The sequence below is a fragment of the Candidatus Kuenenia sp. genome (assembly GCF_039794105.1).
GTDB lineage: Bacteria > Planctomycetota > Brocadiia > Brocadiales > Brocadiaceae > Kuenenia.
Window position 1 is genome coordinate 1 of record NZ_JBDIWA010000001.1, and the last position, 115343, is coordinate 115343.

At 40.8% G+C, this 115343-nt stretch carries 81 protein-coding genes and 3 tRNA genes (1 of these 84 running past the window's edge); 50 read left to right on the top strand and 34 right to left on the bottom strand.

The genetic code is table 11. From position 1 onward, the window contains the following. Positions 1 to 159 precede the first annotated feature (159 nt). The 3 genes from ABJL82_RS00005 to ABJL82_RS00015 are packed head-to-tail and all read right to left on the bottom strand — an operon-like array spanning position 160 to position 3290. Complete coding sequence (locus ABJL82_RS00005; RefSeq protein WP_347272627.1) at positions 160 to 1374, bottom strand: efflux RND transporter periplasmic adaptor subunit; 1215 nt, start codon at positions 1372 to 1374, stop codon at positions 160 to 162. A gap of 30 nt (positions 1375 to 1404) precedes the next feature. Next, on the bottom strand, positions 1405 to 2136 hold the full coding sequence (locus tag ABJL82_RS00010) for a CBS domain-containing protein (RefSeq protein ID WP_347272628.1): 732 nt from the start codon (positions 2134 to 2136) through the stop codon (positions 1405 to 1407). Between the two features lie 35 nt (positions 2137 to 2171). Beyond that, on the bottom strand, positions 2172 to 3290 hold the full coding sequence (locus ABJL82_RS00015; protein WP_347272629.1) for an AI-2E family transporter: 1119 nt from the start codon (positions 3288 to 3290) through the stop codon (positions 2172 to 2174). A 420-nt stretch (positions 3291 to 3710) separates the two neighbouring features. Between ABJL82_RS00015 and ABJL82_RS00020 the strand changes: the two genes are divergently transcribed. Beyond that, on the top strand, positions 3711 to 5522 hold the full coding sequence (locus ABJL82_RS00020; protein WP_347272630.1) for an ATP-binding cassette domain-containing protein: 1812 nt from the start codon (positions 3711 to 3713) through the stop codon (positions 5520 to 5522). A 305-nt stretch (positions 5523 to 5827) separates the two neighbouring features. On the opposite strand, the gene ABJL82_RS00025 is transcribed toward ABJL82_RS00020, so the two are convergent. Together ABJL82_RS00025 and ABJL82_RS00030 are read right to left on the bottom strand one after the other, a co-directional pair. Then, positions 5828 to 6280, bottom strand: a complete 453-nt coding sequence (locus ABJL82_RS00025) for a response regulator (protein WP_347272631.1) — start codon at positions 6278 to 6280, stop codon at positions 5828 to 5830. 432 nt (positions 6281 to 6712) lie between these two features. Further along, complete coding sequence (locus ABJL82_RS00030; RefSeq protein WP_099324406.1) at positions 6713 to 6913, bottom strand: cold-shock protein; 201 nt, start codon at positions 6911 to 6913, stop codon at positions 6713 to 6715. Positions 6914 to 7361: 448 nt separating this feature from the next. Here ABJL82_RS00030 and ABJL82_RS00035 point away from each other — a divergent pair, with 448 nt between their 5' ends. Next, positions 7362 to 7598: a helix-turn-helix domain-containing protein gene (locus tag ABJL82_RS00035; RefSeq protein WP_347272632.1), complete on the top strand. Its 237-nt coding sequence runs from the start codon at positions 7362 to 7364 to the stop codon at positions 7596 to 7598. Between the two features lie 132 nt (positions 7599 to 7730). Here ABJL82_RS00035 and tsaE read toward each other — a convergent pair whose 3' ends face one another. Then, a complete protein-coding gene (gene tsaE, locus ABJL82_RS00040; RefSeq protein WP_347272633.1) occupies positions 7731 to 8270 on the bottom strand; it encodes a tRNA (adenosine(37)-N6)-threonylcarbamoyltransferase complex ATPase subunit type 1 TsaE in 540 nt (179 codons plus the stop codon). Between the two features lie 78 nt (positions 8271 to 8348). After that, positions 8349 to 9269 carry a thiamine-phosphate kinase gene (locus ABJL82_RS00045; protein ID WP_347272634.1) on the bottom strand — a complete coding sequence of 307 codons (921 nt, stop codon included), beginning with the start codon at positions 9267 to 9269 and terminating at the stop codon, positions 8349 to 8351. Positions 9270 to 10084: 815 nt separating this feature from the next. Between ABJL82_RS00045 and ABJL82_RS00050 the strand changes: the two genes are divergently transcribed. After that, complete coding sequence (locus ABJL82_RS00050; RefSeq protein ID WP_347272635.1) at positions 10085 to 10987, top strand: flagellin; 903 nt, start codon at positions 10085 to 10087, stop codon at positions 10985 to 10987. Between the two features lie 125 nt (positions 10988 to 11112). Here the strand turns inward: ABJL82_RS00050 and ABJL82_RS00055 are convergent, their stop codons facing one another. Both ABJL82_RS00055 and mfd read right to left on the bottom strand, forming a co-directional pair. After that, positions 11113 to 11295 (bottom strand): hypothetical protein, encoded by a 183-nt coding sequence (locus ABJL82_RS00055; protein WP_099326984.1) that lies wholly within the window; start codon positions 11293 to 11295, stop codon positions 11113 to 11115. 253 nt (positions 11296 to 11548) lie between these two features. Next, complete coding sequence (gene mfd / locus ABJL82_RS00060) at positions 11549 to 14827, bottom strand: transcription-repair coupling factor (RefSeq protein WP_347272636.1); 3279 nt, start codon at positions 14825 to 14827, stop codon at positions 11549 to 11551. Positions 14828 to 15154: 327 nt separating this feature from the next. Here mfd and ABJL82_RS00065 point away from each other — a divergent pair, with 327 nt between their 5' ends. Genes ABJL82_RS00065 through ABJL82_RS00075 form a run of 3 tightly spaced genes read left to right on the top strand, consistent with a single transcriptional unit; the run spans position 15155 to position 19221 of the window. Then, positions 15155 to 16573 (top strand): FAD binding domain-containing protein, encoded by a 1419-nt coding sequence (locus ABJL82_RS00065; protein ID WP_347272637.1) that lies wholly within the window; start codon positions 15155 to 15157, stop codon positions 16571 to 16573. Further along, positions 16560 to 18842 (top strand): molybdopterin cofactor-binding domain-containing protein, encoded by a 2283-nt coding sequence (locus tag ABJL82_RS00070; RefSeq protein ID WP_347272639.1) that lies wholly within the window; start codon positions 16560 to 16562, stop codon positions 18840 to 18842. The genes ABJL82_RS00065 and ABJL82_RS00070 overlap by 14 nt, the downstream gene beginning before the upstream one ends. Positions 18843 to 18897: 55 nt before the next feature. Further along, positions 18898 to 19221 (top strand): hypothetical protein, encoded by a 324-nt coding sequence (locus tag ABJL82_RS00075; protein ID WP_347272640.1) that lies wholly within the window; start codon positions 18898 to 18900, stop codon positions 19219 to 19221. A gap of 159 nt (positions 19222 to 19380) precedes the next feature. Here the strand turns inward: ABJL82_RS00075 and fetB are convergent, their stop codons facing one another. Genes fetB through ABJL82_RS00090 form a run of 3 tightly spaced genes read right to left on the bottom strand, consistent with a single transcriptional unit; the run spans position 19381 to position 23687 of the window. After that, a complete protein-coding gene (fetB, locus tag ABJL82_RS00080; RefSeq protein ID WP_347272642.1) occupies positions 19381 to 20187 on the bottom strand; it encodes an iron export ABC transporter permease subunit FetB in 807 nt (268 codons plus the stop codon). Further along, entirely contained in the window at positions 20184 to 20885 is a 702-nt protein-coding gene (locus ABJL82_RS00085) for an energy-coupling factor ABC transporter ATP-binding protein (protein ID WP_347272643.1), read from the bottom strand. Before ABJL82_RS00085 ends, fetB begins: the two co-directional genes overlap by 4 nt. A gap of 51 nt (positions 20886 to 20936) precedes the next feature. Next, a complete protein-coding gene (locus ABJL82_RS00090; RefSeq protein WP_347272645.1) occupies positions 20937 to 23687 on the bottom strand; it encodes a hypothetical protein in 2751 nt (916 codons plus the stop codon). A gap of 741 nt (positions 23688 to 24428) precedes the next feature. On the opposite strand from ABJL82_RS00090, the gene ABJL82_RS00095 reads away from it, so the two are divergent. From ABJL82_RS00095 to ABJL82_RS00150, 12 genes are all read left to right on the top strand, one after another. Further along, a complete protein-coding gene (locus ABJL82_RS00095; protein ID WP_347272647.1) occupies positions 24429 to 24584 on the top strand; it encodes a hypothetical protein in 156 nt (51 codons plus the stop codon). Positions 24585 to 25013: 429 nt separating this feature from the next. After that, positions 25014 to 25469, top strand: coding sequence for a CBS domain-containing protein (locus ABJL82_RS00100; RefSeq protein ID WP_347272648.1), 456 nt, complete (start codon positions 25014 to 25016; stop codon positions 25467 to 25469). Between the two features lie 244 nt (positions 25470 to 25713). Next, positions 25714 to 26976, top strand: coding sequence for an argininosuccinate synthase (locus ABJL82_RS00105; protein WP_347272650.1), 1263 nt, complete (start codon positions 25714 to 25716; stop codon positions 26974 to 26976). 192 nt (positions 26977 to 27168) lie between these two features. Beyond that, on the top strand, positions 27169 to 28926 hold the full coding sequence (locus tag ABJL82_RS00110) for a radical SAM protein (RefSeq protein ID WP_347272652.1): 1758 nt from the start codon (positions 27169 to 27171) through the stop codon (positions 28924 to 28926). A 181-nt stretch (positions 28927 to 29107) separates the two neighbouring features. Continuing rightward, positions 29108 to 29407: a DUF433 domain-containing protein gene (locus tag ABJL82_RS00115; RefSeq protein WP_347272653.1), complete on the top strand. Its 300-nt coding sequence runs from the start codon at positions 29108 to 29110 to the stop codon at positions 29405 to 29407. A 175-nt stretch (positions 29408 to 29582) separates the two neighbouring features. Then, the gene (locus ABJL82_RS00120; protein WP_347272654.1) at positions 29583 to 32639 is read left to right on the top strand and encodes a PAS domain S-box protein; all 3057 of its coding nucleotides are present in this window, start codon (positions 29583 to 29585) and stop codon (positions 32637 to 32639) included. A gap of 10 nt (positions 32640 to 32649) precedes the next feature. After that, complete coding sequence (locus ABJL82_RS00125) at positions 32650 to 34056, top strand: sigma-54 dependent transcriptional regulator (protein WP_347272655.1); 1407 nt, start codon at positions 32650 to 32652, stop codon at positions 34054 to 34056. A 544-nt stretch (positions 34057 to 34600) separates the two neighbouring features. Then, entirely contained in the window at positions 34601 to 35116 is a 516-nt protein-coding gene (locus ABJL82_RS00130) for an HPP family protein (protein WP_347272656.1), read from the top strand. An 83-nt stretch (positions 35117 to 35199) separates the two neighbouring features. Beyond that, the gene (locus tag ABJL82_RS00135; protein ID WP_347272657.1) at positions 35200 to 36246 is read left to right on the top strand and encodes a cache domain-containing protein; all 1047 of its coding nucleotides are present in this window, start codon (positions 35200 to 35202) and stop codon (positions 36244 to 36246) included. Continuing rightward, complete coding sequence (locus ABJL82_RS00140; protein WP_347272658.1) at positions 36243 to 36989, top strand: PAS domain-containing protein; 747 nt, start codon at positions 36243 to 36245, stop codon at positions 36987 to 36989. Before ABJL82_RS00135 ends, ABJL82_RS00140 begins: the two co-directional genes overlap by 4 nt. 50 nt (positions 36990 to 37039) lie before the next feature. Then, entirely contained in the window at positions 37040 to 37465 is a 426-nt protein-coding gene (locus ABJL82_RS00145) for a hypothetical protein (protein ID WP_347272659.1), read from the top strand. 353 nt (positions 37466 to 37818) lie between these two features. After that, positions 37819 to 38715 (top strand): formate/nitrite transporter family protein, encoded by an 897-nt coding sequence (locus ABJL82_RS00150; protein ID WP_347272660.1) that lies wholly within the window; start codon positions 37819 to 37821, stop codon positions 38713 to 38715. 788 nt (positions 38716 to 39503) lie between these two features. Here ABJL82_RS00150 and ABJL82_RS00155 read toward each other — a convergent pair. The 10 genes from ABJL82_RS00155 to ABJL82_RS00200 form a co-directional block, all read right to left on the bottom strand. Next, positions 39504 to 40697 (bottom strand): PQQ-binding-like beta-propeller repeat protein, encoded by a 1194-nt coding sequence (locus ABJL82_RS00155; protein WP_347272661.1) that lies wholly within the window; start codon positions 40695 to 40697, stop codon positions 39504 to 39506. Further along, complete coding sequence (gene hisB, locus ABJL82_RS00160; RefSeq protein WP_347272662.1) at positions 40697 to 41287, bottom strand: imidazoleglycerol-phosphate dehydratase HisB; 591 nt, start codon at positions 41285 to 41287, stop codon at positions 40697 to 40699. The genes ABJL82_RS00155 and hisB overlap by 1 nt, the downstream gene beginning before the upstream one ends. 70 nt (positions 41288 to 41357) lie before the next feature. Continuing rightward, the gene (otsB, locus tag ABJL82_RS00165; RefSeq protein ID WP_347272663.1) at positions 41358 to 42182 is read right to left on the bottom strand and encodes a trehalose-phosphatase; all 825 of its coding nucleotides are present in this window, start codon (positions 42180 to 42182) and stop codon (positions 41358 to 41360) included. 230 nt (positions 42183 to 42412) lie between these two features. Further along, entirely contained in the window at positions 42413 to 45409 is a 2997-nt protein-coding gene (gene treY, locus ABJL82_RS00170; protein WP_347272664.1) for a malto-oligosyltrehalose synthase, read from the bottom strand. A gap of 1 nt (position 45410) precedes the next feature. Next, on the bottom strand, positions 45411 to 46910 hold the full coding sequence (gene malQ / locus ABJL82_RS00175; protein ID WP_347272665.1) for a 4-alpha-glucanotransferase: 1500 nt from the start codon (positions 46908 to 46910) through the stop codon (positions 45411 to 45413). A 167-nt stretch (positions 46911 to 47077) separates the two neighbouring features. Further along, positions 47078 to 49507 carry a DUF3536 domain-containing protein gene (locus ABJL82_RS00180; protein WP_347272666.1) on the bottom strand — a complete coding sequence of 810 codons (2430 nt, stop codon included), beginning with the start codon at positions 49505 to 49507 and terminating at the stop codon, positions 47078 to 47080. 7 nt (positions 49508 to 49514) lie between these two features. Further along, positions 49515 to 51341, bottom strand: coding sequence for a malto-oligosyltrehalose trehalohydrolase (gene treZ, locus ABJL82_RS00185; protein WP_347272667.1), 1827 nt, complete (start codon positions 51339 to 51341; stop codon positions 49515 to 49517). Then, positions 51338 to 53284 (bottom strand): 1,4-alpha-glucan branching protein GlgB, encoded by a 1947-nt coding sequence (glgB, locus tag ABJL82_RS00190; protein ID WP_347272925.1) that lies wholly within the window; start codon positions 53282 to 53284, stop codon positions 51338 to 51340. Before glgB ends, treZ begins: the two co-directional genes overlap by 4 nt. Beyond that, positions 53284 to 56616 (bottom strand): maltose alpha-D-glucosyltransferase, encoded by a 3333-nt coding sequence (gene treS, locus ABJL82_RS00195; protein WP_347272668.1) that lies wholly within the window; start codon positions 56614 to 56616, stop codon positions 53284 to 53286. Before treS ends, glgB begins: the two co-directional genes overlap by 1 nt. Before the next feature lie 14 nt (positions 56617 to 56630). Beyond that, positions 56631 to 58616, bottom strand: a complete 1986-nt coding sequence (locus tag ABJL82_RS00200) for an alpha-1,4-glucan--maltose-1-phosphate maltosyltransferase (protein ID WP_347272669.1) — start codon at positions 58614 to 58616, stop codon at positions 56631 to 56633. A gap of 394 nt (positions 58617 to 59010) precedes the next feature. Here ABJL82_RS00200 and mutL point away from each other — a divergent pair, with 394 nt between their 5' ends. The 9 genes from mutL to surE all read left to right on the top strand — a co-directional run bounded on the left by mutL (position 59011) and on the right by surE (position 70347). Then, positions 59011 to 60792, top strand: a complete 1782-nt coding sequence (gene mutL, locus ABJL82_RS00205; protein ID WP_347272670.1) for a DNA mismatch repair endonuclease MutL — start codon at positions 59011 to 59013, stop codon at positions 60790 to 60792. Between the two features lie 222 nt (positions 60793 to 61014). Continuing rightward, on the top strand, positions 61015 to 61380 hold the full coding sequence (queD, locus tag ABJL82_RS00210) for a 6-carboxytetrahydropterin synthase QueD (protein ID WP_347272671.1): 366 nt from the start codon (positions 61015 to 61017) through the stop codon (positions 61378 to 61380). Positions 61381 to 61394: 14 nt separating this feature from the next. Then, complete coding sequence (gene hxlA / locus ABJL82_RS00215) at positions 61395 to 62693, top strand: 3-hexulose-6-phosphate synthase (RefSeq protein WP_347272672.1); 1299 nt, start codon at positions 61395 to 61397, stop codon at positions 62691 to 62693. A 39-nt stretch (positions 62694 to 62732) separates the two neighbouring features. Beyond that, positions 62733 to 63233, top strand: a complete 501-nt coding sequence (locus tag ABJL82_RS00220; RefSeq protein WP_347272673.1) for a UvrB/UvrC motif-containing protein — start codon at positions 62733 to 62735, stop codon at positions 63231 to 63233. After that, a complete protein-coding gene (locus ABJL82_RS00225; RefSeq protein ID WP_347272674.1) occupies positions 63220 to 64287 on the top strand; it encodes a protein arginine kinase in 1068 nt (355 codons plus the stop codon). The genes ABJL82_RS00220 and ABJL82_RS00225 overlap by 14 nt, the downstream gene beginning before the upstream one ends. A gap of 7 nt (positions 64288 to 64294) precedes the next feature. Beyond that, complete coding sequence (locus tag ABJL82_RS00230; RefSeq protein WP_347272675.1) at positions 64295 to 66775, top strand: ATP-dependent Clp protease ATP-binding subunit; 2481 nt, start codon at positions 64295 to 64297, stop codon at positions 66773 to 66775. A gap of 338 nt (positions 66776 to 67113) precedes the next feature. Next, entirely contained in the window at positions 67114 to 68475 is a 1362-nt protein-coding gene (radA, locus tag ABJL82_RS00235; RefSeq protein WP_347272676.1) for a DNA repair protein RadA, read from the top strand. Between the two features lie 5 nt (positions 68476 to 68480). Beyond that, the gene (locus ABJL82_RS00240) at positions 68481 to 69479 is read left to right on the top strand and encodes an SHOCT domain-containing protein (protein ID WP_347272677.1); all 999 of its coding nucleotides are present in this window, start codon (positions 68481 to 68483) and stop codon (positions 69477 to 69479) included. A 109-nt stretch (positions 69480 to 69588) separates the two neighbouring features. Continuing rightward, positions 69589 to 70347 carry a 5'/3'-nucleotidase SurE gene (gene surE, locus ABJL82_RS00245; RefSeq protein ID WP_347272678.1) on the top strand — a complete coding sequence of 253 codons (759 nt, stop codon included), beginning with the start codon at positions 69589 to 69591 and terminating at the stop codon, positions 70345 to 70347. 127 nt (positions 70348 to 70474) lie between these two features. On the opposite strand, the gene ABJL82_RS00250 is transcribed toward surE, so the two are convergent. Further along, positions 70475 to 71758, bottom strand: coding sequence for a S41 family peptidase (locus ABJL82_RS00250; protein WP_347272679.1), 1284 nt, complete (start codon positions 71756 to 71758; stop codon positions 70475 to 70477). A gap of 269 nt (positions 71759 to 72027) precedes the next feature. Further along, positions 72028 to 72103, bottom strand: a tRNA-Phe gene (locus tag ABJL82_RS00255). Between the two features lie 404 nt (positions 72104 to 72507). Between ABJL82_RS00255 and ftsH the strand changes: the two genes are divergently transcribed. Next, entirely contained in the window at positions 72508 to 74409 is a 1902-nt protein-coding gene (gene ftsH / locus ABJL82_RS00260) for an ATP-dependent zinc metalloprotease FtsH (protein WP_347272680.1), read from the top strand. Between the two features lie 197 nt (positions 74410 to 74606). Here the strand turns inward: ftsH and ABJL82_RS00265 are convergent, their stop codons facing one another. The 7 genes from ABJL82_RS00265 to nusA form a co-directional block, all read right to left on the bottom strand. Then, on the bottom strand, positions 74607 to 75356 hold the full coding sequence (locus ABJL82_RS00265; RefSeq protein ID WP_347272681.1) for a YebC/PmpR family DNA-binding transcriptional regulator: 750 nt from the start codon (positions 75354 to 75356) through the stop codon (positions 74607 to 74609). A 44-nt stretch (positions 75357 to 75400) separates the two neighbouring features. Then, positions 75401 to 76969 carry a tetratricopeptide repeat protein gene (locus tag ABJL82_RS00270; RefSeq protein WP_347272682.1) on the bottom strand — a complete coding sequence of 523 codons (1569 nt, stop codon included), beginning with the start codon at positions 76967 to 76969 and terminating at the stop codon, positions 75401 to 75403. A gap of 220 nt (positions 76970 to 77189) precedes the next feature. After that, positions 77190 to 78062 (bottom strand): ATP phosphoribosyltransferase, encoded by an 873-nt coding sequence (gene hisG / locus ABJL82_RS00275; RefSeq protein ID WP_347272683.1) that lies wholly within the window; start codon positions 78060 to 78062, stop codon positions 77190 to 77192. Beyond that, positions 78059 to 78436, bottom strand: coding sequence for a 30S ribosome-binding factor RbfA (gene rbfA, locus ABJL82_RS00280; RefSeq protein WP_347272684.1), 378 nt, complete (start codon positions 78434 to 78436; stop codon positions 78059 to 78061). Before rbfA ends, hisG begins: the two co-directional genes overlap by 4 nt. A 51-nt stretch (positions 78437 to 78487) precedes the next feature. Then, positions 78488 to 78811 carry a DUF503 domain-containing protein gene (locus ABJL82_RS00285; RefSeq protein WP_347272685.1) on the bottom strand — a complete coding sequence of 108 codons (324 nt, stop codon included), beginning with the start codon at positions 78809 to 78811 and terminating at the stop codon, positions 78488 to 78490. 291 nt (positions 78812 to 79102) lie between these two features. Next, positions 79103 to 81331, bottom strand: coding sequence for a translation initiation factor IF-2 (gene infB / locus ABJL82_RS00290; RefSeq protein ID WP_347272687.1), 2229 nt, complete (start codon positions 81329 to 81331; stop codon positions 79103 to 79105). Between the two features lie 46 nt (positions 81332 to 81377). Further along, positions 81378 to 82451: a transcription termination factor NusA gene (gene nusA / locus ABJL82_RS00295; protein ID WP_347272688.1), complete on the bottom strand. Its 1074-nt coding sequence runs from the start codon at positions 82449 to 82451 to the stop codon at positions 81378 to 81380. 545 nt (positions 82452 to 82996) lie between these two features. Here nusA and ABJL82_RS00300 point away from each other — a divergent pair. The 10 genes from ABJL82_RS00300 to ABJL82_RS00345 all read left to right on the top strand — a co-directional run bounded on the left by ABJL82_RS00300 (position 82997) and on the right by ABJL82_RS00345 (position 91674). After that, positions 82997 to 83560 (top strand): aminodeoxychorismate/anthranilate synthase component II, encoded by a 564-nt coding sequence (locus ABJL82_RS00300; RefSeq protein WP_347272689.1) that lies wholly within the window; start codon positions 82997 to 82999, stop codon positions 83558 to 83560. A 38-nt stretch (positions 83561 to 83598) separates the two neighbouring features. Further along, a complete protein-coding gene (gene pyrF, locus ABJL82_RS00305) occupies positions 83599 to 84567 on the top strand; it encodes an orotidine-5'-phosphate decarboxylase (RefSeq protein ID WP_347272690.1) in 969 nt (322 codons plus the stop codon). Between the two features lie 137 nt (positions 84568 to 84704). Next, a complete protein-coding gene (locus tag ABJL82_RS00310) occupies positions 84705 to 85265 on the top strand; it encodes a YceI family protein (protein ID WP_347272691.1) in 561 nt (186 codons plus the stop codon). Between the two features lie 254 nt (positions 85266 to 85519). Next, the gene (locus ABJL82_RS00315) at positions 85520 to 86008 is read left to right on the top strand and encodes a Rieske (2Fe-2S) protein (RefSeq protein WP_347272692.1); all 489 of its coding nucleotides are present in this window, start codon (positions 85520 to 85522) and stop codon (positions 86006 to 86008) included. A 28-nt stretch (positions 86009 to 86036) separates the two neighbouring features. Beyond that, the gene (locus ABJL82_RS00320; protein WP_347272693.1) at positions 86037 to 87929 is read left to right on the top strand and encodes a cytochrome b N-terminal domain-containing protein; all 1893 of its coding nucleotides are present in this window, start codon (positions 86037 to 86039) and stop codon (positions 87927 to 87929) included. Positions 87930 to 88162: 233 nt separating this feature from the next. After that, positions 88163 to 88235 (top strand) — tRNA-Cys (locus tag ABJL82_RS00325). A gap of 125 nt (positions 88236 to 88360) precedes the next feature. Beyond that, positions 88361 to 88445, top strand: a tRNA-Leu gene (locus ABJL82_RS00330). 305 nt (positions 88446 to 88750) lie between these two features. Further along, positions 88751 to 89839, top strand: a complete 1089-nt coding sequence (locus ABJL82_RS00335) for a peptidylprolyl isomerase (protein ID WP_347272694.1) — start codon at positions 88751 to 88753, stop codon at positions 89837 to 89839. Positions 89840 to 89843: 4 nt separating this feature from the next. Continuing rightward, on the top strand, positions 89844 to 90614 hold the full coding sequence (ccsA, locus tag ABJL82_RS00340) for a cytochrome c biogenesis protein CcsA (protein WP_347272695.1): 771 nt from the start codon (positions 89844 to 89846) through the stop codon (positions 90612 to 90614). A 184-nt stretch (positions 90615 to 90798) separates the two neighbouring features. Continuing rightward, positions 90799 to 91674, top strand: a complete 876-nt coding sequence (locus tag ABJL82_RS00345) for a hypothetical protein (protein ID WP_347272696.1) — start codon at positions 90799 to 90801, stop codon at positions 91672 to 91674. A gap of 60 nt (positions 91675 to 91734) precedes the next feature. Here ABJL82_RS00345 and ABJL82_RS00350 read toward each other — a convergent pair whose 3' ends face one another. The 3 genes from ABJL82_RS00350 to ABJL82_RS00360 all read right to left on the bottom strand — a co-directional run bounded on the left by ABJL82_RS00350 (position 91735) and on the right by ABJL82_RS00360 (position 95195). After that, the gene (locus tag ABJL82_RS00350) at positions 91735 to 93474 is read right to left on the bottom strand and encodes a tetratricopeptide repeat protein (RefSeq protein WP_347272697.1); all 1740 of its coding nucleotides are present in this window, start codon (positions 93472 to 93474) and stop codon (positions 91735 to 91737) included. After that, positions 93471 to 93662: a hypothetical protein gene (locus ABJL82_RS00355; protein WP_347272698.1), complete on the bottom strand. Its 192-nt coding sequence runs from the start codon at positions 93660 to 93662 to the stop codon at positions 93471 to 93473. Before ABJL82_RS00355 ends, ABJL82_RS00350 begins: the two co-directional genes overlap by 4 nt. 156 nt (positions 93663 to 93818) lie before the next feature. Further along, positions 93819 to 95195 carry a glycosyltransferase gene (locus ABJL82_RS00360; protein ID WP_347272699.1) on the bottom strand — a complete coding sequence of 459 codons (1377 nt, stop codon included), beginning with the start codon at positions 95193 to 95195 and terminating at the stop codon, positions 93819 to 93821. A gap of 1203 nt (positions 95196 to 96398) precedes the next feature. On the opposite strand from ABJL82_RS00360, the gene ABJL82_RS00365 reads away from it, so the two are divergent. The 12 genes from ABJL82_RS00365 to ABJL82_RS00420 all read left to right on the top strand — a co-directional run. Continuing rightward, a complete protein-coding gene (locus ABJL82_RS00365) occupies positions 96399 to 102416 on the top strand; it encodes a tetratricopeptide repeat protein (RefSeq protein WP_347272701.1) in 6018 nt (2005 codons plus the stop codon). A 438-nt stretch (positions 102417 to 102854) separates the two neighbouring features. After that, positions 102855 to 103868, top strand: coding sequence for a GNAT family N-acetyltransferase (locus ABJL82_RS00370; protein ID WP_347272702.1), 1014 nt, complete (start codon positions 102855 to 102857; stop codon positions 103866 to 103868). Then, a complete protein-coding gene (locus tag ABJL82_RS00375; RefSeq protein ID WP_347272703.1) occupies positions 103846 to 104706 on the top strand; it encodes a fumarate hydratase in 861 nt (286 codons plus the stop codon). The genes ABJL82_RS00370 and ABJL82_RS00375 overlap by 23 nt, the downstream gene beginning before the upstream one ends. A gap of 2 nt (positions 104707 to 104708) precedes the next feature. Next, positions 104709 to 105278: a Fe-S-containing hydro-lyase gene (locus ABJL82_RS00380; protein WP_347272704.1), complete on the top strand. Its 570-nt coding sequence runs from the start codon at positions 104709 to 104711 to the stop codon at positions 105276 to 105278. A 230-nt stretch (positions 105279 to 105508) separates the two neighbouring features. Then, positions 105509 to 106735, top strand: coding sequence for a 2,3-bisphosphoglycerate-independent phosphoglycerate mutase (locus tag ABJL82_RS00385; protein ID WP_347272705.1), 1227 nt, complete (start codon positions 105509 to 105511; stop codon positions 106733 to 106735). A gap of 175 nt (positions 106736 to 106910) precedes the next feature. Beyond that, positions 106911 to 108026: a hypothetical protein gene (locus ABJL82_RS00390; RefSeq protein WP_347272706.1), complete on the top strand. Its 1116-nt coding sequence runs from the start codon at positions 106911 to 106913 to the stop codon at positions 108024 to 108026. Beyond that, positions 108023 to 108595, top strand: coding sequence for a CvpA family protein (locus ABJL82_RS00395; protein ID WP_347272707.1), 573 nt, complete (start codon positions 108023 to 108025; stop codon positions 108593 to 108595). Before ABJL82_RS00390 ends, ABJL82_RS00395 begins: the two co-directional genes overlap by 4 nt. A gap of 330 nt (positions 108596 to 108925) precedes the next feature. Beyond that, on the top strand, positions 108926 to 109315 hold the full coding sequence (locus tag ABJL82_RS00400; RefSeq protein ID WP_347272708.1) for a hypothetical protein: 390 nt from the start codon (positions 108926 to 108928) through the stop codon (positions 109313 to 109315). Positions 109316 to 109340: 25 nt separating this feature from the next. After that, positions 109341 to 111260, top strand: coding sequence for an acyl-CoA dehydratase activase (locus ABJL82_RS00405; protein ID WP_347272709.1), 1920 nt, complete (start codon positions 109341 to 109343; stop codon positions 111258 to 111260). 22 nt (positions 111261 to 111282) lie between these two features. Beyond that, entirely contained in the window at positions 111283 to 112614 is a 1332-nt protein-coding gene (locus ABJL82_RS00410) for a 2-hydroxyacyl-CoA dehydratase family protein (RefSeq protein ID WP_347272710.1), read from the top strand. 314 nt (positions 112615 to 112928) lie between these two features. After that, a complete protein-coding gene (locus ABJL82_RS00415) occupies positions 112929 to 113573 on the top strand; it encodes a Plug domain-containing protein (RefSeq protein ID WP_347272711.1) in 645 nt (214 codons plus the stop codon). A 174-nt stretch (positions 113574 to 113747) separates the two neighbouring features. After that, positions 113748 to 115343, top strand: partial view of a diguanylate cyclase gene (locus tag ABJL82_RS00420; RefSeq protein WP_347272712.1) — the 5' portion only. 519 nt of this gene lie beyond the right edge of the window; only the first 1596 of its 2115 coding nucleotides appear in the window; its start codon is at positions 113748 to 113750; its stop codon lies off the right edge, out of view.

The following is a 115343-nucleotide window of genomic DNA, read 5'->3' on the forward strand; positions in this document are numbered from 1 at the left end:
GGTAAATTACGTTTAACTCGGCATTGATTATACCACCTAACTTATTGTTAATCAAGATGATATATCGTTTTTTTGCGATGCTTTTCTTAACTTAATGACATTGGGTTGCAAACCTGAACCCGCCGGGATTGATGCTTTTAGCTGTACATGGGCATATTTTTATTCTTCGGATATTTTTACCCTTCTGCCGTTTTTCATTTTCTTATTCCCGTCTGTTACTATTTTTTCTCCATCTTCTATCCCCGATACTATCTCTATCATAGCATCGTAACACCTTCCCGTGTTTACGACCTTTTCCACTAACCGGTTGTTTTCAACCGTATATACAACATTCTTTCCCATCATTGTCCTGACCGCCGTTACGGGAATTGCCTTTATTGGCCTTCTTTCATCATCCGTTGCGTGTCGTTTTAAAAACGCAACCTTTGCGCTCATCTCCGGCATAATGCGGGAATCTTTATCGGCAAATGCGACTTTTACCAGTATCGAGGCCTTTGTTCTGTCCGCAGTAGGCACAATCATATGCACTTCACCGCGAAATCTTTCTCCCGGAAAAGCGTCCAGTTGAATTTCACATGGATGCCCGGCGCTTATCTGTTCAATATTTGATTCAGATACATCAACCTCCACCATGAGTGAATCGAGGTCGGCAATAGTCACTACCGACGCCCTGGCATTTGCCGCTGCTCCCACAGGAGTGACGATATCGCCAATATCGGCATTTTTCGTTAATACCACCCCATCAAAAGGTGCGCGTAAAAAAGTATAATCAAGTTGCACCTTTGCCTCGCTCACTGCCGCCTTGCCCGAGCGTATTGCGGCCTTCCCTTCTTCAACCTTTGCAATCGCAAGTTTGTATTTTGCATCTGCCGTGTCATATTCAGACGGAGAAACGACTCCCATTTGCAAAAGATTCGTTGTTCTATTGTAAGCAAGCTTCGCCTCAGTAAGTTCTGCTTCTGCCTGCCTTAGCCTGTATCTGGCGGTATTCATATCCGCCTTTGCTCTTTTCAACGCCGCAATTGCGTCCTTGTTTTCCAGGCAGGCAATAACATCTCCTTTTTTTGCCCTGCTGCCTTCTTCTACCGACAAGGAAACAAGCGAGCTGGTGATCTTCGACGATATGGCGGATTTTCGCTGGGCGACAACATACCCACTCGCATTTAAAAGGGTAAACGTCTGAGAGGGGAAAATGGTAGAAATACCTGATACGCGCACACGAATAGCAGGTAGTAGAATGCCAGTTCCATACAGTATCCCCAGAACAATAATGATTCCGGCGGCGACAGAGAGATATATTTTCCCCTTTGTTTTGCCGCGCCGAACCAGAAATTTTGATTTATCGATGTGAAGCGTTGTCAGATCGTTACTCATGGTAGTATGCTATTTCACTGAAGTGGTACGCTAGATTAAAAGATCAATAGCTCCATTCGCGACAATTGTTCTCAGGACGTCGCTCCTGGTAATTATGCCTAAAAGACGATTGTTTTCGTCAACAATTGGCATTGACCCAATATGTTCTTCTATCAATATTTTTGCAATTTCTCTCAGCTCAGTGTCAGGCGTTGCTGTCAGAATTCTTGTTTTACAAATGTCCAGAACGGTTTTCTTTTTTGGAAATGTATAAATGTCATCCTGGTAAAATCCGGCATCCGTATAATGGGCATCTGCTTCATACCATTTTTGAGCAGGGGTATTGACCGGTTGTTTATTTCCCGATGCTTCGCTCTGCGCTGCCTCACGAAGCAAATCCCTGTCGGAAATAATGCCGGCAAGTTTTTTATCAGGTGTGAGAATGGGCAGGTGGCGGAACCTATGTTCCCTGATAATCTCCCATGCTTCATCGAGCCTGGTATCCGGCGGGATTGTAACTACAGGAGAAGACATGATCTGATTTGCATGTAATGAATTTCTCTGGTGTGGGTATTCGGTTTTTTGGTACATAAGCGTTGATGAACTACGGGGTTTTTGTTTTTCCTTTTCTCGTTGTTCCCGTTCCTGCAAATTGTCCTTGTTTTCCTCAATTCTTTTGTCCTTTGCGGTATGTTGCAGCCTTTCAACCCGGCGAGGCGGCGTTGTAAATATTCCTGCAGTAAGAGGGAATCTTGTTCCCTGGTCGATTATCTGAAATCCCATTTTGCATTTACTCCTTAAACAAAGACCTCATTCCCTTAACTACCCTTAAAGAAATTGGTATTTTTGTATCTCAAAAGCCCTTCATCAATAAGCACCTTCGCCACAGCCACAATGGGAACTGCAAGCAAAAGACCCAAAAATCCCAATATCTGGCTGCATATCAAAATGGACAGTATAATAGCTACAGGGTGCAGTCCGAGTTTTGTTCCAACAATTTTTGGCGTTATTATGGTGCTTTCAAAGAACTGTCCTACGCCAAATACCGCCACGACAAGGATCAAATGGGTGATATCCTGATATTGAATAAACGTGAGTATCAGTGCGGGAACAAGGCCAAGCATTATTCCGATGTAGGGAATAACGTTCCCAAATCCACCCATTATGGCTATGAGGTATGAAAGCGGTACGCCAATAACGGTCAACCCTATTCCATATATTATGGATAATATAATACAAACCGTAATCTGCCCCCTTAGAAATGCCTTCAGGTTTTCATTTATCTTCCCGAAAATTTCAGATATCTTTTCTTTTTTTGAAACCGGAAGCAGGTTCCTGCACTTTATTATAACGAAGTCAAAATCTTTCAGGAGATATATGGTCACTACGCCGAAAACGATGATGTTAATTATTATTCCCGCCAGACCGAAGGCTCCTTGAAAGATGTTTTTTATTGTTGCAAGGGCAAATTTCATAAGTCCCGTACGTTTCTCCTGCGTTTCTTTTTCACTGCCGTTCTGTATGCCTAATTGTGTTTTTAAAAATGTAGCAATCCCGGTATCCTTATAGGTTTCAATAAATAGTTCCACATTTTCCTGATACTTCGGATACTGTTTTTTTAATACCGCGCCAACTCGCTGGACGCCATGCAAGGTCTTTGGTATTGTATAGGCTGCCGCCCCGCCCGCCATAAACAACATGCCTGTTAAAAGTACCACTATTGCAAGACTGCGCGGCAACCCTTTTTTAAAAAATAAAAACCTTCGTTTTGCAATAATATCGAGTAATGGATCAACAATATAGGCCACCGTAAAAGCCAGAAAGAGTGATATTAAAATGCCTTTTAAATAATAGCACACCAGGAGAAACGCGGCAATTGCGCAAAGCCACAGCAGCGTTCTTATCCACATGTTTTCAAATATTTTTTGTTTTTCCATAAAAGTCTCCTTCCCTGCCGTCCTTCAGACAGGATTATACCAATAGGGCCAACCGGCGTAATGTTTTCAATCATGTTATACAGTTTATCTCCTAAGTAAAATGTTTTTCTTAGAATTTGGCAGTCTTTGACAGCAAATTTTGACTGCTTGTTTCCAAACCCTAAATTGGCATAGGCAGAACTAAACAAGCATAAAAACAGTCCTCAGTCCTCAATCCTCAATCCTCAATCCTCAATCCTCAATCTGCCGACTGCCGACTGTAGATTGTAGATTGTAGATTGAGGACTGCAAAAGGTACCAAGTCATGCCTGTTTCATTATTTGATTGCAGGCTGACGGCGCTGTGATAAAATCACATAACGGGTTGTTTGTTAATACTGTTAAGGTGCAATTTAAAGAAAATCATGTTTGGAGAATATCGATGGCGTTGATAAGTTTGCAGGATGTAACGATAGGTTTTGGTTGTCCTTTGCTGATTGAACACGCAAATTTGCAGTTAGAGCGGGGCGAAAAGGCATGTCTCCTTGGCCGCAACGGCGCCGGTAAATCTACCCTGCTAAAACTTATCAATGGCGATCTGACGCCTGATTCCGGAGAAATTGTGCGGCAGAAAGGATTGCGTACGGCATACCTTTCCCAGGAAGTTCCAAAAAAAATAAATGGTACGGTATCCGACATACTATCGAACGAGTTCGAAAATTTGCCTTCTTCTGAACGCAAAGGCCGTCATCAAATAAATAAGATAATTTCGCAGATGCAGTTAGATGCTCATGCTGAATTCAATACCCTTTCTTCAGGCCTTAAACGCAAGGTATTGCTTGCCAGGGAACTGGTGTGTGGTCCCGATATTCTGTTGCTTGATGAGCCAACCAATCATCTGGATATCGATGCAGTCTGCTGGCTGGAAGAATTTCTCCTGCGTTATGAAGGCACAATGCTTTTTGTTACCCACGACCGTTCGTTTCTCAAAAAACTCTCTACCCGTATTATTGAACTGGACAGGGGAAATCTTTCAAGCTGGTCGTGTAATTACGAAACTTTTTTGACGCGTAAACAGGCTGTCCTGGACGCAGAAGAGAAACAGCACGCACTTTTTGATAAAAAACTTGCACAGGAAGAAGTATGGGTAAGACAAGGAATTAAGGCCAGACGCACCCGTAATGAAGGGCGGAAAAGAGAGTTGGAGAAAATGCGCCAAGTTCGAAGCGAGCGCAGGCAAAGAACAGGCTCCGCACTTATACAGACGCAGGAATCAGACCGTTCCGGCGCGGTTGTTATAAAGGTGGAAGGCGCTACTTACGGATATGATAATCGTCTCATTGTGAATAACTTTTCCACAACGATCATGCGGGGAGATAAGGTGGGAATTATCGGACCCAACGGTTCCGGCAAGACGACTCTTTTACGTCTTTTATTAGGGCAATTGCCTCTACAAAAAGGCAATGTTTGCCATGGCACTCAACTGCAAATAGCCTATTTTGACCAACTGCGTGCGCAACTGGATGAAGATAAATCGGTGTTTGAAAACGTGGGGGAGGGAAACGATGTGATCACCTTCAATGGCAAACCACGGCATATCATCGGATATTTGCAAAACTTCCTGTTTTCTCCGGACAGGGCGCGGGTCTCCGTCAAAACACTTTCCGGAGGAGAGCGCAATCGTCTCCTTCTGGCGCGTTTGTTCACAAAACCGTCCAATGTCCTTGTAATGGACGAACCCACAAATGACCTTGATGTGGAAACCCTGGAACTTTTAGAGGAATTACTGATGGAGTATCAGGGAACACTTCTTCTCGTCAGTCATGATCGTACCTTTCTTAACAATATAGTAACCAGCACACTCGTTTTTGAAGGGGAAGGAATAATCAATGAATATGTGGGCGGGTATGATGACTGGTTAAGACAACGCACTGTACCTGCACAAAACGATTCCCCGGAAAAACAGCTTTCTTCAAAGCCGAAAGCGGAGAGTAAACAATCCAAACGAACACGTAAACTCAGTTATAATGAAAAACGCGAACTGGAATCCCTGCCTCATAGGATTGAATTGCTGGAAACAGAACAACAGCAGTTATCTCAGACAATGGGCAATCCCGTGTTTTATCAGAAAGGGAAAGAGGAAATAGAAAAGATTAAAGGGAGAGCGTCAGCCCTGGAATGCGAACTGGCTGAAGCCTTTCACCGATGGGAGGCATTGGAAAAATTACGCAGCGAACAGGAAGCGGTATCTTAGTATAGTCAAAAACATAGTAACATTTACAGTAACTATTCAGCGTGTAATACACACCCCGTCAGCTTACGCTGCCACCCCTCTTTTTAGAGGGGATTTACTTTACATAAGTTTTATAAAAATCAGTTAAACCACGGAATACACGGAAATTTAATTACTTTGTATAAGTTTTATAAAAACGTGTAAGTAGAGACAGGTTTTAAACCTGTCTCTACAAAATGGGGATTTAGGAATGTGTTATAAATTACGCTGAATAGTTACCATGGGGAACTATGCGTGTAACACTCAATAAAGGTAACTGTGCGTCTCTATGTGCACAATTTCTCAGTCTTTCTTTTCCTGTTAAGACGGATACTTTCGTGTCCGCTCAATTTTTCTCCAATCTTGAAATTGCATGCAGCCTCTTTGTTTTCGTTGAGCAGTGTTTTTATTTTCTCTTTCAGTTCAAAAAACCATGAAGGGCGGGAAGTAATTACATTCGCATGCCACGGGTGAAAATTCTTTCCGTAAAAGTTGTTATCCGTGCGCAGTATGATAGGGATGTTTTTATGCTGAATTAATATATTTCCTATAACATCAATGATATCTACATCACTTATATTAACATTCATTATGACAATATCCGGCCAGTAATCATTTACTTTTTTAATCGCTGTTTTGCCATCATTTGCCGTAATGACATTATAGCCTTCGTTTGATAATTTTTGTTTACAGAGAATACGCTGTTGTTCGTTATTTTCCAAAACCAGTATTGTTTCCATAGATTTGCTCCTTTTCATAATAAACCGGATGAATCCTTACATCTTCTCCGTAGTTAACGGATTCCCCCCCTAAGCAATCCTCAAAAACCGGGTATGCTGTCAAAGGGAAAAAGACAGACGCGTCTGCACAAAAAAAATTGATAAGAGAATATACAGTGTGCTTGTGTTTCATACAGAACAATGAGCCTTAAAAATTTGTTCCAGCCCATCCATTCTTTGTAATGGTTTTTGGCGTGGATATTGACAAACGCCGATATTTTGCAACGGTTTTTCCCTATTTTTTTTTGCAAAAAAAACCCCATTATCCTATTATGGATAATGGGGCTGTGTGTTGTAATTATAACAGTATTTATTGCGTCTACTCCATTTTTTATATATCAACTATCATACAATCGTTTATATTTAAAACATTAGAGTGGGCTTTTCACATATTTATACTTTTACAACATTTGTGGCCTTTTGGCCTTTTTGGTCTGAAATGACATCAAACTCAACCTTATCTCCTTCAGCAAGAGTCCTGAAACCCTCTGACTTGATGGACGTCTGATGAACAAATACATCAGTTCCGTTTTCCTGAGAAATAAAGCCGAAACCTTTCGAATCATTAAACCACTTTACTGTTCCGTTCGCCATAATAAATCACCCCCTTTCGTTTGGTAAAAAAATTTGGCTACTAATAAAAAAAGGCCACAAGGTTTTCATCCTTGCAGCCTTAACATTACAACGAAACACATCACAACTTTGTATAATATTACTGTTCAAGTCAACCGACTAAAGAAGTATATACGCAATTTTCCTTTATAACAAGAAAAATATAAAATATTTTGAAAATAAAATTCTTAAGCGCTGCCAACCGATCACTAACTGCATTATCCCATCAGCAAGCCATGCCATTCCTGAAGCCACGGAATTGTTACAAACGGCAAACAATTGATAAACGCCATGATATTACTAATCACAACTTTTTGGAGCAATCGTCTTCAAAAAAACGTTGACTGTTTATTTCAAAAAGATATAATGGTGAACATGCATTCACCTAGTAATATCTTTTTTATAATCATAAACGTAAGGAGGTTTCGCCATGTGGTATACCACTACACAAACAGCACAGAGAATAGGTATTGACAGAAAGACACTGATGCGTTATCTGAAGGAAGGGAGAATAAAAGGCTACCGGATCGGAGGGCGGACAAAGTTTATGGAAGGCGATATCCATGAATATCTCGAGGGAAACCGGATAAATAATGGATATCCCTCATGTAATAACAGGGAGAAAAGATCGGGTATTTCCACGAAACGTATCAGGCAGGCAGTATAAGGAAATTCGCTGATTATACCGCCTGTGCGGCAGGCATAGAACTTGGCAGGGTTAAAATATTTTACAGAAAAAGAGAAAAACACTCTCGCTTTGTTCCGCAATTGTGGTTACTTTGCATTACTACGAATCCGGTCAATCGCACCAATCGCGTAATAATTGTATTATTTGATCGTAACGTTTGCCGTAAGCGCATGCTTTTATGTTCCTTCGTTCTTCAGAAACATGTGTTAATGTTATTTTCAAATATTCTTCAGGAAGGCTGTCGGATACGTTGTCTGCCCATTCTATTATTGTCACTCCATTTCCAAAGATCATTTCATCACTGCCTATATCCAATAATTCCTGTGACCCTGAGAGTCTGTAGGCGTCTATATGATAAACAGGAATGCGGCCATTATATTTGTGCGCCAGAGAAAAGGTGGGACTTTTTACATTTCTGCTATCCTTGACGTCAAGCCCTGCAACTATCCCTTTTACCATAGTAGTTTTTCCCGCGCCCAGGTCGCCAATCAAGGCAACGACATGCCCATTTGTTAATAATGCGCCTAATGCTTCACCAAATTTTATTGTTTCCTCTGCATTTTTGCTGGTGAAAATTATTTCATGCTCTTTTATCGCCAATGTTCCTGCACCATCCATAATTCTTTTTAGTTTTTTGAAAATGCTCAGCAAAATGAAAGTTACTCTCTACAATCTACAATCTACAGTCAGCAGATTGCAGATTGAGGACTGTTTTTGCACTTCTGGCGTTTAACAATGTTTATAACCTTTAGGTCGTATCCGGCGCAATTTACCCTTCCTGTCCCTCAGCCAAAGTCCTCTATTTTCAACAATTTCTCCTATACAACTTATCTCCATGCCAGGAAATAAATCTGACGTCAATACCTTTTCCGCCTGTGTTTTTGACAATACCGCCAACAGTTCATAATCTTCTCCATCGGAGAAGGCGTGATGGATCGGGGTTTTCCCTGTTTTTTTTGACATTTTTAATGCGTCGTCAGACACGGGAATTTTATCTTCAAACAAAACAGCTCCCACCCCGCTTTCTTCCAATATATGATTCAAATCCGCAGTCAACCCGTCGCTAATATCTATCATGGCATGGACAGTAAAATTTTTGTTCAACGCAATGCCTTCATTTAAGCGTGGTTCAAAAAACATATGTTTGCCCAATAAAGAACCGCCAAGTTTACCCGTTACTAAAATTTTGTCTCCTGCTTTTGCGCCGGAACGATATATGGGCATTAATCCCTCATCCTTTCCCAGCATGGTAACATTAATACAAAAAAGGCCTTCTCCACTAATGATATCTCCTCCGACAATATCGATATCATATTTATCTGCTATTTCCCATATGCCGGCATATAACCTTTTTGCAAAACTGTTTTTTGTTCCGTGTGGAAAACAGAGAGAAATTACCGCAACGGATGGTTTGCAGCCCATAGACGCTATGTCGCTAATGCTGCAGGCAATTGCCTTCCTTCCTACTTCGTACGCATTATATTTCTTTAGGTCAAAATGTGTGCCTTCTACCAACATGTCCGTGGTTATGAGGCATAAGGTATTTTTGGCAGTATTAATGACCGCACAGTCATCTCCAATGCCGCATACAACGGCATTTGATCTTTTCTTCCTGTTTCTTATCCACTTGATTAAAGGAAATTCGTCCATTTGAAATAGTACAGATATTCTCTATAACACCATAAACTGGCATAGCCAGAACCAAACAAGCACGAAATAAAAAATACGAAATTCGAAGTACGAAATACGAAACAAATTCGAATAACAAATCATAAAATTCAAAACAAATCCAAAACATACAACAATATGAAGCACGAAATACGAGATACGAAAAGTGCACTTGTTTAGAATTTCAAATCATTTTGTCATTAGAATTTGTTTCGGATTTCGTACTTCGAATTTCGTGTTTCACAATTAAATATTTTGCCCAAAAATACAAAGAAATTACAGATAATGTACTAACCATTCTACGTCTACGGTGACGGGCTATTAGCGAAAGAATATCACACTTCGAAGGTAAGGCAAGAAATTTTTTTTGACATTTACGCTGCAAACCATTTTCAACTGTTAGCAAAAAGAATATTGCAGCTATTTAGTTACAGAGACACAGAAGTAATGCCTTGCAAAAAACTCAGCGGCTCTGTTGCTGAAATGAACAAAGCCGGTTTTATGGATAAATAACACGAGAAATACTTTCCCAATTGATCGGAAAAATTTTCAACAAATCTTTCGGTTGTTGAATAATTAAACCCATTAATAATCGCGCAAAAAATAATAAACAACTATCTTATGTTATTGCAAATACGGCAGATAAGTCTTGCTGTCTCGGTGTAAATATTCAGTGGCATACGTATTGCTATTCTTTGTTTACAAGATTTTTGCTATAGCAACAAAAATGAGTAACAGGTTTCGTTTTATTGTTAAAAAGGAATTAATTATATGTTTTTTTGGAAAGGAGTCCGGTTATGAGTAGGATAAACACAAATATTAATGCGTTGAATGCGTTGCGGTCGTTAAATGACATTAATTCGAAATTGTCGGTTTCGCAATTAAGGCTTGCGACGGGCAAAAGAATTAATAATGCCGCCGACGACGCTGCAGGTTTTACGATTGCCAAGAAATTCAATGCCCGTTCACAAGGGCTTGGCCAGGCCCTTGCAAACATAGGTTCTGCCAAGAATCTTATGGCGGTTGCGGAAGGCCATCTGAATAACATCCTTGATATTTTAACACAGATGAAGACAAAGGCAACGCAGGCGGCAGACGATTCGTTAGGGAGTGCAGAACGTAACGCTATTCAGTCGGAACTCAAAGCATTGGCAACGCAAATCGATCTTGAAGTTACCCAGGCCACATGGAATTCTCAGTCAATATTTGGTACAGGGAATTCTGCTACAGGTTCAGGAGCGGCAAGTAGCGTGCAGTTTAAATTCCAGATTGGCGCAGGGGCAAGCAGCACCAATGATGTGTTGAAGTTTGACTTGTTGGCGAAAGACAATGTAAGCTTTGATAGCAGCAATACAAACTATAAGGCTGATGGATTGCGGGTAAGTGTTGCGACGGCGGGGAGGGCGGTTACCTCTTCGGCGTCCGCGCAGGCATTGATGAGCAATATAGATACCGCCATTGCGGATGTATCAGAAGGGTTGAGTTATATTGGCGCCGTAGTGAACAGGCTGACCTATCAGGAAACCAGTTTAACGGTAGCGAGGACGAATACAGAGGCGGCTAGGAGCAGGATTGAAGATGCGGACATGGCATACGAACAGTTAGAGTCAACAAAGCTTCAGATATTACAACAAACTGCAAGCGCTATGCTGGCGCAGGCAAATGCAGGGCCTCAAAGCATAATGCAGTTATTTCAATAAGTAGCATTGATGCAGACAGAGAGCCAGATTAATCAAAAAGGGTTCACAGGAAATGACTCGCTTCCTGTGAACCCTTTTTTTTTGAACTATTTACTGCATGGGTCGTTTTTCTCCACCGTCCACCTTTACGTTGTTTGTTTCCGGTAAACGTTCATTCCGATCTTTTCTTCACGGTCGGGGATGGTAACATTTCCCTCCGTTGATGCAACAATAATGTTCTTTCCGGACGAAGAAAGTCCGAATTCTTTTGACAGGTCTATCTTTATTGTGAGTATGTTTCCTTCTACAGATAATTCCACGTTTTTCATTATAAAGCCTCTCTTTCTCTAAAAATTTATAAACGGTTTAAGGGATATTTGGTTGGAAAATGCCACCTATGCCTTTCTTGCCACAAACAAAATCGTTACATATCCTACACTTTCATTCCACTATGTCAAGTAGTATAACAGAATCCTGTGCCATGATAAGATTTTCCATACAAAGCGTTTCTTTCGTTTTCCAAAGAACGAATAACTACCTATGCATACAAATTATCAGAAATTGACTATACGTTGTGAAAAATCATGAATACTTGGCCGTATCGGTATCAGTCAAAGATTTTTTTAAATAATGCACCAAATCTTCGGGATGCATCCTATCTTTTAACAGCCTTAGATGCAATGTGTCATTATTAATTACCCGTATATTTTTATTCAACTTATATAGGCAAATTTCCGCCTTTTTTAAATCATTTACCTGGATGATGAGGGTGTTGTTTACCCGGACTATAGAACGGATTTTCGAATCCCTTGCAATGATTCTTAGCTCACTCTCGGAAAGCAGGTTTTTTACTGATTGGGGCGCATTCCCAAACCGGTCAATCATTTCTTTCCTGATATCGTCAATTTCTTTGAATGTATTGGAACGATTCAACCTTCGGTAAATATCCATTTTCAAACTATATTCAGGGATATATTCGTCAGGGATAAAGGATTCCAGATTTAATTTCAATGAGACATCGGGAGGCTCGCTGACGGGTTCATTCCGTGCCTTGCATACGGCTATCTCCAGCAAACGGCAATACATCTCATAACCTACTGCCGCTATGTGGCCGTGCTGTTCCACCCCCAGGATATTTCCTGCTCCCCTTATTTCGAGATCCCGCATAGCTATTTTAAATCCGGCGCCCAGTTCCGCAAATTCTTCAATCGCTTTTACCCTTTTTTCAGCTTCAGGGGTTACCGGACGATCAATGGGTAAAACAATATATGCATAGGCATGATGTTTGTATCTTCCTACTCTGCCCCGCAATTGATGCAAATCGGCAAGGCCAAAGGAGTCTGCGCAGTTAATAAATATGGTATTCACATTTGGTATATCCAGCCCGGACTCTATTATTGTGGTAGAAACAAGAATATCAGCCTTATGGTCGACAAAATCTTTCATTCTCTGTGCTAAAAGTTTTTCATCCATCATTTGTCCGTGAACGACTAAAATTCTCGCCTCCGGCACTATAGTGGATAGGGTGTGCGCAATGCGCTCGATATTATACACCCTGTTGTGGACGAAATATACCTGCCCGTTTCTGTTCATTTCGAGCAATATGGCTTGCCTGATGCGTTGAGGGTCAAATCGCATGATTTGTGTCCTAATGGACTGCCTTCCCAGCGGCGGGGTATTTAGCGAAGAAATGTCCTTAATTCCCATCAGAGACATATGAAGCGTTCTTGGTATGGGCGTGGCCGTCAGAGTCAGCATATCAACCACCTGCCGCATCTTCTTAAACCTTTCTTTGTGAGCAACGCCAAACCGCTGTTCTTCATCAATAATAACAAGCCCAAGGTCTTTAAAGACAACATCTTTTTGCAACAACCGGTGAGTGCCGATGAGGATATCAATCTTTCCTGCCAACGTTTTCTCCAAGATATCCTTTTGTTCCTTATGAGATTTCAACCGGCTCAAAACTTCAATTTCGACCGGATAATCTGCCATACGCTCAGAGAACGTAGTGTAATGCTGCTGCGCCAGAATTGTGGTGGGCACCAGAACCGCCGCCTGTTTGCCATACATTGCTGCTCTAAATGCTGCACGAATGGCAAGCTCTGTCTTTCCATAACCGACGTCTCCGCAAATAAGACGGTCCATCGGCCTCTTTGATTGCATGTCCGACTTTATTGCCTCCAAAACCTGTAACTGATCAGGCGTTTCTTCGTATATAAACGCCGATTCAAAGTCCCTTTGCCATTCCGTATCCGGAGGGTAGGCAATGCCCTCCTTCGCGTTTCTCGACGCCTGGATATGCAATAAATCGCTTGCAATGTCGGCAACGGCATGTTCTGCACGCTTTTTGCGCATCTCCCACGATTTAGAATGAATCTTATCCAATTTTGCCTTATGGCCGGAAGCGCCAATGTACTTTTGAACAAGTTCGATCTTTGTTGCAGGTACATATATTTTCGTTCCTTCATCGTATTCCAGAACAAGATATTCCCTTTTACAGCCGTCATCCTCAATAATCTCAATACCCAAAAAACGCCCTATGCCGTGGGTGACGTGTACTATATAGTCCCCTTTCTTCAGGTCAAGAAACGAGTCGATTGCCCGGGTTTGCACCGCCTTCTTAACCTCGTGGTGCTGTTTGTACCGGTGGAAGATTTCATGGTTTGCAAGGATGGCTATATTGATATCGGCAAATCGGAATCCCTGGCTTATATATCCGCGCCGAAGCTCAAACTGTTGCAAACCTTCGGGTAAGCCGCTTGTTATTTCCCGAAAACGTTGTTCTTCCGCGGGGTTTATGCAAAAAACAATTGTTTTATCATGCGCTTCGGTAATCTTTTTAAATTCCGCCACAATATCCTGTATCTGTCGGGGGAAATCATCTATCGCCTTAACCTGAAAAGCATATGCGTTGTTCTCCGTGGTAAACGGCAATCTTGACAAAGTAATTTTCGTAAAGGTATTTAATTGTTTAAAAATCTCTTCCTCCGTGAAGAGTGTTTCCTTGCAGCCGGTTATTTTCAGCATCTGTCTTAATTTACCTTCAATCCCTGTTGGTTCCTTCAGGATAATGGTAGTTTCTCTGCTAAGGTAATCAAGAAGCGATGTTTTTTGTATTTCCGCCTGCATGGGATGAAGGTCGTACATTTTATGAACGAATAATATCTGGCAACTGTTTATCTGTGCCACCGATTGCTGGGTTTCCACATTAAAACTACGAACAGATTCAATTTCATCACCAAAATATTCAATGCGGCAAGGTATTTCCGTTGCGAAGGGAAAAACATCAATAATCCCTCCACGAATTGCGTATTCACCCTGATTTTCCACCTGACTGGTCTCTTGATAGTGATGGGAATGCAGCAGGCCAATAAGGTTCTCCATCGGATATTCCTGGCCTTTTTGAAAAGAAACGATATTATCGCCTATGGTTTTTTTTGAAGGTACTGGCTGTATAAGCGCCTGAATCGAAGAAACTATTACATCCGTCTGGTGCGGGGCGTCTTTGTTTTTCCGGCATAATTGATTTAAAATGAACAGCCGCTGCGCCATGATATCTTCATACGCATCTGATTCATTATTAAAGATATCTTCAACCGCCGGAAACAGCGTCACGGGAAGATTTGAAAACGTCTTCAAATCCTCCCAATCTTCCAGTGCATCTTCAGCGTCTGGCACGACTAAAAGGATCTTTGGCGTCAACCCTTTTGTATAAAAATGTTCACTTGCAACCGCTGCGGCGAACAAATTCGCCGAAGATCCCCAGAGGCCGGTGACACAACAATCATTCCCGGAAGAAAGCTGACGAATAATTTCCTTGTATTGTTTATGCTTTCGCAGCAGTTGTATAGAGTCTTTCATGTGCAATATCCAATGGGTTTTCTACAAAAAGAGAAGAAACAGGGGACATGGCGTCTCAGTTTATCACATTGCAGCCGCATTTGTAAATACAACGTAGGGTGTGAATGTGTGATCAAGACAGAGAGTCGCCGCATAGCCACCACCAAAAAAAAGAAATTTTTACAGGGCAATAGTTTAATGCCTTTTTCCTTGTATATTAATGCCTTAATAGGGAAAATAAGTCTTGGGTGCGGCATTTTCTGAGAAAAGATTTTAAAGAGTATGCCGTAAAAAGTAATGATAATGGTAATATTCCGGGAAATATACAAATGAATTGGCAATTATACTATGACTCAGGAAATACGTTTTCTGCTTAATGAGAAAGAAATACATACCACCGAATCTTCAGGCACAGCGGTGCTTGATTACCTTCGCACAAATCAGCGGCTGACGGGCACAAAAGAAGGATGCCGCGAAGGTGATTGCGGGGCATGCACTGTGCTCGTCGGTGAATTAATAAATAACAGGGTTTTTTATAAGTCGGCAAATTCCTGTTTAATGCCGTTGGGAGAATTACACGGAAAACATCTGGTAACAATCGAAGGGTTAAACATGGAGAACCTTTCACCCATACAACAGGCGGTTGTGGATAAAGGGGCGACGCAATGCGGTTTTTGCACGCCGGGGATTGTTGTCTCTCTTACCGGATATGCTATGGAATGTACCAGTCATCTGACAAAAGAGGGGTTTAAGAAAATGCTTGGAGGCCACCTTTGCCGCTGCACTGGATACCGGTCTTTAAAGCAAGGTTTTGACATGATAAAAGAACACATAGATACCGCAACCGGTGTAAAAACACTAATTGAAAAGGGAATTATTCCTGAATATTTTAAGGATATTCCCGCACGATTAAACAACATTTCCGGGAAACAGTATAAGAAGGTTACCTCTGCCCCCGAATTTTTCATCTCCGGAGGCACTGATTTATATGTGCAAAAGGGCGACATTTTACCAGACTCATTGATTAGCCTGCTCAACGCACATTCGGAAATGAAGCATATCGTTTGCGAAAACGGACTCCTTCGCATAGGCGCTCTTACCACATTTGAAGCATTTTCGAATCACCCGGAAGTAATGAAGGCCATTCCCGGTATTCAGGAATATATCTCCCTTGTTGCTTCCATGCAAATCAGAAATAGGGCAACCGTGGGAGGGAATATTGTGAATGCTTCTCCAATTGCCGATGTAACGATACTATTGCTTGCAATGGAATCAACATTGATTCTTAAACAGGGTAGCGATACGCGTTCATTACCGATTTCCTCTTTTTACAAAGGATACAAAAAACTTGATAAAGCGCCGTCAGAGATTTTGTCAGAAATAGTATTCCCTGTTCCCGCCCCGGGAACAAAAATAAATTGGGAGAAGGTTTCAAAAAGGAAATATTTGGACGTAGCCTCGGTAAACAGCGCAATAAAGGTAAGGGAAGACGGCGGCGTCATAAGAGACATACACATTACCATGGGCGGAGTCGCAGAAATCCCCCTTTTTTTGAAGAACACATGCGATTATCTTCGTGGAAAACAGATTACAAAAAATACGATAGAAGGCGCATTCCCAATACTGCAGCATGAAATATCGCCAATAAGCGATATACGGGGAAGCTCTTGTTATAAAAGGCTGCTTGCCCGCCAGTTGATAATAGCACACTTTACAAAACTCTTCCCAGGTACAATCAAAGTGAAGGATTTTTATGAATCGCATTGACGCAGCAGCTCATACGCGCGGAGAATCCCTCTTTTTGGATGATATGCCCCTGCCGTCAGGCATGCTCTACGCGTCGGTATTTTCCTCTCCGGTAATGCATGGAAATATTATTCGCCTCCAATTGCAGGAAGCACGTTTAGCAAAAGGGGTAGTTGCCGTTCTCTCTTCAAAAGATATTCCGGGTATAAATCAAATTGGGTCGATTATTCAGGACGAAGAACTTCTGGCGCAAAACAAGGTAAATTACATAGGACAACCGGTGGCGGTTGTTGTGGCGGAAAGTCAGCGAGCCGCAAGAAACGCGGCAAAAATAATCTTGGCGGAAATAGAGGAATTGCCTGCCGTTACCGATCCAAAAGAGGCATTTGAAAAAGGGTATATTATTGACGCGCCGAGGACGTTTACCCTTGGAGATGTTGATTCTTTGTGGCAAAAATGCGATCTCGTGGTAGAAGGCTCTTGCGATACGGGCGGGCAGGAACATGTTTATCTGGAAACGCAGAGAGCGAGAGCGGTCCCGCTGGAAGGAAACAATATACGTATCTATTCTTCAACGCAAAGCCCCTCCGCAGTGCAGCATCATGCGGCAAAGGTATTGGGACTGTCCAGTCATAATGTGGAGGTGGAAGTAAAACGTATCGGCGGCGGTTTCGGCGGTAAGGAAGACCAGGCTACGCCATGGGCCTGCATGGCGGCGCTTGCTGCATGGATAACACAAAGGCCTGTGGAGCTGGTTTTGCAGAGAGGTGAAGACATGAGGATGACCGGCAAACGGCATCCGTATAAATCCGATTTTAAAATGGGGGTGACAAAAGAGGGGGTCATACTCGGTTACGAGGTGAAACATTATCAAAACTCCGGCGCCGTTGCAGACTTATCCACGGCCGTTTTGGAGAGAACAATGCTTCACAGCACGAATTGTTATTATATGCCCAACGTCAGGATATTCGGCGTTTGCTGCAAGACAAATCTCCCACCAAATACTGCCTTCAGGGGATTCGGGGCGCCGCAGGGAATGTTTGCAATTGAAAGCGCAATCACAAAGGTGGCAGAAAAGCTCAATATGCCGCGAGAGGAAATACAGGCTAAAAATCTGTTAGCAGCAAACAATGCCTTTCCATACGGACAAACAGCCGGGAATTGCAGCATCAGAACCGTTTGGGAAAAAGTTGAGACGAAATACACTCTTCAGAAGATTAGAAAACGGGCGCTCTCCTTTAATAAATCCCACTTTGAAACAAAAAAAGGGGTAGCTGTAATGCCCATTTGTTTTGGCATATCATTTACTACGACTTACATGAATCAGGCAAGCGCTTTGGTGCATGTATTTACCGATGGAAGCGTGAGCGTTTCTACCGGCGGAGTAGAAATGGGTCAGGGGCTAACGACCAACATCACGGCAATTGCCGCAAAAGCATTGGGAATAAATCACAACCGCATAAAAGTAGAAGCCACGAATACTACCCGCATTGCAAATATGTCTCCCAGCGCTGCAAGCGCTACAACCCTTCTTAACGGAAATGCCTTGTTATTGGCGGTCAATCAGATTATTGGCAGATTAAAATCCCTTTTAGCGCAGGAACTTTCCATTTCCGACAAAGAAAAGATTTCAATTGCAAACGAAAAGATTTTTTGTAATGCGCATGATACAGGCTGGACGTGGGAGCAATTGATTCACGCTGCACATCAAAAACGTATAAACCTTTCAGCGCATGGATTCTTTGCAACGCCAAAAATATGGTTTGATAAAATGAAAGAAAAGGGCAGCCCGTTTGCATATCATGTGTATGGGGCAGCGGTCATAGAGGTGACGCTGGACTGCCTGCGGGGGGTGTATACCATTGATTCGGTAAAAATTGTGCATGACTTAGGCAGGCCTATTAATGAAACAGTTGACCGCGCGCAGATCGAGGGAGGGCTGGCGCAGGGTTTGGGGTGGATGGCGCTGGAAGACCTGCGTTTTAATGACAAAGGGCAGTTGCTTTCACGTGACCTTGCCACGTATAAAGTCCCGGATGCTTATTTTATGCCGGACGACATAGAAATTGAATTTTTGGAAAATGAAGAGAGCTTGCCCGGCCCTTACGGAAGCAAGGCAGTTGGTGAGCCGCCTTTTATGTATGGAATAGGCGTGTTCTTTGCTCTTCGGGACGCAATGCGCGCATTTATGCCTGAAAATGATTTTGACTTTGCCACACCATTGACCCCGGAACGGGTACTATTGCAGTTGTGCCCGGAATACGTCAATTATTTAAAATGTATAATCTAAGAGAAGTATCCGGTTACGAAAGATGCCGCAGACAATTTGAATAAAAGGAGTTCCCATGAAAATTGAGGAAACACGCATTTCACTTATCAACCAGCTTGTTGGCCTGGTGAATAAATACTGCGCTAAATTGCAGATCGAAGACGATATTCAAACGTTGTTTTTTTATTACAAAAAAAACTGGCTTTCGGGGTCTGAACGCAAACTGTACATATACTCTCCCTCTTCAGAGGGCAAGTCTTCGGGCCTCTTTGGCAATGGTATCAGGGAAGACATCAGGATTGTAGTATTGAGCGAGGAATATTTTGAGTGCGCGCAAAAGGTGGCGGAAGAGTACGAAATGGTAAGCCAGAAAACCGCAACGGTAGTTCGTGCATTTTAAAAGTATCTTAGTCTTAGTATCTTATCGGTAATTTCTTTGCATTTTTTGGCAAAATATTTAATTGTCCCTTCTGCGGTTGACGAGAGACGAGGGACGAAAGACGAGAGACGAGAGACGAGGGACGAAGGATTAATGACCAATGACCAATGACTGTTCAGGTTATTTTTTCCGTTTCCCGGCGTTGAACAATTCATACCGTATTTGATGATGCGGGGTGAAAAATTTCTTGTCCAGCAGCGAGACAAATACCCACGAGGTGAGCGCTACCGTTGCGGCGATGCTGAGGATAATTACTATCTGATACTTGACAGCCGTAACAGGGCTGGAGCCTGCGATTATTTGTCCCGTCATCATCCCTGGCAGGTGAACGATTCCCATAACCATCATGCTGTTTAACGAGGGGATTAATGAAGCGCTAAGCGCCTGCTGACGGGATTTCCGGGAAGCCATTTTTGACTCATAACCAAGAGAAAGCAACATTTCTATTTCAGGCACTCTGTTTTCTAATTCGCTTTTATAGCGTTCTCCCGCCAATGCGGCGCCATTCATTCCATTGGCAATAATCATACCGGCGACAGGTATTAAATATTGCGGGTCGTACCAGACAGGAATTCTGATTACTAGCAAAAAAATAAATAACAGCGAAAATGCTGAAGCCAATGATACCGAGATTAATGCGCAGAAATACATTCCTTTCACAGGGTTTTTAAGCCATTTAATCACGGTTTGTGATGCGACAAAGATCATAACAAGAAGAATGGGCATTACAACGTACCATTGTTTATGATCAAATATTAATTTTATGAAAAACCCTACGAGGATTAATTGTATTGCGGCGCGAAAGCTTCCGATGAGTATTGTTTTTTCCAGCCGCAATGATTCATAAAGAGAGATGCCTATAAGCAGGATTACAAACACGCTGCAGAAACCAAGCTGCAACCAGGGAACATCGATAGCATTATTCATAGTTCTTCCTTTGCAAATGCCAGTTCAGGGCGTTCAATTTCCTTTACCCTTCCGTTTTCAAGCACCAGAAACCGGTTTCCAAGTCTTTTGGCGAAATCAAGCTGATGTGTTACCACAAGCATGGAAATGGAGTTTTCCCGAATGATTTGTTTCAGGCTGTGGATGAGTATGCGTGCATTTTCTTCGTCCAATGCGGTAGTGGGTTCGTCGAGCAAAAGAACAGACGGGCGGTTGATTAACGTTCTTGCCAGCGCTATTCTTTGTTTTTCGCCAACAGATAGTTCCTGGGAAGGCCGCTGAAGAAACGATTCGTTAAGCCCTGTCAGATGGAGCGTGGCAATGATTTGATTTTTCATGTCATGCGGAATTTCATTTTTGCGAAAAGGCAGCAACAGGTTGCTTTCCACAGTGCCTTCGAGGAGGCATGGGATTTGGGATAGATATGCTATCTCTTTTCGTAACACGAGTGGTGAAATGGTGTGAATATCTGTACCCTTGTATAAGATTGTGCCGTCCGACGCCTCCAATAATCGATTGCCAAGCTTTAACAGGGTTGATTTCCCGTATCCGGATTGGCCGAGAATGACAACAATCTCTTTTCCCCATGCTGTAAGATATAATTTATGAAGAATGTTTTCGTCATGGTTATATCCGAAGGATACGTTCCGGAATTCGAGAAACGGATGTTCGTTGTACATAGTTTTACTGAAGTTATTTGAGAAGGCCTGTGTTTTTTTTGCAGTTTTTATTTACTGCAAATGAAAAAGGCTTACGAGCCTTTCCTTTCCGTTATATTTTACTTTAACACTATTATTATCAAAAAACTTCATTTCTTCAATTTCATCAGCCGTAATTCCCTCCAGTTTATTTTGCAGTATGTTTTTAATTTGGTCTTCCCTGTCGCCTAATTTTACCTTTTCTTCCGGGGACAGGTTTTGGGAGGAAATAATATCTTCAAGGATCAGACGGTCAAAATCTTTCCCTTTTCTTGCCCTTTTTATAAATTCCAATTCCCGCTCCCCCTGTTGCAATGGTATCTGCTTTATGATGTCCTGGACTTCTTCAATTACGGTTTCCACTGTGCTGATAAATTCCAGTTCGCCGAAGAGGTCTTTTAGTGTGCTTTTTAAATAATCGTAATGCGTGCAGGCAAGACACAGGTGTGAAATAGTATTTTTTTTTATAAATTCTTTTAGATTTACATAGATGAGGTCTCTTGCCGTTTTGTAAAATTCCTTTTGTTTTTCTTCCGTATCAAAGCTTTTTTTGTATAACATTTCCGATAAGACTGCCAGTAATGGGGTTGGCTTTGCCAACACATGGTATCCTGCTTCTCTGATACGTTTTTCATAAATGCCGCTTTTTATTGTTCCTGCCGTGCCAATAATGCCAATCCTTGCGTCTTTTGGCAACGCGTTTATTTTTAATAATGTTTTCTTTACAGGGCCAATAAATTGTATGTGCGGAAAACGTGTACGTAATTTTTTATGATTAACCATGGTATCAACCGTATTGCAGGCAAAGCAGACGATGACGTTTCTGGAAATAACCCCCAGCCAAAGGAATACTGTTTTAAGAAAGTACGGCGTATTATAAATGAACCGGTAGAAAAACCCGTTTGATTGATGCATGGTTTTGCAGCGTTCGTCTATTTCATGAACTGCCCGGAATGTGATGTCATTTATTTCTTCCTTTGATTTTTGTCCAAACGGGAAATTCGCTTTGTCGGTAAAAAGCAGCAGTTTTATATTTCCCCCGGGCAGTGTCCTGTTAAGTTTTTCTGTTACAATAATCCCGCCCTGTCCGGAATCAAAGACGCCTATTATTAAGGGCTTCTTGTCTTTCCTTTTCTTTTGCGGTACATTTTTTGCCTCCATGGTGCTAATGATTCTTTTGATAGCCGCTACATCGCCTGCGACCGATAAATCAATGGAATGTTTTTCCACCAGGTTTTTGAATACATTATTTTTTAAAACGTTTTCGATTCTCGATATAATATCTTTAAAGACGTATTCTTTTTCCCAGTAGTCATTCTGGGCGTTTTGTGTTTTTTCCAGGTAAGATGCGATAATTCCGCCGGATTTTACAATGGAATCCCTGGCAACAACCTTTCCCTTTTTTATCAGTATGTGATACCCTTCCTGGGAGATTCCTGCATTTGCAGCAGAAATAACATAACGGGCCTGAATGCTTTCAACATTATGGATGTGTATCTGGTTTTCTATGGTGGCCAGAAAAACGATGTCAACCTTTTCTTTCAGTAGTTCATAGGGTTCGGCATAAACACTTGCTCCCCGGAAGCCATAAATACTGCCGCATGTTTCTTTATGTCTGATTAACGCATCTATGTCTATCCCCTCATAATTATACAACGCCACTACTTTCTTTTCTCTCCGGTCATATTCGCTTACAGCAACTACTTTTGTCCCTTTTTGTGAAAAGAACTGTGATGCGTTTAACCCGATGCTGTCAAAACCGTGAATAACAACCGTCTTTCCCGCTAAATAATTCTTTCTTTCTCTTCCAATCCGTACCTTTAAATAGTCTTTTGGATCTTCATTGTGCCAAACCAGAATGTTCGTGATTTCCACCGCAGCAAATGCTGTGGCTTCTCCTCTGCCTGCCAATCCGCCGTGAGTTTTAAACGTAACGGCACCCAATTCCGAAACGCTTCTTTTTGCTTCCGCCGGTGTTTTTATTTCCTTTGCAAATGCTGCGGCTGTTTTTAGATAAGGCAAATCTTCTGTCCATACAATCTCAGCATCCCGGATGCTTTTTAATTTTTCCAAAAGCCCTTTTTCCCTGATTTTTTCCATCTCAGTCAATGCCCTGAAATGGCCATCTGCCATAGAATCCATCATTGCGCCGTCAGTGCCTATGTCCGGGCCGGGGGAATATGCATCATGCCCCATAATCCCTTCTTTTGTAAGTAAGTAACCTACTTCCCTGGCCAATCTCCTTTTTTCATTATTTGTCAGGTCTATGGATTTAAGAAATAGTTCCCCCCTCGCATATTCCGGTTTGCCAAGAAAAATTCCGCACATTCCTCCACCAAGCGGGAGGGAATATAGAGCAAGTTTTAACGTGGTTACAATGGAAAGGGCTTCAATTCCTTCAGAGACCCATTCAAAACAAAATTCACGTATTTCATCAAGAGATGCCTTTTGTTTCCGTAATTGGTCAAACAGTTCAAAAAAGCTGTCCCCAAGAATATGTGGCTGGATTAATAAGATACCGCCTTTAGGCGGGCCAAGAGTGAGGTTATGGAAAACCACCGTTATCAGCAGAACTAATTTCACGCCGCTATCAGTGTAGAATTCCAAAGGTATTTTCCAGACATGCTCAGGCGTCTTAAGAATGGGAAATAATTTATGACAATTCTTGTAAAAAACGGGATCTTTTTCCCTAATGACTTCAACCGCTTCGTCAAGCCGGTTGTGAACGTTTTTTAAAAGCGGATTTTTAATTTTTCTGTTTCTAAACAAAAGGGACGAATTCATGGATATATTTGCCGGACATTGAAAATTTGTTTTATTTGCGGGAATAAGGAATGTATCGATTGTTTTAGTTAACTAAATATTTCAATACTTCTCAAGATATTTCCTTATGGGTTCACAAATTGTGATTTCTTAAAAGTTGGTGTTGTAAAGCGAAGAGGCTCTTCGCGCTACATTTCGTAATTTGTGAACCTGTAAGGTATAACACCAACTTGTTCTGGAAACCCGGCGGGTTCAGGTTTGCAACCCAATGTCATTAAGTTAAGGATATTTGATCAAAAAACAACCCCCTTTATCCCCCTTTTTTAAGGGGAACTTTTATGGCAGGCTGCTTAACTTAATGACATTGGTTTGCAACCTGAACCCATAAGTTTATGCGGATAATGGGGCTATGTACTGCGGTAAAATTCCAATGCCCAAATCACAAAATCCCTGCTTGGAATCTGGACTTTATTTGTTATTTGTTCTGCCAACAGGAGGGTGGGATTGAAGGTATAAAACGTTTGGTTCAGGTTACAAACCTGAACCCGCGAATGTAGTTTCCATTGCCATTACGTTCCCAAAACAGGAGTTTGGTAACGAGCATTTTTACTTTTTCAAAAAACTAAACTTTTCCGAAAGGCCACTTTTTTTTGTCTAAAAATATCACAGTCCTGATAATTCTTAGAGCAATAAATAATTGCGAATGGCACGCTCAGACTATCCATTTTTGTGCAATAACAGTCTTCGCATGGCGGATTTTTAATGAAAGGACACAGATTTCTGATTACGCCAGGTCTGCTTGTGCTGAATTCCATTTTAGTTTACTCCATTCAGGTTATTGTTGTGCAGGGAGTGCTTTGTCCCTGTCTGGATAAACAGAGCGCAATCCTTGTTCCTAAAAATAATTATTTTTATTAGTTTTTTAAGTATTTGATAAATAAAGACATACTTGCGGTATTTATATTCTTGCGATGGCTAGTTTCTCTTTGGATGCAGGGGTTATTGATAGATTTTCCGAAAAATTTACGCTGATGCGTGTATTTCAGGAAAAAGTGCGAAATTTTTTCGCATCTGGGGATGTAGCCACAGATTACACAGATTAAAAAAATTGCCACAAGCCTACAATTGACTGCGGATGAAAGACGAGAGACGAGAGACGAGAGACGAGAGACGAAAGACCAATGACCAATGACCAATGGCTTCCATAAGGGAAATGAAAATTTTATTGTAATCATATTTTACTATCTGATATAAAATATATCCTTCATTTCTTCAATTATTAGAAACCGGAAAACACATCATTATTAAAATAAATAAACTTTTTTTAAGGAAGAGGGAGAATATTGTATGAAAATTAAGGACATTATGGTTACAGATCCAACAGTGGTGCCTGCTTCCGGTACGTTTTACAATCTAATGGAAATGCTTGGGAAAATCAGGTTTCACGTTATATTTGTGGTGGACGACAAGGAAAAACTTGTTGGGGTTGTAACTGAGACCGACCTCTTAAAGGTGCTTATGCCCAAATATTTAAATTCGGATGATGCGTTATTTTCAATTATGGGTGAGGATTATTTTGATAAAAAATGTCTTGAGTGCAAAGATATGGATATTACCGAAATTATGTCAAAACCAATTTTGGCAGCCACTGCCAGCGAGAATGACACCATAATAAAAGTTGCAGCCGCCATGCTGAACAGAAAAATACACGCCGTTCCCGTGTTAAGGGACGGCAAGGTGGTGGGAATTGTGTCGCGTTTGGTTCTTTTACGGTACATGACAAAGGTTATCAAAAAAAGATAAGGCATTTTGATGTACGATTTACGATTTACGAGGTACGATTTTAAATCGTAAATTAATAAAAGAGAAACCACAGATTTCACAGATTACACAGATTAAAAAATCGTAATGCGTAAGACGCACCCCCCTTGGCCCCCCCAGCGGGGGAGATTATCGTACCTCGTAAATCGTAAATCTATCATGGGTAACATGCTGACAAGCCTGTAAGCTAAATTGTGTAATTTAACACTTGGAGTTTAATAATTTTATGACGAAACAAAGAAAAAAAGTGGTTTTGGCGTACTCCGGCGGACTTGATACCTCTGTGGCCATTAAATGGATTCCGGAAAGATATGATATGGATGTTATTACGGTGACTATTGATCTGGGCGCCGTAAAAGATCTTGAATCAATTCGTCAAAAGGCTTTGAAAATAGGGGCAAAGAAGGCCATAGTTGTCGATGCGAAAGATACATTTGTGAAATATTTCGTCATGCCGGCATTGCAGGCTGGCGCATTATATGAAGGGGTGTATCCGCTGGCAACCGCCTTGGGCAGGCCGCTTATTGCGAAATTACTGGCGGATGCGGCAGAAGATGAGAAGGCGGATGCTGTCGCCCATGGTTGCACCGGGAAGGGGAATGATCAGGTTCGTTTGGACGTCTCGCTGCAGGTGTTAAACCCGAGATTACAGATTATTGCCCCATTGCGTGAGTGGAAGATGTCACGCGATGAAGAAATTCAATATGCGGAAGAACATGGAATCCATGTTGAGGCTAAAGTAAGTAGTCCGTACAGCACCGATGAAAACCTATGGGGACGGAGTGTTGAGTGCGGCGTATTGGAAGACCCGTGGATGGAACCGCCTGCGGATGTTTATAAATGGACGAGAAATGTTAAAGACGTCCCCGATGAACCGGCATATATAGAAATCGATTTTGAAAAGGGTATCCCGATAGCGTTAAATGGCAAAAAAACAGAAGGGGTTGCGCTCATTAATACATTAAATGCACTGGGGGGAGAGCATGGCGTTGGCCGCATCGATCATATAGAAAACCGGCTGGTGGGGATAAAATCGCGCGAAATTTACGAAGCGCCCGCTGCCGTTATACTTCATGCCGCACATAAGGCGCTCGAAGGCATGAATATGACAAAAGATGCTTTGCGTTTTAAGGAAATAGTTTCAAGCCATTATGCTGATTTGATTTACAATGGCCTTTGGTTTTCCGCCTTTCATCAGGACCTTGTCGCTTATGTATTGAGCAGTCAGAGAATTGTGAATGGAACGATTCGCGTAAAATTGTCAAAGGGGTCATGTGCCGTAGTCGGGAGAAAATCGCCTCACGCCCTTTATAGTGAGGAACTTGCTACCTACCAGAAAACGGACGTCTTCGACCATGCGGCCTCTCTTGGATTTATTAAGATTTACGGTTTGCCTGTAAAGACGCAATCGCAGAAGCAGATGAGTGTCTTGAGCGGGAGGGAGGCATTGAATTTGGGGTCGATAATGCCGCCGAAAGTATTGCCGTGAAGGAATACGTGTTAGATTTACGATTTGGGATTTTAAATCCCAAATCGTACTTCGTAACAGCCCAATTTCCGGTAAGCAGCGCCTACTGTACATAATCAGTGCTGAAGCATAGGGTTATGTATGGAATAGTTGTTCAATGAGCGTTACGCGACGTGGCGCTCACCATGAAACAAGCGTAATAAAGGTGAAAGAATGAAAGTTTTGTTGCTTTTTCCTCCTTCATGGCATCCTTCTCAACCATATCTCAGTCTGCCCTCCTTAACTGCCTTTTTAAAACAAAATGGCGTCAGTGATGTTATACAGAGAGATTTGAATATCGAGCTGCTGGATATGCTTCTGACGCAGAAAACATGCGGCGAATCTTACGATAAAATTACGGATAAATTACGCAGTTTAGAAGGACGTCTCATAAGCAGCCTCAATTATCATGAAGAGAGAAGTGCTTTAACAGAGGCCGTGGAATCGCTTCCGTGGTTCATACATAACGTAGAACGCGCAAAAAATATTTTGCGGTCTGATGCCTTCTACAACCTTGATAGCTATATGGAAGCAGTCCATACTGTAAATGAAGCCCTTCGGCTTATGTCCGCCCTCTTTTATCCTTCGGTGATGACGGCGGTAAGTAACACCATGAGGTTTTCAGTATATTCCTCGAACGATATTTTGCAGGCAATTCAATCAGAGAGAGAAAACATTTTTCTCTCTCTTTATAAAGAATATGTCCTGTCCTCCATTTTGGAATCGACGCCAAAAATAGTAGGTATTTCTATTACTAACACTTCGCAAATAATACCCGGCCTTACCCTTGCAAAGCTAATAAAGGAACAAAAGAGGGAAATACACATCACCGTTGGCGGAAGTGTTTTTACGAAACTCATAGAGGAGTTGAAAAAGGTTGATTCACTTTTTGCACTGGTGGACAGCTTTATCGTTTTTGAGGGAGAGCACGCACTGCTGGAATTGTGTGCGCAGGTGGATGGCAAAAACGATTTCAAAAAGGTGCCAAATCTTGTTTACCGCGAAAAAGGTGTTACAAAGATTAACGATAATTACTTCTCGGAAGATTTAAATACCTTGCCGACGCCTGATTTTAAAGGGTTCCCTCTGTCTCTTTACTTTACCCCCTCTCTTGTTTTGCCCATACAGACCTCGCGGGGCTGTTATTACAGGAAATGTGCCTTTTGTAATTTGCACCTTGACCATAGAAACTTTCGGTTACGGCGCACTGGCCTGATAATGGAAGATATACAGAAACTTTCACAGGAATACCAAACAAAGTGTTTTTTCTTTACGGATGAATCGGTTCCGATGAACAAATTGCGTGAAATCTCTCAATGCTTACTGGAAAACAAGGATGAAATAAAATGGATGGGAGGCGTGCGCTTTGAAAAAGCCCTTACCGGAGACGTTTTGAGAAAGATGGCGGAAGCAGGGTGTCAAAAGCTGGTGTTTGGATTGGAGTCGTATTGTCAACGTGTGCTGGATAAAATGAAAAAGGGGACAAAACGAGATGTGGTAAAAAAGACGCTGGAGGAATGTTTGAAAGCGGGCATTTCGTTTCACCTTTACGTCATAGTGGGGTTTCCGACAGAGACCGAAAATGAAGCGATGGAAACACTTGACTTTGTGTTGAACGAAGAGTATCTGCATTCTGCGGGATATTCTTGTTTGCCGTCATTGTTTGGTATGGAAAAGGATTCGCCGATTGTCAATAATCCCTCCGAGTATGGTTTGGCAAGTGTACGGTCGCCGATAGGCGAGGATCTGGGATTAGGGTATTTATATGAAGTGAAGGAGGGTATGTCCCCGCAAAAGGCGGAAGAAATGTATCATTATATGATAAGTAAATTAAGCGGGACATTGTGCCCCTTTCCTTACAATTATTCAATGGCTGACGGATTGTTGTATCTTGTTCATCGGAATAAGAATAATGGTAACACTTTAGTTTAATGGTAAAACCCGAAATGCTAAATACGAAATACGAAATACGAAACAAATTCTAATGACAAAATGATTTGAAATTCTAAACAAACGCAGCTTTCGTGCTTCGTAATGTTGCCTGCCTGTGCGTGGTCGCACGCAGACAGCTTTTGCACAAACTAACAGCACGGGAAATTAAGAGGGAAATTATATGACAACAAAGTCTTTTAAAGAAAAGGTTCATTTCTATATTACAAAAGATAGTAAGATATGTGGTGGTGAACCAATTATAAAAGGAACAAGGATATCCGTCAGATTAATAGCGGAATATGAGAATGCAGGAAAAAATGCCGATGAGATTGTGGCGATGTATCCACATATAACCCATGCCCAGGTACATGATGCCCTTTCCTATTATTACGATAATAAAGAAGAGATTGACCGCTACAGAGAAGAAAATAGTGAGGCGTATCTGAGAAAAAAATACAAAGGCTCACCATGGCTGAAATAAAGCGATTTTTCCCCGTAAGTATCATTTTACCTTGTTATAAACACAGATTATGTTTTTGTTTAAATCCATAAAAAAAAGTTTCATTTTAATATTGTTATTGTGTTCATTTACGCCGTTGTTGCTGCTTCTTTTTTTCGCATTTCCCAAGGCCAAATCTGACCTTGAAGGCGTGTTGGTGCGTAACCTGGAAGGGGTGAAACAGAAGCAGGCAGAGCTGATAAAGATGTGGCTTAATGAGCGGAAACACGAAGCGAAAATGATAACAAAAAATATCTCCGCTTCGTTTGCAAGTGCCATTTCCGGTGATGATTTTTCCGCCTTGTCCGAATATACAGAAAAGATTAAAAACGAGTATGGATATAAAACGATAGGTGTTGTCTCTTTGGAGGGAAGGGTGGTTGCTTCGGCTGCAAAACCTGCTGAAAGGAGCAACAGGTATGCTGAGTATTGTCGTGAAGCGCTAATGGGGAAAATGGAGGTGTCAGCTATCACGCCTCTTCTACTGGAGGATGAGGCAGACCGTTCTGCGGAAAGTTATGTAATATTTTTATCAGCTCCGATCTTTAAGCCGGACAATTCTCTTCTGGGTGCTGTAGTTTTTGGCATCGATACAACGCCACTTAACGATATTTTAAAAAATGTAAAGTTAGGTACAACAGGAGAGACATTTCTGATTAACAGAGAAGGCCACATGGTAACAGAGTCACGGTTTTTAGAGGAATTAAAAAATTCAGGACTGATACGAAAAAACACCATATTTGAATTAAAAGTATTAAATCCCCGTACCGGAAAGCGTACGGAGGGAGTGACGGAGTGTTTGAGCGGCAGAGATGGATACGATACAAAAGGGTATATTAATTATAACGGATGCAAGGTGTTGGGCGCATGGTGCTGGATTGACGATATTAACTGCGGGTTGCTTACGCAGATCAACATTCACGAAGGCTATGAAACAGCCTATAGTTTAAAAAACTTTGTACTCTCTATGTTAATGGTGCTGGCATTTCCACTTACCCTCGCTGCTTTTTACTTTAGCAGGAGAATAACCTCTCCTATTTATGAAATTACCGAAGTAACGAAAAAAATAACCGGCGGCGATCTGGGGCAAAGGGTCATATATAAAGAAAGAAACGATGAAATAGGAAAACTGGCAAAAGAGTTTAATGTGATGGCGGCGTCTCTTGAAGAAAAAACGATAAAACTGAGAAATTATACGATTGATCTTGAAAATAAAGTTAAGGAAAGAACCCTTGAACTTCAGTCCACAACCAATTTTTTAAATAGTATTCTCGCCGGTTCTACGGAATATTCTATTATTGCCCAGGATTTGAGCGGCAATATTCTTGCTTTTAATAGAGGAGCGAGCCTGATTTTCGGATACCGGCAGGAGGAAATGATTGGCATTGCTAATATAAGAAAACTTCACGTGGAAGAGGATATTGAGTCCGGAAAGGTAGATTTCATCCTTGAAAAGGCCTTTAAGAGCGGACGATTTGAAGGCGAAGTGATGAAACGGAGGCGAAACGGTGAAGTCTTTCCGGTGCACGATACGGCAACGTTGCGGCGTGCTGAAAATGGAAAACCCATTGGTTTTGTGGTTATTTCAAAGGACGTCACAAAGGTTAAGCTTATAGCCCTGGAAAAGGATATTATTAATAATATCAATAAGACAATAGCTTCCGGCATTGATATTAAGGTGGTTTATCAGGCGGTATTCAGGGAATTGAAACGCATGATTGATATTACATGGTTAAGTGTAGCGTATTTTCTGGACGGGCCTGAGATGGTTGAGGAATCGAATATTGTTGACGGGGTGTTGTTGGCAAAAAATTGGTTGGGTATTCTGCAACTACCGGGAAAAACAATGGCGCAGGACATTGTTTTTGAAAAGGGAGTTCCCGTCTTTGTTGCGGATACAAGCAGGGGAGAATACGCTTTCGACAAGAAACTCTATGAAAAAGAGATACATTCTTATTTATGTTTTCCATTGAAATCAAAAGGGGAATCGATTGGGACATTAACGTTAGGGAGCTATAAGAAAAACGCTTTTAAGGAAATGCATTATGACGTATTGAACCAGGTGACTTCTCAGATAGCGATTACCATTGAAAATGCCAGGCTGTTTTTGTCTATCAAAGAATCAGAAAAAAAATACAGAGATCTTGTGGAGAATGCGCCTGAAATGATTCACGAGATTCATCCCGAAGGGAATTTTACCGACGTCAACAAAACGGAGCTAAACAAACTGGGATATGCTATTGAAGAAATGAAACAGATGAAACTTGAAGATATCGTTCCCTCCGGATACCGCGACGAGATAAAACGGCATATAAACCTGATAAAAGATACGGGAAGCAGCGAACTGGAAACGGTCTTTCTCTCGAAATCCGGAAATGAAATAAATGTCGAGATCCATGGGACGGGTTTTTACAACCGGAAAACAGGCGAATGTATATTTATAAGAGAGTTTGTCAGAGACATTAGCGAGAGGAAAAGGATGGAAGATCAGGTCCGGCGCTCCGAAAAACTGGCTTCAATGGGTGAACTGGCCGCCGCAATTGCCCATGAAATAAGAAACCCTCTGGGGGCAATCTGCAATTCGGTGGGGATTTTGGATTCACATCTGAAATTGTCCGGACAGGACAAGGATTTGCTGGAAATGATTGTCGGGGAATCGGAAAGATTGGACAGGATTATAAGCGATTTCCTGTCGTTTGCGCATCCCCGCGAGCCTTCCCTGGTTTTGCAGGATATCAGGGGAATAATTAAAAATACCATTTTTCTCCTGGGGCAGGATAAGAGGTTTACGGATAAAATTGAGATAAAGGAAATCTATGAAACTATACTGCCTAAAGTCTATATCGATACGGATTTAATCCATCAGATATTATGGAATTTATTTATAAATTCTTTGGATGCAATGCCCGATGGCGGCCGAATAAGGATTGTTGTGCGGAAAACGACATTATTTTTGAGAAATGCTATAGAGATCATAATATCGGATAACGGGATTGGGATGGCTGAGCACGAAATAAACAAGGTATTTGAGCCTTTTTATACGACAAAATCGGAAGGCACCGGGCTTGGGCTGTCCGTTGTTCAGCGCATCATTGATGAGCATGGAGGAACGATAGATGTGAAGAGTAAATATGGCAGGGGAACGGCTTTTTATATAAAATTGCCCGTTATGAACGAAAAACAGGATGTGCAGGGCAACCTTTTGGCAGGATAATTTTGTAATCATGAAAAACTATAAAATACTTGTAGTAGAAGATCAGGATGCAATGAGAGAGTCCCTTCTGATTGCGTTTAAGGATGAAGGGTATCACGTAGAGTGTGTATCAAGTGGTGAAGGGGCGATTAAGAAGCTGTCGGACGGCAACGTATACGATCTGGTAGTTACGGATTTAAAGATGAAGAAGGTGAATGGTTTGGAGGTGCTCAATGCCGTAAAAACCGAAAATCCGGCGACCGAGGTAATAGTAATTACGGCATACGGTGCTATAAGCACCGCCGTTCAGGCGATCCGGGACGGAGCATACGATTATGTCACCAAGCCTTTTCGTTACCAGGAAATGTTAAAGGTTGCGAAAAACGCCCTTGAAAAAAAAGAACTGAAAGAGCGGCTTAAATATCTGGAAGGAGAAGTAAAGGAAAAATATAAACTGGAGGGGATTATCGGCAATTCAGGCGCTATGGTAGAGGTGCTGAAGGTTGCAGCAGATGTGAGCCGCACCGAAAGCACTGTCCTGATAACGGGAGAAAGCGGAACTGGGAAAGAATTGATTGCAAGGGCGATTCATTACAACGGACCACGCAGCGGATACCCTTTTGTTGTTATTAATTGCGGCGCGTTACCGGAAAACTTGCAGGAGAGCGAACTCTTTGGCCACGCAAAAGGGTCTTTTACCGGGGCGGTGAAAGAGAAGGTAGGGTTGTTCCACCATGCACATAAGGGCACTATTTTTCTGGATGAAATCGGGGAAACGTCTGCCTCTACCCAGGTAAAACTTTTGCGCTTTCTGCAAGACGGGGAAATTCGCCAGGTAGGCGGAAACAAATCAATACATGTGGATGTGAGGATTATTGCCGCAACAAATGAAAATCTTGAGAGGGCTGTTAATAAGGGACGGTTTAGAAAAGACCTGTTTTACCGTATTAACGTTATACGCATCCATTTGCCCCAATTGAAAGAGCGAAAGGAAGACATCCCCTTGCTGGTCAATTATTTTCTGGATTTGTATACAGATAAATTAAAAAAGGATAAAAGGGTCTTTTCCGGTGGAGCAATGGCTGTTTTGCTGAATTATGATTGGCCTGGCAATATCAGGGAATTGCAAAATATTGTAGAAAGGGCGGTTGCATTGTCCAGGAATCAGGTAATCGGGGCAGAGGACCTTCCGCTTCCTACGGGAGGGTTTGCGGCTCAAAATAGCAATCCGGAGAGGGATGTGACGGTAAAATCTTCTATTGTCGAAACCCTGTCGGAACAGGAAAAAAACGCCATAGTTGAGGCAATGAATAAATATGGCGGCAACCAGACAAAGGTTTCGCAAGTGCTCGGCATTTCGACAACAACACTTTGGAGAAAGATCAAAAAATACAAAATCAAACCCCAACATGAAATTCCCGATAATGACATAAAATGATTTCATACTGAAATTGCTATTGCATTATGAAATATTTTTAATGTTTGTCTGCAAATATTTTATTTGAGCATCCTTTTTCTGATTATTCCGTAAATATAGATATTTATATATGTTACGTTGTCGGGGAAAGGTTTTTTTTGTTTTTTTTGGGGGCGTTGGTATATTTTTCGTATATGTCGTATATCGTACAAATGCAAGGCTTGCAATTTACTCTACAGGTTTGGTATGTCCGTAGTTAATGATGACGGTTGTTTTGTTTTTATTGATGATATTTGTTCGTACGGGGTAGATTTTAGCTAATTAAGGGCTGGTTAAGAGAGAGAGGGGGACATGGTTTTTTCATTATGCAGGGGTTTTCTCCTTGTTATTCTGAACAGCGGATAACTCGTGGTAGGGGGGGGCTGGATGGAGTTGTACGGCAGGGTTTGCGAGGAAAAGGGCTCCTGTAAAATACTAAGAGAGTGAGATAGTGATAGTATCTGTTGTTGTGTTTGTTTAGCGAATTGTGTTTTTTTGGCATCTGAAAAATGAGGGAGAGGAAAAAATGTCGCTTTTAGAGACGGTAAAGAAGTTGCCGAAAGCGCCGCATCCGGCGATTCCTGCAAGGGAGTTGTGGCTAGCCTTGTTTGGTGCGATCATAGGCATAGGGATTACTGCGTGGCTTGCGTTTTCTTCAGGATTTCCTATGCTATTAGGTCCTTTTGGTGCGTCTGCGGTGTTGATTTACGGGGCGTATAAAGCCCCCCTGGCGCAGCCCAGGAACGTGATTATGGGGCATTTTGTCGGCGCATGTGCCGGGTGTGTGATGTATGATTTGTTTGGCACTACCTGGTATTCGATTTCACTTGGTGTTGCCATTGCGCTTGTGCTCATGATGGTAACATACTCTATCCATCCTCCGGCAGGCGCCACGGCGTATGTGGCAGTACAGTCCGGAGGTTTAGGTTCTGGGTATATGTACATCTTAAATCCCGTAATGGTGGGTGTTATTATTCTGATGATAGTTGCTGTTGTGTTTAATAAACTTGGAAAGCGTGAGTATCCTTCGCATTGGTGGTAAAAGCAAGGCGGGAAGTGAAAAACGGTTACAGGTTGTAATAGTTATTTTTGGATGTGCAATTTTGTTAAATTACGGAGAAAAAAATGTTTAATTCGATCAGGAATCGACTCATTTTTTTGCTGATTGCATTTACCTTGCTGCCCTTGGTAGTATTGAGGATCGTCGCGTATCCAAAGATGCAGTCAGATATTGAGAAGGAGCTGGTAAGAAACCTGCAGGGGGTTGAGTCTAAGCAAGAGGATTTGATACGAACATGGATGAACGAAAGGCAGAAAGACGCTCGTGTGATTGGCGCCAGCCCTCTCATTCTTAAGAGTCTGAAAATTACAAAGAAAGACGCGGATTATGCAAGTATTTTATCGTATCTGGAAAGGTTAAGAGATGAATACGGATACAAAGAAATATTTCTATGTAACAGCAGGGGTCAGATTACCATTTCAACAATGGAAAATATGGTAGGAAGCGATGTTTCCCAAAAAAGCTATTTTGTAGAAGCTACGAGGGGAAAAACGCCCGTATCTGATGTGCACCATTCCGATGTTCCCCTTATAAACGAATATGGTGAAAAAGAAGTGGGTGTGCCTACCATGTTTGTTTCGGCGCCGGTAAAAGACGACTCAGGGGTAATAAACGGCGTAATAGTTTTACGACTTGATGTTAACACGTTGAGCGAGATGGTCGTAAAAGTCGAATTGGGCACAACGGGCGAGGCATATCTTGTGAACAGAGAAGGATACATGATCACTGAGTCACGGTTTGCCGAAACGCTCAGGGAAATGGGTGTGGTGAAAAAGCGGTGTTCGCTGGAACTGAGGGTGGTTGAGCCAGGCACGGATGTGCTGACGCATGGCGTAGCGCAGTGTATTGCGGGCACTGATGGATTTGATGCAAGGGGATACAAAGATTATAGCGGTGTAACGGTATTAGGTGTGTGGCGATGGATGCCCGAGTTCAACTGGGGGCTTGTTACAGAAATCGATAAGGATGAAGGGTACGGCGTTGTCTATAATCTTCAGTATGTTGTAAATGCGATTTTGTTGTTTCTTGCGTTTCCCATCGTAATTGCGGCAGTTTTTATTGCCCGGCAGCTTACTACTGCAACTGCGCTGGATGAGGAAAAAAAAAAGTGATTGAGTCCGAGCGCCGCTACAGAGATCTGTTTGATTCTTTGAAAGAGGGTATTTATCAGGCAGAACCTCAAGTGGAAGGGACATTCACGTTTATCAATAAGGCCGGCGCTGAGATTCTGGGGTTTGACAGTCCCCAAGAGGTGATAGGAACAAAGGTGAGAGATATCTATGTGGACCCCGGGGACAGAAGACGGCTTTGTGAAAAACTGGAAAAAGAGGGTGTATTGCGTGATTTTACCTCGCTCTGTAAAAGGAAGAGTGGTGAGACTTTTTACGCGGAACGTACCAGCACCTTGGTTAGAGATGAAAGCGGCAAGCCTATCGCTATTCATGGCGTACTCAGGGATATCTCTGAGCGAAAGAAGGCGGAGCTGGATATTATTGAATCTGAAAAGAGATACAGGCTGTTATTCAATTCTCTGAAAGAGGGGATTTTCCAGTGTGAACCTGGCAAGGATGGCGTATTTACCTGGATTAATCAGGCGGGGGCGGCTATTCTTGGATACAGCTCGCCGGAAGAAGTAATTGGATCGCGATTGGCGGATATTTATGTAAATCCCGATGACAGGAAGGAATTGTTGGAGAAATTGGAAGAGGTGGAAGTATGGAGAGATTTTACCGCTTATTGCAAGAGAAAAAATGGAGAGAAATTTATTTCTGAAACAACTTGTAATCTTGTCCGTGATGAAAATGGTAAGCCGTTAAGAATTGAAGGTGTATTTAGGGACATAACGGAAAGATAAGCTTTTATATGATAGTAGGAATTTAAATACACTAACGAGGAGTGTAAATTATGGGAAATGAACAGGTAAAGGGTTTCTCGACAAATGCAAAGGCTTTTATAATAATATTGTTATTCATAAACATTGCATTTGCGGTGAAGATGATAAATAAATATTATTCCATGAAAGACCTTGGTTACCGGAGGGAAAAAACATTTAAGGAAGAAACGACCAAAAGGGTTATGAAGGCATTTGCTTCGGTTGAAGAAGCGAATGCGTTGGTAAATGAAATAAAACAGCAAAAGGAATCGGCGGAAAATGCTGCGAAACTGCTTGCCCAGCGGGAGTTGGAGCTGCAACGTAAAAATCAGGAAATGATCGATGCTATTGCATTCCTTGAGGCTGAAAAGGCAAAATTACAGGGAGAAATATGGGCGCTGGAGGACCAGTTGTCGCTTGCAAGGCAGACTATCAGCGATATGAGGAGTGGGAAATAGCAGAGTACGAAGGCAGAAAAAGAGTCATTTGTTCTGATAGTTAGGTGTGTGTAAAACGAAAACAGAAAAAAAGGATGGACTTAGGATACTTCAGTTTATGCATTCATTGCCTTTATGTCTGTTTTTGCTGTGCTGTATTGCGGCAAAAAACGTACAAGTATTTTGTAGAGGGAATTATTATGTATGAGATGAAAGGGAAAGGAGGTGTTTTCAGGCAGTAAGCAAAGGCAAATAAGGAGTAAATGTATCGGGTTGCTCAGTTTGAATGGTAGCAATTTTAGCGGTATTAGCGAGGCTTAAGGAGAGGTTTTTAAGATGGTGTTTTCAACATTATTTTAAAGGAGAAGAAATTAATGTTATATACTGGTGCTGTTGATGCAATTGCGGCGATTTCGCTTAAAAAAGCGACTTGCATGAAACATAGCCTTACAGGCTTTTTGACGCTTTCCGTGATGGCAGGTTTTTATATTGGGTTTGGCGTTATACTTGCATTTATCGTTGCAGCTCCTATCGGAGCTATAAATCCGGGGCTGGGCAAGATTGCCGCGGGAATGGTGTTTGGTATCGCATTGTCGCTCGTAATTATAGCCGGTTGTGAATTATTTACGGGATATAATTTGCTGATATTTAAAGGTGCTTTGAGAGGTACAGTAACGTTTGGCGATAGTATGTTGGGGTGGTTTTGGACATATATAGGTAATTTGGCAGGTTCAATGTTATTTGCGTTGATGCTTATTCCCACAGGTATTTTTGCCAAAGATCCATGGCTGTCATTTGCGTTGAAAATAGCAACATATAAAATGAATGCGCCATGGTGGGAATTGTTTTTCAGGGGTATTTTTTGTAATTGGCTTGTGTGTCTTGCTATCTGGAGTAGTTTCAGGTGCACCAGTGATTCCGGCAAGCTTATTATGATTTGGTGGTGCTTGTTCTGCTTTATTACCACAGGTATGGAGCATTGTGTCGCAAATATGACTATTATGACGCTGGCATGTTTATTGCCTCATGATCCTGCTGTTATCAACTTCGGCAAGATGTTCGGATGGAATCTTGTCTCAGTTACCTTGGGTAATATTGTGGGAGGTGCATTCTTTGTAACATTCCTGTACTGGTTTGCAAACTATATGGACGAGCAGGGCGCAAAGAAAATGAGCGCTGCAGTACAAGGTGGTTCAGGCGCCGGTGAGTTGCCTGTTGCAGGTCAGACATTTGAAGAGATTAAGGATGTAAAAGTAAGAATGAAGGCGTAATGTAACTACAACAAGTGGTTTTTTACGTATATTGATGCTATAAAGTTGCAATTGAGGTATTTAAGGGCCAGCAAGTAAATTATGTTGCTGGCCCTTTTTTTTATCTAAAAAGTTCGTAACTATTCAGCGTAAACATTACACGACTCCCGGCGGGTTCAGGTTTGCAACCCAATGTCATTAAGTTAAGCAGCCTGCCATAAAAGTTCCCCTTAAAAAAGGGGGATAAAGGGGGTTGTTTTTTGATCAAATATCCTTAGCTTAATGACATTGGTTTGCAACCTGAACCGATGAGTTTATGCGGATAATGGGGCCATGTACTGCGGTAAAACTCCAATGCTCAAATAACAAAAGACTAAAGTGTTACCAAAATCCTTGTTTGGAATTTGGAATTTATTTGTCATTTCTTCTGCCAATAGAAGGTTTGATTGAAAGTATAAAACGTTTGGTTCAGGTTACAAACCTGAACCTGCCTGGAATGAGGGAATTTAAGGGGTGTGTTTAATAATTATGTATATACCTTTCTTTTTGTAAACATCGAAAACCTTAATTTTATTGAGTATTTTCAAAAAGCTAAAGTGATACTATTAAATGGAAGCAGGAGCTTCCATGGCACGTGCGTTCCCAAGTCGGAACTTGGGAACGAGAATGGAGTTATGCCTTCGACGATTTTTCGATGTAAAGCGAAGTGCCACTTCGCCTATGACGAAGCAGTCGCTTCATCCTACAACTTTTAAATTCCTAAAACGCCAAATTAGGTTGATGCGTATGGGGTGTACATCGTTATACTTTTAGTTATTGGCGTTTTTTTCTCCTATAGCATAGAGCTTTCCATCATTTGAACCGATATATACTGTGCCGTCTTTGTCAATGCAGGGCGATGATTCGACCGCATCTCCGGTAGTGATAGACCATTTCAACTTGCCGTTTTGGTCCAATGCGTAAACTTTTTTATCTCCCGATGCGAAATAGATAACATTGTCTGATGTAACCGCTGGTGAAGAACGAATTGAGCCTCCTGCCGCATATGTCCATTTCAACTTTCCATCTGGGGTAAATGCATAGAGATTATTATCCCCGGAACCAACATAAAGGTTGCCTTCTGTATCGATTGCTGCGGATGAATCAATATCATATAAGGTATTGTATGTCCATTTTGTTTGACCATCGGGTTGGAAAACATAAAACTTTGCGTCTTCTGATCCTACGCAGATATCGCCATTTTGTCTGATTAAGGGGGATGCATCCAGAATATACCGTGTTCCGAAACTCCACGATGCTTTTCCTTCCGGCGTCATGGCAAACAAAAAGTAATCCTCAGAGCCGAAGTATACCGTACCATCCGGTGCTATCGCAGGAGATGAAACTATGTGGTCTGCGGTTCGCTGCGTCCATTTTAATTTTCCGTCTGAAGTAATTGCATGTAATTTTTTATCCCAGCATCCAAAATAAATTGTTCCATCCGGCGCTATTGCCGGAGACGAAATAATCCCTCCTTCAGCTGCATATTTCCACAATAAACTCCCGTCGGCATTTAAAGCATAAAGATTGCCATCCCATGATCCAAACAGAATTGTTCCGTCTTTTCTTATTGCGGGGGAAGATTCAACCTCTCCCTGTGTTTGAAATGTCCACTTCAGTTTGCCATCACTGGCAACAGCGTAAAGTTTTTTATCCTTTGAGCCAAAGTAAATAACGCCGTCATTCCCAATGCATGGTGAAGAGGTCACAGCTCCTTCAGTTTGAAATGTCCATTTTATCACTGGATTTTGAATGCTTTTATAAGGACTTAGTCCGGTATGTTGTAAATTATGCCGAAACATAGGCCATGGACTCTCCGCAAGTTCCGAACATAATGAGGCGGGAGTGTGTACCTGGAAGATTATGATGAAAAGGAATGCGATGTAAAGAACATAGGAAATGCCTTTTCCTGAGAAGCTGCGTTCAGGTTTTGAAAAAAAAAGAAAAGAACGGTCATGTAACATTAAAGTACTCCTTTCGTTGAGGGTATGCCGGTTATGCGTTCATCAAGGCGGACGGCTTCGCACAATACCTTTGCCATGCCTTTGAATACCGCCTCGGCCATATGGTGGGAATTTGTACCGTAAGGAATATTTATGTGTAAATTAACACCTGCATTCGTTGTGAATGCTTCAAGAAATTCCCGAATAAGTTCTACATCAAAATTGCCAATCTTTTCATTATGAAAGTTTGCATTAAATACCAGCGCAGACCTTCCGCTTATGTCTATGGCTACATTTGCCAGCGTTTCTTGCATGGGGATACTGGCGTTTGAAAAACGGCGGATTCCTTTTTTGTCGCTCAATGCCTCCTTTATTCCCAGACCAAGACATATTCCAATATCTTCAACCGTGTGGTGGCCATCTACCTGAATATCGCCATGTGCGGTAATATCCAAATTAAATAGGGCATGTTTGGTTAATAATTCGAGCATGTGGTCCAGGAAACCAATCCCTGTACTAACGTTGCAGATTCCTTCTCCGTCAATATTCAAAACAAGCTCAATTTGCGTTTCTTTGGTCTTTCTTTCGATTTTTGCAATTCTTTTTTTCATAGAAGATGTGTTTATCTGTTAAGGATGTTGGAATAAGATAATGAATACAGCATTCGACTGTTTTTATATATCAGCTTTTCGCCAATTCTTCAAGCAATTCTATGACCGCCGGTTGTTGATTTTCTGACAAATGGTATCTTGCAAATGAAGGTGATGTCCCAACTTTTATTGAATATGCTGTTTCCGGAAGTACAAAAAACAGGTCTTCATCGGTGATGTCGTCTCCGACGGCCAATATAAAATCTGGTTGTTTCTTTTCAATCCAGTAGATTCCCGCAATGCCTTTATTTGCCCCTGCTGCTCTCACCTCGATTACGGTATTGCCCTGCAAAATTTCTATGTCCATAGCTTTCGCATCTGCTGCAATCGTATGTAATAAATCTGTTTTCGTTGTTAAGCATAATTTCTCATTTGCGGTGCGGTAATGCCATACGATGGAAAAATCCTTCTCCTCAATAAATGATCCAGGCAGACGATCTGTGTATTGTTGAAGGATGAGACGTATCTTTGGTTTCCAGTCACTTGCAAAAGAACCGCTAAGCTTCCAGCCGCAGTGTTTTTCTTTTATCCATGCGCCGTGTTCGGCGGCAAGTGCGATATCGGGCAAACCAAGCCACTCTTGCAGTGTGGCCTTGCCGCGACCGCTGATAATAATGACGTCGTTGTTCAGATTGTCCGAAAGGCATTTTAGTAACAAAAGCAGTTTTTCGCCGGGTTTTGCCATGAGCGGATGTTTTGCGTATGGCGTCAAAGTGCCGTCGTAATCAAGAAAAATGAGTCGCTTTTTTGCCTGTTTAAAGTCATTGGTCAACTGTTGTTTTGCCTCTTCTGACAAAAAACGGGTATGAAAACCTTTCTGTTCTTTTTCAATAGCAGCACTATTTTTTATAGGCATTTGCATGGCTTTGTTTTTGGTAAGACCTGAGGAATTTTAGATTTTAGATTTTGAATTCAGAATTAAAAACGCTCTTTCCCAAGTAGGGGCGGAGCATTTGCCCGTTTGGGTATGAACGCATTTATGACAATTTATAGCAAATGCTTCGCCCATACACTATGCGGCAAACAGCGTTATTATTGGAATTTTTCAAAAAACAAAATTGTGGCCAATTATTGTTGAATGATACCTTAACAAATTTTTTCCATCAAGGCCACCGGAAAGGTGGTAAATATTTCTGAAAGGAATATGCCTTTTGTATTATTATGAATAGTGGTCTTCGCAACCTCTCCTGTAAAAATGTTTTGGTATCCCGCAGCGCTATCTTCAAAAGGGAGGGAAAGAAAGGTATCCCCCCACACGTGCTTTCCAAAAGGCAACTCTTCCGCATGGGAAAGAATTTGCGTCATGAACCGGGGTACAACGACAATCGCGGTTTTGGTGTTGCTGTTTCTTGCATATGCGCATACATTGTTTTCTTTTGTTCCCGCAGCCTCAAGGGGCGTATAATTCCCCGTTTCAAATAGCTCTCTGTTCTCTTTCCGGAAGGTAAGCGCCTTGTGGGTAACATACAGCTTTATCATGCCATTTTCCCTGTTTCTCATCATATTTGTAATAAAGGCCTGCATTCCGCCGTTTGTTTCCTGCCCTTTTAATTCTTCCAACATGCTTATTCGCATGCCATAATCAACGGGCATGCGGTTATCAGGGTCCACGAGGCAAAAACTCCATATTTCATTCCCCTGATAAATATCCGGAACTCCGGGAGAAGTTATCTTAAGCAATGTCTGTGCGATTGAATTATATATGCCATAATGAGAAATCTCTCCCTGAAACCTTTTAAAATCATGCAAAAAAGCATTGTTTTGCTTCCTGTTCATTACGTTGTTAATGAAGTGCATTAATGCATCTTCATATGCCGTATTTGGGTTTATCCAGCTTGTATTTTCCTTTGCCTCGCGTGACGCCTTGAGCATGTATTCCTTGATCCTGTTTTTGAAGATTTCATACCCTGAATCGTCCATTGGCTCAAGAGGCCAGGCGCCAATAAGTGTTTGATAAAATAAATACTCTTCATTTTTGCCAGGGGCGGCCAGGTCTCCTGCAAGATGTTTGTGTTTTTTATTGTTTCTGCTCCATCTTATCAGGCATTCTCTCCATTTTGCCGGTATTTCGGAGAGGACGTTGATACGTGCCCTGACGTCTTCGCTTCGTTTGGTATCATGGGTGGAAGTGGCTAGCATGGAATGTTGCCATGATTTTGCCCTTTCCGTATTTTGTCCGTGAAAGGCTTCGATTGAAGTCCCAAACCAATCGGGACTGCCGCCAACTTCGTTCAATGAAATGAGGCGGTTATATACATAAAAAACAGTATCCTCTACCCCTTTTGCCATAACCGGACCCGTAATCTGCTGAAATTTCATGGTAAAATTAAGCCATTCCTTTTTGTCTTCCTCTTTAAAATATCCGGGATAATTGTTGAGAAGCACGTCTTTTAGGAAGAAAAAAATCGATTCATTAAGGGCGGGATTTTTTTGCCTTGCCCTGGAAACGGCATGTTCAACATAACGTTTGTCCCGTTCGTCGACCTCTGGGGAATGAATGTATGTCCGGTAGACGGGAAAGCATGCGATTACTTCAATAATCGCGTAAGCCAGGCTATTTAGCGTAAAATCTCTGGTATGCCTGTTTTTTTCAGAGATGCGGTTTAGATAGTGTCCCAGCGTGTTGATTTCGCTCGACATTGCCACTTGCATAATGAGCTTCTTTTTTTTATAGACAATTTCGTGAAAGTATATTGTTTCTTTAATAAACCGGGAGTATATTTTGTCGAATTCCTTTGCATTCCTTGTTTCAACAAATATGCCGTTCACCGCGGCAAGAAAGTCGTATCCTGTTGTGCCGAAAATGGGCCAGTCTTCCGGTATCTTTTCTGACCTTCCCAGTATTTTTTCTCCCACAATATAAAATGGTTTATAGTGCGGTTCCCTTGCAAGTATCTCATGGTATTGCTTTAGCGTATTTTCCTCTGATTGTTCATCCGCTGATGCGAGATTATTTTTTGAATTTTTCGCGTTCCGCTCAAGGGTCAGGAGATAACAGTTCTTTTGTAATTCTTTAAAATATTCAGGCGGACAGTACAATCCGTCGGGATGATCTACCCGCAGCCCTGTTACTTTCCCTTGCCGGATGAGGCTAAATACAAGTTCATGGGTTTCCCGAAAAACGTCTGGCTCTTCTACCCTGGTTGCAGCGAGATCGCTTATATCAAAAAACCGCCGGTAATTAATCTCCTCGGTGGCGACTCGCCAGTGGGAAAGCCGGTACACCTGTTTGTCCAGCAGGTTGTTGAGGAGGTCAAAGCTTTCCGTGCCTCCTTTTTGTCCGTTGAACAGCAGCACATTCTCGTCGATAAAATGTCTGATCTCCGGGCTTTCGTTGTAAAGGGTATGGAGCCGTTTTTTGATTACCTCTTTTTCGCGGCGACGTTCCCTTATTTTTTCTTCTTCTGTTTCCGTGTATGCGGGAAGATGGTCAATAGCGGTTAAAATGCTTAAAAATTCGGCCAGATTGGGGTTTTCCTCCGGTAAGGTTTTTTCTAATTCCTCCAGCCGGTGTTTTAAAATCTCCGGGTATGTTTGCGGTCTTAGGGGGAATTTGTGATGGTAGTAAAGTATAAAAAAAGCGCCGTTTTCAAACGTCAGGGACAATTCCTGATTATCAAGGACGTTGCCATATTGATCTCCCAGGACGGGAAGGAGTATTTTATTTTTTAATTCATCCTTTATGGGATTCCAGTCTATATCGAAAAAATTCGCATAGCAGGAACTCATCCCATTTTCCAGCACATCCATCCACCATATATTCTCTTTATCCGCAATGCCCATATGGTTGGGCACCAGATCAAATACGTGCCCCATTCCATAATGCTCAAGCTCCCGGGATAATTCATCCATTTCCTGTTCTGTGCCGATTTCAGGATTCAATGAATGGTGATCAACTACGTCATACCCGTGAAGGCTGCCCTCCCCAGCCTTCAGGTAGGGAGAACAATAGATGTCGCTTATGCCCAAAGCATGCAGATAGGCAACTATTTTTTTTGCGTCAGGGAAGGTAAAATGTTTATTGAGTTGTAGTCTGTAGGTGGCAATAGGTATGCGTGGGGTGTGAAAGTGTGTTTGCATCATATCAGCCTCTCCCGTAAATTCCGGTAATTTCTCTCAGTTCATTCGTTACGGATGGCGTGAGTTGTTCGGGAAGCAGTCTCCATGCCCAGTTATTTTCAGTGGTTGCCGGTAAATTCATCCTGGCTTCTTCGTCAAGTTCAAGGATGTCCTGCATAGGAATGATCGCCGTGTTTGCAACGGACATCATTGCCAGTCGTATTAATTCCCGGCACACATTGGTTTCGGAAACCTCTCTTCCCAGATAGTTAAAAAGCATTTTTTTTGTTTCTCCGTTAATCTCATTTTTAAACCATCCTTTTATGGTATTGTTGTCGTGTGTTCCGGTATATACCACACAGTTTTTCTCATAATTATGGGGTGCATAAGGATTTTTTGCCACATCATCGCCAAAGGCAAACAATAGAAGTTTCATGTCGGGAAATTGAAACGTTTGCATAATTAATTTTACATCCGGAGTTATGGTGCCAAGGTCTTCTGCGATAAGGGGTAAATTAGGAAAGTGTTTAAAAATAGTGGTAAAAAAGTCTTCGGCAGGAACTTCAACCCAGGCGCCATTAATGGCAGTTTCTTCGTGTGCGGGGATTTCCCAATACGCAACGAAACCCCTGAAATGGTCTAACCGGACAATATCGAAAAGTTTCATGTTGTGTTCTATACGTTTGATCCACCACAAAAACCCCGTTTCTTTATGAAAATCCCACGTATAAATAGGGTTTCCCCATCTTTGGCCCGTTTTACTGAAATAATCCGGAGGCACTCCCGCTACAAATGAGGGTAGTTCGTTTTTATCTAATTTAAATAATTCAGGATGTGACCATACGTCAGCGCTGTCATACGTAACATAAATAGGAATATCTCCGATTATTTGTATGTTTTTTTTATTGCAGTACTCTTTGAGTTTGTGCCATTGCTTGAAGAATATGTATTGGACAAACCTTTCCTTTTCCGCCCGTTCTTTTAATTTTTCTCTCCATTCATTCATTGCGTCAGCATTTCTGTATTTTATTTCCGCAGGCCAGTCGCTCCATACCTTTCCCTGGAAATGTTCTTTAAGGGCAATAAATAGCGTGTAATCATCCAGCCAATGAGTGTTCTGTTCGCAGAATAACGGAAAGTCGTGTTTTTCTTTTTTCTGTATTTGAAAATTATTATATGCCTTTTGAAGAATACCGTCCTTATAGATGGTGGTATTTGCGTAATCCGTCCGGTCATTTGGCAAGCGCCTGTTGCATTCAATATCCTGTTTGGCAAGCAGTCCTTCTTCCACGAGCATGTCCGGGCTTATTACGATATGGTTTCCCGCAAAGGCGGAGCAACTGCTATAGGGGCTGTTTCCATAGGGTTGGGATGTGGGATTTAACGGCAGGATTTGCCATAAAGACTGCTTCGTTTCTGCCAGGAAGTCGATGAATTTGTAGGCGAATGGCCCAAAATCCCCGATACCATATGCCGATGGGAGTGATGTTATATGTAGTAATATGCCGCTTCTTCTTTTGTTCATGGTGTGTTTACATTTTAAAAATTATTTTGCTTACGTTCCCAACCGGGATATTGTTATTTACGATTTACTATTTGGTGACACTTTAGAGAGAGACAACGCATGCGTTGTCTCTTATTGTTGCCTGCCTGATTTTTTCTGTTTTGAAATTTACAGAAGGGAGTCATTTCCTACGACACCTTCACCCCAAGATAATATCCCAGTTTTTTAAATGCCTCTTCCCATCTTTTAAAACGGGGGTCTTCTGTTAATGACTTTTCTTTCATTGTGTGATAAATGTTTTTTCCGATATGGAAATAAATATTTTGCGCCTCCCACATGTCCAGCTTAATGGATAGAGAGTTTAGTAGTTTTATCACGGCGTCAATTTCCTCAACAAGAGAAATGTCGCTTGGTTTCTTTCGTAGCCGTTCCATGCGTGAATTTATCCATACGTTTGCTGCAAAACCGATGGCGTCTTTATCAATCGTAAATGGCCAGCGTTTCGTCTCGTTTATCAGATTTTCAAGTTTTTCAAGACTCATTTCTTCTTCTGCGGAAAAAATATTTATTAAATCTCTGTTTACCGTATATTCTGCAGTTAAAAAAAGTGGACGAGGCGGGGGGGCCTGCAGATAATGGAAAAAATTCAGCAAGGAATAATTGTTTTCATAAATCATCTTGAACGAAACCTCTATTTCCTTCATTGTGGATTGCAGGATTTGATCTAAGATCATCCTTTTTCTGTCTTTAAAGAGATGCCCCAGGGAGTAGCTATAGTCGCCAAAATAATGGTCCATCCGCCGTATAACATCAGGAATCTCGCCTCTGTCAAAAATACTCCTGATTTCCTTAAAGATGTTTGAAAATTCTTCATCGGTTGTAAAGTCTTTTACGCCCCCGCTTACGTTGTGGTCCCCTAAATGAATCACTGCAAACACAATTACTGCTTCCTCCCAGGTAATACCGGACACCACCTGCGTTTTACCCAGGGCTAATTTTAATTTCCCTGCGTGCAGCCTCTCATACTGCTCTGTCTTTACCGAGTAACAATAAATTGGCGTATCTTCCTGAAGATCTTCAAAGAGTGAAGAAATTGCATAATGGGCGCAGACATTGAGAAGGTTTATTTTGCATGGCTTTACAAATAATTCATATATTTTGTCGCCGTTTTCATATTTTGGCACATTGCTCTTTATACCCTTTAAAAGGGCGCGATATTCAGGTTCGACAGCAGAGTCTGAGAATTCTTCTGCGAGATGAATTGCCCTTGCGGCATACTGGGTAATCTGCACTGTTTCGATACCTGAAATTTCATCAAAAAACCATCCGCAACTGGTGTACATCAGCATGGCATTCCGCTGCATTTCAAGGAGTTTGAGTATTTTTATTATTTCTTCTTTTGCAGGCGTTTCAATCGCCTGATTTTCGAGGAACCTGCGAACTGTAGCTTCTGATCTGTCCCGGATGACTTCTATATAAGCATCTCTTGCTGACCAGGGATTTTTAAGGTATTTTCCCGCTTCTGTTTCATAAATGGCTGCCAGTTTGTCCCTGAGTTTATCCATAGCAGTCCTGAGAGGCGCACGCCATTCCTGCGTCCAGCCGGGATGGCGGCCCGAACAACATCCGCAATTATCTTTCCATCTTTCAACCCCGTGGATACAGCTCCATGAGGTGTTTTCTTTTATTTTTGCCTCGAACATTGGCGGGTGTTTTTCGAGATACTCCCCATAATTTGTAATTTTTGCAAGATTTTTCGATTCTATATAATACAGGCAATACGCCAGCGCCATATCGCCCTTAAAATGGTGATGTCCGTATGTTTCACCATCAGTTGCAATATGCACAAGCTGAGGCCAGTCCCTGTTTTCGGTAAATGCGGAAAGCAATCGTGTTGCAAAGTTTTCTCCATTTTTCAGCAAACTGCCAAAGGCGATGTCCTGTGAAATAGGCCCGTCGTAAAAAAAGATGCAGATGCTTCTTCCTGAAGGAAGTTTGCAAATGTATGGGGTTGTGGGGTCTATTTCTCCGTTTTCCATAACTATCCAATTTTGGTCTGTCATTTTTTTCATTTTCAGGGCCTGGCGGGGCGCCAGTACGGTGAACTTTATTCCCAGTTCTGCCAGTACCTCAAGGGTTTCGGTATTTACGGCAGTTTCCGGAAGCCACATGCCTTCCGCATCTCTTCCGAATCTTGACTGAAAATCCCTTAGTCCCCATATAACCTGTGTATACTTGTCTCTTTTATTGGCAAGGGGCATGATCAAGTGGTTGTATATTTGAGCCAAAGCTGAGCCATGCCCGGAAAAATGTTCTCTGCTCAATTTGTCAGCGTCAAGAATTGCCTGGTATACGTCTGGTTTATGCTTTTCCATCCATGAAAGCAGGGTATGGCCGAAGTTAAAGCTTATCTTTGAATATATATTTACGATATCTACTATTCTTCCGTCAACGTCGAGAATGCGCGAAGTAGCATTCGGTGCATAACACTCGGCGGTTATCCGCTCATTCCAGTCATGATAAGGATACGCCGAATCCTGAAGTTCCACGTCTTCCAGCCATGGATTTTCCCTTGGCGGTTGATAAAAATGGCCGTGAATACAAATATATCTTTCCATAAAGAGATTATTCCTTTATAAATGAAATAAAACAGTGTTTTCTCAGAGTGATTTGATTAAATTGCCCTGTTTTTTCCGGCAACAATGACCCCGGTCCTTTCCACACCTCATCTGATGAATCAATGATCTTTTTCCAGTGGTTTTCCTGAAGGGGAAGTTTTACGGACACCTCACCAGCACTAAAATTAAATACGGTAAAAGAGTTATCCCTTCCCTCCCCCCTTTGCAAAAATACAACCTTTTTATCCTCAATGCCGTACACGGAAAGTTTGTTCTTATCACAATTCGAGAGGGCGGGGATCGTTTTCCTCAAATGAATTAAATGTGTATAAAAATCCAGTAATATTTTATGGTTCCCTTTTTTCCGGTTTTCCCAGTGCAATTTTGATGCTAAAAATGTTTTATTGTCCTGCGGATCAGGCGGTTCTCCCTTCCACTGAAAGGTATGAAACTCTTGCTTTCTCCCGCGCCTTACCGCTTCAATTAAATGAGTATCCGAATGGCTGACAAAATAAAGAAAAGGCGCCGCTTCGCCATATTCTTCTCCCATGAACAAAAGCGGTATGTAAGGCGAGAGAAGTATTACGCCGGCGGCAAGTTTTAGCGCCTCGAAAGAAACTAACGTTGATAGCCGTTCCCCAAGCATCCTGTTGCCGATTTGATCATGATTCTGCGAAAAGACGACGAACTGCGACGGTGGGCAGTTTCTTGAAGAATTACCGTGCCTGCGTTTCCTGAAGCGAGAATATTCTCCCGAATAAACAAATCCTTCTCCGATGGCTTTTACCAGATGCCTTGTTTCGCCGAAATCACAATAATAACCTGTGCGTTCTCCGGTAAGAAGTGTGTGCAGTGAATGGTGCAAATCATCACACCACTGGGAATCTATGCCATACCCGCCTGTTTCTTTTGGCCTCGTTATCCTTGTATCATTCAGGTTGCTTTCCGCAATTAAGTAAAAAGGTTTCTTCTTTTGTTCGGAGGGTTCTGCCGTTTTATCCTTCAATTCCTCTAAAAAATGTTTTGCCCCCATCATATCGTAAATACCGTGAATGGCGTCAAGCCGTAAGGCGTCGATATGATAATTTTTAAACCAGAATAGCGCATTTTGGATAAAGAACGATCGTACCTCATCGCTGTAGGCGTCATCAAGGTTTATGGCCTTTCCCCAAGGGGTGTTGTACTTGTCGGTAAAATACGGTCCGTATTCTGCAAGATAATTTCCCTCCGGGCCGAGATGGTTATATACGACATCAAGGATCACAGATATCTCCTGCCTGTGGCATTCATTGACAAGTCTCATAAGGCCTTCCGGCCCGCCATACGAATTTTGCACGGCGAAGAGATAGGCACCGTCATATCCCCAGTTCCTTTCCCCGGGAAATTGAGCGATGGGCATCAATTCAATTGCGTTGACGCCTAAGCCTTTTAAATCATCTAATCTTGGCAATATTGCGTCAAAAGTACCCTGAGGCGTGAACGTCCCAACATGAAGTTCATAGATTATTAACTGTGAAAGTGCGATTCCTTTCCATGTGCTGTCTTTCCATTTGAAGGAGTCGAATTCCACTACCTGTGAATACTGATGTACTCCGGCAGGCTGGAAGTATGAAGCCGGGTCGGGCCTGTCTGTTTTTCCCCCGAGCTGATAAAAATAGCAGGTACCAGGATATACTTTTTCAATACAAACCTTCCAGTAGCCTTTTTCTTCTTTTTTCATAGGGAGCAGTCTTTCGTCGGGTGAAATGAGTTTTACCGCAACGCTTTTAAGAAAAGGCGCCCACACCACAAACTCGCACGTTCCGTTTCCGAGATAATTTGCCCCAATCCTCATTTTTCGTCCATTTCTCTCTTTAGAAAAAGTATACCCAGGGGCGGAAGTGTCAGTGCAAGCGAATAATATCTGCCATGCGAAGGCAGCGGGCTTGCCTCTGCTCCCCCGAGATTTCCGTGTCCGCTCCCGTTATAATGTTTTGCGTCGCTGTTCAGTACCTCTTTCCAGAATCCGCCATAGGGAACCCCAATGCGATAGTTGTATCTTGGCACAGGGGTAAAGTTGCAGACCACCAGGATCTGATCCTTTGCCGTCTTTCCCTTTCGCAGGAAACTTATGATGTTACTGTCCATATCGTGAAAATCGATCCACTCAAAACCGTGATATTCGAAATCAATTTCATACAGTACAGGTTCAGTTTTGTAAAAGCGGTTGAGGTCCTTAACCCATTCCTGCATCCCTTTGTGTATTGGGTATTGAAGAAGGTGCCAGCTCAGGCTTTCTTCGTGATCCCATTCTTTTGTCTGCCCGAACTCACCGCCCATAAATAGTAGTTTCTTTCCGGGATGTCCGAACATATAACCAAATAACAGCCTGAGGTTTGCAAACTTCTGCCACTCATCACCCGGCATCCTGTACAATAATGACCCTTTTCCATGCACAACTTCATCGTGTGAAAGCGGCAGGACAAAGTTTTCTGTAAAGGCATACAGTATGCTAAAGGTAATTTGATTCATGTGGTATTTCCGGTAAATGGGGTCGATTGAGAAGTATTCTAATGTATCGTGCATCCATCCCATATTCCATTTCATTCCGAATCCAAGCCCCCCTACATACGTTGGCCTTGAAACCATTGGCCATGCAGTGGATTCCTCTGCGATGGTCTGAACATCGGGGTAAAAATGATATATTGTCTCGTTGCATTTTTTCAAAAAACTGACGGCTTCAATATTTTCCCTGCCACCGTATTTGTTTGGTATCCATTCTCCCTCTTTCCTTGAGTAATCAAGATACAGCATTGAGGCAACGGCGTCTACCCTCAATCCGTCAATATGGTATTTATCCAGCCAGAAAAGGGCATTGCTCACGAGAAAATTTTGTACTTCATTCCTGCCGTAATTGAAAATGTAACTTGTCCAATCAGGATGAAACCCCTGCCTCGGATCGGCGTGTTCATAAAGGTGCGTGCCGTCAAAGTAAACAAGCCCGTGTTCATCGGAGGGAAAATGTGACGGCACCCAGTCGAGGATGACGCCAATCCCGTTTTGATGCAGATAATCAACCAGATACATAAAATCCTGCGGCGTTCCGTATCTGCCCGTCGGGGAAAAAAATCCTGTTACCTGATATCCCCATGAACCATAAAAAGGGTGTTCCATTACAGGGAGTAATTCGATATGGGTAAATCCCATCTCTTTTACATATGCCGCAAGATATTGCGCCATTTCACGGTAATTCAGGAATCTGTTTCCTGCTTCCGGTACACGCCTCCATGAACCCAAATGGAGCTCATAGACGGACAAGGGAGCATTGATATTATTTTTCCCCGATCGTTCCTTCATCCATGCCTGATCGCCCCATGCGTAAGCCAGGTCCCTCACAATAGAAGCGCTGTCAGGGGGGATTTCGCCGTAGAAGGCAAAGGGGTCCCTTTTATCGACACGGTAATTGTTGTATCGTGAACGAATATGGTAACGATAGATTGCTCCTTCACCAATGCCGGGAACAAATCCTTCCCAGATACCGGAACTGTCTTCTCTTGCTCTGAGATGATGCGATTCTTTGTTCCAATTGTTAAAGTCGCCTATTACGGATACCTTTTCAGCGTTTGGCGCCCATACGGCAAAGTAAACACCTTTCTCATTGCTAAAGGTTACAATATGGGAGCCGAGTTTCTCATAGAGCTGAAAATGGCTTCCTTCCTTAAACAGATAAACGTCGTGGTCTGTTAAAAGACTTTCTTTCATATTAATGCCTTCATAGGTTTTGTTTTTTTCTGTCATCATTTGTTTGTTTCCAAAAGTTGTAAAATGCCCTTTATGGGTATTGATGTCCATTCTGGCCGGTTATTTAATTCATATCCAAGTTCATAAACAGCCTTTTCCAGAAGAAAAGAGGTCAGCATTATAGCAAAATCCTCATTGTTTTCCGGAAACAGGTGTGTGTTTTTTGCCGTTTCTATATATGATTTCAGGAAAACCCCCGCTACATATTGATACCATAAATTAGTCCATGGTTCCAATATCGGTATATCTTCCGGTCGTATGGTAATATGTTTTAAGAGGGCGGTATTTGACACGTAATGGAAAGACCGTATCATTCCCGCCACATCCTTTAATACGGATTTTTTCAATCTCCTTTCGCTAAGGCTCCTTGCCGGCTCTCCTTCAAAATCAATAATAAAAAAATCATTGCCCGTGTAAAGCACCTGTCCCAGGTGATAATCGCCGTGTATCCTTATTTTCATCGCCGCAAATTTCTTTTTAAAGATGTTTTTATAGATTTCTATTATTTTTCTTTCCTGCGATAGTAGCTTATCGGCTGATTCTTTTGTATTATCCGGTAGTTTTTTTATATTAATTCTGAGCAGGGAAAATACCTTTTTCAGATAAGACTGCATTGATTGATACAGAGACCTTTGATACAGCAGGGAAAACGGTTCGGGGCGAAAGTCTTTATTATCGGTTTCCTTAGACAATGCGATATGCAGTTCGGCCGTTCTTCTACCCAAAAGAGTTGCCGCCTCAAGATATATCCCTCCAATTAATTCCTGAAACAGCGATGGTACCTCATGCGATGCCAGCTCCAAAAGGGACACAGGAGTCGGTGGCATTTCCTGAATTTCATTCTTTTTCCCGAAAACCCGGTCAAAATACGTCATTAATGAATCAAGGGTATACGACCACGCATCCCCCTGATTAGGAATAAAGCCCTGGAGAATGCCAACTGATACCGGTTGGTTCCCTTTCTTTATATATTCTATTTCTCCTATAAACGGCGGAACGTTGGAGAATGAAGTGTATTCGCAAAGAAAGTTGCCTGTCTCCCATTCCGGATTAATTCCTTCGGAAAGGCGTCTGTATAGTTTAAAAATTAATTCCTTGCCATAAAGCAATGATGAATTGCTCTGCTCCGCTTTTAACACGGATGATTTTTCCGAAAGTAATTCTTTCAGCCGGTATTGCTTCAGCATCTTTCCCGGACGAACGGCAAGCCTTCCCTGCGTACCTTTCACAGAGAACCTGTTTACCACCATTTTTAATATAAACTTATGAAACTCCTCATCATAAATGCTGTCATACACAATCCCCTCCGCATTGTCCGTTTTAAGTTTTATCAAGACGTCCTGCGGGCTTTCATGAAGCATCGTTTCTGCCTCGGGTCCGCTCAGATAAGAAAAAGAAAGGAGATAGGTATCCGATTCTTTGTTGTTATATTTTACATCAAGCAGGATAATTTGAGCGGGATGTGTGTCTTTCTGCAATGAAATATCTTCGATAATTTTGACTTCCTGAATATCAAGCGCCTTACCTCCGAACCATCTGCTCTTTTTAAGATAAGCAGGCAGGATTGTTTTTTCCAGTTTTATTGCTGTTTTACCCTGAAAAACAGTTTCCCATTTCCCGCTTATATTCAGTTCCGGGATGCTTTCATCTTTCGCAAGACGCAATTCTTCCGCTTCTTTTTGTATCAGAAACCAATAGTAATCGTGCCTGTTAATAGTCAGCACATAAGGGGATTTAGATATTTTTGGGAATTTATTTCCGCTAAAAACATCTTCCGGTATACAACCGGAAAAAGTTGAGAGGTCAAGCTCCACTACCTGTGAGAATCGTGACAGGTTCATAACGACAAGGATGTGCTCTTCCTGATAACTGCGTATAAATGTAAGCACCTTCGGGTTGTCAGGAAGCAGAAACGCTATGCTTCCTCTGCCAAAGGCCTTGAACTGTTTTCTCATGGCGATTACCCGTTTCATCCACCAGAGGAGGGATGCGCGGTTTCTTTCCTGGTTTTCCACATTGATTGCCTCATAATGGTATTCCGGGTCTGTAATGATGGGCAGGTAGAGTTTTTGGGGGTTTACCCTTGAGAACCCGGCATTGCGGTCAACATTCCATTGCATGGGCGTTCGTACACCATTCCTGTCTCCCAGATAAAAATTGTCGCCCATCCCGATTTCATCCCCGTAATAAATAATAGGCGTACCCGGCAGGGAAAAAAGGAGTGCATTCATAAGCTCTATCTTTCTCCTGTTGTTGCCAAGCAGGGGGGCTAGCCGCCTTCTGATGCCAAGATTTATCCTTGCAGCGGGGTCGCCTGCATATACCTGGTACATGTAGTCCCTTTCCTCATCCGTTACCATTTCGAGGGTAAGTTCATCGTGGTTTCTCAGAAAAAGAGACCATTGACACGTTTCCGGCAATAGCGGGGTCTGGTCAAAGATGTCAATAATCGGAAACCTGTCTTCCATCCAGATTGACATGAATAGTCTTGGCATGAGGGGAAAGTGGAATGACATATGGCATTCGTCTTCGTTGCCGAAATATGCGACAGCATCCTCCGGCCATTGATTTGCTTCTGCCAGGAGCATAACATTATCATGTTTACTTACGACGTGCGCCCTCAGCTTTTTCAAAAAATCGTGGGTTTCGGGAAGGTTTTCACAGTTTGTTCCCTCCTTTTCAAACAGATACGGCACTGCGTCCAGACGGAAACCATCAACTCCCATATCAAGCCAGTAATCGATAATCCTGAGCATTTCTTTTTGCACGGCCGGGCTTGTAAAATTAAGGTCAGGCTGATGGGAATAAAACCTGTGCCAGTAATATGCATTTGCCACAGGGTCCCACGTCCAGTTGGAAAGTTCAAAGTCTTTAAAAATTATGCGAGCGTCTTTATATTTGTCAGTTGTATCGCTCCATACATAGAAATCCCTCATTTTTGATTTCTGTTTAGGTCTTTTAGCGGACTGAAACCATTTATGCTGGTCTGAGGTGTGGTTGAGAACAAGTTCTGTAATCACCTTCAAACCTCTTTTGTGCGCCTCTTTGATAAAGAGTTTGAAGTCTCTTAACGTCCCGTAATCGGGATGGACGCCAAAGTAGTCTGCTATATCATAACCATCATCCTTTAACGGAGATGGGTAAAAGGGCAGAAGCCATAAAGCGGTTACCCCGAGATTTTCCAGATAGTCCAGTTTTTCTGTGACGCCCTTGAAATCGCCAATCCCATCGCTATTCGAATCGTAGAAAGCCTTTACATGCAATTCATAAATAATTGCATCCTTGTACCAGAGGGGATCTTCATGGATGATCACATCTTTTGGCGGCATATAACATTGCTCCTTCACATATAATAATCAAAATCGGTTTCTTTCCTCAGTTTTTTTCTGATTCTGAATATATATGCAGGGGTGGCGTCCGGCCGGAGTTCTACATAATTTTTTTCCCCCTGCCATACGTATTTTTCTTCACTCAACAGATCATGCACAAGATATGATTGATTCGTGTCTATTCCTAATGCTTTTACCGGAACACGGACCCATCCTGATTGAGCGTGGTGCGGATCCAGATTAACAACGACGAGTATAATATTGGAAAGGTCTTCTGTTGCCTTTCCGTAGAACAGGAGATATTCATTATTGACTTCGTAAAACTGTATATTCCATGTGTCCTGCAGCGCCGCATTTTCTCTTCGTATCCGGTTTATCCTTGTTATCAGATCCTTCAGATTTCCAGGCGCATCCCGGTCCCATTGTTTTATCTCATACTTTTCAGAATTAAAATACTCTTCCCTCCCCGCTACCGCTTCGTTTATGCACAGTTCGAAGGCAGGGCCATAAATACCATAGTTGGAAGACAGTGTACTTGCCAGGATAAGCCGTATTATAAATGCGGATCTCCCCCCGTATTGCAGTTGTTCAGGTAAAATGTCCGGCGTATTTGGCCAGAAATTTGGCCTGAAATATTCCTTTAACTCTTCTTGTGTGAGTTCAGTGATGTACTGAATCAATTCCTGTTTTGTATTCCGCCATGTAAAATAGGTATATGATTGCGTAAACCCTGCTTTTGCCAACCGGTACATTGCTTTTGGCCTCGTAAAAGCCTCTGAAAGGAAGATTACATCCGGATATATTTTTTTCGTTTCTTCTATTAACCATTCCCAGAAGGCAAAAGGTTTTGTGTGGGGATTATCCACCCGGAATATACGAACCCCGCGTTCAATCCAGAAAAAAAGCACGTTTTTCAACTCATGCCAGAGGTCTTTCCAGTTTTCTGTTTCAAAATTAAGGGGAACAATATCTTCATATTTTTTAGGCGGGTTTTCCGCATGTTGTATTGACCCATCGGGACGTATTTTGAACCACTCTTTGTGCATCGTTATGTATGGATGATCGGGAGAACATTGAAATGCAATATCCATTGCGATATCGATATTGTATTTTCCTGCCTTTTCAATAAGAGACTTGAAGTCTTTTTCAGCGCCTAAAGAAGGGTGTATTGATGTATGTCCGCCTTCGTGCGACCCGATTGCCCACGGGCTGCCCGGGTCTCCCTTCTGCGGGACAGGAGAATTGTTTTTTCCTTTCCGGTTAGTTATACCAATCGGATGAATTGGCGGTAGGTACAATATGTCAAAACCCATCTTTGCGATTTCAGGGATGATTGATTCACAGTCTTTCAGCGCGCCGGATTTCCCCGGTTCAGAATTACAGGAACGCGGGAAAAGCTCATACCATGCGCTGAAAAGAGCCTTTTTTCTGTCAACCACTACACGCAATTCTTTATCATGAATAGTAGAGAGACTCCTGTCCGGCCAGGTTTTCATAAGCAAAGTTAATCCCTCATCAAAGACAAGAACGAGGGCTTCATCGGTATTTTTTTCTGTTTTTATGGCGCTTGCAAATGCGTGAAGTCTTTTGGAATCATTGCCAGATGCCAGCGTTGCTGATTTTTGAATATAGGCAACGCCCGTCAGGATATCTACGTCTATCTCCTGACCTGCATCATACTTTTTCTTCAACTCCTTTTGCCATGTAGTAAAGTGGTCCACCCACCCTTCAATGGTATAATACCAGACGCCAATTTCCAGGACAGTAAAGTTTCCTTCCCATCGGTCATTTCCCACTGATTTCATTGGTATTTCCTGCCAGGTTCTTTCTTTTGCATTACGGTATAGCAGTACAGAGGCAACTTCGTCATGTCCGTCGGTAAAGACGTCTGCCCGAACCACGACCTTTTCCCCGATGACCCGTTTTACAGGAAACCGTCCGCAATCGATTTGCGGCTTTACGTTTTCAATAATGACCCTTTTTCTTCCTTCAAATTCCATTTGTGTTCCTGTTGTTTAAAGGTTTGAAGTTGGTATTTTTAAGTTAAATTAGCTGCAAGAAAGTGTGTCTGCCCCTGTCCAATGCTGGTGGGGTAAGGGGAGTTATTTCGGTAAAATAATTCGTAACCCGGTGACAATGAGTTTGAAGTTATTGATAAATATTGTAAAAGGAAAGCGTGTTTTTTTATAAAAACGTTAAGATTTAATTTGGAATAGCATTATAATAATAGTCAATGTTAAATGCATCTGATAAATTTGTTGTGTATCATGAAAAAAGGTGTCGTGTCAGGGGATAAGAGGCAATTTACTATTGATAATGAACAATATCAAAAAAGGGTTACCATGGCTTTTACTGTGAGTATTTTTTGTTTAGGATTTAGGGCAGTGTGTGAAAATGGGCAAAGTTAAAATTCTTCCTCCGTCGGTAATTAATAAAATTGCGGCAGGCGAGTTAATTGACAGGCCTGCCGCTGTGGTGAAGGAACTCGTTGAAAACGCCATTGATGCAGAGGCAAAGAGGATCGATGTTTATCTGGAAGACGGGGGAAGAAAACTGATAAGAATATCCGACGATGGCGTTGGTATTGACGCGGAAGACCTTGCTCTTGTTTTCCGAAGCCACACTACCAGCAAACTATCCAGCGCGGAAGATTTGTTTGCGATAAACACACTGGGGTTTCGCGGCGAAGCCCTGCCCAGTATTGGTGCAGTATCTCACTCAAAAATTACTTCGAGAATAAGAGGGGCGATAAGCGGCGCAGAAATAAAAATCGAAGGTGGCCGCATTGGCGATGTGAGAGAATGCGGGGCGCCGGAAGGCACGCAGATAGAGGTGCAGGATCTCTTTTTTAATACTCCCGTGCGTAAGAAATTTATGAAAACGGCGCCCACGGAGATGTCTTATATTTCAGACGTGTTAACGCGGTTTGCCCTGTGTTATCCGAATATCCATTTTACGTTAAGACACAACAACAGAACGGTATTCAACCTTCCACCCGTTCAGGAAGTAATTGAAAGAATTGAGACATTTTTTGGCAGTGAATTGAAAAAACATCTTTTATCCGCTTTTCTCCGGGAAGAGATGTTTTCCCTCAAGGGATATATTGTACCGCCATTTCTGAATAAAGCGAATGGAAGGCTGCAATTTATTTTTCTAAACGGACGTTATATTAAAGATACGGCTATTTACCGTGCAATCAGCGACGCTTACCATGGGAAATTAATGAGCAAACGATACCCCATAGTATTTTTATTTTTAACGGTTGCGCCGTCTGAGGTGGACGTCAATGTCCATCCTACAAAAACGGAGGTAAGGTTCCGTAATAAGAGTGTTGTTTTTAATTATGTGCTCTCTACGCTAAAAGACGCCTTGAATAAATCTCAACCCAAATCCATAGATATAGTGACGCCGGAAAAGACATTTCAAAGAGACTGGGGAAATGCAGATACGGTTGATTCTAGAAACACCTCTTTATGGGAACAATTCCCTTTTGAAAAAACAGTGGGAAAAACGCCCGTGTCAGAGCCATTTACGGATGTGAAGCACACTATTGCGCCGCCAATAAGAGATGAGATATCTGTTGGAAAAGCGATTGTCTCCGGCAAAAAAAGGTATTTCCAGATACATAATGCCTTTATTGTAGAAGAGACGAGTGAAGGGTTGAATATTATAGACCAGCATGCCTTGCATGAAATAATCCTGTACCATGCGATATTGAAAGGAATGCAGTCCTCTCAATCCCCCCGCCAGCGATTACTGATACCGGAACTTGTGGAATTGAACCCAAAAGACTTTTTTTTCGTATTAAGTATAAAAGAACAACTGGAAGGCATTGGCATAGAGATTGAGGAATTTGGAAGCAATACCATAATGATTCGTTCCTTTCCACAAATCCTGAAACATTTAAATGGAAAAGAATTTATAGAAAACCTGACGCACGATTTTGGCGAGGAAGATTCCCGGAAGGGCAATGAAGGTGTCATGAATAAATTAGTCAATATCATGGCATGCAAGGCCGCGGTAAAAGCGGGACAAAGATTAGAGTATCAGGAAATAGAAGAACTCATGGAAAAGAAAAAAAATATCAATGCCTATACAAATAACTGCCCCCATGGCCGTCCGACGACACTATCTCTTTCTTTGGATGAATTGTACAAACATTTCAAAAGAAAATGACCCATTTAAAATGAAGGGATGGTTATCCTATGTTTTTTTATAAAGAGACTTTAAGCACATTCTTTCGATTAAAAACCCTTGACTTTTAATTTTACCGCGGATAAGCTTTTTTCAAAGCTTCAGGTAAAAAGTAATGTTCGTCCAATTGCCCGTCCCTTTTACGAAAAAATGTAGCATTTAGTAATACCTTTCTTTAAAAACCATTTCTTTCCGGAGCAATACATGTTTGAACTTATAATCGATACGGATTTTGCAGCGGCACATAATCTTCGGGGATATAAAGGACAGTGTGAAAATCTTCACGGCCATAACTGGAAGGTTCAGGTTGTTTTGAAGTCAGAAAAGCTGGACAATCTCGGCATGGTTATTGATTTCAGAGAAGCAAAAAAACTTATCGGAGACATTACAAAAAAATTTGATCATACTTACTTAAATGACATGGAACATTTTAAGGCCGAAAACCCAACCACCGAAAACATTTCCAGAATAATCTACAGAGAATTAACAAGTGCCATGCCCTCAGGCATAAAGGTTGAAAAGGTTACTACGTGGGAATCAGACCGGTGTGGCGCAACGTATTTTGAATAAGGTTTTTTTAAATAATGTCTGAAAAGCATACAATTATTCAGGTGGCCCTTGATTTTGTGGACATTCACAGGGCGATAAAGGTCGCCTGTGAGGCAATAGAAGGGGGCGCTGATTGGCTGGAAATAGGTACCCCGCTTATAAAAAGCGAAGGAATGAATGCCATTCGCCGGCTGAGAGAAATATTTCCCGATACGACGCTGGTTGCTGACATGAAGACTATGGACGCCGGACGCGTAGAAATGGAAATGGCTGCAAAAGCAGGCGCCAATATTGCGGTGGTAATGGGCAATGCGCCTGGCGCAACGATACGGGAATGTGTGTTGGCCGGTAAAAATTATGGCATAAAAGTATGCGCTGATTTTATGGATGCCGACGCAATTGATGAACGTATCGGAATTGTTGAAAAATGCGGCGTCGATTATATTTCTATCCACACCGCAATCGACGATCAAATGAGCGGAAAAACACCTTTTGATGTATTACGGCACATATGCGAAAATGCGCATACCCCTGTTGCTGTCGCGGGGGGCATAAATTCTGAAAATGTTGTTGATGCGGTCAATGCCGGGGCGCAAATCGTAATTGTTGGCGGATATATCACTAAATCAGAAAACGCCAGGGATGCGGCAAACAATATCAGGCAAGCGGTTAAAGAAAACAGAAGAATTCAGACCGGTTTTTTCAAAAGAGTAACCCGTGAAGACGTCCGGAATGCGTTCATGAAACTTTCGACCGCAAACATATCCGATGGCCGTCATCGCGCGAAAAGTATTGTAGGGCTGTATCCGGTAAACCCTTCCGTAAAACTTATAGGCACGGCCGTTACCGTTCGAACCTATCCCGGCGACTGGGCTAAGCCGGTAGAAGCCATAGATATTGCGAAAGAAGGGGATGTAATCGTAATTGACGCCGGCGGAACGGGGCCTGCTGTTTGGGGAGAACTGGCTACGCACAGCGCTATACAAAAAAAATTAAGCGGTTTGGTAGTTTATGGGGCGGTTCGCGATACGGCGGAAATTAAGCAATTGAATTTTCCCGTGTATACAAAATTAGTCATGCCTGATGCGGGAGAACCCAAAGGATTGGGGGAAATTAATGTGCCTCTGAATATCTCCGGAATTCAAATCATGCCGGGGGATTGGATAATCGGGGATGAGGACGGGCTTATGGCAGTGCCTCAGGCGGAATCTGAAATCAGCGTTAACTATGGCATGGATTGTCTGGAAAAAGAAAATAGGATTCGTAAAGAAATATTATCTGAAAAAAGTTCTTTAGGAAGAGTGACAGATTTGTTAAAATGGGAAAAGAAGTAATGTTTTCCCGCGGAAAGATTTATGGGGGGGTGACAAAGCATGAAATGTGAATCCTGCAACAAAAAATACGCAACCGTGCACTTGACGGAAATCGTTGGTAATGTGAAGAAAGAACGGCATCTTTGTGAAGAATGTGCGCAAGGGGTAAGCACGCAGATTGCCAAGGTACCTTCTCCTACAGAAATATTAACAAATCTTATTAATCAGGTTGCTCCGGGGATAAACGAGTTATCCAAGATTGTCTGCCCTGTTTGCGGATTATCATATTTGGAATTTCGTTCACACGGGAGACTTGGTTGCCCTATGGATTATACTGTTTTCAGAAAGGGGTTAATCCCTTTGCTTGAAAAAATGCATAGCAGCGCACAGCATGTGGGAAAGGTGCCTTCCAGGGCGGGGAAAGAAATGATTAAAAAAAATGAACTCATGCAGCTTAGAAATGAATTGAATAAATCAATCGAAAAGGAAGATTATGAAAGGGCGGCTGAGTTGAGAGATAAAATATACGAACTTTCGGGCGATAATAATGAAAATAAGTGATTTGGCTGATAATACAGGTGAATGGCTTAGGGGAACGGGACCGGAATCTGACATTGTTATAAGCAGCAGGATTCGCCTTGCGAGAAATGTGGCAAAATATCCCTTTCTTTCCCGTGCTAATGTAAAACAAAAGAAGGAACTTGAGGAACTTATAAGAACAAAGATTATAGAAGCGGACGTTGCCCCTGCCCTTAGTTATATTAACCTGTCAGAACTTTCTTCTGTTGACCGGCTGTTTCTCGTAGAAAGACACCTTATTAGCAGGGAACATGCTGAAGGTGAAAAAGAAAGAGGCGTCGCTTTTGAAAAATCGGAAAATATTAGCGTTATGGTCAATGAAGAGGACCATATAAGAATACAGGTAATCCGTTCCGGCCTTGAGCTTCGGGAAACATGGAAAACGATAGACATTATTGATAACAAACTGGAAAGAAAAATAAACTATGCGTATTCATCGCAATTTGGATATCTGACGGCCTGTCCCACAAATGTTGGTACGGGGATGAGGGCATCGGTAATGCTTCATTTGCCGGCGTTGGGAATGACACATCATATAGAAAAAGTATTTAATGCCGTAATGAAGCTTGGCTTGGTAGTAAGAGGGTTATACGGAGAAGGGACGCAGGTCTCCGGGGATTTATATCAGATTTCAAACCAGTTTACCCTTGGAAAATCAGAGGCCGAAATTATTGAAATTATTGAAGGGGTAATTCCCAGGATTACCAGTTACGAACGGATTGCAAGAAAGGCCCTGATCGCTGAAAGCAGGGAACAACTGGAAGATCGCGTGTGGAGATCGTACGGGATGCTGAAGGTTGCACGCATGATTACTTCGGAAGAAATCATGCATCTTCTCTCGCAAGTGAGGATGGGCGTTAATTTGGGAATTATAAATGATATTGAAATGAAAACATTAAATGAACTTTTTGTTCTTACTTTACCGGGACATTTACAAAAGTTAGAAGGGCGCGAGCTTACTTCTTCGCAAAGAAATATAATTCGTGCGTTGTATGTAAGGAAACGGCTTGAAAAGATAGAAACTTTGAAAGGATAGGTGTTTTATGTTTGATCGATTTACTGACCGTGCCAGAAAGGTTATGGCCCTTGCGCGGGAAGAGGCAAGGCGGTTTAATCACGAGTACATTGGGACAGAACATATATTATTGGGACTGGTGAAAGAAGGAAGCGGTGTTGCGGCTAATGTTCTGCAAAATTTAGATGTTGAATTAAAGAAAATACGTATTGAAATAGAAAAAATAGTGCAAGGCGGATCTGATCTGGTATCAGTAGGGCAGCTTCCGTTCACGCCCCGCGTAAAAAAGGTGCTGGAATATGCGATGGAAGAGGCGCGGGCGTTGGGACATAATTATATAGGAACGGAGCACTTATTGTTGGGTTTGTTGAAGGAACAGGAAGGTGTAGCCGCGCAGGTATTATTGAACCTGGGCGTTAAACCTGCAGAAGTACGGGAGGAAGTAATTGGTTTGCTGGGGTCGGAATCGGCGCAAAACAATCAGTCACAGGAAAAAGAAGAAAAGAAAGGCCGTTCCAAAACTCCTGCGCTTGACTCTTTCGGGCGCGATCTTACACAGCAGGCCAGAGAAAAAGAACTTGATCCGGTTATTGGAAGGAAAGATGTGATTGAACGTGTTGTTCAGGTTTTATGCAGGCGAACAAAGAACAATCCTGTTCTTCTGGGGGAAGCCGGCGTGGGAAAAACTGCGATAGTTGAAGGCCTTGCACAGGTAGTGGTTCACGGGGATGTTCCTGAATTGCTGAGAGGACGCAGAATAGTAGCCCTTGATCTGGCAATGATGGTAGCCGGTACGAAATACAGAGGCCAGTTTGAAGAGAGGATCAAGGCGGTAATGTCAGAAGTAAAAAGGGCAAAAAACATCATACTCTTTATCGATGAGTTGCATACCCTTGTCGGCGCAGGGGGGGCAGAGGGCGCCATAGATGCATCCAATGTTTTAAAACCCGCCTTGTCCCGGGGAGAAATACAGTGTATTGGAGCTACCACTTTGGACGAATACAGAAAATATATAGAAAAAGATGGTGCGCTCGAGAGAAGGTTCCAGACAATTATCGTAGAGCCGCCTTCGAAAGAAGAGACGGTTGAAATACTAAAAGGACTTCGCGACCGTTATGAATCCCATCACAAAGTAAGAATTACCGATGAGGCATTAGAAGCCGCTACAGAACTTTCCATTCGTTATATTACCGGAAGATTTTTGCCCGATAAAGCTATTGATATAATCGATGAGGCGTGCGCCAGGTTAAGACTCAAAGCAACCACGCAACCGCCGGACGTAAAACATCTGGAAGACGAAATTATCCGGCTGGAAAAAGAAAAAGATGAGTCCGTGGCAATACAAGATTTTGAAAGGGCGGCACGGTTAAGGGATAAAGCGGACAAAATGAAAAAGAAAAAGGAAGTTGTCGAAAAAGAGTGGCGGGAAAAACATGCTGAATTGGAAGGGGAGGTTGATGTTGAAATTGTTGATGAAGTCGTGTCGAAAATGACCGGCATACCTATCTCACGAATAGAATCGACAGAGGCAAAGAAACTGCTTCACATGGAAGAGGAACTTCATAAAATGGTGATAAGCCAGGAAGAGGCAACCAGGGCAATTTCCAAGGCAATCAGAAGATCACGCGCGAGACTAAAAAATCCAAATCGCCCTGTGGCCTCTTTTATTTTTGTAGGCCCTTCCGGTGTTGGCAAGACACATTTGGCAAGATCTCTCGCTAAATTGGTTTTTGGAGAAGAAGGTTCTCTTGTACAGATTGATATGTCAGAGTACATGGAAAAGCACAGTATTTCGCGATTAATAGGAGCTCCTCCGGGTTATATCGGCTACGAGGAAGGTGGGCAGTTAACTGAAAAAATTCGCCGCCGTCCTTATGCGGTTGTTTTATTAGATGAGATTGAAAAGGCGCATCCGGATGTTTTTAACATGATGTTACAGATCATGGATGAAGGAAAACTTACCGATAGTTTCGGCAGGCATGTTGATTTCCGGAATGTTATCATTATTATGACCTCAAATATTGGTGCGGAGGTTATTAAAAATCAGGCCTCTTTAGGATTTCGCAAAGCTTCAGAGAAGGATAACTACGAGGTAATGAAAGAACAATTGAAAAAGGAGGTAGAAAAACATTTTCGTCCGGAGTTTTTAAACAGAATAGATAATATTATTGTTTTTAAACCTTTAAACAAAGATGATTTGAAGAAGATTGTTGAAATTGAACTTGTTGACGTGAAAAAGAGATTGGAACCGTATCAAATCAGCATTACAATGACGGATGAATCGTTGGATTTCCTTATAGACAAGGGATATGATCAAAATTTTGGCGCCCGGCCACTCAGGAGGGCTATTGAAAATTATTTAGAAGATCCTCTTTCTGAGGAAATTTTGCAGGGACGATTCGAAGGAAAATCCAGTGTGAAAGTTTTATTGCAAGATGGCAAGCTGGTGTTCGAGGATATTGTTGAAGAACCGGAACCGGTGCTGGTAAATGCTGAAAATGGCATTTAATTAATTTGAGATATGCCAACAAACTATGGGCGAAGCATTTGCCAGTTTATAGCAAATGCTTCGCCCATACGCTATGCAAATAGGGGTGTAACATTAAATAAAAATTTGTTGGATAACATTATTACATAAAGCAGCATTATAGAATCATTTCCGGCTTACATTTCTTTTTTTTTTAGCGGCAACAAATAATCCTTTGAAAATATCCAGGCTCTGCAAGCGTCGCTTAATGTGTTTTTAATACCATAATTCTTGTTGGTAAAAATTTTAAAAGGGCTTTTTTTTGCCCTTTTTTATTTTGGTGCACGAAACAATTGAGGGGTGAATAACTCTCACGATACATGGCGAAAACATCTGTTGTTTACGTCTGCCAAAGTTGCGGATGGAAAAGTTTAAAGTGGGTAGGGCGTTGTGGCGGTTGCGGAGAATGGGATTCCACTGTCGAGGAATATAGTAATGATTCCGTTGGTGCTACTTCTTTGTCGGCCGTGCTTGACAGGCAACTTCCCACCCCTATAACTGAGATAAAACTCCAGGATTGTCCTTGTATCGAAATGGGAATCGGCGAATTCGACAGAATTCTGGGGGGAGGTTTGGTTGCTGGTTCTGCGGTATTGATCGGCGGAACTCCGGGAATTGGCAAATCAACACTCCTTTTACAGGTATGCCAGCATGTCAGTCAAAAAGGATATACCACGCTCTACGTCACAGGAGAAGAATCCGTTGCTCAAACAAAACTCAGGGCGGAGCGGCTATCCGTATTGTCACCTAAATTACTCGTTGTTTCTGAGACAAATTTAGATTTTATATTAGAAAATATCCACAACACACATCCTACCCTGGTGGTGATTGATTCCATCCAAATGATTTATAAGCCCCAGCTAGAATCCTCTCCGGGCACCGTTGCCCAGGTACGGCAATGCGCAAATGAACTGATTTTTACCGCGAAATCTACGGGTTCGGCAATATTTCTGGTAGGACACGTAACCAAACAAGGTATAATTGCAGGTCCAAAGGTGTTGGAGCACATGGCTGATACCGTTTTGTACTTTGAGGGAGAAAAATTTCAATGCTATCGCATTCTAAGGGTTGTTAAGAACCGATTTGGATCCACGGATGAGATTGGAATCTTTGAGATGAGAAAAAACGGATTACATCCTGTTGACAATCCATCAGAGATTTTTATTTCACAGGGGATGAGAGTAAGCGCAGGTTCTACAATTATTCCCTGTATGGAAGGAACACGCGCTTTGCTGGTAGAAATTCAGGCTCTTGCAACAAAGGCAACATTTGGCATGCCGGAAAGAAAAGTCAGCGGCGTTGACTACAACAGGGTATCGATGCTCCTTGCCATACTTGAAAAGCGAATTGGTTTAAAATTGGGAGGACAGGACATCTTTGTGAATATTGTAGGGGGGGTTCATGTTTACGAACCTGCGGCGGATCTTGGTATCGCAATGACAATTGCCTCAAGTTTTAAAGAGAAACCAATACCTCCGGATATGGTAGTCATTGGCGAGGTTGGCCTTGGCGGTGAAGTGCGAAGTGTAAATCAAATTGAAATCAGATTAAAAGAAGCTCAACGGTTGGGTTTTAAAAGAGCTGTTATTCCAAAAGATAACGCTAAAGGGTTAGGAAAAGATTTTGGGATTGAATTAATTGAAATATGTTACCTTTCAGAAGCCGTAGAAATAATTGGGTGAACTCAATGAATACACAGTTTAAAAAAACCAATATGTTTTTTAGTATTATCTTCTGTATGCTATCTTTTCATGTTGCGGGTGCAATTCGCGCGGAAACATATGAGGATGGGAAGATTAAGGTGAGGCATAAAGAATTATCCATTAAAACAAACAGGGGTTCTTTGCAATTCAATCATCCTTATGAAATGAACAGTGATGTTATCGGCAATGTATTATCGCAGATTTATTTCGAAGAAAAGGGGCTTTTGAAAAAGAGTACATCTGTGAACGTCTTTCAGGATGACGAAATCAGCAGGCTTGTGCCCTTGATTATCCAGGCCTTTTCCGTTGCAACTCCTGCACAGGTAATAGAGGTTGTTTCGTACTCAGGGCGGCCGTTTTTCGCGGATAAACAGAACTACTGCGTTATGTTTATGAGGGATAGCCGTCTCAATATCGTTTTTAGCCGGGTACAAAAGTTCCAAACGTACAGCGATTTGGTGTCTGAGAAAAAAGGGATGGGTACGGCAAAGGAAGACCCTACTAAGATAAAAGGCAGTCGTTTTTGGACGTTATTGCCTGCGTATGGACAAGCATTTGAACCTGGGCACAAAAACTGGCTGGTTATGAACATATCAGAAGAAACATACCGGAGTCCTGAAATAAAAAAACCTGACATTGCCGGGTCAGGCGGGTCTGATTTCTATGGCCAACCGCAAAAAAGAGGAAAAGTTGGCAGCAATATTCACTCTTCATCCGGTTATCAACAAGTGGAACCTGGCGCGAATGTCGTTCAAAGGGAAAGTAAAATCAAAGCCAAATTACTTATATTGCGCGAACTACTCAATGACGGGATTCTTTTGCAGGAAGACTATGATTATAAAAAGGAAATGCTTTTGAATAATGGAATGAATGATATGGATATAAAAAATCAGCTCAGGGAAATAAAAGATTTACTGGAGGAGGGGTTTATTACAGAAGAAGACCATAGTAGAAAGAAAAAGGCGTTGCTTGATTTGTTTTAATTACAAAGGTATCAATGCAAAAAATCCATATTGGAAGATTGATAAAAAATATGATCATTACGTGTGTCCAGCTTAATATACGGCAGACTCCTTATTAAGGATAAAACATATGCAGATTTTGCTCACAAATGATGATGGTATTTATGCACCGGGAATCGCTTCGTTAAAACGCTATATTCAGGATCTGGGAACCGTTACCGTTGTTGCGCCGGATATTGAGCAAAGCGGCGTGGGGCATTCCATCACTTTCAACCAACCCTTGCGTATCAGGGAAGTGCACATGAACAATGAATTTATCGGGTACGGCGTTAACGGTTCGCCGGCCGATTGTGTAAAACTTGCCGTAAATGAGATTATGCAGGAGAAACCTGACATTGTCATATCGGGACTAAATATGGGGGCAAACGTGGGTATCCACATCCTTTATTCCGGAACGGTAGCGGCGGCGGTGGAAGCCACGGTAATGGGATTTTCATCCATCGCGGTTTCCTTCGAAATAACAGAACACTATGATGACATCCACAGGGCGGCAGAGGTAGCAAAAGGCGTTATACAACGTATTTTAAGCAATAAACTCCCCAAAAATTTACTCTTAAACGTAAACATCCCTGCAATTCCGCCTGATCAGATAAAAGGGATCAAGATAACGCACCAATTCACCCAGGACTTTAAAGAAGTCTTTCAAAAGCGTATTGACCCAAGCGGCAGGGCTTATTACTGGTTGACAGGAACAGATAAATCCAAATACCATGAAGAAGGAACCGATCTGAGTGCGCTTAGTGACGGGTATATCTCCATTACCCCCCTTCGTTATGACCGCACAGATTACCAACATCATAAAATAATTGAGGGGTGGGATTGGCAATAGAAACAATGGTAACACTTTAGTCTTTTGAAAAACGTATTCTCTTAAATTGGAGAAAAAAGCAGGTATGCCTGCCCCTTGCCCGTAGTAAAAAATCCATGAATTAATGCCCATTCTCTTATTAGTTATTTTATTTCCCGCCAGTTTCCATGCCTTTTATTACCTCTTTTGCCTTTTCGAGTTGCAAATCTTTGAAGAGAGGGGGTTCTTTTTCCTTATCATCCGCTTTCCTGCTTATTTTCGCCGTTGACAATTCTACCTGCAATTCCCTCATCTGGGAAAAATCAAGCGGAATTTCAATATCGGGTTCAATCCCTTTTTCGTGGATACATTCTCCCGATGGCGTATAATATTTGGCGGTCGTTAGTTTTAAGGCGGCATTGCCTTCGCGTATTGGAACCAGGCTCTGCACAGATCCTTTGCCAAATGTTTTCATGCCTACCAGCAAACCGCGTTTATTATCCTTTATCGCTCCGGCGACAATTTCAGATGCGCTGGCGCTTCCGTTATTTACCAGTACTACCAGCGGGAAATCAGGATAGGAGCCGCCTCTGCGGGCGCGGTATAGAATGTTTTGGTCAGGACCTCTGCCTCGGGTTGAAACAATAACGCCCTTTTTTAAAAATCTGTCAGAAACACCCACGGCAGCGCTCAACAATCCTCCAGGGTTAAATCGCAAGTCCAATATTAAACCTTCCATGCCTTGCTTCAATAATTCTTTCACTGTTTTATCCAGATCATCAACGGTGTTTTCCTGGAAATTTATCAGAGCTAAGTAGCCAATCTTCTCCGTTTCATCCACCATTTTTACGTCTCTTATGCTGTTTACATGGATCTTTGCCCGCTGTATTGTAATATCCACCGGCATAGATTCTCCCTCATGCAAAACAGTAAGGGTTGTTGTCGTACCCGGCTTCCCCCGAAGGAGTTTTACGGTTTCACGAATAGTTATGTCTTTGGTTGGTATGCCATCAACCTTGAGAATGCGATCTCCTACCAATATCCCTGCCTTGAATGCTGGAGAATCAAGTATGGGGGTTATTACGGTTATTAGCCCATGCCTGACAATTACTTCGATACCTAAACCTTCAAACTCCCCTTCCGTTTCGATCTTAAGCTCTTCTAATTCTTCGTGACTTATATATTGACTGAAGGGGTCCAACTCCGACAGCATTCCGCGGTATGCGTTTGTAAAAATAGTGTTAATATCCAATTCTTCAACATACTTTTCCTGCAGAGCCTTTATTACCTTAACAAATTCTTCAAACTCCTTATATATAAAATCACGGGTTTGCTGATTTGCCCGTTTTATCCCAGCATTTGCTGGCGCTCCCAATGTAAATGTATTTGCGGAGACACTGACTGCAAAAATTATCATTGTATACAATAATAAAACAAATAGACCCTTTTTCATTTTCCTTTGCTTCCTGAAAATAATTAATTTATAAAACTATAAAACAATGACTTTTTGATAGTGAAATGGTTTGAAAGATATTTTAAGGATACGTTGCTTTTCCAGAAATGTTGCCACGATTTCCATTGTATTTGTATAAGGTAATACTATACCGTATATTTGTGTTTTTGTAAAAAACTTGCAATAGGAAAAACGTTGCTTTTTTGTATTGCTGTGTTTGTAAGATACGGACGGGTGATAAAAACGGGAGGTCTTTGAAGGATTGTAAGTGGTGGGCAGAGACGGGATCGAACCGTCGACACCAGGATTTTCAGTCCTGTGCTCTACCAACTGAGCTATCTGCCCCATTTATTAATTTTCCATTCATACAGCACTAATGCAGTGGCGATATTATAGGTATGAAACAGGCGATAAGTCAAGTTTTTTATTTACCCGCCAGCATTAAATGGCGAAGCATATGCCTGAATTGACAGGCAGTATGCGTATTTTTTTATCCGCCCTCATTAGCGGGTATACCTGTACTACACAGGTCTTAAAATCCAGTCCATATATATTCGCTAATTTTTATTCTATTCACCGCAGACCCTTTCACCTGCCTTTGGCATATTTGTTTTTTTAGCGGAACTTTGACATCATCCTTGGAAGCAGGGATTTAAATTTTGACAATAGACTTATTTTCTAATATAATTTGTTGTTTCGTCTATCTTTTTTAACATTTATATTATATTTTGTTTTATTTTATTAATTACATGATCAAAGATAACCATCCCATAAAAAATAACAAACGGCGGTCTTTTTCCCTTGGTTACATCCTACTTTTCTTTGCTATTGTATATCTGGCACAGATGTTTTTTTCTCCAAAAGCAGAAGAAGTGTCTTATAGCCAGTTTAGACTCTATCTTAAGAATGGTTATATATCCGAGTGCACCGTGGGTCAAAATATTATTCGAGGTTATTATAAAAAACTTTCCGCTGAAAGTGGTGAAGAAGACAAGATTGCGTTTTTTACTGTTCCTATACAAGACCAAGCGTTGGTGAATGAACTTGAGGAACAAAAAGTACGTTTTAAAGGTGCATCGGAAAATAATTTCCTAAAAAGCATGATTATGTGGTGGATTATACCTTTCGGTGTTATGACGCTTGTCTGGTTTTTGTTATTAAAGAAATTTAGCGGCATGGGTTCCCCTTTCATGTCTTTTGGCAAAGCAAAAGTCAAACTTTATTCTGATAATGGCACACAAAAAATAACCTTTGCCGACGTCGCCGGATGTGATGAAGCAAAAGAAGAATTAAGAGAAATTAAGGATTTTCTTGCTTATCCCGATCGATTTCAAAAACTGGGGGGGAAAATTCCCAAAGGCGTTCTCTTGATAGGGTCTCCAGGCACGGGAAAGACACTTCTTGCAAAAGCAGTTGCGGGAGAAGCCGGGGTACATTTTTTCTCTATCAGCGGTTCGGATTTTGTTGAGATGTTCGTCGGCATGGGCGCTGCTCGTGTGCGGGATATGTTTGAGCAGGCAAAGGAAAAGGCGCCATGTATTGTTTTTATCGATGAAATAGATAGTGTGGGTCGGCAAAGGGGAGCGGGGCTTGGCGGGGGGCACGATGAACGGGAACAAACCTTAAACCAGCTTTTGGCGGAAATGGATGGTTTTAATTCACAAAAGGGCATAATCATTATTGCGGCAACAAATCGGCCGGATGTTTTAGATAGCGCTTTGTTACGTCCAGGGCGCTTTGACCGTCAAATAACGATCGACAGACCTGATCTTTCAGGAAGAGAAGCCGTTTTGGCAGTTCATGCAAAAAGTGTAAAAATAGATCCGGATGTTAGTTTTAAAACGATAGCAAAACGCACGCCCGGCTTTACCGGAGCCGATTTAGCAAACGTTATTAATGAATCGGCGCTTCTTGCGGCAAGGCACAATAAAAATTCTGTTGGGATGGAAGATCTGGAAGCTGCAATTGACAGAGTTTTGGCAGGACCTGAGCGGAAGAGCAGGATTATGAGTGAAACCGAGAAAAAAACTGTAGCTATACACGAATCAGGCCATACGCTTATTGCCGCGGTATTACCCAAAACCGATCCAGTACATAAAGTCTCCATAATTCCCAGAGGAACAGCTGCTTTGGGATATACCATGCAATTGCCGATAGAAGATAAGTATTTAACAACGGAATCTGAACTGTTGGAAAATATCTGTGTCTTGCTTGGGGGCAGGGCCGCTGAAGAAATTATTTTAGATGAAATTTCAACCGGCGCCCAAAATGATCTTGAAAAGGTGTCAAAACTAGCAAGAAATTATGTTTGCCGATTTGGTATGAGTAAGAGAATAGGCCCTCAGACTTTTGGCAGGCAATCGGGTAATATTTTCCTCGGACATGATCTTGTTCAGGAGAAGGAATACAGCGAAAAAACCGCCGTTACAATTGACGAAGAAGTGACTAAAATCATCAATGAATGTTACGAAAAAGCGAGAAAATTAATTCGGGACAACCGGGATAAGCTTAATGTATTGATAAAAAAACTCGAAGAATGTGAAGTACTTGACGGAGAACAAGTACTCGAGTTATTACATTTAAAAAAGAAGGATATTTCATTCAATGGTGATAAAGAGGAGAATCTTTCACCAGATGAATTACCAGCGTAAAACTAAATAAATAAACAGAGGACAACAATCTGGTTTTTTGAAAAATCGCAACAAAAATATGGCTTTGCCCATCGTGTGTAGAAGGCGTAAAATAATTATGCACACTACTGCTAAATTCCTGCGTGCTTTTTCCATCCATGTGCAAGCAACACACCTCAACTTTCAAAAAAACAAAATTTATACTCTTGGGAAAGCGTTTACTTTTCAGCCTTAAAAAATTCTTGTGCAAAGTTCAGATTAGAGTAAACGTTATTTACATCATCATGATCTTCCAGCGCCTCTATAAGCTGAAGCGCTTTTCTATATGCTTCTCCTTCCACCTCTATAGTATTTTTTGCCAACCAGCTTGTTTCTGCATTCTCTATGGTTATATTTTGAGTTTCAATAGCTTTTTTAACTGCATCCAAATCAGTCTGAGCACATAACACTTGATAATATTCCTCCACTGTTTGCAAATCCTCTGCACCCGCATCTAACGCCAGCATCATAAATTCATCTTCTACGCACACATTATTGTTTACCAATATAATGCCTTTTTTCTCAAACATCCAGGAAACGCAACCTGTTTCACCCATATTGCCGCCAAATTTTTCAAATAGTTTTCTTAGTTCTGGTACGGTTCTATTTTTATTATCGGTTAACGCATCTACCATTATTGCTATTCCATTTGGCCCATACCCTTCAAACAAGCATTCTTGCAATTCGATATTATCGCCTCCCGTTCCGATGCCTTTTTGTATCGCACGCTCTATGTTGTCTTTTGGCATATTTGCCATCCGCGCCTTACTTATAGCAAGTTCCAGTTTCGGGTTCATATTAGGGTCGCTACCGCCTTTTTTGACAGCGATAGTAATCATCCTGGATATTTTAGAAAACACCTTGCCTCTTTTAGCATCAGCAATGCTTTTTTTATGTTTTATCCCAGCCCAATGTGAATGTCCTGCCAAGTGTATTATTCCCCACTTAAATACATAGAATTTAAATTTTCAAACTATATTTTTTTCTCTAAATGACGTTTTATTATTTTTGTACTGTTTTTTTCCAAAGAAATGAGACGTTTTATTTTGTCAATTTTACGTGTCAAATTTTCTAATTGTTTTTCATAGACGTGTATTTTTTCATACAATACCTTTGCCTTTTCCCATGCGCCCAACGCATCGTACCAACTGCCCAGACTATAATTAACGTCTCCCAGATGCTCCAAAATATCTGGGTCTTCCAATAGTTTAATCGCCTCTTCCAGCTTTTGAAGCGCCAAGAATAAATAATCATCTCTTTCTTCTATTTGCGCTTTTTTATAGTATGCCCAACCCAAACTATCAAGATACGCGCCATTTTTTGGTTGAGAGTTAAGGGCTCTATTGATTAATGTAATTGCCTCGTCAATATTTCTGTTATTTTCCGCAAAAAAATATCCAAGGAAATTGTTGGCCTCGTGAAAATCAGGGTCTATCTTTATGGCCAAATGCAATTCTTCTTCCACCTTATCATATTTTTGACATTGGTAATAAAGATTGGCCAACATAAAGTGAACATCCTTTTCTGTTTCTGCTTCTAATGGTAACAATCTCATTTTTTCAATTGTTTTTATCGCTTCGTCAATGTTATTCTGGTTACTATATATCTGACAGAGTAAAAAATATTCTCTTGGATTCCTGCTGCCTATCTCTATGTTATTTTCAATAATTTCCTTAATTTTTTCTATTTCTTCATCTCTTTCCGATTTTTTCCCCAATTTCTCATAAATTTCGGAGAGTGTAAGGCGCATTACCCAATTTTCAGGTTCTTTAAGAAGGAATTCCTTCGCTTCTTCAACCGCAGTATCATAATCATTTAAAAAATCATAGCATAGTGTTATATAAAAGCTCGAAAAAAATAATTCCTGGTCATATTTTTTTGCTATCAAAAAATGTTCCAACGCCCTTTCAACAATGTTTTTCTCAAAGTATTTTAATCCAATTTCATAATGAAACTTTGCCGGACGGGCAATAATGTTCATATTAAACATGGTGTTAAAACACTCCGCACTTTTTTCTATCATGCCCAGTTCTATATAAATATTTGCAAGCCTATAGAGGGCGTCTGCCAGAAAAACTTCGTCCAGTTTGGTAATTTTACATTTTCTGGCATATTCATATTCCGAAATTGCCTCTTTCTTTCTGCCAACCGCTTCGTAGAGAGTGGCCAGTGTGTAATGAAAGCTGAATTCCTGTGGGGTTTGATTCGCAAGTTTTTCGAGGGCATTTATAGCTTTTTCATTCTCACCTAATTGAAAATAACAGGTAGCCAAATGCTTTATGATTCTCTCAGAAGAGGGGTCTATTTCATTCGCCTTTTCAAAATTATCCGCAGCCATTTCCCAATTTCTCTCTAGTAAAAAAAAGTACCCCGCACTAAAGTAGGAAAACGCATCTTCCATTCTTTTTAAGAGTAGAAATACCCCTTTACCGGATACTGGAGAATTTTGTCTAATGGTAATATTACTATTGCTACATCCCAAAAACTCCAGAAAGAAGATAATTACGGATAAAACAGTAATGGTAAATGATTTCCAAAACATTTCATATTTCTTTTTACACTTTGTAAGCTTTAAATAAAATAACAAGTTACTACTGGCGAAGCAATACCTCTGCCCAATGGAAAATAAGATATACGACGAATCCGTATACAGCTACCGATTGTCCGTATCGAGCCTTCTTTAAAAAATAGCGACTATTAAGTGAGGAGAAAGTGACATGATGGCGCTATAATACTTCAATTGGTTAAATAGTTACGGCTCGTTAAAGTATTACTTTATTTAATGGATATTCAATAATTCCTTCAGCCCCAGCCCTGATTAATGCCGGAATAATGTTTCTCGCGATGCTTTCATCTACCATTGTTTCAACCGCATAACCGGCGCCTTCGCTTAAGGTAGAGACCGTGGGTTTTCTCAGTGCAGGCAATTGTTTTAACACCTTTTCCAAGGATTCTCCCGGTACATTCATTTTCAATCCAACTTTTTCACGTGCAATGATTGCTCCTTCAAAAAGCATGGCAAGATTTTCTATTTTTGTGCGTTTCCAATCATCTTTCCATGACTGGTGATTAGCGATAAGCTGGGTTGCCGACTCCATAATTGTATCTATTACGCGAAGTTTATTTGCCCTGAGACTGCTACCTGTTTCGGTAAGCTCTACGATCGCATCGACCAAATCAGGCGCCTTTGCTTCTGTAGCACCATGAGAAAATTCAATATCAGCAACAATTCCTTTCTCCGCAAGATATTGTCTGGTAACATTAACCAACTCCGTAGCGATGCTTTTATTATTTAGGTCCTGCACAGACCGTATTTCTGAATCCTCCGGAACCGCCAATACCCATTTGACTTTTGTAAGTTGTTGTTTCGCATAGACAAGGTTCACCACTACTTTAACGTCAGAACCTGCCTCTTTTACCCAGTCTGCACCTGTTAGTCCCGCATCAATAATACCTCTTTCCACAAACCTTGACATGTCCTGCGGCCGAATTAGTCTTATAGTTATTTCATCATCATCAATTGTAGGGTAATATGACCTCGAATTGACGCGAACCGTATAGCCCGCTTTTTTCATCATGTCAATAGTAGATTCTTGCAAACTGCCTTTCGGCAAACCAAAATTTAATGTTTTCATTCTTCCGACCCATTCTTTTCAATTACAGAACTTCCACGAACTGCTTCGTCAATAATTTTTAAGATACGATTACGTTTTTCCGTTAATTCATCCAGGCAAAATTTCAAGTGAGGGGTATATTTTATCCGCAAACAAGACCCCAACTCCGCCTGTATAAATCCTTTGGCATGATCCAGCCCACACAGGGTGTTTTTCCGCTCTGATTCGTCACCAAGCACGGAGACATAAACTTTTACATTTTTCAAATCTGCTGATATATCCACCTCGGTTACTGTTATAAAACTCAGCCTTGGATCTTTTACTTTATAAAGTATAATTTTACTTACTTCCTGTTTAATAAATTCAGATAGTCTTTCCGCTCTTCTTTTAGACATAAGCCGTAATCAACCCACCTTTTATAAAAATAAATTCCACGAAACATTTTATTACGACTGGGAATACATAAATTCCATACGGTATCCGGCAAGTTCAAATGAGGATGCACATTCAAACATATTAATTAAATTGGAAAGGGTGCTGTTTACGTACTGTCTGTCGTTTCCCACCATTGCAATTCCCAAGTTAGAATACTGACAATTATCCAATACACCTGTTTCCGATATTGAGACATTAAAATTATTTTTTACACGATCTTTTAAGCTTTTTATGACACGTCGTTTTTCTTTTAAAGTTCTTGCATTACGGATAATCAAACGTACACACAACAAACCAACCATTGTATCGTCAGATTTGCAAAATTCCAAATTCATAGCGCTGCATGGGTAAAATTGATTTAATTGTTGATATTAATTATTTTAAAATACAAACAAAATATACTCTCTTTTTAAAATTAATGTAGCTATTGCGCTACCTTGGATAAATATTGTTTTCTTTCATTTGACAACAAGAATTTGGCTTTGTGTTTAACGAAAGCATAGCATCCTTGAAAAAAACACATACGGGATATCATCTTCCGTATTCAAGTCGTATTTTTTAATTTTACCGTCTTTTACCACGCAAATATAATAAACATACGCTAAAAATCTGTAAAATATTTTTTGTTATACAGAAAGGGTTCTGGCAATCTTTTGTATTTCGTATGCCTCAACGATATCACCGACTTTGATATCATTGAAATTGGCTATTTTTAAACCACACTCGAATCCAGCTTTCACCTCTCTTACATCATCTTTCATGACTTTTAATGACTCTAACTTTCCATCATAAATAATAATATTTTCCCGAATCAAACGAACAAGTGAATTTCTTGTAATTTTACCAGATTTTACGTAACATCCTGCAACATTACCGTATTTGGAAATATTGTACACCTGCCTGATTTCAACATAACCTAATGCCACTTCCTTTTTTTCAGGTTCCAGCATTCCTTCCATTGCAGCCTTTATTTCGTTAGTTGCATCATAAATAATCTTATAAAGCCTGATCTCCACGCCTTTTTCCTCTGCAAGTAAACGCGCCTTTTCTTCTGCGGTTACATAAAAACCGATAATTAGCGCATCAGATGCGTCTGCGAGAAGTACATCAGACTCTGTAATGCCGCCAACAGCACTATGTAAAATCCTCACCTTAATTTCACTCGTAGACAGCGCATCCAGAGCCTTCTTTAATACTTCAACAGAGCCTTTGTAATCGGCCTTTAAGATTATTTTGATTTCTTTCACATTGCCATCTGCAATCATGGAATAAAGATTATCCAGGGTAATATGCTGATGTTTTGCAAGCGAAGTTTCCCTGTCTTTATTTTTTCTCTCCACGGCAATTTCTCTGGCTTTTTGTATATCACTCACCACATAAAACTTATCTCCCGCCTCTGGGATATCAGAAAAATCAGAAATTGAAACCGGTGATGCCGGGCCTGCTTCTTTTATCTCTTTCCCTTTATCATCAATTAACAGGCGTGCCCTACCATATGTTCTTCCACAAAGAATAATATCGCCCTGACGCAAAGTTCCGTCTTGAATGATTACATTCGCAACAACACCTCTACCCTCACTAAGATGGGCCTCCAGGACAACCCCCCTTGCAGGATTCTTTGGTATAGCTTTTAGTTCAAGTATTTCTGATTCCAACCAAAGCAATTCAAATAATGTATCAATCCCTGCTCCAGTTATTGCAGAAGTCTCTACAAATGGGGTTTTTCCACTCCATTCTTCGGGTATCAAATCTAAATTAGCAAGCTGTTGCTTAACTCGCAAAGTATTTGCACCTGGCTTATCAATTTTATTAATTGCAACAATTATTGGTACATTGGCAGCCTTAGCATGATTAATGGCCTCTTCTGTCTGGGGCATTACTCCATCATCTGCGGCAACCACAAGGACAACTACGTCTGTAACATTTGCACCTCTTGCCCTCATGGCGGTAAAAGCCTCGTGTCCTGGCGTATCGAGAAACACAACGTGTTTGCCATTTGTTTCCACTTTGTTCGCTCCTATATGTTGCGTAATTCCGCCTACCTCTCCTTCTGCAACTTTAGTCTTGCGAATACAATCAAGTAACGATGTTTTTCCGTGGTCAACATGTCCCAAAAAGGTAACTATTGGTGCACGAAGTACTTTGTCTTCCTCTCTTACAGAGACTTGATCCGCAACGAAATCGTATTCTTCCGAAGCCTCTTTTTTCTTAATTTCTATTTCTACGTTATACTCCAGACCTAATAATTGTACTATTTCTTCGCTTAAGATTTGATTTATTGTTGCGCGTACATTATGCTCAAGCAACAATTTGGTTATAATTTCATTTGCACGAATTCCTAATTTAGAAGATATATCCTTTACCGTAATTGGCGTTTCCATAATCACGCGCGATTCTCGTTCTTTAACGACAGGTTTTTTAACTTCTATATATCTTTCCCGCCATCCCTTGTTTTTTTGATGTGAAGGGCCGCCAACCTGCTTCTTCTTCCAAAATACTTTTGAAGGTGCAACTTTCGTTGATTGCTTTTGCCGGGGAGTGCTTTTGTGAAATCTAACAATTTTATCCGGTTGAATAGATTTGATTTCTTTATCTTCCTGCGATATGGTCTTATCTTCTCGTTTTTGTTCTTTTACATCAACCTTAATGGCCTCTTTCACTTTAAGTTCCTTTTTTGTAGCCGAATCATTTGGAGTTCGCCTGAACAGTTTTTTTAGCATTTCAACTTGTTCGGGATCAAGGGTGTTCGCATGGTGTTTGATATGCGTTAACCCTTTCTCATGGCATTTATCAATTAAGTTATTACTTTTAATGCCTAACTCTTTTGCAAGCGAACTAATTCTAACTTTTCCCATTTAAATTCCCAAAAACAATTACCCAAAAAATAAATTTATTTCCTCATTAACTCTTTGATTCGACATTGTCGTTATATTCAGAATTAGCGGCAGCAACATTTTTCCCCGCGAGGTCATTAGCAGAAACATCATTTATGTCGGCAACTTCTGCAAGTTCAACATCGCCGGCTTTTTGCCTTTTTTCAAATTCTGCGTCGGTAATGATATCAATATTCCATTCAGTCAGCCTTGAAGCAAGGCGCACATTTTGCCCCCTTTTCCCAATAGCCAAAGAAAGCTGATCATTTGGAACAACGATTGTAGCCGTTCGATTTTCGGGAGATAAAATTATTCCCGAAACTTCCGCTGGTTTCAAAGCATTGGGTAATAACAATTCCGGCTCCTCGCTCCACCGGATAATATCAATTTTTTCACCATTCAACTCATCAACAATATTCTTGATACGGGACCCGCGCATTCCAACACATGCGCCTACACAATCGACATTCTCATCACTTGAAGCAACGGCAATCTTTGTCCTCTGGCCTGCTTCTCTTGCCAGAGCTTTAATTTCGATAGTATTTTCAGCAATTTCCGGCACTTCTAATTCAAAAAGCTTTCGAACAAAATCGGGATGAGTTCTCGACAGTGTTATTTTTACACGTGTTCCCATTTTTTTTACATCAAGAATAACTGCCCGAACTCGTTCTCCTATGGTATAATGTTCATTGGCCGTTTGTTCCGATTTTTGCAAAACACCTTCTGTTTTGCCTAAATTTACAATCATAGTAGCCCCTTCGAACCTTTGCACCTTACCGCTAACAATTACCCCTTTCCTCTTGCAAAAATCTTCGAAAATCACATCCCTCTCCGCCTCCCTAATCTTTTGAATAATGACCTGCTTGGCTGTTTGTGCAGTGATCCTACCTAATTCAGAAGGGTCTATTTTGCGGTCTCCTTCCATAGCCACTATTTCTCCTGTTTTTCTATCTATCTGTATGGAAACGGCTTCTTGTGACCTGAAATGCTTCTTCGCGGCGGTAATTAAAGCAGCTTCAATGCCCTGGAACACTACTTCCTTGGCAATTTCCTTGTCTCTATGCAAACTATCCACTAAACGGAGTAAATTTTCTTTGTCCATACCATTTTATCTAAAATGAAATTTAGAAAATAATCAATAATAAATACTGATCATTAGATGCAAATTTTTTTTATAAAGTATATTTAGACACAAAAAACATTAAATACTTAACATTGTTGACACAATATATTTCTAATTGGTATATTTTTACTTTGTCAATGCGAAACCGTTAAGAAATATGCATAGTCCAAAAATTATTAACTATAAATTTCTCAATCTTCTTATATAATCTACACAAGGGCATAATCATGGATATTAAAAAAAAAAGTGGGTATAACCCACTTTTATCTGAAGCTGTTTTCCTATTTACGACCCTTAGTAAGCCTGAAACAGCGAAACTACAGCAACCTATGAAAGCATACATTAATATATTGCAACGTCTATAATTTTTAAATTGTAACAAAAAATGTCATATTGTCAAGTTGTTTTTGCATTTGCAGCGTTAACTGCATGTATTATCTAATCGCTTATTTAAACTGTACTTAAAAACTTTTTTGCTATTCAATAATTCCTTTTATAGTATCAGTCTGAGGGCAAAGGAAATCATGGTCATCATTGTTGATAATTACGACTCTTTCACCTATAATCTCGTACAGCAAATAGGTGCGTTTGGCGAAAAAATGGAAGTTTTTAGAAACGATAAAATAAGTCTTGATAAGATCGAAAAAGAAAACCCATCTCATATTATTATTTCACCTGGACCATGCACTCCTAAAGAAGCGGGTATATCAAATGATATCATACGGTATTTCTCTGGTAAAATACCTATATTGGGGGTTTGTTTAGGGCATCAATGCATCGCTTATACATATGGTGCGGATATTATTCGCGCGCGAAGGCTTATGCATGGAAAGACCTCAATGATCATCCATGATGGCAAGACTATTTATAAGGGACTTTCCAATCCATTTGTGGCCACACGTTATCACTCGCTCATTGTGAAAGAAGATTCTCTGCCGGATTGCTTTGAAATTACTGCAAGAGCCGACAATGATGAAATTATGGGGATTCGGCATAAGGTTCATTTGCTGGAAGGGGTACAGTTCCATCCGGAATCTTTCCTCACCGAAGAAGGTCCAAAGCTTCTTAAGAACTTTTTAATGCTTTAATTATTTACATCTATTTCTGTTATTTAAGGACATTCGATGTGGCGACAGCAATAAACCGTAAAGCAAATTTTTCAGATAAATTAATAACTGCCATACAGAAAAAAAATTGTTGTGTGGTGGTAGGATTAGACCCTCACTTTGACCTCATACCCGAGTCTATTAAGCAGCAATTTTCAAAATTGCAGGATGACATGCTTAAATATGCAGCAAACGTTATTCTGGAGTTTAATAAACAAGTCATTGACACGCTGGAACATCTGGTGGGTATTGTAAAGCTGCAAATTGCATTTTATGAGCTTTATGGCTGGCAAGGTATTTGGTCATACGCAGAAACAATTCATTATGCAAAGCAAAAGGGGCTTATTGTCATTGGCGATGTTAAAAGAGGCGATGTTCCCAATACGGCTGCTGCATATGCGAATGCTCATATTGGACAGGTTTCGATAAACAACAGCACCCAAATTGCCTTCCAATCGGACGCCATCACGGTTAATCCTTTGTTGGGAATGGATAGTATACTCCCTTTTATAAAAAACGCGGAAACATACGATAAAGGCATATTTGTACTGGCAAAAACCTCCAATCCTTCCTCTGTTGAATTTCAAGATCTTTTGTGTGGCACAAAAAAACTGCATCAAATAATTGCAGAAAAAATTCATATATGGGGAAGCCGGTCAATTGGAACATATGGTTATAGTGCAGTCGGCGCTGTTGTCGGCGCCACATACCCTGAAGATATTTTGATATTGCGGAAAACAATGCCTAATGCTTACTTGCTTATTCCAGGCTATGGAGCCCAGGGCGCGACAGCGGAAGATATAAAAAATTGTTTCAATTCAGACGGCTATGGGGCAATTATCAATGCTTCCCGTTCCATCCTCTATGCATATAATAACCGAAGTTGGAAAGATAAATATGGCGCACATACATGGAAAGAAGCAGCACAGAATGCCGTAATGAATATGAAGGAGGATTTAAATAAGTGCATACCCTCCCAAACACGGTGAATATTGTTTTTTTCTACACATCCCTCAGAGAATAATTTTTAAAAAAATGAAAAATCAGGAACATAAGTTTGATATTACTGGTTTTAGGTTGCTTTAAGACGGATTCGGTTTGCTAATGCTCGTTAGAGGAGAAAGACATGGCGATAAAAGCAGGTACATATTCTTTTGATGAAAATACAGGCAAAATACAAGTTTATACTTTTAAGGAAGGAATGTTAAGCGCCGTTGCGCATGATTTATTGCTGGATGTAACTCGTTTCAAAGTTGATTTAAATATTCCCTCCGATGACCTTTCCTCCGCAACAATAAATGCGACAATACCGGCAAATGCATTAAAAGTAGTCTGTGCGATGAAGGATGGCCAACAACAAAATGATACATTAAAAGAAAAGGATAAATCGGAAATTGAAGAAGCTACAACTAATGATGTGCTTCATTCAAAAAAATATCCCACAATAAGCTTCCAATCTACGGGTGTTGGTGAAAACAATGCCGGTTACCATATCACGGGAAAATTAACCTTGCATGGAGTTACGAATACTATCGAATTTGACTGCGAATTAACAGGGGAAAACACACTGAAAGGGTCTGTTGATTTGCTGCAAAAAGAGTATGGCATAAAACCCTACAAGGCATTACTTGGCGCTTTGAAAGTAAAGAATAATATCACCGTCGCATTTTCGTTTCCTTTAAAATAAGTTTCAAAGGTAATATCGCTTATGATAAAATTTAATTTTTATTTTTAAAAATTTAGCGTTGATTTGCAAGCATAAATAAATAAAATGAACGCTTTTTATGAAAAGGCAATAAAAACAACCATATCCTTCTCCGAAAGCTGCGGCAGTGATTATTTTGTGAAACAATCTTATGCATCGCACATAACATGAAGGACTAAAAATTATTAGACAGGATCTCATAATAGTACTTCCGGAAAGACAAAGGAAAATAAAGAATGGAAAAGAGCAGAAGAAGTTTTTTGAAGATTATTTCGAATATTTTGGGCGGAACACTTGCGGCAGGCATATTAGCCCCGATAATAGGATTGATAATCCATCCCTGGCTGAAAGAAACCGTCTATGGGACTGAAGATTTCATCGGTATTGGCAAGCTCGATGACTTTCCCGTCGGTCTCCCTAAAAAAGTGACTGTTACATCTTCGAAGATGGATGCGTGGAATATTTTTGAAGGATTGGTGATGGGTTCTGTATGGGTTATAAGGCAAAGAGATGATTCATTAAAAGTGTTTTCAACAAATTGCCCTCACCTTGGCTGTGGTATAGACTGGGTAAATGATGTTTCCAGTTTTTTGTGTCCATGTCATGAGGGCGTTTTCGATGTAAATGGCAAAACAATATCCGGGCCTGCTCCTCGTGATATGTACAGTTATCGGACAAAAGTTGAAAACAATACTGTTTTTGTTGATTATAAAAATATAACCTAAGGTATTTAATATAAGGCAAAACCCCATTATGGCAAATAAACTTTACGAATGGATTGATAACAGAACCGGCTTAAACAAGTTGCTTAAAACCGCCCTGGATGAGCCTGTGCATGGCGGCGCACGGTGGACATATGTTTTTGGCAGTGGATTAATATTCCTTTTCATGCTTCAGGCGATAACCGGTATAGTAATGGCCAGTTTTTATTCTCCTTCTTCGACGACAGCGTGGGGAAGCGTTTACTATATACAGGAACAAACCTCCTTTGGCTGGTTTGTAAGAGGCGTCCACCATTTTGGTTCAAGCGCAATGATGATTTTAGCTATTGTGCATTTCTTCCAGGTGTTTATTTACGGTGCATATAAAAAACCACGCGAACTTAACTGGATTACAGGGGTCTTTCTTCTTATCTTTCTCATGGGATTTGGGTTGACAGGATATCTTTTGCCATGGGATCAAAAAGGATACTGGGCCACGCAGGTTGCTACCAATATCATGGGAACTATCCCTGTAATTGGCGAGTACATTAAAGTGCTGCACCAAGGCGGATCTGATTATGGTAATTTCACCCTTACACGGTTTTTTACCCTTCATGTATTCATATTGCCCATTTCGCTGGTATTTTTTCTTTTTGTCCATGTTGCTCTGTTTCGCAAGCATGGTGTGACTCCCCATTGGAAAATAAGTGAAAAGCTGCTTAAGGAGCGGGTTGACCCTTTTTGGCCCGATCAGGTATTTAAAGATATTGTCTTTGCCATGATCATTTATGCTGTTCTCGCAGTATGGGTTTTTTGGAAAGGCGGGGCCGAACTCCAGGCGCCGGCGGACCCGGCATCTAATTATCTTGCCAGACCGGAATGGTATTTTCTCTTCTTATTTCAACTATTAAAATATTGCCAGGGTAATCTCTTGATTGTAGGCACCGTTATTATACCCATGATTGGCTTGATCTTTCTCCTTGTTTTGCCATTCATAGATAGAACACCTTCAAATTCTCCCGCCAAAAGGATTCCTTTCTTCGCAACGGTCTCTTCGGGGATGGCAGGGGCAATTGCATTGACCGTTCTTGCAATGCATCATGATGCACATGATATTCATATTATTCATCAGCGCGAAGACGCTGAAATTCAGGCCGCACGGGCGGTTGTTCTCGCTAAAAAAGGCATTCATCCTGAAGGTGGAATGTCTATTTTCCTGAATGACCCTGTTTATTTAGGTGAAAAAATTTTTAAACAAAATTGTAATGGATGCCACAAGTTAAAAGGAATAGGGGGAGACAATGCCCCTGATTTTACCAACTTTGGATCAAGGGAGTGGCTGTTTGGATTACTCAAAAATCCCAAAGATAAAAAATATTTTGGAGAGTCCGGTGTGATGTCGGCGGTAAAACTCCCGGAAGAGTCATTGTGGGACATTACAGAGTTTTTATTAAGCCAATCGGGAAATTTACTCAATACAAACACAGATAGCCTTGAAAGAGGCAGAGAATTAACCCTTAAAGGCAATTGCGCTATCTGCCATCCTATAGGCGATAAAAATGCAATAAAGATTGCGCCTAATTTAACCGATTACTTATCGGAAGAGTGGTTAAAGGATTTCATTAAAAACCCGGACGATAAAAAATTCTATGGGACAAAAAATAAAATGCCTGGATACGAAGGAAAACTTAGCGTCAACGAATTGGACGCCTTGGTTAAATATCTTATTTCTTTATCAAAAGACCGTCTTCTCATTTCGGAATGTATGCAACATGAAAAAAGACTAATGGTATCCGAAAATTTGAAGCAAACGTGCAGCAAACAACCCAATTCCTTTGATTCAAAAATGCAGGAATCCATGAAAAATGTTAGTGCGGTTTATTCTTTAACACCAAGTATACAATTTGGTATATTAACCGAAAAATACCTGTTTGCTTCGAAATAAGTGGTATATTTTGCTAAACGCTGTAATTACTTATAGTCGCTAAGAATTAATAAATATTTCTTGCCTAATCTTCTTCTTAATGATACGATTAGCCTCTTTGCCGATCTGAAAATTGATTTGCCACTGAACCTGTTCGAATTATGCAGTGCTTGTTGTAAACTTTCCAGACCAATGATACAACAATTAGTGTTTAATACGATCGGCAGTATTGGTAGAAATTATGAGAACTTATCGGCGGCATCGCCAAGTGGACTAAGGCCACGGTTTGCAAAACCGTTATCCTGGGTTCGAATCCCAGTGCCGCCTTTTTTTATATCTTGAAACAAGAAGCACCCCTGCAAACTCTTCGCTTTTCAAGACATTCATTTAACCCTCGAATTCCAGCGTTTGTAATAGTTACACGGAAAACAAACGCTCACATACATATTACAGGGCGAGTGGTGGAATGGCAGACACGAAGGACTTAAAATCCTTTGACCTTAAACGGTTGTGTGGGTTCGACTCCCACCTCGCCCATGTACCTATTTAAACAGATATCTAATCTATCGTTAATATTGGCGTTTGTTTTATTTTGGTACACAAAATAGATTTTCTGAAATAGGCATATTGAGGAACTTTTTTTTAAATAGGATTGTTTTGTAGTACTCTATTAAAATTCTCTTATGACAATCGGGTTTTTGCGACAAAAACAAAGAGTGTTAAGAAAAAAATACTGATAGAGCTGAATAACCAGATTTTTTGTGTTTTATTACATTCAGGATATTTATTTATTTTTAATAAACGTTTTGGGTTTTATCCCAAAAAGGCTAAAAGGAGTTCTTATGGTAGGAAAACATTTTACTTTTATAATTATTTCAGGATTGTTAATGCTCGCTGCCGTCAGTGGTTGTGGAAAGGATGAATCGGGCGTCCCGCAATTAAGTAGTCAGGCAAACGAAAGAGATTTTGAAGAAATACATAAAAACGTTAATTTAGGACAAGAAACAAAGGCTGTTGCCACTTCTGGAAGCGACCATGGCATGGGGTTTGTGCATGGCAAGAAAGAAAAACCTGATCCTAACAAAATAATTGCTTCTGTAAATGACGAAAAAATTCTCCGCAAGGATCTTGATAAAATTCTTGATCGTTTCAGAAAACAAGTGCCTCCTGGGGCGATACCCTCTTTGGAAAAACAAATTGCTGAGCAGCTTGTTACACAGGCAATTTTAAGGCAATTTGTCCAGGAAAAAGGTTTGGACGTCGCTGATGACGTTGTAAATAACGAAATCAATAAAATGCGGGAAAATATAGCAAAAAATCCTGCTGCAGAAGGGAAAACATTAGAACAATTTCTCGAAATCCAGGGCAGCAATATTGATGAGCTAAGGACTGCAATTAGAATGTCTGCGGCGCTTGATGCTTATGTGACTAATAATGTTGATGATAAAACACTGGAAAACTATTTCATTAAAAATATTAATGAATTTACAGGAGAAGAGGTCACCGCAAGCCATATACTTATAGGCACAAAGGGAATGGAGGAACAGGAAGATTTGGACAAAGCAAGGGCTAAAATTGAATCGATAAAAAAAGAGCTGGATAACGGCGCTAACTTTGCAGAATTGGCTAAGAAGTATTCTGAATGTCCTACCGGGAAAACGGGAGGAGAACTTGGTTCTTTCCCAAGACATGGGGCGATGGTGGAAACTTTTGCTAACGCGGCATTTTCTACAGAAGTCGGCAAGGTTAGTGAACCGGTTAAAACAGAATTTGGATATCACTTGATTTATGTTACAAATCACACCCCGGCAAAAGACGTAAGTTTTGGTGCTGTCAAAGACGCTGTCCGTGAAAAATTAGTTGCGATTGAAATGGGTGATCTGATTAACGATCTTCGGGATAACGCGCAGGTTGAAATTAATTTGCAATAATGTAATGGAAAAGGCGCTATTACTTAATCAGATTTCTATTGTTTTATATTGGGTGTGTTTCGGCCTGTATTCGATGTATTGGTTTGTCGGATTTACCAGGTGGAAAATACGTTTTCCTGTGTTGTTGGGGATTGTTATTTTACAGATAGCCGTCATTACCATCCGCGGCTTATCGATAGGCTATTTTCCTCTTACAAATAAATTCGAATCATTCCATGCCTTTGCCACGGCAACATTCATAATATTGCTTATTTTTTCCAAAGCGGAAAGCCCCATTTACCGGATGACATTGTTTGGCATCGGATATGGCTTTTTTGTGGCGGCAGCTACCTTTTTTAAAATGGGTTTGAGCTTTGCACCTCCTTTAATGCTTACCATATGGTACGCATTGCATGTCCCCCTTTCATTTTTCTGTTATGCATTATGGGCGAGTTCTATGGCGGCAGCAATCGCGCGTTATTTTGTAAAAGGAAATAAAAAAACATATGATGTAATAATAGATTCCGGGTTCCGATACGGGTTGGCGGCCTTTTCCATTTCAATGATTTTCGGCGGTTTGTGGGGATACGTTGCATGGGGGTCTTATTTTTTATGGGACGCCAAGGTGGTCTGGTCTGTTATCATATGGTTTTTTTATGCAACCTGCCTGCACCTGGATTATTGGCCTGAAGCAAAAAAATTAAAACCGCCGCTTGCCATAGTTGGGTTTTTTATACTGATGATGACGTATCTAGGCACCAGCTTTGTCATAGGAAGCTCTCACAGTTTCAGTTAAGATGCAGCAAAACTTCTTTCGTTTTTACAGAAATTCGCAAACAAACCACATAATAAATCCGGATATCTCTTGATAAGGTTCTATTGAAAAAATGAAAAAGGTGTATGATTTTATTAAGTCCCAAAAACTAGGAATAATTATTGGATTTTCAGTTACAGGACTCCTTATCATCGGAAGTCTTATAATGAATTTTTATCCTTATCATTATTCCGGTCTTTCCGGGGAAGATATTACCTTTTTCTTCGGTCATAAGAAACCCATTCACATCTGGTTTTATCTACTTTTTTTTGCCTGCATTATGTACGGCATAAATACCTTCTTCTGTACCACGGATTCAATCCTTCGAAAAGTAAGAGGAAGGATTAAAAAAGTGCCTTTATATGGGGCATCAATTATGCACGTTGGTTTTATAGTAACCTTGGTCGTACATCTTATTGGGGGGTTGTATTGTTCTTTATCGCCTCCAATTTCTGTCTCAGAAGAATGGACGGACATGGGAGGCTTTGAAATGAAGGTGACAGGTCTTGAGGCAAGTTCTTACCCTAACGGCATGCCTAAAAAAATAACAGGTTATGTCTCAGTAAGAAAAGACGGCGCCGAATATGCAGATACAATCGGTTATAACAATCCCGTAGTGTTGAATAATGGAGTGCAAGCCGTCTTGTTGCGAGATTATGGTAATATGGTTTCCTCTGTTGTGCTTAAAGTTGGAGATAGGATGCACAATCTTAAGGCGAATGAAGTTTTCACCTTAAACGGCCAAAAGACCAGAATGGCAGATTTATACATGCCGCCCCAATATCGCTATCCTGTTGTAAAACTACTTTCTACTACTCAGAACATGGAAACCCAAAGCATATATCTTACGGTTGGTGAACATAACGCAAAAGAAATTTTGGGAACAAAGATTGCATTTCTTGATATTAAAACAGTGCCAGGGGTTTTCGTCACTATCAAAAATAATCCAAGTATCCCGTTGTCCCTCGTTACGGTGGTCCTCTTTTCCCTGGGCACGGTGCTTGTGGTTATAAGGATGGTTGGTAAGATGGTTAATTATTAACCATCTTACGGAGGAATTATTTCATGGGAAATTTGATTTTAATATATCTTATATCACCCTTCACCTTTTCTCCAAAATAGAGAGATTCTTTCTTGCAGATTGACAGGAAGGGTCTATTTCGAGTGCCGCTTTCAGGCCGACAATTGCCGGTCTTACTTGTCCCAGTCCGGCATAGCACAAAGCAATATTCGTTAATATTTTTGCATCCTGTGCGGAAGAGCCTCTTAAAAACCTCTCATATACCTCAATAGCCAGTGCATACTCATTTATCTCTAAACAGAGATTGCCAAGTTCTAAATATACGTTATTATCCGAAGGATTAGAGGCGATTATACGACGCACAAACTGAATGGCGCTATTCTTATCGCCGCGCCGGAAATTAATTTTTTCATTAATACATTTAACTATTATATGATGTGGATAAAAGGAGGATATTTTTTTTAACAATCCTTCCGCCTCCCCCAATTGATTTGAGTGAATTAATACATTTATAAGGCAAGCATATGCCGTTATATTTTTTTCATCCTTTTGAATTGCCATTTTAAAAGAATCTATGGCGTCAATTGTCTTGTTTTGAACTGTTTTTATTTCACCCAGCAATAAGTATGTCAAATGATCGGCAATTCCCAATTGTATTGCGGAACTAAGCACGTTTGCCGCTTCATCTAAACGATTCTGTGATAGATAAAAACGGGCGAGGCTGGAATAACACATTGTCTCTTTATCAAAAATCTCTATTGCTTTTTTATATGCTCTTTCCGCTTCGTTCAGTAAACCCAGATTTCTGTAGCAATCTCCCATGTTGTTATACACCTTATGTTCGTACTCATAGGTATCTACAATAAGTAAATTAAAACCAGGAGATCTGCGGTCTTTTTCTTTAACAACAAGAAATTTCCGGTAAATATCCAATGCCTCGTGAAATGCCTTTTTTCTGCTTAATATGTCACCTAACATAAACAAATTATCGAGAAAATCAGGATCTTCCCTCAATGCCTTTTTGCACACATCTTCCGCCCTGTCCAGCCTATCCTTGCGCACCAGCGCGAATGCAAGGTCAATGCTGATCCTTTGCCTTTGATTTTTCGTTGATAGGTCGAGCGCCGGTTCAGATATTCCCAGGCCATTCTCTGCCAGTTTTATCACTTCATCATAGTTGCGCTCATTTCTATAATTTCTTACAAGATTAGCTATCGCAAAAATATTTTCAGGATTCTCTTCCAGTTGTTTCCGTAAAAGGTCTCCTGTACGTTTATATTTCTTTTCCATTTCCGTTGCGGACAGATTGTATCCATAGTGGTACATCCGTACTTCAGATGGACAGGAATTGCCCTCATGCACAAGTTGATTGTGTACTATTCCTTCGTAATGAGCCTTCCCTTTGCGGAATATTCTTGTGAAATAATGTTTTGACAATCCGCCGGGAAGCTCGCTGTAGATAGCTACATAAAAGGCATTGCAGGCGGTGTTGCAAATAATCTTATGCAATAAGGGAATATCTTCCCGCTCCAGTTTTTCATCCGCGTCTATTTGCAAAATCCAATCGCATGTAGCATAACCCAAAGAATGGTTTCTCGCCTCGCTAAAATTGTTGCGCCATGGATGATGATATACTTTTGCGCCAAACGATTTTGCGATGTCCACTGTTTTATCAGTAGAACCAGTATCGACAATAATTATTTCGTCAACCGCCCCCTTTATGCTCTCAAGGCATTGGGGCAAAAAACCTTCTTCATTCTTCACAATCATACATGCCGATATGGTAGGCCTGTGGTTATTGTTTTCAGGGTCTTTGTTCATAAAATATTTCCAGCCTTTACAATCATCGGGAAACTATAAAATGAGTAATTAGTTACCATCGGGGCGTCAGTCTGAGAATAAGGAAAGAAGCCAATAGCGGCCTTTAGCCATGAACTATGGGAAATCATGGTCAAAGAAGGCGTCCTTCGGAGTGAAAGATAAAGCCAGAGTGAAAATCTCACTTTCACTTTATCTCTCACTCCGAAGGGCTGTTTCGTATTTCTATATTCGTATTTCGAATTTGGTTGCGGCCAAAGGCTGCGCTAAGTCCTTCGTGTGCTTCGTGTGCTTCTTTGTGGTTAAAATCTTATTGGTTGCGTCTTTGCTGTGCAAATAGAGAAGCATTATTTATTCCTCTCCTGCAATGCATTATATCCGATTTGAGCGGCGTCTTTATAGCCTGATTTTTCATAACATGCAGATATTTTTAACAATGCATTTTTATCTTCAGGACACAAGTTTAAATATTTTTCATAGTATGATATCGCCTGTTTGTACTCCTGTTGTTTCAGAAATAAATCTCCCAACCGGATAAAAATCTCCTGATCTGCGATATTTTCGGAAATTGACCGCAATAAAATATTAATAGCGTCCGTATTGTTTCCCATTGCAGAATAGCATGAAGCTAAATTTTTATAGGTGGTAATATATTTAGGATTTGAGACTATCGATTTTTTCAGAGAACCAACCGCTTTTTCCCACTGTCCCAGACTGCCATAACAAAACCCCAGCCCGTTATATGCGGAATAATCATATCCCAGGGTATCAGTCATAAGACAATCGCTGATATTTTTCAAATACCACTCACGCAATGTCAAAAAATGTTTAAAATATTCAATAGCTTTATTACAATCTCCTTCTTTTAAATACACACAAGCCAGTGTATAAACAATATCAATATTTTCCGGAGCAATATTCATTTCCCTTAATTTTGCTAAAGCGGCGAGGCACATCTTTTTTGCCTCTGCGGTATTTCCGGTATTGAGATAACAATCTGCCATTTCATACAGCATCATTATAAAATGTTGCAGATTAGTTTCGGGTTTTATCCTCTTTAGCGCTTCTTTTCCCGTCTTAATACCATCCTGAAACAATTGCTGTGTGCAATAATTTCGAATAAGATTCAGCCATGCAAAACTATCATTTTCGTTTAACGCTAGTTGTTTTTCCAGTAATTGAGTTGTTCTGTGCCATTTCTCCCGCATCGTATCTTCGTCAAGGTCATACCCGTAATGATAAAGATGTATCTCCGATGGATGCCTTTTCCCCTCAATCATTACTTGTTCATGGATAATACCTTTGTAAAATGCCTTTTCCCGGCGAAAAACCCGTGTGTTATAAAACTTGTGCATCCCACTTTTCACTTTGCTGTATATAGCAATAATAACACCATTATAATTATCGTTGCTTATCGATTGTTTCAACACAGGAATATCATTCTGCTCAAGCTCTTCATCCGCATCGATCATAAGAATCCACTCTTTGGTAGCATGGCGTATTGCATAGTTTCGTGCCTCACTATAGTTATTATTCCAGGAATAAAAATACACCTTAGCGCCAAATTCTTTTGCGATATTTACGGTATTATCAGTTGAACCTGTATCGACAACCACTATTTCATCAACAGCGTTCTTAACGCTGTTGATGCAATTAGGCAGGAATCTTTCCTCGTTTTTAACGATAAGGCAGGCGGAGATTGTTGGATTGTGCAAGTTCTTCATGTGATTTTTTATTTTAAAGGAATCAGAGTAAAGTTTTACAGAATTTTAATGACATATTCTGATTACCACATCCATGATTTTCAGCCTTGTCCATCTTTTGCTGCAAACTTTTTACAATAAGTTTTTATTTGTGTTGTAATATCGAAAAGTTCAGGCGTAAATCTCAACACATCGGTAAAAGTATCAGCCAGACCCTCTTGTAAATATTCATGCGCAATACTATTTCTCAATTCTCTTAATTTTTCTATCGATTCGAAAAACCCTCTTTTATGCGCCCTGTTTATGGCATCGATAAGAGTTCCCTTGTTTTCGAATTCTACTGCGTCAATACTTCGGAACGCTTTTGGGAGGATGATATCGCTTACTCTCGCAAATCTACTGGTTAGTGTTTCAAAACTGTCGAATTCTTCTTCTGTATAACTCTACTTACGTGTCCTTTTGTCGTCTATTTCATAACTTCAGCAAGCTTTATTTTTACATCTTTTTTAAGTGTATTTTTAATATTTTTATGATTCATTTTTTTCAATATAAACTTTTTCGGATTTCCGTCTGAAGGTAGTAAAATTGTACAAAACGATTAATTTTTAAACAATTGTCACAACAATTTATTTTTTCCTCGTTAAATATTTTCAAAACTTTTTAGTCAAAATTACAATACTTGAACTATTACTCCTGATTAAATGCGTTTTTATTTTGTACCAAAATTCTTTATCAATGCATGTAGCAAATTTTAAACCACAATATAACACAAAAAAACAACATCTCAATAGGTATAATATTTGCTAACTATCGAAAAATGGACTTAGCACCGGCAAAACCTTGTAAAACAGCACGGCAATAAACAACTATCTAATGTTATAAATTTAAGACTATTCAAAATGGTGACTGAAGCGTACTATTCAATCGGTAATAAAATTTAAGTAGGGGCGAAGCATTTGCCGTAAATTATCATAAATGCATTTATATCCAAACGGGCAAATGCTTTGCCCCTACACACTATGCGGCAAACATCGTTATTATTGAAATTTTTCAAAAAACTAAAGTGTTACAAGAGTGTTATAAGTTTTTTATTTTTTCCAAGCCTAAGATGAGTAAATATCATAATTGGGGTATTCACTTAACTGCCGTTGCCAAAATGGAAGTATTAGAAAAAAGACGAGATAAGACTTTTTATGTATATCATTTAAATGTTTATCTTAAACTTTGAATAATCAATATCTTATGAAAGTTTTACGCCAGTCAGATGAATACCCCAATTATTATATTTTTTTAGAACAAGCCAGCCTTTATCTTAAAGAAGGTAATATTGAAAAAGCAATTGCTACATGTAATCAAGCAATTGAAATCGAACCAAAAAAACCGGACGCTTACTATAGCTTGGGACTCTATTACCACCAATTAGGCAATTTTGACTGTTCTATCACAAACTTCGAAAAAGCTGCTGATTTAGATTCAACCGATGCATCAATTTACAACAATTTGGGTTTCCTTTATTACTGTAAAGGTTTATTTGAAGAATCAAAGACACATTTTAAAAGATCAATTAGTCTGGAACCAGACTATATAGATGCACTTTATGGACTTGGCGCTGTTTACTTTGAACAATTGAAAATATATGATGCTATTGCCGTATTTAAAAAGTGCTTAACGATAGAACCTTCATTGTCAAAAGCCAGAGTAAAATTAGAGGAATGCTATAAAATAATAAATTCAGAAAGTGTTAAAGACAATTATAAAAAAATATTAATCGTTATGGATGAAGGCATTGGCAATATGGTTATGTTAACGCCTGCCTTAAGAGCAATTAAACATCAATTACCAGAATGTAGAATAACTGTGCTGGGAAAACAACCTTCTGTGCAAATTGTTGATGGGTGGGATTTAATAGAAAAAGTTCTTACAGAACCGGATGATGATCAATATGATGTAGGTTTTTTTTCCATCTGGTCTGGAAATTACAAACAAAAATTCGGAGAAAAAATAAAATCTCAGTGCAGTGAAGTATATAATATTGAATTGGATAATATTGATATGCATGAAGCTGAACACCACCTTAAAATTGCTAAGTATTTTGGATATGAAGGAAACACACCGGAACCTTTTTGTATGACTAAAGAAGTTAATATCCAATTATCTGCAAATAAAAAAATTGCAGTATTGTCAGACACTACTTTAAATAATAACGCATGGGAAAGAAAGCGATGGCCATATTATAAAGAACTTGCCAGAAAGCTTATAGATATTGGATATGCAGTTGTCCTTATCGGAGGCAAAGAAGAATTAAACCGATTCATTCCTTCTCAATGGCCGTCACAGATTATTAACTGTTTAGATAAATATAATATCCAGGAAACTGCGTGGCTTTTAAAGAAATGTGATATGTTTATCGGAAATGACAGCGGCCCTGCTCATATTGCTGCCGCGCTGGGTATTCCCACCTTTGTTTTCTTTGGTTCTACACGTATTTCTAAAAACAAACCATTAGGAACCGATGTAACTATTGTTTCAAAAAATCTCCGATGTTCACCTTGCCAGTATTCCCCGATGTGGAATGAGTGCAAGGACTGGAAATGTATGTCGCAAATTATAGCAGATGATGTTTTGCAAACAATTATTAAAAGGCCTTTACAGCAACAAAAATACAAGGTTTCGGCACTAACCCCAACCGTGAACCCCTTCGCCGAAAGAAAGGTATTAATTGTTGGCGTACTTGATATTGACAGTTCAACCAACGTTTTTATGAAGAAAGGTTTTGAAAAATTAGGGTTGCATGTAGAAGCATACAACTATAGAACCAGGTCAAAAGAATTAGGTAGCCCTCAGGCTATGTGGAAAGATTTCCAGCAATTTTTGCTAGGCAAGAAGTATGATTTGATTATATTCTGCAAAGTTAATTCGCTACACCCCGAATTAATTAAATATGCAAGTCAATTCGGAAAAACATGGTATTGGTTTATGGATAATCTATGGGTGGCGCAGAATATATACGCTAATGAATATGTAAAAAGGGCAGATTTCGCCAGTTCAACCTCAAAAGAGGTATGTGATTGGTTTCGGCAATTTAATTCCAATACATTTCAGATCATAGAAGGCTTTGACCCAGATATTTACTTTCACGAAGGTCTTCCGAAAATTTATGACCTTCTGTTTGTTGGCAATGCTACTGATAAACGTATCAACGATTTGCGGCTTCTTCGAAATGGCCATGCTTTAACTATTTTTGGCAATGGTTGGCCGGAAGATTTTGCAGCAAAACCTCCGATTTATAATAATGAGTTACGAAGAGCGATATGTCAGTCGAAAATAGTATTGAATCTGGTACACTCCAATATCTTCTCAGATCGTATAGTTTTGACTGCCGCTTCTGGTGGGTTTGTATTATCACAGTGGTGTTCCGACCTTGAGCGACATTTTCAACGGAAAACACAGTTGGATTGGTTCCGGAATGCAGAGGAAGCGCAACAACTTATTCTCTATTATTTAGAATACCACGAGGTGCGGGAAAAAATTGCTAAAAATGGTATGCATTATGTCCGCCAAAAATACAATTGGGAATCTGTGTGTCGTGAGGTCTTACAAAAGGTTGAAACAAGTTTACCAAGAGGGATAGCTGCGGCCAATAGAAAGACCGCCGAGCGTGTGCTCTTTGTATCCTGGCATGGACTTGGTGATAACGTCATGCTGACTCCGGCATTGAGGAAATATAAACAACTATACCCCGATAGCTACATTGCAGTGGCAGGATTGGAACGATTTGGTAACACGCTAGTTCAGCTTCTTTCAGGTCTGCATTTTGTTGATGAAGTCATTCCATGCCTTCCCGACGCATGGAATGATTTTCCAGATTATAAAACAGGTGTAGATGCTGTAGTGGAAAGAGCACAGGCAATTTGCAGAGAAAGGGGCTTCTCTAAAGTAGTAGTGTTGCCTACAAATCGTCAAGAAGGATATAAACTACATAAAAATTTTCGCTTTGCTGATGAGGTGGGCGTTCAATTTGATAATCTGGAGGATTTACAAACAGAACTAGCAGTTACAAAAGAAGCCGAAAAACAGGTAGAGGCATTTGTAAAGGATTACAGTAAACCCATACTGGTTCTTCATGCAAAAGCAGGAAACCAGCCTAAAACGCTGGTAGTTGAGGATGTTGAACGAATAATTGATCAATACCGAGGTTATACCGTTTTTGAATTCGGGCGACGGAGTACCAGTAGATCTATTCTAGTGTCAGAAGATAATATGGAATTTTCAAAAGCGTTAATAAAAAGAGCGGATATGGTTATTGCGATTGATTCGGTAGTAATGCATATTGCCGGTGCATTTCATCGTCCATTAATAGCAATATTTACAATTACTCCTGTTCATCAGGCAATCCCGCTGACCTACAGGGTGGATGTTTGTGGTGCAAATAATGACATGACCCAACTTAGTTTATGGCCTAGCCTTAAAAAAGAAATAGAAAAGAAGTATCTCCGGGAAAAGAATTATGGTTTTGACCAACGATGGTATTATGAGGGGGGAAGTAGCTGCTACATGGGCTATTGGTGGGGAGAACGGGGTGGAATGGGTTTGAGGATTACCGCGCGTATGAATAAGATTATTGACGAGCATCCTGAGATGTTTGAGAACTGCAAGGTCATCGATGTGGGATGTGCGGCAGGGTATTACGTAAAAGTTATGAGAGATAGAGGTATAGAGGCGTATGGCTGCGATCCTTCAGAATGGATAATAAATCGTGAAGAAACACTGATGTCACCTTATAAAAAGTATTTGAAAGTTGGTGTTGCCAAAGAAATTCCTTTTAATGTTAAAATAGACACGGTGTTAGCCTTAAACGTTCTTGAGCATAGCACGGAGGATGAGCTGTCAAGCTTTTTGTCAGAATTGAACAGGTTGCAGTCTGCAAATCTCATAATACAGGTTCCTCAAATAGACGATCCTGAGGCATGGACAGATATAACACATAAACTGATAAAGCCGCACGGATGGTGGAATAAAAAGTTTGCAAGTATCGGTTTTCAACTTGTAAAAAATATTCCTTACACAGGTGCGCCTATTTGGTATTACCAGCATTCTCTGTCATGCATTGCTCCTGAACAGAAAGAGACATATATGAAAAAATATAATGAAATAATTGCAATGGCAGAGCAACTGGCAAAAAATGATGAAAAAGAAAAGGCAATTTTAGCATATAAACAAGCTATTGAAATTGCACCTGAACAAGTGAGCGCCTATTATAATTTAGCAATCTTATACCACTCTTGTAACAATGCAGAAAATGCTATTGCTAATTTTAAAAAAGCTGCCCATTTAGCGCCTGGCGATGCAACTATCTTTAATAATTTAGGTGTATTGCATTACTCTATAGATAAACCGGATGAAGCAGAAACCTATTTTAAAAAAGCTATTGAAATTAAACCTGATTATATCGATGCAATTAACGGATTAAACAAAGTTTATCAAAAATATATACAGAAGGTTCGGGAGAGAGGTAAAACAAAAGTTGATTTTAACAAAACAAACAATGAATCTTTTCTTAAAGCGGAAAAGCATAAAACACTATCCGGATTATATTCTTCCGGTTTTAGAAAATTAAAATTACCGGAATTGTATCATGATCCAATTTGTTATTGGGCCCATATGATTACCCTAAGGTGTAATGGTGGTTGTCCTTTCTGCATTTTAAATGGAAGAGGAGATTGTCAGAAAACTATTGAATTATCCGCCAGAGAAATATTAAATTTTTGGAATAATATCGAACATAAACAAGGCCAAAGACTTTCCTTAATCGGTGGAGAACCTACATTACATAAGGATATTGTAGAAATTGTTAATAATCTTGAGGGATACTCTCTTACAATAACTACAAATTGTAAAGGTCCGTTCTATGAAAACTCAAATTTCTATAAAAGATTCAATCCGCATCCAACATCTACTTTAAGAATAAACACTACTTTTCACCCCCACCACATCTCTGCTGAAGAATATATAAGGGTAATAAATTTGTATCGCAAAACAGGATACTTTGTTGATCAGACTTCTTATGTCTACCGCCCTGATATTGATCGTTACCGGGAAGCTATCGATAAAGTCAGTAAAGAAATTCCAATAAAAGCTGCTCCTTACCTGGGCTTCTATGATCCTGAAAATCAGTTTCAATCCCCATTTTCAGTTGAACATCTTGAACCTAATGAAAATTACTACGACCCCAAGGCAGTAGCAACTATGTGCGGACTGACAAATTTCGATGCTTACCGGGACATGTGTGGTCAATATGAAAAACAGCAGGTTTCTTGTGAACACCCTTCTCGTTCACTTATAATCGGGCCTGAAGGTAATTATTATCACTGTCACTATAAAATGTATTATGGTATAGATCCGGTTTGCAATATTAAAGATTTTACGCCTGTCTCTGTAGATAGTAAAGATTGCAGGCATTATGGTTTCTGCAATTGGTGTGACGTCCCCAGAGTAGGGTGTAAGAAAAACCCTACTGCAAAAAAATTGGTACTAAACAAGCTTTATGATAAACGGGAATTTTACCGTTCTGAAATCCAGTATTTAGTCAAAGATATTTCTTCTTTTGCCAAACAACACCAGTTGGAATATAATATTTTGAAATGGTTTGAATATTCATACGTACTCCTTTATTCAGGGCTTCGCCATCGCGGAAAGGTACTGGACGTTGGCAGTGCAAAATCAATATTCCCTTATTATTTGGCCTCCAAAGATTATGCTGTAACAACATTTGACTTGACCGATGCTGAATATCGCACCGAAACCGGACATAAGTTTAATGTAACTTCTGTAACCGGTGACTTGCAAAAATTTCATCCGCAATTAGAAGAAAAGTTTGATTTTATTTCTAACCTTAGCGTTATAGAACATATCCCAGATGATACAAAAGCTGTATTAAATTTAGCCAGATATCTAAAACGCGGAGGTATCATGGTAATATCAACGGATTTTTTTGAAACTTATATCGAATATCCTAACGCAAACCGCACCATTGTAAGAGATCGCCCGCAAGGTTCACATACGGATTCTCGTGTCTATACTGAAGATACTTTTCTGAATAGAATTATAAGTCCCTTGGAAAAAGCAGGATTAAAAAGGATGGGAGCTGCCAACTACAAGAACGTTGATATTTCAAATCCAGGTGAGCGGTCAGTACGAGGATTATATACATTTGGTATTGCTTGTTTAAGAAAACCAGTTTAACAACCGAATATATTTTAATACATGGAGCACCATTAACAATAAAGTGAAACATCCATGACATTTGGTTGCAAAAGAGGTGAATCCCCTACCTCTTTTGGGAGCTATGTTAACATAGGAAGTGTTAAAATATAATGGCATAGAGAACAATTACCCAAATATCACGTCCAATTTTACCTCAACCAACCAAAGCTGTTGAACTGATATTTTCACATTCCTGCGCCCTGCCAATAACATCACGACCACGTCAAAGTCGTCTTGAAGTGTTTTGATATCTACATAAATAAGCCATTTTTTAGATTACCTATAATTCTTTATACTATAATTCGTTAAACAAGAGTTTGATGCGGCCCTGCAATAAGATAACTGATGATTGACTTTTATATTGGTAATACTTAGAATTCAGACAATACGATTTTCTGGAATTAAAAACATACCTCCATGACTTTCATCATAGAAAAACTCAACGAAAATGCGATAGAGACGGTAGTAGACCTTTATTACCGGATAGTAGAAGAACTATATTCTGAAAATACGGAGGTAGATCATCTCCACTTCCGGAATCTTTATACTGCGGAAAAATTAAAAAAACGCATCAATAATAAAAATTGCGTTTATCTCGTCGCCAAAGAAAATGGCAATCTCATTGGATTCGTATTCGCATGGATATCACAAAAAGTGGGAAATATTTTCTGGCTGGGTGTCGAGACGGCATACCGAAGAAAAGGGTACGGAAATAAATTATTGGAGGAGACATTGAGTATTTTCGCTAACCAAGATTGTTACAAGGCGAAATTCTTCACCTACCCTTTTCTGAAAACAGCTCACTGCCTATTCCAAAAATACGGATTTAAGGAAACTACTTGCATCGACAAAAGCATTTTTGGGGTTGATGTTCTCCTTATGGTAAAAAAAATTACACCCGTTCCCGGGGAACACCGTACAAAAAAAATCATATTGGCAGGTGAGGCTGGACAGGGCATTAAACTTATGGCTCATATCCTGGCAAGTATCCTCGCTAAATTAGAAAAAGAAGTTGCCCTTAATCTTGTTTATGACGCAACCGTCCGCGGCGGCAATATCAAAGCAGAGATTATCTATTCCGACGAACCTATCGAAGTCCCTTTTTTTGAAGAAGCAGATATCGCGCTTCAGCTTTCAAGCGTACTCGATACTACGGTTAAGGCAAAATATGTTCTTATTGAATCCTCCGCATGCGGAACAGACGGTGAAAAGTGTGATTTGTACTGTCCGGAAAGCGACAGAATCCCTTTTGGAAAAATTGCTACAGAATGCTTTAGCAGCCCTGTTTTTGTTAATATGATCGCATTGGGCAAGTTATTACAAAAAATCGGAATTAATATTGAGACGATAAACTTTAACACCGTCTTTCCGTCGCAATTTTTTGATGAAAATATAAGGGCGATTCGTTATGGGTACACCTATCAGGATTAACGCAGCAGAAATTTCAGAGACAATTTCCCGGCTTTGCCAGGATGCAAATTCCAATTTGGGAAGTGACGTGGTCAATGCCCTGGAGCTTGCCCGCGAAAAAGAAGCATCCCCTGTCGCAAAAGAAATACTTTCCGAATTATTGGAAAACTCGAGGATTGCGCATAAAAATAAAATGCCCTTATGCCAGGATACCGGCGTTGCAATTGTCTTCTTAGAGGTTGGAGAAAATGTAGAAATTGCCGGCGGACGACTCCACGATGCGATTAATGCCGGGGTTCGTAAAGGGTATAATGAAGGGTTTTTGAGAAAATCTATCGTAGCAGACCCCCTCACACGGGTGAATACGAATGATAACACCCCCGCTATTATTCATACAGAGTTTGCCCCCGGTAATCATCTGAAGATTACTTTTATGGCAAAGGGGGGCGGATGCGAAAATATGAGTAGGATTGCCATGCTCACACCTGCGGAGGGACGGGAGGGAGTTGTTCATTTTGTCGTGGAAACTGTGGAGAAAGCAAAGGCGAATCCATGTCCTCCGATTATTGTTGGAGTGGGAATAGGCGGGACATTTGATTATGCGGCCCTTTTAGCGAAAAAAGCCCTGTTACGTCCGGTAGGTTCGGAAAATAAAAATCCTGAAACGGCGCAATTGGAGAAAGAACTTCTGGATAAAATAAATCATCTGGGAATCGGCGCTCAGGGATTGGGCGGCAGGATAACTGCCCTGGCAGTACACGTGGAGAGCCACCCTTGTCACATTGCAAGTCTTCCTGTGGCAGTCAATATAGACTGCCACTCTCATCGGGTAAAAACTGCAATACTGGGGAGTAAATGATTATGACAAACAGTATACCTATAAAGACCCCCTTGTTAGACGCCGTTATCGAACAATTAAAGGCGGGGGATAAGGTCCGGATCAGCGGAATACTCTACACTGCAAGAGACGCCGCTCACAAAAGGCTTGTAAACCTCATCGATCAGGGCAAGGAACTGCCATTTGATATAAAAAACCAGATCATTTATTACACAGGGCCGAGTCCTGCTCTGCCGGGTACGCCAATCGGGTCGTGCGGTCCCACCACAAGCTACCGTATGGACAAATATACACCACTATTATTGTCTCTGGGGCTAAAGGCAACTATCGGCAAAGGGAACCGGTCGGAAGAGGTGCTGGAAGCCATGAAAAAATATAAGGCTGTTTATTTTGTCGCTACAGGAGGGGCTGCCGCATTGCTGGCGCAATCGGTAAAAAGAATGGAAGTAGTTGCATATGAAGATTTAGGAGCGGAAGCAATCAGGAAGTTAGAGGTTGAAAATTTTCCTGCAATTGTTGCAAATGATATTTATGGAAACGATTTGTACAAAGAAGGGGTTTTGGCCTATTCCAAAATAGATATTTCCCAGTAAGTCAACGACAGAAGCTATCGGCAATCCACAGTCTACAGTCGGCAGACGGCAAATTGCCGATTGAGCGAAGTGGGGGAATCTTAGGATTTCTCCAATGTCCCTTAAATATAAATTTCTTGCCCGATATTTGTTACATGGTTAAATTAATCTGTAATTTTAAATTGGCGCTTATGGGGGTTGCCTTCTTCACCTTGGTTTGAAAATCTATACATTAAAGGAGTATCAGGAAAATGTTGGAAAAAGTTATTTTAGTCATCTGCGATGGACTGGGAGACCGTCCGATAAAAGATCTTGGCAATTTAACTCCACTGGAAGCGGCAAAAACGCCAAACATGGACAAATTGGCTTACGAGTCTGAATGTGGAATGATGTACAGCTTGGGCCGTGGTTGCGTACCTGGCAGCGATACATCGCATCTCAACATTCTTGGCTATGATTATAGAGAATATTATTCGGGACGCGGAACAATAGAGGTGACCGGCGTTGGAATGAAATTACAGGAAGGCGATGTTGCCCTGCGTGGAAATTTCGGCACGGTAGATGAAAATTTTATTATTAAAGATCGCAGGGCAGGCAGAATCCGGGGGGTAGAACCGCTAGCACAGGCGCTGGATGGTATAGAAATCGATGGCGTTACATTTCTCGTTAGACCCGGAACCGGCCACCGCGCAGCGGTGGTGATGAGAGGAAAAGGCCTATCTAGCGCCATTATTGATGCCGATCCGCACAAACCGGACGTCCCGGTAAGGGAAGTCACCCCTTTGGATAAGTCTATTGAAGCAAAACATACCGCACGAATATTGAATGCTTTTTTGAAAAAGGCATGGGAAATTCTCCAAAAACACCCTTTAAACGAAGAAAGGCAAAAAAAAGGAGAATTGTTGGCGAACTATCTGTTGGTGCGCGGCGCAGGACAATATAAAGAGGTTCCCTGCTTTAAAGAACGTTATGCTTTCTCAGGGTGTTGTATAGCTGGAGGAGGATTGTATAAGGGAGTTGCCGCCTACCTGGGAATGGACGTTATTGACGTCCCCGGCGCAACAGGCCTGCCGGACACCGATATTGAAGCCAAATTCAGGTCGGCAATCAGCAACCTGAAGCATTACGATTTTGTTTTTGTGCATGTAAAAGCCACAGATTCTTTCGGAGAAGATGGAAATTTCAGGGGCAAAAAAGAGTTTATTGAAAAGATTGACCACGCGGCACGGCTTTTTCATGAGACGCCAGAAAATACATTATTAATAATAACAGGAGACCATTCAACCCCGTGTGCATTGAAAAGCCATTCGGGTGACCCAATCCCCATTATTTTTCGCGGAACCGGTGTTAGGGTAGACAGGGTCGCTGCGTTTAATGAGCGGGATTGTACACGTGGAGGCCTGGGGATTATTACCGGAATGGACATAATGCCTCAGATACTTAATCTTTTAGGAAAACTCCCTTTAACAGGTGCATAATTTTACGAAGTACAAAAGAGGAACCACAGATTTCACAGACTTCGTCGTGAGCTCAGTCGAACGATTACACAGATTTAAAAAATTTGTAGCAAGTAGGGGCATCCCTTACGAATGACCAATGACTAATGACTAATGACCAATTTCTCACACAAATATGCAAATGCAGAAAAAAAAAGTGTTATGGATAAAATGGTTGGTAATTTTATGCTGTTTAACTGCTCTTGTTGTTGCTATTTCCATTTTCGTATTTCCTACGCTTCTATTTGAAAAAAGCATCACGCAAAAAGCAATTCTCTTGCTGGAAGGCAAACTTCCCTCCTCCGCTCAAACAGGCACTGTATCGTATCACTGGCCTAACCAAATACGTATTTCCCATATTATTCTGCAAAAGCAAAACAGTGACCAGAAAACTACAACGCAGCTTGATGACATACAGGGTACGTTAAAGCTGTTTCCCCTCTTATGGAACCAGGTTATTTTTGAAAAAATTGAGGTTAAACAAATAAACTACGAAAATAGTTTATTGATTGAAGACTTGTTTACCGATACACTTTCTCTTAAAGACGACGTGATAACTACTCATGTCCAATTTAAAGCAAATGGCGGTAAAACATATCTTCACGGCGTTATAGAACTCAACAGGGATATACCGGAATTTAATATAACAATCAAAGCGCAGGATGTTTACATAACACAAGAAATGCCTGTGTTACGTGATTTGCCTTTATTTAAAAATGATGGAAGCGAGGCAGGCGGCATTCTGAACATTGAAGGGTATTTGATAGGAAAAGGTTTTGGCAGAAATACACTGAACAAAGATATTAAAGGCAACTTTACCCTCAGCATCCGGAACGGCTATATTAAAAGCAATGTGCTTTTTTCCGCTTTGTCAGATATTATTACCATAAATGACCTCTATTCATTTGATTTGTTAGAAACAGAAGTGCTGATTGAGGAGGAAACAATGTATACCCCAAAAGCAATCGTTGATAGTCAGCTATTAAAGATGGAGGCGTCAGGTATGATAGGATTCGGAGGAAAACTATTTTATAAAGCAAATGTCACGGTGAATGAAAGATTCGTAAACAAGGACATAGAAAAGATTACAGGAACTGCTTTCAGGCAAAATGCCATTCCATTGGAGATACGAGGCTACATAAACGACCCGAAGATTTCAATAAAACTTTCTCAGGAAAACGTGGAACAGCTTGTTAAGGGTATCGCAAATGATTTCTTACGTATTAATAAGGAAAGAAAGGCAAGCAGGCAAGAGGAGGACGACCATAAATGATATGGATTGATTATTCGATTTTTGTTGTTTTGTTTTTTGCAATACTATTTGGATTTGTCAACGGCCCTGTAATGCAATTTCTCAGAATAGTATGCCTGCTCATCTCTTTTTTTGCCGCTTTTTTCTTCCACGGAGTAATTAGCAATATCCTGAAAGGCATTTTATCCCAATCTATTACGGATTTATTGAGTTATTTTACCATTTTCGGTGTAGTCTTAGCCGTAACGTGCTTTATTACAAATCTGTTAAAAATCGTTATCAATAAAGGCGGCATATCTGCTGGGTCGAGGTTTTTCGGTGGTTTTTTGGGGGTTTTTAAAGGGGTTCTCTTTTGCGGAGTAATTATCTTTGGTGTGCTATTATTCTGCAGTGAATCAACGCGTGATACGGTAAATACCTCAAAAATAGCAGCACCAATAGGGAAAGGCATGCACCGATTAGTTGCAATTATTCCTGAAAGCGTAGCAAATAAAGTACGCTCTTACTCAGAAAAGATTGATGCACTAAAGACTCAAAAGGGAAAAGAAGCGGTTAAGAAGAAAGAAGAACCGCCCTTGAGTTCTAAATAAGTTTAGGCGAAACAACCCCCTTGTATTATTAATACGGTGTAATCGGCAGTCAGAAGTCAGAAGTCGGCAATCTGCCGTCTGCCGATTTTTTTAATCTGTGCAATCTGTGGTTTCGTCTGTAATATTTCATATTTATCAGTTCCTCAATTTGCAGACTGTAGACTGTAGACTGTAGACTGCCGTCTGTAATCTTAAGCATTACTATGTAACAATAATATTTTGTTTGACAATCCATATTTTTTATATATTCTTACTTTTTTGTTGGGTTCTTTATAAATTTGATATAAGTTCTTTTAAATCAACAACTTTCTAAAAAGGAGCTTTCGGTAAATGAGTCCTCTTTCGAAAAACTTTCTTCGGGCAAGCTTGGTTTATTTTTTAATAGCGGCAATAATTGGCGCCGTTATGATATCCATGAAAAGCTATCCCGCGCAGTTATTGTTTACCCATGTACATTTAAACCTTTTGGGATGGATGTCCATGATGATCTTTGGTGTTGGATATCATATCCTGCCAAGGTTTACCGGTAGGCCTCTTGCCTATCCTAAAATAGGCACACTTCAATTCTATCTTGCAAATATCGGGCTTGTAGGTATGGTCTGTTTTCGTCCGATTCATCCCCTGGTAGAAATTTTTGCTGGCATCGAAGTCATTGCCATCGGCCTTTTTGTTGTAAATATTTGGGTCAGCACCATACCGCCGAAACCAGAGCAGGAATAATCTTAAAATAGGAGATTTTACAGTTATGTATACTATCGGAATAGACATTGGTTCTATGTCAACCAATGGAATTCTTTTAAATGATAAGAAGGAGATACTTTCTGCAACTATCATCGCAACCGGTGCAAGCAGTAAAAAAGCCGCGGAAAAAACCCTTCAACAAATATTTACAGAGCATAATCTTACAGAAAAAGATATTAATTATATTGTAGCCACAGGCTATGGGCGCGTAAAAGTTCCTTTTGCCAATGAAGTAATAACGGAAATCACTTGCCATGCAAAAGGTGCGAATTATTACTTTCCTGGCGCCAGGACAATTATTGATATTGGTGGACAGGACAGTAAGGTTATCAAAATCGATGGAAACGGCAATGTGCTTGATTTTGTTATGAACGACAAGTGCGCCGCCGGTACCGGCCGCTTTCTGGAAGTTATGGCAAGAACGCTGGAAATTGAGCTGGAAGAAATGGGAGAGATTTCCCTGCACGGAAAAGATAACGTTTCCGTGAGCAGCCTTTGTACCGTTTTTGCAGAATCGGAGGTTGTATCGCTTATTGGCGCCGACCACAAAACGGCGGATATATGTCGTGGATTGCATATTTCAATCGCAAAACGTATTACCGCACAAGTAAAACGGGTAGGGTTGGAACAAAAGGTTGCCATGACAGGCGGCGTTGCAAAAAATATTGGCGTAGTAACAGAGCTGGAAAAAAACCTTGGCTGCAAAATTGAAATCTCAGAAGAGCCGCAAATTAACGGTGCGCTTGGGGCGGCGTTAATAGCGCTGGAAAAAGCGCAGGCGCAAAGCAACGTCTCTATGTCACTGTCAGGGTCAGACAACAGCAAAAGTTTACTTGAAACTTCTATCGCGGATTTTTCCATTGAAGAAAGCAATTTGCCCAAGATCGGATATTTTTGCTCTTATACCCCGGTAGAAATTATTCATGCCGCAGGGTTTCATCCTGTCAGGATTAAAGGGACAGAACATGATTCATGCGCTGCTGATGAGGTGCTCTGCGGAAACATCTGCCCTTATATAAAGGCTGTTACCGATAGAAAGATTGAAGGCAGTCTTGAGGATTTTCAGGGAATGGTATTTGTCAATTCCTGTGACGGGATGCGGCGCCTTTACGATGCCTGGATAAAAATGGACGAAGGGAAAGGGCGATTTAACTATATGTTGGATATTCCTAAAAATATTGACGACGCTGCGGTTTACTATTACGCCAACCTTCTCAAAAAATTTAAAGAGAGGCTCGAATCATACTTCACCATGAAAATCCTGCCTGACGACATCAACCGGAGTATTGCAGTCTATAACTCGGTACGGGAAAAAGTAGGGCAATGTTTGCAAAAATACTGGAACGGATATATTGCCCATTCGGGATACGAGATGTTTTCCCTGCTGAAAAAAGGAGTAAATGCAGTTCCAGAGAAGTTTAACACCTATTTAACGCATATTATTAAGCAGGGGGATGGCATACGCGACACACGCGAAATACCGCGGTTATTCATCTGGGGCAGCATTATGGAGAATGAAAAAATAATGAAGATTATAGAGGATGCTGGCGCAAAGGTTGTGGCGGAAGACCTATGTAACGGCAGCCGGTATTTTGACGCCGTGGTGAGTATAAACGAAGAGCCTATTTTGTCCATTGCAAAACGGTATATCAAAAGAAACCCCTGTTCCCGTATGGAAAATATCTTTGACCGGATTAATAAGGCATTAACGATTATGCAGGAAAAATCAATCCATGCCTCAATTTACCACACATTAAAGTTCTGCGACCATAATCTTCTGGATTACCCCATGATAAAAAAGACTTTCCATGAAAAAAATATTCCGCTTCTCCATTTGAATTGCGACTACTCGTTAAGCAGCGAAGGACAAATCAAAACACGCGTTGAAGCCTTCCTTGAACAATTAATGGTTGCCCCAAAATAAGAAATACGTTAAAATTTTTCATATGTCATTAATTTTAAAACTAAAGGAATGGGCAACCTCGCTCATGCAGCGGCACTCACAGTTGCTTGTCAGAGAAGGATTGCGGCTTTATAAGATATATCTCTTTTTCTTCCGCAATAAGAAAAGCGATGGATTCCGTTCGTTGCAAGTCCAGATACACGTTGGGGTAAAACATCTTTTTAACGTGTATGCGCATCCTGACCGGACTATATGGACAACTATGTTTGTCCCCTCTGAAATATTGTTTGCCATGGGGCTTTATCCCTTTTGCCTTGAGATCGGAGCTGCCCTTTTTGCCGGAATAGGCCAAAGCTCCCGCGGGCTTATAGAAGCTGAATCAAGAGGTGTTTCCACTGATATCTGCACCTTTCACCGTGCTGCAATCGGCCATGCATATAGAAACGTTTTCCCGAAGAATATTCTACAGGTCGCCACGACAACACTATGTGACAACAATACCAAAACGGCAAAACTGTGCGAATGTCTGACGGGAAAGGACACTGTCCTAATAGACATCCCTTACGAAGAAGATGAATATTCCGTTCAATACCTTGCCAAGCAACTGGAAGATCTAGTCAAATATCTGGAAAAAGCAACAGGTAGAAAGATGAGGCATGAAGCATTGGAACAAGCCTTTGAATACTCAAACAAAACACGGGAAAAGATTCTTGAAATCAACGAATTAAGAAAAGACCCCCTTTGCCCTCTGAAAGGCAGCAATGCCTTAGGATTTATGTTTCCCACATATCTGCTTATCGGTTCCGGATTAGCCCTTGAATTTTATTCCAGTTTGGCGGATGAATTGCGCGAAAAGATTGCAGAAAACAAGGTAAATTCCCCTAAAACCTTGCCAACAAATCAAATCAAAATCCTCTGGCTGGAATTAAAACCCTATTTCAATGTGGATTTCCTGCAAAATCTTGAAGAAAAAGAGAACGTTAAAATTGTCTTTGAAGAAACAAACTATGTTTACTGGGATAAGCTTGATGCGCAAAAACCATACGAAAGCCTTGCCAGAAAACACATTATGAACACCTATAACGGTCCGCTGGAACGGCGCATAGAAGTAGCAAAAATGCTTGCCCGTGAGTACGATGTTGACGGCGTCGTTGTGTTTTCTTCATGGGGATGCAGAAGAAATAATGCCGCTGTACCCACTATTAAAAAAGAACTCAACAAAATAGGCTATCCCTTCCTCAGTCTTGATGGTGATTGCGTAGACGATAAAAACTACATGCCCGGACAGTTTTCTACAAGAATTGAAGGCTTCCTGGAAATGATACGCGGAAAAAGAGCATCTGCCGCTCAACGTGAAACGTGTGTTGTTTCTTAAAAAACCTAACCGTTCCATCGTAAAAGCAAAGATGCTCATTGTTTTTTACCCTGCCTTTTTCATATGGTAATAGTTTACCGCTGATTTTTAGCTCTAAACTCAACCTGTACAAGCCAGAATCAAATAAGAACGAAATACGAAAGGGGAACCACAGATTACACAGATTTCGCAGATTAAAAGATTCATAACACTTTAGTTTCTTGAAATTTTTTTATCGATGGGTCTGCTTCGCTTGCCCCATCCTACACAACTAACGCCATCGTTGTCAGTATTTTTCAAAAAGCGAAGGTGTTGCCAATTAAGAAAATAACACAATGAGAGCCTTCGTATTAGTTGTTATCTTTCTGTTAATATCATATTACACACATTACACACACAGCGCAGAAGCTGAAAACGATTCTTCTCTGCTTCACACGGATACAGACATCCAAAACCCAGCCGATACCACATCCTTCAATTTGCTAAGCATGAACATCGAAGACCTTATGGAAATAGAGATTGCTACTGTTTATGCCGCATCCAAATACAAACAGAAGGTGACTGAAGCCCCCTCATCCGTTAGCATTGTCACCGTCGATGATATAAAGAAATACGGATACCGCACCCTTGCCGATATTTTGAGAAGTATAAGGGGGCTTTATGTGACGTATGACCGAAATTATTCTTATCTTGTCTCTATGGGATTTTTGCGTTCGGGCGATTACAACTCGCGATACCTTAGCATGGTGGACGGGCTTCGCCTTAATGATGCGGTTTACGATACGGCATCCATCGGGACGGAATTCGTTCTGGATGTTGACCTCATTGACCGTGTTGAGGTGATCCGGGGACCTGGTTCTTCCCTGTACGGAAGCAACGCCTTCTCTTATTATGATAGCAACGGCAGAAGCCGCCTGTATACTACGGAGAATTTGCGCAGAGTAGTAGTGGCGAAAAAATTTCCTCCCCTATTATGTTGAAATTTAACCATAGTGGTATTTTGGGACGAAATAAAAAAGCAGGCAAATGTGATTTGCCTCCTATAAAAAAAGAAAATATATGTTACATTGGAGTAGTATGACGTTTCATTAAAATTACACGTATAAATCTGAAGCATTAAAAATATTCAGGCTTCGTACCTTTGGGACAATACTGTGGCTTTTATACGCAATCTTTCAATAAAACGACGGCTTACCATTATAAATATGTCAACCACAGGCATCGTTTTGCTGCTGGTGGTTTTTTCTTTGTTTGCAAATTATTATTTTTCATTGCGTTATTCATTGATAGAAGAACTTACCCTCCATGCAAAAATGATTGGACAGAATTGCACTGCGGCGCTGTCTTTTAATGACCAGGCAGTAGCCAGTGAAATGCTCAATGCATTAAAGGCAGACCGCAATATTGTTTATGCCGCGGTGCATACCAATGATGGCGCATTGTTCGCAGAAGCGCCGTCCAGCAATAATAGTGGAAAAGGGTGCTACCAGCCGTACGTCCCGTTGAAAGAGGGATATCATATTGAACGAAACCATTTGTGTATTTTGCAAAATATCGTTCTGGATGATGAATTTATCGGGACGATATATATCGCAACCGATTTAAATAAATTGTATATTCCTTTGGCGTGGTATGCAGGCATTACCGGTGCTATTATAGCCGCTTCGCTCGTTCTTGCTTTTTTGCTTATATCAAACCTTCAGAAAACAATTACAAGACCGATTTTATTATTACGCCATGCGGCAAACAGGATTGCGCACGGTGATTTTACGACACAGGCGGAAATCACATCAAAAGATGAGATTGGAGACCTTGCTATTTCCTTCAACAATATGACGGAACATTTGCAACGGACAGTAGTTTCCAAGAATTATGTGGACAATATAATAAAAAATATGGCCGAATCCCTTATTGTGACTATGCCGGATGGCGTTATTAAGACGGTTAATCAGATTACATGCGAACTCCTTGGATACAACAAAGAAGAATTTATTGGCAGGTCAATTTCAATGATATTGAAGGATGAACACCATGCCGGCAGGACGTTGCTTAACACTTTGATTGAACAGGGCGCTATCCGGCACACAGAAACAACCTACCTCTCAAAAACAGGGCAGCAGATTCCAGTCCTTTTTTCCTCTGCAATTATTCAGGGAGAAAACGGCGAAAATCAGGGATTCGTGCTTGTGGCATTAGACATAACCATGCGCAAAAACATGGAGGAAGAACTCCGGAATACCATAGAACAAAGGAACAGTACTATAAAAGAGATGAAGCACCTCATGTATTTTTCAAGCCTTATGAATGACGAAGTGCATGAAGAATCGCTGCTTAATAATTTGGGAATGGCATTGAAGGAGTATTTTTGCCCTGATATCCTTGCAATAATAACGCTTGATGCTGAAAGAAATATACTCGATATTCCCATCATAGATCCGCCAATGCCGAAAGAAGAACTCATTAAGATGGATATACTCCTGAATCCTTCCGGCTGCAGTGTGTTGCGCACCGGAAATGAACTTATAGTGAATGATATGAGCACGGAACCGGCCTGCGATTGTCTCAGTAGCAAATATAAAGAAGGAGGATGCGTTTGCGTTCCCCTTACTATGGGGGAAACGGCGATAGGCATGGCGCTGATGATAAAGAAAGAAAAGGGATTTTGGGATGATAGGGATATACGAAAACTTCTATTGGTTTATGCAGGACTGGCGTCATCTGCGCTTTACAGGGTCAGGCTTATGGAGTTC

Excerpts from the sequence above, each read along its gene's own strand:
- glgB (WP_347272925.1), bottom strand. The coding sequence starts at position 53,284 with ATGACAGAAAAAAACAAAACCTATGAAGGCATTAATATGAAAGAAAGT.
- ABJL82_RS00110 (WP_347272652.1), top strand. The coding sequence starts at position 27,169 with ATGAAAGTTTTGTTGCTTTTTCCTCCTTCATGGCATCCTTCTCAACCA.
- infB (WP_347272687.1), bottom strand. The coding sequence starts at position 81,331 with ATGGGAAAAGTTAGAATTAGTTCGCTTGCAAAAGAGTTAGGCATTAAA.
- treZ (WP_347272667.1), bottom strand. The coding sequence starts at position 51,341 with ATGAGGATTGGGGCAAATTATCTCGGAAACGGAACGTGCGAGTTTGTG.
- ABJL82_RS00370 (WP_347272702.1), top strand. The coding sequence starts at position 102,855 with ATGACTTTCATCATAGAAAAACTCAACGAAAATGCGATAGAGACGGTA.
- ABJL82_RS00310 (WP_347272691.1), top strand. The coding sequence starts at position 84,705 with ATGGCGATAAAAGCAGGTACATATTCTTTTGATGAAAATACAGGCAAA.
- hxlA (WP_347272672.1), top strand. The coding sequence starts at position 61,395 with ATGTCTGAAAAGCATACAATTATTCAGGTGGCCCTTGATTTTGTGGAC.
- ABJL82_RS00095 (WP_347272647.1), top strand. The coding sequence starts at position 24,429 with ATGAAAGGACACAGATTTCTGATTACGCCAGGTCTGCTTGTGCTGAAT.
- ABJL82_RS00200 (WP_347272669.1), bottom strand. The coding sequence starts at position 58,616 with ATGGAATTTGAAGGAAGAAAAAGGGTCATTATTGAAAACGTAAAGCCG.
- ABJL82_RS00125 (WP_347272655.1), top strand. The coding sequence starts at position 32,650 with ATGAAAAACTATAAAATACTTGTAGTAGAAGATCAGGATGCAATGAGA.
- hisB (WP_347272662.1), bottom strand. The coding sequence starts at position 41,287 with ATGAAAAAAAGAATTGCAAAAATCGAAAGAAAGACCAAAGAAACGCAA.
- hisG (WP_347272683.1), bottom strand. The coding sequence starts at position 78,062 with ATGAAAACATTAAATTTTGGTTTGCCGAAAGGCAGTTTGCAAGAATCT.
- ABJL82_RS00380 (WP_347272704.1), top strand. The coding sequence starts at position 104,709 with ATGACAAACAGTATACCTATAAAGACCCCCTTGTTAGACGCCGTTATC.
- ABJL82_RS00250 (WP_347272679.1), bottom strand. The coding sequence starts at position 71,758 with ATGAAAAAGGGTCTATTTGTTTTATTATTGTATACAATGATAATTTTT.
- ABJL82_RS00090 (WP_347272645.1), bottom strand. The coding sequence starts at position 23,687 with ATGAATTCGTCCCTTTTGTTTAGAAACAGAAAAATTAAAAATCCGCTT.
- ABJL82_RS00050 (WP_347272635.1), top strand. The coding sequence starts at position 10,085 with ATGAGTAGGATAAACACAAATATTAATGCGTTGAATGCGTTGCGGTCG.
- ABJL82_RS00105 (WP_347272650.1), top strand. The coding sequence starts at position 25,714 with ATGACGAAACAAAGAAAAAAAGTGGTTTTGGCGTACTCCGGCGGACTT.
- ABJL82_RS00410 (WP_347272710.1), top strand. The coding sequence starts at position 111,283 with ATGTCATTAATTTTAAAACTAAAGGAATGGGCAACCTCGCTCATGCAG.
- ABJL82_RS00075 (WP_347272640.1), top strand. The coding sequence starts at position 18,898 with ATGAAAATTGAGGAAACACGCATTTCACTTATCAACCAGCTTGTTGGC.
- ABJL82_RS00395 (WP_347272707.1), top strand. The coding sequence starts at position 108,023 with ATGATATGGATTGATTATTCGATTTTTGTTGTTTTGTTTTTTGCAATA.
- ABJL82_RS00130 (WP_347272656.1), top strand. The coding sequence starts at position 34,601 with ATGTCGCTTTTAGAGACGGTAAAGAAGTTGCCGAAAGCGCCGCATCCG.
- ABJL82_RS00070 (WP_347272639.1), top strand. The coding sequence starts at position 16,560 with ATGAATCGCATTGACGCAGCAGCTCATACGCGCGGAGAATCCCTCTTT.
- ABJL82_RS00300 (WP_347272689.1), top strand. The coding sequence starts at position 82,997 with ATGGTCATCATTGTTGATAATTACGACTCTTTCACCTATAATCTCGTA.
- ABJL82_RS00180 (WP_347272666.1), bottom strand. The coding sequence starts at position 49,507 with ATGGAAAGATATATTTGTATTCACGGCCATTTTTATCAACCGCCAAGG.
- ABJL82_RS00015 (WP_347272629.1), bottom strand. The coding sequence starts at position 3,290 with ATGGAAAAACAAAAAATATTTGAAAACATGTGGATAAGAACGCTGCTG.
- ABJL82_RS00150 (WP_347272660.1), top strand. The coding sequence starts at position 37,819 with ATGTTATATACTGGTGCTGTTGATGCAATTGCGGCGATTTCGCTTAAA.
- ABJL82_RS00405 (WP_347272709.1), top strand. The coding sequence starts at position 109,341 with ATGTATACTATCGGAATAGACATTGGTTCTATGTCAACCAATGGAATT.
- ABJL82_RS00415 (WP_347272711.1), top strand. The coding sequence starts at position 112,929 with ATGAGAGCCTTCGTATTAGTTGTTATCTTTCTGTTAATATCATATTAC.
- ABJL82_RS00350 (WP_347272697.1), bottom strand. The coding sequence starts at position 93,474 with ATGAACAAAGACCCTGAAAACAATAACCACAGGCCTACCATATCGGCA.
- ABJL82_RS00115 (WP_347272653.1), top strand. The coding sequence starts at position 29,108 with ATGACAACAAAGTCTTTTAAAGAAAAGGTTCATTTCTATATTACAAAA.
- ABJL82_RS00385 (WP_347272705.1), top strand. The coding sequence starts at position 105,509 with ATGTTGGAAAAAGTTATTTTAGTCATCTGCGATGGACTGGGAGACCGT.
- ftsH (WP_347272680.1), top strand. The coding sequence starts at position 72,508 with ATGATCAAAGATAACCATCCCATAAAAAATAACAAACGGCGGTCTTTT.
- treS (WP_347272668.1), bottom strand. The coding sequence starts at position 56,616 with ATGCCGCCAAAAGATGTGATCATCCATGAAGATCCCCTCTGGTACAAG.
- ABJL82_RS00135 (WP_347272657.1), top strand. The coding sequence starts at position 35,200 with ATGTTTAATTCGATCAGGAATCGACTCATTTTTTTGCTGATTGCATTT.
- ABJL82_RS00375 (WP_347272703.1), top strand. The coding sequence starts at position 103,846 with ATGGGTACACCTATCAGGATTAACGCAGCAGAAATTTCAGAGACAATT.
- ABJL82_RS00005 (WP_347272627.1), bottom strand. The coding sequence starts at position 1,374 with ATGAGTAACGATCTGACAACGCTTCACATCGATAAATCAAAATTTCTG.
- ABJL82_RS00025 (WP_347272631.1), bottom strand. The coding sequence starts at position 6,280 with ATGGAAACAATACTGGTTTTGGAAAATAACGAACAACAGCGTATTCTC.
- fetB (WP_347272642.1), bottom strand. The coding sequence starts at position 20,187 with ATGAATAATGCTATCGATGTTCCCTGGTTGCAGCTTGGTTTCTGCAGC.
- radA (WP_347272676.1), top strand. The coding sequence starts at position 67,114 with ATGGCGAAAACATCTGTTGTTTACGTCTGCCAAAGTTGCGGATGGAAA.
- ABJL82_RS00240 (WP_347272677.1), top strand. The coding sequence starts at position 68,481 with ATGAATACACAGTTTAAAAAAACCAATATGTTTTTTAGTATTATCTTC.
- ABJL82_RS00055 (WP_099326984.1), bottom strand. The coding sequence starts at position 11,295 with ATGAAAAACGTGGAATTATCTGTAGAAGGAAACATACTCACAATAAAG.
- ABJL82_RS00285 (WP_347272685.1), bottom strand. The coding sequence starts at position 78,811 with ATGAATTTGGAATTTTGCAAATCTGACGATACAATGGTTGGTTTGTTG.
- ABJL82_RS00315 (WP_347272692.1), top strand. The coding sequence starts at position 85,520 with ATGGAAAAGAGCAGAAGAAGTTTTTTGAAGATTATTTCGAATATTTTG.
- ABJL82_RS00335 (WP_347272694.1), top strand. The coding sequence starts at position 88,751 with ATGGTAGGAAAACATTTTACTTTTATAATTATTTCAGGATTGTTAATG.
- ABJL82_RS00155 (WP_347272661.1), bottom strand. The coding sequence starts at position 40,697 with ATGTTACATGACCGTTCTTTTCTTTTTTTTTCAAAACCTGAACGCAGC.
- rbfA (WP_347272684.1), bottom strand. The coding sequence starts at position 78,436 with ATGTCTAAAAGAAGAGCGGAAAGACTATCTGAATTTATTAAACAGGAA.
- ABJL82_RS00345 (WP_347272696.1), top strand. The coding sequence starts at position 90,799 with ATGAATTTTTATCCTTATCATTATTCCGGTCTTTCCGGGGAAGATATT.
- ABJL82_RS00230 (WP_347272675.1), top strand. The coding sequence starts at position 64,295 with ATGTTTGATCGATTTACTGACCGTGCCAGAAAGGTTATGGCCCTTGCG.
- ABJL82_RS00100 (WP_347272648.1), top strand. The coding sequence starts at position 25,014 with ATGAAAATTAAGGACATTATGGTTACAGATCCAACAGTGGTGCCTGCT.
- treY (WP_347272664.1), bottom strand. The coding sequence starts at position 45,409 with ATGATGCAAACACACTTTCACACCCCACGCATACCTATTGCCACCTAC.
- ABJL82_RS00045 (WP_347272634.1), bottom strand. The coding sequence starts at position 9,269 with ATGGACGAATTTCCTTTAATCAAGTGGATAAGAAACAGGAAGAAAAGA.
- mutL (WP_347272670.1), top strand. The coding sequence starts at position 59,011 with ATGGGCAAAGTTAAAATTCTTCCTCCGTCGGTAATTAATAAAATTGCG.
- ABJL82_RS00065 (WP_347272637.1), top strand. The coding sequence starts at position 15,155 with ATGACTCAGGAAATACGTTTTCTGCTTAATGAGAAAGAAATACATACC.
- ABJL82_RS00270 (WP_347272682.1), bottom strand. The coding sequence starts at position 76,969 with ATGTTTTGGAAATCATTTACCATTACTGTTTTATCCGTAATTATCTTC.
- ABJL82_RS00225 (WP_347272674.1), top strand. The coding sequence starts at position 63,220 with ATGAAAATAAGTGATTTGGCTGATAATACAGGTGAATGGCTTAGGGGA.
- ABJL82_RS00320 (WP_347272693.1), top strand. The coding sequence starts at position 86,037 with ATGGCAAATAAACTTTACGAATGGATTGATAACAGAACCGGCTTAAAC.
- nusA (WP_347272688.1), bottom strand. The coding sequence starts at position 82,451 with ATGGACAAAGAAAATTTACTCCGTTTAGTGGATAGTTTGCATAGAGAC.
- mfd (WP_347272636.1), bottom strand. The coding sequence starts at position 14,827 with ATGAAAGACTCTATACAACTGCTGCGAAAGCATAAACAATACAAGGAA.
- ABJL82_RS00030 (WP_099324406.1), bottom strand. The coding sequence starts at position 6,913 with ATGGCGAACGGAACAGTAAAGTGGTTTAATGATTCGAAAGGTTTCGGC.
- queD (WP_347272671.1), top strand. The coding sequence starts at position 61,015 with ATGTTTGAACTTATAATCGATACGGATTTTGCAGCGGCACATAATCTT.
- malQ (WP_347272665.1), bottom strand. The coding sequence starts at position 46,910 with ATGAACAAAAGAAGAAGCGGCATATTACTACATATAACATCACTCCCA.
- ABJL82_RS00400 (WP_347272708.1), top strand. The coding sequence starts at position 108,926 with ATGAGTCCTCTTTCGAAAAACTTTCTTCGGGCAAGCTTGGTTTATTTT.
- ABJL82_RS00220 (WP_347272673.1), top strand. The coding sequence starts at position 62,733 with ATGAAATGTGAATCCTGCAACAAAAAATACGCAACCGTGCACTTGACG.
- ABJL82_RS00145 (WP_347272659.1), top strand. The coding sequence starts at position 37,040 with ATGGGAAATGAACAGGTAAAGGGTTTCTCGACAAATGCAAAGGCTTTT.
- ABJL82_RS00020 (WP_347272630.1), top strand. The coding sequence starts at position 3,711 with ATGGCGTTGATAAGTTTGCAGGATGTAACGATAGGTTTTGGTTGTCCT.
- ABJL82_RS00010 (WP_347272628.1), bottom strand. The coding sequence starts at position 2,136 with ATGGGATTTCAGATAATCGACCAGGGAACAAGATTCCCTCTTACTGCA.
- ccsA (WP_347272695.1), top strand. The coding sequence starts at position 89,844 with ATGGAAAAGGCGCTATTACTTAATCAGATTTCTATTGTTTTATATTGG.
- ABJL82_RS00035 (WP_347272632.1), top strand. The coding sequence starts at position 7,362 with ATGTGGTATACCACTACACAAACAGCACAGAGAATAGGTATTGACAGA.
- otsB (WP_347272663.1), bottom strand. The coding sequence starts at position 42,182 with ATGCCTATAAAAAATAGTGCTGCTATTGAAAAAGAACAGAAAGGTTTT.
- ABJL82_RS00085 (WP_347272643.1), bottom strand. The coding sequence starts at position 20,885 with ATGTACAACGAACATCCGTTTCTCGAATTCCGGAACGTATCCTTCGGA.
- ABJL82_RS00360 (WP_347272699.1), bottom strand. The coding sequence starts at position 95,195 with ATGAAGAACTTGCACAATCCAACAATCTCCGCCTGCCTTATCGTTAAA.
- surE (WP_347272678.1), top strand. The coding sequence starts at position 69,589 with ATGCAGATTTTGCTCACAAATGATGATGGTATTTATGCACCGGGAATC.